This is a genomic window from Arthrobacter sp. ISL-85 (genome assembly GCF_018613675.1).
Classification (GTDB): domain Bacteria; phylum Actinomycetota; class Actinomycetes; order Actinomycetales; family Micrococcaceae; genus Arthrobacter.
The window spans coordinates 54,760-160,042 of the sequence record NZ_JAGGPQ010000009.1 but is presented as its reverse complement, the minus strand read 5'-3'; the positions used below and the strand labels follow the sequence as shown (position 1 = coordinate 160,042).

Annotated in this window: 106 protein-coding genes and 5 pseudogenes (1 of these 111 cut by a window edge); 67 read left to right on the top strand and 44 right to left on the bottom strand. The window is 61.9% G+C overall.

Annotation, left to right across the window (positions count from 1 at the left end; genetic code table 11):
• Positions 1 to 339: 339 nt before the first annotated feature.
• Together J7I84_RS07810 and J7I84_RS07805 are read right to left on the bottom strand one after the other, a co-directional pair.
• The gene (locus J7I84_RS07810; RefSeq protein ID WP_214942924.1) at positions 340 to 480 is read right to left on the bottom strand and encodes a hypothetical protein; all 141 of its coding nucleotides are present in this window, start codon (positions 478 to 480) and stop codon (positions 340 to 342) included.
• A 218-nt stretch (positions 481 to 698) separates the two neighbouring features.
• Entirely contained in the window at positions 699 to 902 is a 204-nt protein-coding gene (locus J7I84_RS07805; protein WP_142036849.1) for a cold-shock protein, read from the bottom strand.
• 1,272 nt (positions 903 to 2,174) lie between these two features.
• On the opposite strand from J7I84_RS07805, the gene J7I84_RS07800 reads away from it, so the two are divergent.
• Positions 2,175 to 2,873, top strand: a complete 699-nt coding sequence (locus J7I84_RS07800; RefSeq protein WP_214942922.1) for a hypothetical protein — start codon at positions 2,175 to 2,177, stop codon at positions 2,871 to 2,873.
• Between the two features lie 295 nt (positions 2,874 to 3,168).
• On the opposite strand, the gene J7I84_RS07795 is transcribed toward J7I84_RS07800, so the two are convergent.
• Positions 3,169 to 4,659, bottom strand: coding sequence for an NAD(P)/FAD-dependent oxidoreductase (locus J7I84_RS07795; protein WP_214942919.1), 1,491 nt, complete (start codon positions 4,657 to 4,659; stop codon positions 3,169 to 3,171).
• Between the two features lie 382 nt (positions 4,660 to 5,041).
• On the opposite strand from J7I84_RS07795, the gene J7I84_RS22050 reads away from it, so the two are divergent.
• The 8 genes from J7I84_RS22050 (at position 5,042) to J7I84_RS07755 (ending at position 12,311) form a co-directional block, all read left to right on the top strand.
• Positions 5,042 to 5,260, top strand: coding sequence for a hypothetical protein (locus J7I84_RS22050; protein ID WP_214942916.1), 219 nt, complete (start codon positions 5,042 to 5,044; stop codon positions 5,258 to 5,260).
• 39 nt (positions 5,261 to 5,299) lie between these two features.
• Positions 5,300 to 5,800: a MarR family winged helix-turn-helix transcriptional regulator gene (locus tag J7I84_RS07785; protein WP_251046274.1), complete on the top strand. Its 501-nt coding sequence runs from the start codon at positions 5,300 to 5,302 to the stop codon at positions 5,798 to 5,800.
• A gap of 436 nt (positions 5,801 to 6,236) precedes the next feature.
• Positions 6,237 to 8,006, top strand: a complete 1,770-nt coding sequence (locus J7I84_RS07780) for a glycoside hydrolase family 15 protein (RefSeq protein WP_214942913.1) — start codon at positions 6,237 to 6,239, stop codon at positions 8,004 to 8,006.
• A 58-nt stretch (positions 8,007 to 8,064) separates the two neighbouring features.
• Positions 8,065 to 9,087, top strand: coding sequence for an SDR family oxidoreductase (locus tag J7I84_RS07775; protein WP_214942910.1), 1,023 nt, complete (start codon positions 8,065 to 8,067; stop codon positions 9,085 to 9,087).
• Complete coding sequence (locus J7I84_RS07770; protein ID WP_214942907.1) at positions 9,087 to 9,464, top strand: hypothetical protein; 378 nt, start codon at positions 9,087 to 9,089, stop codon at positions 9,462 to 9,464. The genes J7I84_RS07775 and J7I84_RS07770 overlap by 1 nt, the downstream gene beginning before the upstream one ends.
• Before the next feature lie 146 nt (positions 9,465 to 9,610).
• Complete coding sequence (locus J7I84_RS07765) at positions 9,611 to 10,021, top strand: hypothetical protein (RefSeq protein ID WP_251046272.1); 411 nt, start codon at positions 9,611 to 9,613, stop codon at positions 10,019 to 10,021.
• Positions 10,018 to 10,674, top strand: coding sequence for a gluconate 2-dehydrogenase subunit 3 family protein (locus tag J7I84_RS07760; RefSeq protein WP_214942901.1), 657 nt, complete (start codon positions 10,018 to 10,020; stop codon positions 10,672 to 10,674). The genes J7I84_RS07765 and J7I84_RS07760 overlap by 4 nt, the downstream gene beginning before the upstream one ends.
• Positions 10,674 to 12,311, top strand: coding sequence for a GMC family oxidoreductase (locus tag J7I84_RS07755; protein WP_214942898.1), 1,638 nt, complete (start codon positions 10,674 to 10,676; stop codon positions 12,309 to 12,311). The genes J7I84_RS07760 and J7I84_RS07755 overlap by 1 nt, the downstream gene beginning before the upstream one ends.
• A 185-nt stretch (positions 12,312 to 12,496) precedes the next feature.
• Here J7I84_RS07755 and J7I84_RS07750 read toward each other — a convergent pair whose 3' ends face one another.
• The 4 genes from J7I84_RS07750 to J7I84_RS07735 all read right to left on the bottom strand — a co-directional run bounded on the left by J7I84_RS07750 (position 12,497) and on the right by J7I84_RS07735 (position 17,825).
• On the bottom strand, positions 12,497 to 14,329 hold the full coding sequence (locus tag J7I84_RS07750) for a thiamine pyrophosphate-requiring protein (RefSeq protein ID WP_214942895.1): 1,833 nt from the start codon (positions 14,327 to 14,329) through the stop codon (positions 12,497 to 12,499).
• 389 nt (positions 14,330 to 14,718) lie between these two features.
• A complete protein-coding gene (locus tag J7I84_RS07745) occupies positions 14,719 to 16,056 on the bottom strand; it encodes an MFS transporter (protein ID WP_214942892.1) in 1,338 nt (445 codons plus the stop codon).
• A 276-nt stretch (positions 16,057 to 16,332) separates the two neighbouring features.
• Complete coding sequence (locus tag J7I84_RS21885; protein ID WP_214942889.1) at positions 16,333 to 17,439, bottom strand: enolase C-terminal domain-like protein; 1,107 nt, start codon at positions 17,437 to 17,439, stop codon at positions 16,333 to 16,335.
• Complete coding sequence (locus J7I84_RS07735; RefSeq protein ID WP_214942886.1) at positions 17,436 to 17,825, bottom strand: hypothetical protein; 390 nt, start codon at positions 17,823 to 17,825, stop codon at positions 17,436 to 17,438. Before J7I84_RS07735 ends, J7I84_RS21885 begins: the two co-directional genes overlap by 4 nt.
• A gap of 91 nt (positions 17,826 to 17,916) precedes the next feature.
• On the opposite strand from J7I84_RS07735, the gene J7I84_RS07730 reads away from it, so the two are divergent.
• Positions 17,917 to 18,417 carry a MarR family winged helix-turn-helix transcriptional regulator gene (locus tag J7I84_RS07730; protein WP_251046271.1) on the top strand — a complete coding sequence of 167 codons (501 nt, stop codon included), beginning with the start codon at positions 17,917 to 17,919 and terminating at the stop codon, positions 18,415 to 18,417.
• A gap of 123 nt (positions 18,418 to 18,540) precedes the next feature.
• On the opposite strand, the gene J7I84_RS07725 is transcribed toward J7I84_RS07730, so the two are convergent.
• The 4 genes from J7I84_RS07725 to J7I84_RS07710 all read right to left on the bottom strand — a co-directional run bounded on the left by J7I84_RS07725 (position 18,541) and on the right by J7I84_RS07710 (position 21,821).
• Positions 18,541 to 19,506 (bottom strand): aldose 1-epimerase family protein, encoded by a 966-nt coding sequence (locus tag J7I84_RS07725; RefSeq protein WP_251046269.1) that lies wholly within the window; start codon positions 19,504 to 19,506, stop codon positions 18,541 to 18,543.
• A complete protein-coding gene (locus J7I84_RS07720; protein ID WP_214942880.1) occupies positions 19,499 to 20,572 on the bottom strand; it encodes a glucose 1-dehydrogenase in 1,074 nt (357 codons plus the stop codon). The genes J7I84_RS07725 and J7I84_RS07720 overlap by 8 nt, the downstream gene beginning before the upstream one ends.
• A 516-nt stretch (positions 20,573 to 21,088) precedes the next feature.
• Complete coding sequence (locus J7I84_RS07715) at positions 21,089 to 21,613, bottom strand: phosphatase PAP2 family protein (RefSeq protein WP_251046267.1); 525 nt, start codon at positions 21,611 to 21,613, stop codon at positions 21,089 to 21,091.
• Positions 21,555 to 21,821 carry a hypothetical protein gene (locus J7I84_RS07710; protein ID WP_214942874.1) on the bottom strand — a complete coding sequence of 89 codons (267 nt, stop codon included), beginning with the start codon at positions 21,819 to 21,821 and terminating at the stop codon, positions 21,555 to 21,557. Before J7I84_RS07710 ends, J7I84_RS07715 begins: the two co-directional genes overlap by 59 nt.
• A 530-nt stretch (positions 21,822 to 22,351) precedes the next feature.
• Between J7I84_RS07710 and J7I84_RS21520 the strand changes: the two genes are divergently transcribed.
• From J7I84_RS21520 to J7I84_RS07680, 7 genes and pseudogenes are all read left to right on the top strand, one after another.
• On the top strand, positions 22,352 to 23,062 hold the full coding sequence (locus J7I84_RS21520; protein ID WP_251046265.1) for a DUF1440 domain-containing protein: 711 nt from the start codon (positions 22,352 to 22,354) through the stop codon (positions 23,060 to 23,062).
• A gap of 619 nt (positions 23,063 to 23,681) precedes the next feature.
• On the top strand, positions 23,682 to 24,305 hold the full coding sequence (locus tag J7I84_RS21515) for a S1C family serine protease (RefSeq protein ID WP_251046263.1): 624 nt from the start codon (positions 23,682 to 23,684) through the stop codon (positions 24,303 to 24,305).
• A 20-nt stretch (positions 24,306 to 24,325) separates the two neighbouring features.
• Positions 24,326 to 24,748, top strand: coding sequence for a PDZ domain-containing protein (locus J7I84_RS21510; RefSeq protein WP_311381105.1), 423 nt, complete (start codon positions 24,326 to 24,328; stop codon positions 24,746 to 24,748).
• Positions 24,749 to 24,893: 145 nt separating this feature from the next.
• A pseudogene (locus tag J7I84_RS07695) lies at positions 24,894 to 26,234 on the top strand (YihY/virulence factor BrkB family protein).
• A gap of 340 nt (positions 26,235 to 26,574) precedes the next feature.
• A complete protein-coding gene (locus J7I84_RS07690) occupies positions 26,575 to 29,064 on the top strand; it encodes a molybdopterin oxidoreductase family protein (RefSeq protein WP_214942871.1) in 2,490 nt (829 codons plus the stop codon).
• Positions 29,061 to 29,522 (top strand): hypothetical protein, encoded by a 462-nt coding sequence (locus tag J7I84_RS07685; RefSeq protein ID WP_214942868.1) that lies wholly within the window; start codon positions 29,061 to 29,063, stop codon positions 29,520 to 29,522. The genes J7I84_RS07690 and J7I84_RS07685 overlap by 4 nt, the downstream gene beginning before the upstream one ends.
• 209 nt (positions 29,523 to 29,731) lie before the next feature.
• Positions 29,732 to 30,274 carry an HPP family protein gene (locus J7I84_RS07680; RefSeq protein WP_251046261.1) on the top strand — a complete coding sequence of 181 codons (543 nt, stop codon included), beginning with the start codon at positions 29,732 to 29,734 and terminating at the stop codon, positions 30,272 to 30,274.
• Here the strand turns inward: J7I84_RS07680 and J7I84_RS21505 are convergent.
• Complete coding sequence (locus tag J7I84_RS21505; protein WP_396020046.1) at positions 30,271 to 30,555, bottom strand: NAD-binding protein; 285 nt, start codon at positions 30,553 to 30,555, stop codon at positions 30,271 to 30,273. The two genes, J7I84_RS07680 and J7I84_RS21505, sit on opposite strands and share 4 nt — an antisense overlap.
• A 17-nt stretch (positions 30,556 to 30,572) precedes the next feature.
• Here J7I84_RS21505 and J7I84_RS07670 point away from each other — a divergent pair, with 17 nt between their 5' ends.
• Positions 30,573 to 30,824, top strand: coding sequence for a glycoside hydrolase family 15 protein (locus tag J7I84_RS07670; protein WP_214942988.1), 252 nt, complete (start codon positions 30,573 to 30,575; stop codon positions 30,822 to 30,824).
• Positions 30,825 to 30,927: 103 nt separating this feature from the next.
• On the opposite strand, the gene J7I84_RS07665 is transcribed toward J7I84_RS07670, so the two are convergent.
• Positions 30,928 to 31,470: a TetR/AcrR family transcriptional regulator gene (locus J7I84_RS07665; RefSeq protein WP_214942971.1), complete on the bottom strand. Its 543-nt coding sequence runs from the start codon at positions 31,468 to 31,470 to the stop codon at positions 30,928 to 30,930.
• Positions 31,471 to 31,571: 101 nt separating this feature from the next.
• Here J7I84_RS07665 and J7I84_RS07660 point away from each other — a divergent pair, with 101 nt between their 5' ends.
• Positions 31,572 to 32,789 (top strand): MFS transporter, encoded by a 1,218-nt coding sequence (locus J7I84_RS07660; RefSeq protein ID WP_214942865.1) that lies wholly within the window; start codon positions 31,572 to 31,574, stop codon positions 32,787 to 32,789.
• Between the two features lie 1,515 nt (positions 32,790 to 34,304).
• Positions 34,305 to 35,636 (top strand): glycoside hydrolase family 3 N-terminal domain-containing protein, encoded by a 1,332-nt coding sequence (locus tag J7I84_RS07655; protein WP_214942863.1) that lies wholly within the window; start codon positions 34,305 to 34,307, stop codon positions 35,634 to 35,636.
• Positions 35,637 to 35,943: 307 nt separating this feature from the next.
• Here the strand turns inward: J7I84_RS07655 and J7I84_RS07650 are convergent, their stop codons facing one another.
• Positions 35,944 to 36,585, bottom strand: a complete 642-nt coding sequence (locus tag J7I84_RS07650) for a TetR/AcrR family transcriptional regulator (protein ID WP_214942860.1) — start codon at positions 36,583 to 36,585, stop codon at positions 35,944 to 35,946.
• Between the two features lie 116 nt (positions 36,586 to 36,701).
• On the opposite strand from J7I84_RS07650, the gene J7I84_RS07645 reads away from it, so the two are divergent.
• From J7I84_RS07645 to J7I84_RS07620, 6 genes are all read left to right on the top strand, one after another.
• Positions 36,702 to 37,235, top strand: coding sequence for a carboxymuconolactone decarboxylase family protein (locus J7I84_RS07645; RefSeq protein WP_214942857.1), 534 nt, complete (start codon positions 36,702 to 36,704; stop codon positions 37,233 to 37,235).
• A 30-nt stretch (positions 37,236 to 37,265) separates the two neighbouring features.
• The gene (locus J7I84_RS07640) at positions 37,266 to 38,060 is read left to right on the top strand and encodes an isocitrate lyase/phosphoenolpyruvate mutase family protein (RefSeq protein ID WP_214942854.1); all 795 of its coding nucleotides are present in this window, start codon (positions 37,266 to 37,268) and stop codon (positions 38,058 to 38,060) included.
• Positions 38,061 to 38,136: 76 nt separating this feature from the next.
• Positions 38,137 to 38,784, top strand: a complete 648-nt coding sequence (locus tag J7I84_RS07635) for a nitroreductase family protein (RefSeq protein WP_214942851.1) — start codon at positions 38,137 to 38,139, stop codon at positions 38,782 to 38,784.
• 66 nt (positions 38,785 to 38,850) lie between these two features.
• Positions 38,851 to 39,231 (top strand): MmcQ/YjbR family DNA-binding protein, encoded by a 381-nt coding sequence (locus J7I84_RS07630; protein ID WP_214942849.1) that lies wholly within the window; start codon positions 38,851 to 38,853, stop codon positions 39,229 to 39,231.
• Between the two features lie 31 nt (positions 39,232 to 39,262).
• On the top strand, positions 39,263 to 40,174 hold the full coding sequence (locus J7I84_RS07625) for an alcohol dehydrogenase catalytic domain-containing protein (RefSeq protein ID WP_214942846.1): 912 nt from the start codon (positions 39,263 to 39,265) through the stop codon (positions 40,172 to 40,174).
• Between the two features lie 511 nt (positions 40,175 to 40,685).
• Complete coding sequence (locus tag J7I84_RS07620) at positions 40,686 to 40,988, top strand: DUF4193 family protein (protein ID WP_214942843.1); 303 nt, start codon at positions 40,686 to 40,688, stop codon at positions 40,986 to 40,988.
• A gap of 186 nt (positions 40,989 to 41,174) precedes the next feature.
• Here the strand turns inward: J7I84_RS07620 and J7I84_RS07615 are convergent, their stop codons facing one another.
• Positions 41,175 to 41,477, bottom strand: a complete 303-nt coding sequence (locus tag J7I84_RS07615) for a hypothetical protein (RefSeq protein WP_214942840.1) — start codon at positions 41,475 to 41,477, stop codon at positions 41,175 to 41,177.
• A gap of 480 nt (positions 41,478 to 41,957) precedes the next feature.
• Between J7I84_RS07615 and J7I84_RS21755 the strand changes: the two genes are divergently transcribed.
• Positions 41,958 to 42,080: a hypothetical protein gene (locus tag J7I84_RS21755; RefSeq protein ID WP_285291196.1), complete on the top strand. Its 123-nt coding sequence runs from the start codon at positions 41,958 to 41,960 to the stop codon at positions 42,078 to 42,080.
• A gap of 153 nt (positions 42,081 to 42,233) precedes the next feature.
• Entirely contained in the window at positions 42,234 to 42,605 is a 372-nt protein-coding gene (locus J7I84_RS07610) for an FAD-binding protein (protein WP_311381104.1), read from the top strand.
• A gap of 941 nt (positions 42,606 to 43,546) precedes the next feature.
• Here J7I84_RS07610 and J7I84_RS07605 read toward each other — a convergent pair.
• Positions 43,547 to 44,503, bottom strand: coding sequence for an NADP-dependent oxidoreductase (locus J7I84_RS07605; protein WP_214942834.1), 957 nt, complete (start codon positions 44,501 to 44,503; stop codon positions 43,547 to 43,549).
• 964 nt (positions 44,504 to 45,467) lie between these two features.
• Positions 45,468 to 46,703 (bottom strand): MFS transporter, encoded by a 1,236-nt coding sequence (locus tag J7I84_RS07600; protein ID WP_214942831.1) that lies wholly within the window; start codon positions 46,701 to 46,703, stop codon positions 45,468 to 45,470.
• 493 nt (positions 46,704 to 47,196) lie between these two features.
• Between J7I84_RS07600 and J7I84_RS07595 the strand changes: the two genes are divergently transcribed.
• The gene (locus J7I84_RS07595; protein ID WP_214942828.1) at positions 47,197 to 47,676 is read left to right on the top strand and encodes a Dps family protein; all 480 of its coding nucleotides are present in this window, start codon (positions 47,197 to 47,199) and stop codon (positions 47,674 to 47,676) included.
• 195 nt (positions 47,677 to 47,871) lie between these two features.
• Here J7I84_RS07595 and J7I84_RS07590 read toward each other — a convergent pair whose 3' ends face one another.
• Positions 47,872 to 48,498 carry an RNA polymerase sigma factor gene (locus J7I84_RS07590; RefSeq protein ID WP_214942825.1) on the bottom strand — a complete coding sequence of 209 codons (627 nt, stop codon included), beginning with the start codon at positions 48,496 to 48,498 and terminating at the stop codon, positions 47,872 to 47,874.
• A 437-nt stretch (positions 48,499 to 48,935) separates the two neighbouring features.
• Here J7I84_RS07590 and J7I84_RS07585 point away from each other — a divergent pair, with 437 nt between their 5' ends.
• The 8 genes from J7I84_RS07585 to J7I84_RS07555 all read left to right on the top strand — a co-directional run bounded on the left by J7I84_RS07585 (position 48,936) and on the right by J7I84_RS07555 (position 54,950).
• The gene (locus tag J7I84_RS07585) at positions 48,936 to 49,850 is read left to right on the top strand and encodes a ferritin-like domain-containing protein (RefSeq protein WP_214942822.1); all 915 of its coding nucleotides are present in this window, start codon (positions 48,936 to 48,938) and stop codon (positions 49,848 to 49,850) included.
• A 565-nt stretch (positions 49,851 to 50,415) separates the two neighbouring features.
• Positions 50,416 to 50,880 carry a peptide-methionine (R)-S-oxide reductase MsrB gene (gene msrB, locus J7I84_RS07580; RefSeq protein ID WP_214942819.1) on the top strand — a complete coding sequence of 155 codons (465 nt, stop codon included), beginning with the start codon at positions 50,416 to 50,418 and terminating at the stop codon, positions 50,878 to 50,880.
• Positions 50,877 to 51,398, top strand: a complete 522-nt coding sequence (msrA, locus tag J7I84_RS07575) for a peptide-methionine (S)-S-oxide reductase MsrA (RefSeq protein WP_311381103.1) — start codon at positions 50,877 to 50,879, stop codon at positions 51,396 to 51,398. Before msrB ends, msrA begins: the two co-directional genes overlap by 4 nt.
• Positions 51,399 to 51,459: 61 nt before the next feature.
• The gene (locus tag J7I84_RS07570) at positions 51,460 to 52,044 is read left to right on the top strand and encodes a sulfite oxidase-like oxidoreductase (RefSeq protein ID WP_214942816.1); all 585 of its coding nucleotides are present in this window, start codon (positions 51,460 to 51,462) and stop codon (positions 52,042 to 52,044) included.
• A complete protein-coding gene (locus J7I84_RS07565; protein WP_311381101.1) occupies positions 52,041 to 52,766 on the top strand; it encodes a ferredoxin reductase in 726 nt (241 codons plus the stop codon). Before J7I84_RS07570 ends, J7I84_RS07565 begins: the two co-directional genes overlap by 4 nt.
• On the top strand, positions 52,766 to 53,047 hold the full coding sequence (locus tag J7I84_RS22045; protein ID WP_396020045.1) for a DUF6510 family protein: 282 nt from the start codon (positions 52,766 to 52,768) through the stop codon (positions 53,045 to 53,047). The genes J7I84_RS07565 and J7I84_RS22045 overlap by 1 nt, the downstream gene beginning before the upstream one ends.
• A 234-nt stretch (positions 53,048 to 53,281) precedes the next feature.
• On the top strand, positions 53,282 to 53,932 hold the full coding sequence (locus J7I84_RS07560) for an RraA family protein (protein ID WP_214942813.1): 651 nt from the start codon (positions 53,282 to 53,284) through the stop codon (positions 53,930 to 53,932).
• A 373-nt stretch (positions 53,933 to 54,305) separates the two neighbouring features.
• Positions 54,306 to 54,950 carry a TetR family transcriptional regulator C-terminal domain-containing protein gene (locus J7I84_RS07555; RefSeq protein WP_311381100.1) on the top strand — a complete coding sequence of 215 codons (645 nt, stop codon included), beginning with the start codon at positions 54,306 to 54,308 and terminating at the stop codon, positions 54,948 to 54,950.
• 193 nt (positions 54,951 to 55,143) lie between these two features.
• Here the strand turns inward: J7I84_RS07555 and trxA are convergent, their stop codons facing one another.
• Both trxA and J7I84_RS07545 read right to left on the bottom strand, forming a co-directional pair.
• Complete coding sequence (gene trxA, locus J7I84_RS07550) at positions 55,144 to 55,524, bottom strand: thioredoxin (RefSeq protein WP_214942810.1); 381 nt, start codon at positions 55,522 to 55,524, stop codon at positions 55,144 to 55,146.
• A 75-nt stretch (positions 55,525 to 55,599) separates the two neighbouring features.
• A complete protein-coding gene (locus J7I84_RS07545) occupies positions 55,600 to 55,989 on the bottom strand; it encodes a GNAT family N-acetyltransferase (RefSeq protein WP_214942807.1) in 390 nt (129 codons plus the stop codon).
• 346 nt (positions 55,990 to 56,335) lie between these two features.
• Here J7I84_RS07545 and J7I84_RS07540 point away from each other — a divergent pair, with 346 nt between their 5' ends.
• The 8 genes and pseudogenes from J7I84_RS07540 to J7I84_RS21750 form a co-directional block, all read left to right on the top strand.
• Positions 56,336 to 56,791: a DUF5709 domain-containing protein gene (locus tag J7I84_RS07540; RefSeq protein ID WP_214942804.1), complete on the top strand. Its 456-nt coding sequence runs from the start codon at positions 56,336 to 56,338 to the stop codon at positions 56,789 to 56,791.
• Positions 56,792 to 57,086: 295 nt separating this feature from the next.
• Positions 57,087 to 58,004 carry an NADP-dependent oxidoreductase gene (locus J7I84_RS07535; RefSeq protein WP_214942800.1) on the top strand — a complete coding sequence of 306 codons (918 nt, stop codon included), beginning with the start codon at positions 57,087 to 57,089 and terminating at the stop codon, positions 58,002 to 58,004.
• Between the two features lie 44 nt (positions 58,005 to 58,048).
• Entirely contained in the window at positions 58,049 to 58,507 is a 459-nt protein-coding gene (locus J7I84_RS07530) for a GNAT family N-acetyltransferase (protein ID WP_214942797.1), read from the top strand.
• 35 nt (positions 58,508 to 58,542) lie between these two features.
• Positions 58,543 to 59,019 (top strand): GNAT family N-acetyltransferase, encoded by a 477-nt coding sequence (locus tag J7I84_RS21500; protein WP_214942793.1) that lies wholly within the window; start codon positions 58,543 to 58,545, stop codon positions 59,017 to 59,019.
• Positions 59,020 to 59,790: 771 nt separating this feature from the next.
• Positions 59,791 to 60,204, top strand: a complete 414-nt coding sequence (locus tag J7I84_RS07520) for a glycine betaine ABC transporter substrate-binding protein (RefSeq protein WP_214942790.1) — start codon at positions 59,791 to 59,793, stop codon at positions 60,202 to 60,204.
• A gap of 76 nt (positions 60,205 to 60,280) precedes the next feature.
• Positions 60,281 to 60,550, top strand: coding sequence for a hypothetical protein (locus tag J7I84_RS07515; RefSeq protein WP_214942787.1), 270 nt, complete (start codon positions 60,281 to 60,283; stop codon positions 60,548 to 60,550).
• 549 nt (positions 60,551 to 61,099) lie between these two features.
• Positions 61,100 to 61,747: a peroxiredoxin-like family protein gene (locus tag J7I84_RS07510; protein ID WP_214942784.1), complete on the top strand. Its 648-nt coding sequence runs from the start codon at positions 61,100 to 61,102 to the stop codon at positions 61,745 to 61,747.
• 1,009 nt (positions 61,748 to 62,756) lie between these two features.
• Positions 62,757 to 62,858, top strand: a pseudogene (locus J7I84_RS21750) (glycerate kinase); the annotation flags it as partial.
• Between the two features lie 30 nt (positions 62,859 to 62,888).
• Here J7I84_RS21750 and J7I84_RS07500 read toward each other — a convergent pair.
• The 3 genes from J7I84_RS07500 to J7I84_RS07490 form a co-directional block, all read right to left on the bottom strand.
• Positions 62,889 to 63,167, bottom strand: a complete 279-nt coding sequence (locus tag J7I84_RS07500; protein ID WP_214942985.1) for a hypothetical protein — start codon at positions 63,165 to 63,167, stop codon at positions 62,889 to 62,891.
• 1 nt (position 63,168) lies between these two features.
• The gene (locus J7I84_RS07495) at positions 63,169 to 64,143 is read right to left on the bottom strand and encodes a Gfo/Idh/MocA family protein (RefSeq protein WP_214942781.1); all 975 of its coding nucleotides are present in this window, start codon (positions 64,141 to 64,143) and stop codon (positions 63,169 to 63,171) included.
• Between the two features lie 104 nt (positions 64,144 to 64,247).
• Positions 64,248 to 64,973 carry a FadR/GntR family transcriptional regulator gene (locus J7I84_RS07490; protein WP_214942778.1) on the bottom strand — a complete coding sequence of 242 codons (726 nt, stop codon included), beginning with the start codon at positions 64,971 to 64,973 and terminating at the stop codon, positions 64,248 to 64,250.
• Between the two features lie 176 nt (positions 64,974 to 65,149).
• Here J7I84_RS07490 and J7I84_RS07485 point away from each other — a divergent pair, with 176 nt between their 5' ends.
• The 4 genes from J7I84_RS07485 (at position 65,150) to J7I84_RS07470 (ending at position 69,444) form a co-directional block, all read left to right on the top strand.
• The gene (locus J7I84_RS07485; protein WP_214942775.1) at positions 65,150 to 66,361 is read left to right on the top strand and encodes a sugar ABC transporter substrate-binding protein; all 1,212 of its coding nucleotides are present in this window, start codon (positions 65,150 to 65,152) and stop codon (positions 66,359 to 66,361) included.
• A gap of 194 nt (positions 66,362 to 66,555) precedes the next feature.
• Positions 66,556 to 67,344, top strand: coding sequence for a carbohydrate ABC transporter permease (locus J7I84_RS07480; RefSeq protein ID WP_214942772.1), 789 nt, complete (start codon positions 66,556 to 66,558; stop codon positions 67,342 to 67,344).
• Positions 67,344 to 68,177 carry a carbohydrate ABC transporter permease gene (locus tag J7I84_RS07475; protein ID WP_214942769.1) on the top strand — a complete coding sequence of 278 codons (834 nt, stop codon included), beginning with the start codon at positions 67,344 to 67,346 and terminating at the stop codon, positions 68,175 to 68,177. Before J7I84_RS07480 ends, J7I84_RS07475 begins: the two co-directional genes overlap by 1 nt.
• A gap of 10 nt (positions 68,178 to 68,187) precedes the next feature.
• Positions 68,188 to 69,444, top strand: coding sequence for a mandelate racemase/muconate lactonizing enzyme family protein (locus J7I84_RS07470; RefSeq protein ID WP_251046259.1), 1,257 nt, complete (start codon positions 68,188 to 68,190; stop codon positions 69,442 to 69,444).
• A gap of 619 nt (positions 69,445 to 70,063) precedes the next feature.
• Here J7I84_RS07470 and J7I84_RS07465 read toward each other — a convergent pair.
• A complete protein-coding gene (locus J7I84_RS07465; RefSeq protein ID WP_214942766.1) occupies positions 70,064 to 70,477 on the bottom strand; it encodes a cupin domain-containing protein in 414 nt (137 codons plus the stop codon).
• 603 nt (positions 70,478 to 71,080) lie between these two features.
• Between J7I84_RS07465 and J7I84_RS07460 the strand changes: the two genes are divergently transcribed.
• The 3 genes and pseudogenes from J7I84_RS07460 to J7I84_RS22035 all read left to right on the top strand — a co-directional run bounded on the left by J7I84_RS07460 (position 71,081) and on the right by J7I84_RS22035 (position 72,670).
• Positions 71,081 to 71,659: a zinc-binding dehydrogenase gene (locus J7I84_RS07460; RefSeq protein WP_214942763.1), complete on the top strand. Its 579-nt coding sequence runs from the start codon at positions 71,081 to 71,083 to the stop codon at positions 71,657 to 71,659.
• The gene (locus J7I84_RS22040) at positions 71,638 to 72,222 is read left to right on the top strand and encodes a transposase (RefSeq protein ID WP_396020044.1); all 585 of its coding nucleotides are present in this window, start codon (positions 71,638 to 71,640) and stop codon (positions 72,220 to 72,222) included. Before J7I84_RS07460 ends, J7I84_RS22040 begins: the two co-directional genes overlap by 22 nt.
• Positions 72,222 to 72,670, top strand: a pseudogene (locus tag J7I84_RS22035) (DUF2625 family protein). The gene J7I84_RS22040 and the pseudogene J7I84_RS22035 overlap by 1 nt, the downstream one beginning before the upstream one ends.
• 24 nt (positions 72,671 to 72,694) lie before the next feature.
• Here J7I84_RS22035 and J7I84_RS07440 read toward each other — a convergent pair.
• The 8 genes from J7I84_RS07440 to J7I84_RS07415 form a co-directional block, all read right to left on the bottom strand.
• Entirely contained in the window at positions 72,695 to 73,543 is an 849-nt protein-coding gene (locus tag J7I84_RS07440; RefSeq protein WP_214942752.1) for an aldo/keto reductase, read from the bottom strand.
• Positions 73,544 to 74,132: 589 nt separating this feature from the next.
• Positions 74,133 to 75,482 carry an MFS transporter gene (locus tag J7I84_RS07435; protein ID WP_214942749.1) on the bottom strand — a complete coding sequence of 450 codons (1,350 nt, stop codon included), beginning with the start codon at positions 75,480 to 75,482 and terminating at the stop codon, positions 74,133 to 74,135.
• 99 nt (positions 75,483 to 75,581) lie between these two features.
• On the bottom strand, positions 75,582 to 75,710 hold the full coding sequence (locus tag J7I84_RS21745; RefSeq protein ID WP_285291194.1) for a hypothetical protein: 129 nt from the start codon (positions 75,708 to 75,710) through the stop codon (positions 75,582 to 75,584).
• Positions 75,711 to 75,724: 14 nt separating this feature from the next.
• Entirely contained in the window at positions 75,725 to 75,898 is a 174-nt protein-coding gene (locus J7I84_RS21880; protein WP_311381102.1) for an SDR family oxidoreductase, read from the bottom strand.
• Positions 75,899 to 76,409: 511 nt separating this feature from the next.
• On the bottom strand, positions 76,410 to 76,550 hold the full coding sequence (locus J7I84_RS07425) for a hypothetical protein (protein ID WP_214942746.1): 141 nt from the start codon (positions 76,548 to 76,550) through the stop codon (positions 76,410 to 76,412).
• Positions 76,540 to 76,668, bottom strand: a complete 129-nt coding sequence (locus J7I84_RS21740; protein ID WP_285291202.1) for a hypothetical protein — start codon at positions 76,666 to 76,668, stop codon at positions 76,540 to 76,542. The genes J7I84_RS07425 and J7I84_RS21740 overlap by 11 nt, the downstream gene beginning before the upstream one ends.
• A gap of 386 nt (positions 76,669 to 77,054) precedes the next feature.
• Complete coding sequence (locus J7I84_RS07420; RefSeq protein WP_214942743.1) at positions 77,055 to 77,426, bottom strand: hypothetical protein; 372 nt, start codon at positions 77,424 to 77,426, stop codon at positions 77,055 to 77,057.
• 509 nt (positions 77,427 to 77,935) lie between these two features.
• Complete coding sequence (locus tag J7I84_RS07415) at positions 77,936 to 78,841, bottom strand: Abi family protein (protein ID WP_251046258.1); 906 nt, start codon at positions 78,839 to 78,841, stop codon at positions 77,936 to 77,938.
• A 900-nt stretch (positions 78,842 to 79,741) separates the two neighbouring features.
• On the opposite strand from J7I84_RS07415, the gene J7I84_RS07410 reads away from it, so the two are divergent.
• A complete protein-coding gene (locus J7I84_RS07410; protein WP_214942740.1) occupies positions 79,742 to 80,230 on the top strand; it encodes a glutathione peroxidase in 489 nt (162 codons plus the stop codon).
• Positions 80,231 to 80,419: 189 nt separating this feature from the next.
• Positions 80,420 to 81,264 (top strand): annotated as a pseudogene (locus tag J7I84_RS22030) (hypothetical protein).
• 23 nt (positions 81,265 to 81,287) lie between these two features.
• Here J7I84_RS22030 and J7I84_RS07400 read toward each other — a convergent pair.
• From J7I84_RS07400 to J7I84_RS07380, 5 genes are all read right to left on the bottom strand, one after another.
• Positions 81,288 to 81,434, bottom strand: coding sequence for a hypothetical protein (locus tag J7I84_RS07400; RefSeq protein WP_201302450.1), 147 nt, complete (start codon positions 81,432 to 81,434; stop codon positions 81,288 to 81,290).
• Between the two features lies 1 nt (position 81,435).
• Positions 81,436 to 82,821: an OFA family MFS transporter gene (locus J7I84_RS07395; RefSeq protein WP_214942956.1), complete on the bottom strand. Its 1,386-nt coding sequence runs from the start codon at positions 82,819 to 82,821 to the stop codon at positions 81,436 to 81,438.
• A gap of 570 nt (positions 82,822 to 83,391) precedes the next feature.
• The gene (allB, locus tag J7I84_RS07390) at positions 83,392 to 84,744 is read right to left on the bottom strand and encodes an allantoinase AllB (protein WP_214942737.1); all 1,353 of its coding nucleotides are present in this window, start codon (positions 84,742 to 84,744) and stop codon (positions 83,392 to 83,394) included.
• Positions 84,737 to 85,501 carry an aspartate/glutamate racemase family protein gene (locus J7I84_RS07385; RefSeq protein WP_214942734.1) on the bottom strand — a complete coding sequence of 255 codons (765 nt, stop codon included), beginning with the start codon at positions 85,499 to 85,501 and terminating at the stop codon, positions 84,737 to 84,739. Before J7I84_RS07385 ends, allB begins: the two co-directional genes overlap by 8 nt.
• Before the next feature lie 39 nt (positions 85,502 to 85,540).
• Positions 85,541 to 87,118 (bottom strand): NCS1 family nucleobase:cation symporter-1, encoded by a 1,578-nt coding sequence (locus J7I84_RS07380; RefSeq protein ID WP_214942732.1) that lies wholly within the window; start codon positions 87,116 to 87,118, stop codon positions 85,541 to 85,543.
• 1,552 nt (positions 87,119 to 88,670) lie between these two features.
• On the opposite strand from J7I84_RS07380, the gene J7I84_RS07375 reads away from it, so the two are divergent.
• Positions 88,671 to 89,078, top strand: a complete 408-nt coding sequence (locus tag J7I84_RS07375; RefSeq protein ID WP_214942729.1) for a VOC family protein — start codon at positions 88,671 to 88,673, stop codon at positions 89,076 to 89,078.
• A 145-nt stretch (positions 89,079 to 89,223) separates the two neighbouring features.
• On the opposite strand, the gene J7I84_RS07370 is transcribed toward J7I84_RS07375, so the two are convergent.
• Together J7I84_RS07370 and J7I84_RS07365 are read right to left on the bottom strand one after the other, a co-directional pair.
• Positions 89,224 to 90,120 (bottom strand): PrsW family glutamic-type intramembrane protease, encoded by an 897-nt coding sequence (locus tag J7I84_RS07370; protein WP_251046256.1) that lies wholly within the window; start codon positions 90,118 to 90,120, stop codon positions 89,224 to 89,226.
• A 34-nt stretch (positions 90,121 to 90,154) separates the two neighbouring features.
• Positions 90,155 to 90,595 (bottom strand): STAS/SEC14 domain-containing protein, encoded by a 441-nt coding sequence (locus tag J7I84_RS07365; protein ID WP_214942726.1) that lies wholly within the window; start codon positions 90,593 to 90,595, stop codon positions 90,155 to 90,157.
• Positions 90,596 to 91,228: 633 nt separating this feature from the next.
• On the opposite strand from J7I84_RS07365, the gene J7I84_RS07360 reads away from it, so the two are divergent.
• The 5 genes from J7I84_RS07360 (at position 91,229) to J7I84_RS21875 (ending at position 95,569) form a co-directional block, all read left to right on the top strand.
• Entirely contained in the window at positions 91,229 to 92,119 is an 891-nt protein-coding gene (locus J7I84_RS07360; protein WP_214942723.1) for a hypothetical protein, read from the top strand.
• The gene (locus J7I84_RS21735) at positions 92,119 to 92,373 is read left to right on the top strand and encodes a hypothetical protein (RefSeq protein ID WP_285291193.1); all 255 of its coding nucleotides are present in this window, start codon (positions 92,119 to 92,121) and stop codon (positions 92,371 to 92,373) included. Before J7I84_RS07360 ends, J7I84_RS21735 begins: the two co-directional genes overlap by 1 nt.
• Positions 92,374 to 92,398: 25 nt before the next feature.
• Positions 92,399 to 94,180, top strand: a complete 1,782-nt coding sequence (locus tag J7I84_RS07350; RefSeq protein WP_214942719.1) for an N-acetylglutaminylglutamine amidotransferase — start codon at positions 92,399 to 92,401, stop codon at positions 94,178 to 94,180.
• Between the two features lie 4 nt (positions 94,181 to 94,184).
• Positions 94,185 to 95,114, top strand: a complete 930-nt coding sequence (locus tag J7I84_RS07345; protein ID WP_311381098.1) for a M20/M25/M40 family metallo-hydrolase — start codon at positions 94,185 to 94,187, stop codon at positions 95,112 to 95,114.
• A 227-nt stretch (positions 95,115 to 95,341) separates the two neighbouring features.
• Positions 95,342 to 95,569, top strand: coding sequence for a hypothetical protein (locus J7I84_RS21875; protein ID WP_311381097.1), 228 nt, complete (start codon positions 95,342 to 95,344; stop codon positions 95,567 to 95,569).
• 415 nt (positions 95,570 to 95,984) lie between these two features.
• On the opposite strand, the pseudogene J7I84_RS07340 reads toward J7I84_RS21875, so the two are convergent.
• The 5 genes and pseudogenes from J7I84_RS07340 to J7I84_RS07320 form a co-directional block, all read right to left on the bottom strand.
• Positions 95,985 to 96,445 (bottom strand): annotated as a pseudogene (locus tag J7I84_RS07340) (DUF4383 domain-containing protein).
• A complete protein-coding gene (locus J7I84_RS07335; RefSeq protein WP_214942716.1) occupies positions 96,414 to 97,022 on the bottom strand; it encodes a MarR family transcriptional regulator in 609 nt (202 codons plus the stop codon). The pseudogene J7I84_RS07340 and the gene J7I84_RS07335 overlap by 32 nt, the downstream one beginning before the upstream one ends.
• On the bottom strand, positions 97,019 to 97,693 hold the full coding sequence (locus J7I84_RS07330; protein WP_214942713.1) for a DUF3618 domain-containing protein: 675 nt from the start codon (positions 97,691 to 97,693) through the stop codon (positions 97,019 to 97,021). Before J7I84_RS07330 ends, J7I84_RS07335 begins: the two co-directional genes overlap by 4 nt.
• Positions 97,690 to 98,121 (bottom strand): phage holin family protein, encoded by a 432-nt coding sequence (locus tag J7I84_RS07325; protein ID WP_214942710.1) that lies wholly within the window; start codon positions 98,119 to 98,121, stop codon positions 97,690 to 97,692. Before J7I84_RS07325 ends, J7I84_RS07330 begins: the two co-directional genes overlap by 4 nt.
• Entirely contained in the window at positions 98,121 to 98,978 is an 858-nt protein-coding gene (locus tag J7I84_RS07320; protein ID WP_214942706.1) for a hypothetical protein, read from the bottom strand. The genes J7I84_RS07325 and J7I84_RS07320 overlap by 1 nt, the downstream gene beginning before the upstream one ends.
• 1,020 nt (positions 98,979 to 99,998) lie before the next feature.
• Here J7I84_RS07320 and J7I84_RS07315 point away from each other — a divergent pair.
• From J7I84_RS07315 to J7I84_RS07285, 7 genes are all read left to right on the top strand, one after another.
• Positions 99,999 to 100,208, top strand: coding sequence for a hypothetical protein (locus J7I84_RS07315; protein ID WP_214942703.1), 210 nt, complete (start codon positions 99,999 to 100,001; stop codon positions 100,206 to 100,208).
• Between the two features lie 81 nt (positions 100,209 to 100,289).
• Positions 100,290 to 100,574: a hypothetical protein gene (locus tag J7I84_RS07310; RefSeq protein ID WP_214942700.1), complete on the top strand. Its 285-nt coding sequence runs from the start codon at positions 100,290 to 100,292 to the stop codon at positions 100,572 to 100,574.
• Between the two features lie 363 nt (positions 100,575 to 100,937).
• The gene (locus J7I84_RS07305) at positions 100,938 to 101,858 is read left to right on the top strand and encodes a phosphodiesterase (RefSeq protein WP_214942697.1); all 921 of its coding nucleotides are present in this window, start codon (positions 100,938 to 100,940) and stop codon (positions 101,856 to 101,858) included.
• 31 nt (positions 101,859 to 101,889) lie between these two features.
• The gene (locus J7I84_RS07300; RefSeq protein ID WP_251046255.1) at positions 101,890 to 103,359 is read left to right on the top strand and encodes a bifunctional cytidylyltransferase/SDR family oxidoreductase; all 1,470 of its coding nucleotides are present in this window, start codon (positions 101,890 to 101,892) and stop codon (positions 103,357 to 103,359) included.
• On the top strand, positions 103,356 to 104,918 hold the full coding sequence (locus J7I84_RS21870; RefSeq protein ID WP_214942694.1) for a class I SAM-dependent methyltransferase: 1,563 nt from the start codon (positions 103,356 to 103,358) through the stop codon (positions 104,916 to 104,918). The genes J7I84_RS07300 and J7I84_RS21870 overlap by 4 nt, the downstream gene beginning before the upstream one ends.
• On the top strand, positions 104,915 to 105,145 hold the full coding sequence (locus J7I84_RS07290; RefSeq protein WP_214942691.1) for a DUF6752 domain-containing protein: 231 nt from the start codon (positions 104,915 to 104,917) through the stop codon (positions 105,143 to 105,145). The genes J7I84_RS21870 and J7I84_RS07290 overlap by 4 nt, the downstream gene beginning before the upstream one ends.
• Positions 105,142 to 105,283: the 5' end (the start) of a family 1 glycosylhydrolase gene (locus J7I84_RS07285; RefSeq protein ID WP_214942688.1), read on the top strand. Its footprint extends 1,193 nt past the window's final position; 142 of the gene's 1,335 nt are visible here — the first part of the coding sequence; its start codon is at positions 105,142 to 105,144; its stop codon lies off the right edge, out of view. Before J7I84_RS07290 ends, J7I84_RS07285 begins: the two co-directional genes overlap by 4 nt.

Sequence of the window (105,283 nt, the reverse complement as noted above, 5' to 3'; positions counted from 1 at the left end):
CCTGGTCGTCGGACAGCTTGAGGCGGCCAGCGCACCACCAGTAACACCTGGTCGTCGGACAGCTTGAGCCGGCCAGCGCACCACCAGTAACACCTGGTCGTCGGACAGCTTGAGACGGCCAGCGCACCACCAGTAACATGGGGCGGGCAAGTTGAGAGCATCCTTATGCATTCCTTGCCCGCCCCGAGCGTTCAAGCCTGTGCCCGGTACAAGAAGTGGTGGATTTTTCCGTTCTGCATAGGGTTCAATCCGTAGCAGGCGGCACCGGCGTGTGCGTTCCCTGCTGGCCTTGAAGCTAGTGGGAGCGCGCCCTGCGACAACCGTCGGGCCCTCGGAAGCTTAGCCCGAGGGGTTCTCCTTGGGGGTGCCGTCCGAATCTTCCGTTATGTTCGGTTCTTCCTTCGGTTTCATAGCCTGGTTCTCGGCTCGGGGAGCTTCCTGCTCACCGGGAGGCTGTTGGCCAGTTCGGGGATCGCTCATGATGTTCCTCCACTGATTCTTATGCCGGTCCATTCTCATGATGCCCGCACAAATGCGACTGCAACAGAGCGGCTCGTTGCGGGGGATCGCCCACCAGAGCTGACAGCTGAGGCTGGCGAACCTTCATCGTGGTCATGCTAAGCGCTTACGACAAGGACCAATAAGTGGGAACAAAAAAGGCTGACCGGCTTGTGCCGGTCAGCCTCTTCGGCAACCGCTTAGAGCGGCTGGATGTTCTCCGCCTGCGGACCCTTAGGGCCCTGGGTGATGTCGAACTGAACCTTCTGGTTCTCGTCGAGGGAGCGGTAACCGCTGGATGCGATTGCCGAAAAGTGTGCGAACACGTCAGCGCTTCCGTCGTCGGGGGCGATGAAACCGAAGCCCTTTTCGGCGTTGAACCACTTGACTGTACCTGTTGCCATGCTTGTTTCCTTCACGGGTCGCGGGCCGGATCCGCTTGTCGGATTGCCATCCCCGCCACTCACACCATCAGCCTATGTGGCGGCAGCGGGCGCGGGCAAGAAATTAGTCAAAGGCTGGACTGTACGAGGACGGCCACACCGGCTCTGGGCAGCCTCACGTCGAATACCTGGCAGGCACGGAGTTCCCCCTCGGGAGACGACACGACTAGTCTATTGCCTCATGGAAAACCTCCGGGAAGACGGGCTCACGACCGCGCTTCTGGAGTGGTTGTTGTGACTGAGATACCGGGTTTTGTCGGGAGATGGTCTCGAGTTCTTGCAGTGAGCGTGAGCACGATGGCGCGATAGTGCCATCGTGCGGATCTTCTTGAATTCGGCATTCATCACGATGAGCTGCCCATCGCGCAACAGCCCGTTGAGCAACTGCAGATCGGTAGTACTGAGCGCGGGCCGGGACGGATAACGCAGAGGCAGGCCGGGTGGCCATAATTGTCCAGACGGTGTCTGGACAATTATGGGGAGACGGTCGGAGCCTCCGGCTACTGTGGAAGTCATGTCGCAGCTCGACCCGAACTTCCCGGAGACTTCGCGGCCGCATTGCGGCCTTGAAAAACCTCGTACGGGATGCCCGGCACCGGACTCAACGCGTCGTGAATACCCCCATGATGGAGCTCTATTGGAACACCGGGCGGACAATACTGGAGAGAGCAGGGTGAGCCGCGGGGGAGCAAGGTCCTGGAGCGGCTTGCAGGCGACCTCGCTACGCGCTGGACGGATCCTCGCAGGCAGTGGCCGTCGCCTCCTACTCCTATGACACCCTGCCACCGGAGGAATGGGAAGCCCTCCCCTCACCGGAAGCAATACAGCCGCCCTTGAACAGCGTGAGGCCCAAGATAAACCCGACGGCGAGTGACGTCCGGCCACCGGCCTCCCATCAGATACAAGGTAGAGCCGAGCGTCTCAAAACGCGACCAGGACGAGCTTGCTGTCAGGTTGACGGTTAAGGACTTTCGCCTCAGGTGTCCGGGAAAGGCTTTTTGGACTCTATCTTGACGTGTCCCGCTAACTGCCTTGACGTCAGCTTGGGGTGTACTTCTTGCTTGCAGGCTCTCATAGCGATAGACACGCGGTTGCCAGAAGAGCCGTCTGCTGACTGTCTAGGTGAACCAGACGCGCGACCGAGCAGGTGTCCCATCAACTTAGGTCACTTTGCCGAGCGTTGTTCCTTGCGCACGTTCTCATAGGAGTTATACCCATTTTAGACTCAGGGTCATGACGCGGAGCGGGAAACGACAGGGAGGGGCGCGGGCAGAGCATCGCTGGCCGGCCGCCATCGGGTTGCTCATAGCATTGGGCCTTTACGCGGCACTGCCTGGCACTTTTTTGCCTGGGTTGCGCTACGCCGTGGTAGGAGTGGGGCTGACGATGCTGATACCGGTAGTGGTCCTGAACCCCCACCGGATGACGCGGCAGAGCCGGTGGTCCAAATATGTGGCGACGGGCCAGGGACTGTTGTTGGTTGCAGCGAACGAAGTCGCGTTGGTTCAGCTCGTCATCGTTCTCACCACGCATGGCACCGGTAGTGGTTCACGGGATTTACTCTCAGCTTTGCAGGTGTGGGTGACCAACGTTATTGCCTTCGCCTTGGTCTTTTGGGAGCTGGACCGCGGTGGCCCTGTCGCTCGACGGCACGCTCCGCGGAAGGAACTGCCGCCGGCGGATTTCAGGTTCCCCCAGGACGAAGACCGTGATGCGATAGAAGAAGTGGCGGCCAGATCATCGGAGCGGATCGATTGGGTAGCGTCGTTTTTCGATTATTTTTACTTCTCACTTTCCAATTCCATGGCGTTCAGCCCCACCGACACCATGCCCTTGTCGCTTAGGGCAAAAATGCTGATGGCCGCGGAGTCCTTTAGTGCCTTCGTGCTGTTGACTCTGGTGATTGCCCGCGCGGTGTCATTGCTTCATTAATGTGGCCCATGGGAATGAGCGGGATGCCAGACGAGGTGCTTTGGTGGGTGTTTTAACCTTTGCGGGGGAGGCTTCTGGTCTTCGTGTGAAGTAGTAGCTTTCGGCGTCTCCATCGGACTCCTGGTCTTCGCGATCTGCGAGTCGACACGTACCAACCTGTTCCTCGGGGCTTTTGGCAGCAGGCATTACTGTAGCGGCACTCGGTGGGGAGCGTCAGCATGGTTTGAGCAGTGTGGACAGTCCGTTGGCGAGCCTGTTAGTGGTGCCGTCTCTTCCGGGATTGGGCGCGTCCGTCTTAGAGCCCGCTGGCGCTTGCTGCGCCCCGTCGGCGCGCGTCTCCGAGGGAAAGATCGGGTGGTTCCAGGCCGAATACTTCTTTGAGGGCGGATTGGGCTGCGTACCAGCCGCACAGGCCGTGCACGGCGGGACCCGGGGGAGTCGAGGACGAACATAGATAGATGTTGTGGGCCGGTGTCCGCCACGGGTTAGAGGACACTACTGGTCGTTTGAGGAGCTGTACGGCGGAAACGGCTCCGGCGCTGAAGTCACCGCCGACATAGTTTGGGTTGTACTGGCTGTATTGCTGGGCGGTGATCGAGTGGGTGGCGAGGATGACGTCGCGGAATCCTGGTGCGAAGTCTTCGATCCGGCTGGTGATGGCTTCTGTCATGTCCACAGTGGAACCTGCCGGGACGTGGGTGTATGTCCAGAGCACTTGATTTCCTGAAGGTGCGCGGCTGCTGTCCAGGATGGATGGTTGGCTGGCCAGGACGAAAGGTTGCCGGGGGTGGCGTCCGGCGGCAACTTCGGCTTCCCCTCGGGACATGGTCGTCCTGGTCCCGCCCAGGTGCACGGTGGGTGCGGCTGCCAGGTCAGGGTTGGCCCAGGGCACGGGGCCGGAGAGAGCAAAATCAACTTTACTGACCGCGTTCCCGTAGCGGAAAGAGGCAAGTCTGCGCAGGTAGTGTGTGGGAAGCGCGGTTCCGGCCACTTCTGCGAGTCCGGCCGCGGAGAGGTCGAGCAGGATCGCTTTCGGCCCACAGTGGTCCCGGACTTGCGCGAGTGAGGTGATCGGGGAATTCACGATGATTTCGCCCCCGTGGTTCAGTAAGTCGTCGGCCATGGCCTGCGCGATGGCCTGTGAACCACCCACGGGAACAGGCCATCCCCTGGAGTGCGCGAGTGCGCTCAGGAGTAGCCCGGTTCCACTGGTCGCAAAGCCTGGAAGAGCACCAATGGAGTGAGCACTGACACCGGAGACCATGGCCGGCGCGGTTTGCTCAGTGAACCGCAGGTTCCACCAGGCGCCGCCCTGTTCCAGGGTACGGGCACCGTACAATATGGCGGCCAGGGGATCACGGGGGATGCGCAGCAGTTGGTGTTGGGTGAAGTCGATGACGCCATCGATCCTCCTGATCAGCGGGCGGAGGAGGCGGCGGTAGGCTTTGTCGTCACGTCCCAGGCGGCTGGCGGTGTGTTCCAGGCTGCGGTAGGCGATTCCTGCTGTTCCGGCGTCCACACCATGGGCGTAGGAGATCGCGGGCACGATCAGGGTGATGCGTTTTTCGAGTTCAAACGCCTGAAAGAACGGGCTCGTGAGGGCCATTGGATGAACGGCCGAACAAACGTCGTGATGAAAGCCCGGCAAAGTGAGCTCGGAGGTGCGGGTCCCCCCGCCGATCGTCGCCGCTCCCTCAAACACCCGCACCTTCAATCCGGCGCGCGCCATGGTCACGGCCGCCGCCAACCCGTTTGGGCCGGTACCAACAACGACAGCGTCGGTCATGACACAGCCACCTGATTGTTGCTGCCCCGCCAGTCCGATCCTCGGCTGGGGCACAGCTTCCGGCCGCGGAAGAAGTCAGCAGGTCCCTGTTGTGAAGTCGTGAGGTGGCCGCTCGATGATGGACGACTGTGTGGGGGCGTCAGATGTGTCATGGTGTGTTGCCGGTGAGAGTGTTTGTCCCTGGGTTTTCCGCTCGCCAGGGTGTTGGGGGCTGGAGAGGGGGTGTCGCTGTCGCTGTAGCGTGAGCGTCCGTGTTCAAGGTGGAGGACGCAGTGGATGAGGGGGAAGTGGCTGAAGGCCCGGGCGGTGTTTCCAGCTGGCGTCCCTTGCGAGGGTCCCATTCTTCGCTGAGCGGGCCGACGCCGTTGCGGAGTGTGAGCAGATGCTCGAAATGATCGACGGCCTCGTGGCGCCGGCCGATGCCAAGGAGTGTGTCGACAAGCCAGAAGGAGCAGGCCAGGAAAACGCCTTCACGCCCGGGGAGACCGTCATTGCTCATGCCCCCGCGAGGGTGAGCTGCCACCCTGCCCAGCGCCTGTTCTCTCTTCATGATTCTCCTTATCCGCAGTCACCTGCCTCGGGACGCAAGATAGGCAGCTAGCCTTTGCGGGTTAGCAACTATTGGAGGAAACTTGTGCCCATGGAAACTTCTGCCGAATCCACCTCGATCCCAGAACCTTTGGATCGCGAGGTTGAAGCAGTGATGCTCGCAGCCGATACTCTGTTGGGTGTTGCGGCCCGCTCTGTTGCCGAGGTTGAGGACGTGGTGAACACCCCGCAGTTGCGGGTGTTGGTCCGCATCCACGCCCGGGGCCCGCAAAACCTGGGCGGGGTGGCCGCTGAGCTGGGGGTGCACGCCTCCAACGCCACCCGCATTTGCGACCGACTGGTCGCTGCTGACCTGTTGGAGCGGCGGGAGGACCCGGCCGACCGGCGGTATGTACGGCTCGAACTGACGCCAAAAGGACAATCGTTGGTGAACACCATGCTGGACCATCGCCGACAAGCCATCGCGAAAGTGATTTCACGGATGCCCGCTGGTCGCCGGCCGGCTCTCGCCGTCGCCCTCGAGGCCTTCGCGGCAGCGGCCGGTGGCCAAGGGACCTCCGACGGTCGCTTTACTCTGGGCTCCGGCAACTGATGTGAGCCCATCCTGACTACGCAAGCCATGTTTTCATTGAACCCAAATGCTTGCGACCGGCGCAATAGTTGGGACTTAGCTTATTAGGCGTCTCTTGCTGGGAGAGCCATGACATTCCGGCTCCCTTATCAGACGTAAGCCGTGGATGCTCCGCCCTTGTCCCGGCTCGCTCAGGTCCGGATGGAGTTAATGGGCGTCGTCCCGCCCGCGGCCGTCTGCCAGGTCCAGAGGGGTAAAAGGTCAACAACCCGCTCATTGCGCCGCCGCAAGGGAGCGGACGCAAACGCGCGAGACTCAGGGCCCGGGCAGCACCCCCCGCAACCATTGATGCTCGAACTGGCCGCCACCAACGGGCGAAAGCACTCGGCAGACTCCGGCTGCAAGTTAAAAAGGATTTCATTGCGTTTGGGCAAATATTGCCTTTACACTCGGTAGTATGGTTGAGACGTCCGCGAGCTTTCCGCCGCATGTGTTGCGGGAGTACGCAATGGTTGCCGACGGCGCACGCGCCGCTTTGATCGGTCCCCGCGGTGATGTGGTGTGGATGTGCGCACCGCGCTGGCATGACGATGCCGTCTTCTCAGGACTTCTGGGTGGGCCGGGAAACTTCGCAGTAAGTCCGACTGATCCCCGCTACGTGTGGGGCGGACAATATGAGGACGGAACATTGATTTGGGTGAGCCGGTGGGTAACCGGGGCCGGGATCATCGAATGCCGGGAAGCGCTGGCATACCCCGGGGACCCAACCCGGGTGGTGCTGTTGCGCCGGATTACCGCGGTGCTGGGCGCAGCGTCCGTTCGGATGATTTTGGACGCGCGGGCGAACTTCGGCAAGCACAAGATGGCCCGACTTTCCTGCCATGAGGGCGTTTGGACTGCCCGCTCCGGGGACTTGAGGGTACGTCTGGGTGGTGCGCCGAACGCAAAGTCCGGAGACGCAGGTCTTGAGGCTGTTTTTGAGCTGGCGGAAGGCGACTACCACGATCTGGTGCTGGAAATCTCCGATCACCAACTGCCCGTGGAGCCGGTGGAGCCGGGGCCGGCCTGGAGTGCCACGGAAAATGCCTGGCATTCGGCGGTCCCCCGGTTCGATAACACCATATCTGCCGATGACTGCCGACAGTCATATGCCGTTCTGCGCGGAATGACGGGGGTGGGGGGAGCGATGGTGGCGGCATCCACCATGGGGCTGCCTGAACGGGCCGGGCAGAAGAGGAATTACGACTACCGGTACGCGTGGATCCGGGACCAATGCTACGTCGGCCAGGCAGTAGCGGCCTGCAAGATGTTTCCACTGCTGGATGATGCGGTGGGTTTTGTTGCAGCCAGACTGCTCACGGACGGACCAGGAATGCGCCCGGCTTACACCACCGAGGGCCGCCAGGTCCCGGATGAATGGGACGTTGGGCTGCCGGGGTATCCGGGTGGGGCCGGCCGGGCCGGGAACTGGGTCAATGACCAGTTCCAGTTGGACGCATTCGGGGAGGCGCTGCTGCTGTTCGCGGCCGCTGCGGAGAATGACCGGCTGAACCTTGAGCACTGGAAAGCGGCAGAGATCTGTGCGGATGCGATCATGGCCCGGTGGCAGGAGCCTGATGCGGGCATGTGGGAACTCGACAACGGCAGGTGGGCCCATTCCCGCCTTATCTGTGCTGCCGGCCTGCGGGCCATAGGGCGGAACGCCCCACCGCAGCAAGGGGCGAAGTGGACCTCACAGGCTGACACGCTGATCACGGACGTGGCCAATGACTGCCTGCATCCCAGCGGGCGGTGGCAACGCGCACCGGATGATGACCGCGTCGACGCGTCCTTGCTTCTTCCGGTGATCCGCGGTGCTCTTCCGCCCGATGACCCCCGGTCGGTAGCGACTCTCAAAGCGGTGCAGGACGACCTGGCCCGAGACAGGTACCTGTATCGCTTCCGCCAGGACGGACGGGCTTTGGCCAAATCGGAGGGAGCATTCCTGCTGTGTGGTTTTGACATGGCGATGGCCCTCCACCAAAGCGGAGAGACCACCGAAGCGGCCCGCTGGTTCGAAAGAAACCGGGCTGCCTGCGGCGCACCCGGCCTTTTCACTGAGGAGTACGACGTCGAGCAGCGGCAGCTGCGCGGCAATTTCCCACAGGCCTTTGTGCATGCGGCCATGCTCGAAACCTCGCGCCGGCTGGCGGATCCTCCGCCGCCGTGGCGCGGCCTGAACTCCTGACGGCACCCATCACAACCAGCTGTTTGGTGAAGTAAGTGAGGCACGACAAGGAGCACGAATGAACACCTTCAAAGGCAAGACCGTCGTTGTTACGGGCGCGAGCGGTGGTATCGGCCGGGCTACAGCCATCGGCTTCGGCCAGCAGGGAGCTTCAGTGGCCCTGCTCGCCCGGGGAGAAGCAGGGCTGGCCGGCGCAGCACGGGAAGTGGAAGCGGCAGGGGGCCGGACACTGACGATCGCGGTGGACACCTCAGACCACGATGCCCTCGACGCGGCAGCCACCCGGGTCGAGCGGGAACTGGGTCCAATCGACATCTGGATCAACGTAGCTTTCACCTCTGTCTTCGCCCCGTTTGGCGAGATTAAACCGGAGGAGTACAAGCGCGTCACTGAGGTCAGCTACCTGGGGTATGTCTACGGAACGATGATCGCGCTGGACCGGATGAAGAAGCGGGGGCAGGGCACCATAGTCCAGGTGGGCTCGGCCCTGGCCTATCGGGGCATCCCGCTCCAGTCTGCCTACTGCGGTGCAAAGCACGCCATCCAGGGTTTCAACGAATCCCTTCGGTGCGAACTGCTCCACGACCGAAGTGCGATCAGGACAACCATGGTGCAGATGCCGGCTGTGAACACCCCACAGTTCAGCTGGGTACTTTCCCGCCTGCCGAACAAGGCCCAGCCGGTGCCGCCCATCTACCAGCCCGAGGTTGCCGCGCGTGGCGTCCTTCACGCCGCCGCCCACCCGCAGCGCCGCGAGTACTGGGTTGGAGGAAGCACCATGGGCACCCTTGTGGCCAATGCCGTGGCCCCCGGACTGCTCGACAGGTACCTGGCCCGGACGGGCTTCAAGTCCCAGCAAAGACCACAACCCCGTGACCCTGAACAACCCGCCAACCTCTGGAAACCGGCCGACGAAGAGCGGGACTTCGGCACCCATGGGGCATTCGACGCCCGCTCAGCAGATCAAAGCGTCCAGTTGTGGGCATCCCATCACCACGGCACCATCTTTGCAGCGACCGGAGCAGCGGCAGCAGGCTTGTTGACGTTGTTCCCTGTGCTGCTGGGAAAGAGGCGGCGGTGATGAGGGCGCTGGAGACCACCCGGGCAGCCTACGGCCTATGCCAAATGTCCTTCCCGGCGCCGTTTTTCCGTCTGGCGATCGGACACCAGCCGGATGCCCGTGTCCGCGTTGTGATGCGCATCCTCGGTGCCAGGCACCTCCTCCAGGCCTTGATCATCCGTGCAGCCCCAACCTCAGGTGCGCTCCACGTGGGCGGCGGCGTTGTGGACTCACTGCACTCGGCCAGCATGGTCGCCCTGGCCATCGCCGACCGGCGGCGCCGCAGGGCAGCCGCCCTGGACGCCGTGATCGCCGGGCTGTTCGCAGGCATGGAGTTCGCCGCTGCCAGCCGCCGTAAAAAGCCGATTCCTCCTCGGGAGCCTCGCTGGCGGCGATGATGCGCTGCTGATGATCGGGCGCATACGAGGTCAGCACGCAGTGGTAGTACAGGGCAGCTTTGCGCAATGGAAGAAGCAGTGTGATGAGAGGGAGCGGCATGAAGACACCAGTTCCAACGGAAGCGACGATTCACGGGATAGACCGCATGATTCGGAATGTGGAAACCGGACGTTTTGAGCGGTCCCTGTCCGGGCTGACTGCGGTCGGTGCCCTGGTCACGGCGGCGGAAATATATTTTGAACACGACAAGGCAAGCTTTGGTAACAAGCTCATGTGGCTCCCGGTCGCCCTCGGTCCGGTCGGAGCGGCTGCCGGGATCGCCGGAATCTTTAGCAAGAGGATGGCCAAGACAGCGCTTCCCCTGGCGTCCGCGGCCATCATCGCCAACGGCTTGCAGGGAACGTACCTGCACGCGCGGGGCATCGCCCAAAAACCCGGCGGATTCTCCAACCTGACCTACAACATGGAGATGGGACCACCGTTACTGGCACCGCTTCTGGTGACGCTGGTCGGCGGGATGGGCTTGCTTGCCGCAGTCCTGAGGAGGGAAAAGTGACAGCACTCCCGCTTGACCCCAAAGACGGCGGCGGCCGCTTTCCCGGCTTCGACGCACAAGGACAATCCCCGCACTGGGACCCGGTGACCCAGGGCGTGGTGCTGGCCCGCCTGGGACGACCAACAGACCTGCGGTTTTTTACCGTAGCGGAAGAGGCAACAGCGAGGGCGCTGTTTGATCAATTGCTTGGCCAGCGACACGAGCCCCGGGTTCCAGTGGTAAACATGGTCGATGCCCGCCTCGCGGAGGACCAGACCGACGGCTGGCACTACGAAGACATGGAACCGGACCCGGCTGCCTGGCGCAACACCCTGGCCGAGCTGGACGCAGAGGCCCGTGAACGCCTGAAAAGGCCATTCGCCGAGCTTTCCTGGGAAGAACAAACACTGCTCCTGACCGACATTCAGGCAGCGGAAACGTGGCGGGGCCGACAGACGTCGAGGGTCTGGAGCTTGTGGACGCGGTACGCATGCACGGCCTTCTACTCGCACCCCCTGGCCTGGGATGAGATAGGTTTCGCCGGACCCGCCTATCCCCGGGGATACAAAAATCTCGGTCTCAACGCCCGCGAACCCTTCGAGGTGGCAGACGCGCGCCCGACCCAGGATCCTGCAGCACATACGGCCAAGTCCCAAACAGGAAGGCAACGCTGATGGCTCCGGTAAAAGACCGCAACGCCTCCGCCTGGTTGCTGCCTCCCGTGCCCGGAACAAATCATGCCATGCGTACCGACATGGCCCAGTTTCGCGACGAGGATGAGGTCGACATAGTGATCGTCGGCTGTGGTGCGGGCGGCTCAACCCTGCTGCAGCGCCTGGCCCGCGCAGGCTGGAAGGCTGTGGCCTTGGACGCGGGCCCGTTCTGGGACCCCGAACGCGACTGGGTAAGCGACGAAGCAGGGTCCCACCATCTGTACTGGACCGAACCCCGGGTGATATCCGGGGACGATCCCGTTCCGCTCGGTTCGAATAACTCCGGGAGGGGGGTCGGCGGCTCCATGGTGCACTACGCCGGCTACACGCCCAGGTTCCATCCCAGTGACTTCCATACCTACAGCACCGATGGCGTGGGCGCCGACTGGCCGCTGGAGTATGGGGACCTCAAGTCCTACTACGAGGACATCGAGGGAGAACTGCCCGTAGCCGGAGAGCACTGGCCGTGGGGGGACCCACACTCATATCCCCACAGTCCCCACCCCGTTTCGGGCAACGGTGAATTGTTCCTGCGGGGTGCGCTGGCGTGCGGCATAACGGCCAAGGTTGGCCCGGTCGCGATCACCAACGGCCGTTTCGGCAACCGGCCGCACTGCATCTACCGCGGCTTCTGCCTTCAGGGATGCAAAGTCAACGCCAAAGCCTCACCCCTCATCACTCACATTCCGGACGCCCTGCACCACGGCGCCGAAGTACGGGCCGACTCGATGGTCACCAGGATCGAAATAGACGACCGAACGGGCAAGGCCACCGGGGTGCACTACGTCCGCCACGGCCGTAGCCGGTTCCAACGTGCCCGGATCGTCGCGGTCGCCGGGTACTCCATCGAGACCCCACGCTTGCTGCTCAACTCCGCCTCCCAGCGTTTCCCGGAAGGCTTGTGCAATGACTTCGACCAGGTCGGGCGGTACCTGATGGTCCAGGGCGCACCCCAGACGGCGGGCAGGTTCGAGTCAGAAGTGCGCATGTGGAAGGCCCCCCCGCCGGAAGTCAGCTCCGAGGACTTCTACGAAACCGACCCGTCCAAACCGTACAAGCGCGGGTTCTCCATACAGACGGTCTCGCCCCTGCCCATCACCTGGGCAGAGCACGTCGCCGCCCAGGGCCATTGGGGGGCAAAGCTGCGCGAATACATGAGCGACTACGTGCACTGGGCCTGTCTGGGAGCACTGTGCGAGTTCCTGCCGCAGCCCGACAACCGCGTCACGCTTGCTTCGGAAAAGGACCGGAATTCAATGCCAGTGGCGCACTTCCACTACTCCCAGTGTGACAATGACCGCCAGCTGATGCAGGCGGCCCAAGGGGCCATGGAGAAGATCCTGAAAGGGGCAGGCGCCGAGGAAGTCATCACCATTAGGCGCTTTGCCCACCTTGTGGGCGGAGCCCGAATGGCCGCCGACGAACAGCACGGCGTTGTCGACGCGGATTGCCGCAGCTTCGCCGTACCCAACCTCTACATCACGGACGGAAGCGTGCTGCCGACCCAGGGAAGTGCCAACCCGGCACTCACCATCATGGCCGTCGCAGCCCGCGCCGCGAATCGGCTGATTGCCGGCGGTCCCAGCAAAGCCACCTGAAGCGCAGTCTCCTGAATACCGCGGCCCGCAGGTCCAGCCACGGGTTAGTGAAGGAAAAGTAACGGCAGCAGACCTGCGGGGCCGGGGACATGCGCTGCAACGGTCACTGATGGCTGACTCGAGGAGGCATCCTCAAGCCAGTTTTCAGAGTCCAAGGACCCACCCTGGAAGGGCGTGGAGGACCATCATTCTTTCTCGTCGTTGTCCTGGCCGATATGAAGTTTTCCCTTAACACGTTCAATTCCTTCGGTAAGGAGGGCTTTGGCGGAGTCGCGTACGACGCCGACCCCGTCAGGGTCTTTCTTGAGCAGCGCTTCTGCAGTGTGCTTGGCGAACTCGATGGTGATGTGCGGGGGGAGGGGCGGTACGTTTTTGCTGGTGTAGGCATCGATGACGGTGACCCCCTGGTGCGCGAATGCCGCGTCCCAAGCGGCGGCGACCTCATCGTCGGTCTTGACCCGGATTCCGGTGAAGCCGAGCAATTCCGCCCATCCCGCGTAGTCAATCGACTGAACGTCCTGCGAGGTGGACCAAACGGGATTCGCGTCCTCGGTGCGCATCTCCCAGGACACTTGTGTGAGGTCGTTGTTGTGCAGAACCATGATGATCAGCTGCGGGTTCTCCCATTCCTGCAGGTATTTTTTGATCGTGATCAGTTCATTCATGCCGAGCATCTGGAAGGCGCCGTCGCCGATGGTGCAGATAACTGACCGGTCGGGGTAAGCGAACTTGGCTGCTGTGGCGTACGGCATCGCGGCGAGCATGCTGGCCAGCCGTCCGGAAAGATCACCGAGCATGCCGCGGCGGAGCCTGATGTGATGTCCGTACCAGTCTGCCGTTGAACCGGCGTCCGCGGTGACGATGGCCCGCGGGGGCAGGCGCTTGTTCAATTCGTAATAGACGCGCCGGGGGTTGACGCCGTCTTCGTAGGACAGCATCGCCTGCGCTTCCATCTCCCTTTCCCATTCCAGCATCTCCTCGGCGACCGTATTCTGCCAGGAGAGGTCGGTTTTCGAGTCCAGATGCGGGATCAGCGCGGTGAGGGTTGCTCTCACGTCTCCCCACAGGTTGAGTTCGGTGGGGTAGCGCAGCCCCATCTGCTCGGGTTTGAGATCGATTTGGATGGCCCGCGCCTGCCCACTCTTGGGCAGGAACTGGCTGTAGGGATAGTTGGTCCCGAGAAATACCAGAGTGTCGCAACCGCTCATTTGGTGCGCGCTGGGCAGGGAACCCAGAAGGCCGAGCTGCTGGGAATGGTGCGGCACGTCGGAGGGAATCACCTGTTTCGCGCGCAAGGCCGTAATCAGGCCCGCTCCGCAGAGTTCTGCGGCTTTAAGGACCTCATCCGTAGCCCCGTTCGCCCCATGGCCGACGATGAACGTGACTTTACTGCCCGCGTTGATGATTTCTGCTGCCTTCTCGATCTCACTTTGTGGGGGGACGATGGAGATGGACGGGGCGACGGCGCTGGAGCGTGATACCCAGTTCTGGGGCGTAAGCTCGGGCATCTTCATTCCCTGCACGTCGTGCGGAAAGATGATCACGGCCGGACCCAGACGGACTTTGGCGGTACGGAAAGCGGTGTCAACGACGGCCTGGGCCTGCTCGGGTGAGACGATCGTCTGGACATAGACGGCGACGTCCGCAAGGGTGCGTTCGAGGTTGCTCTCCTGCTGCGTGAAGGTGCCCAGCGCGTTGAGCCCCTGCTGGCCCACGATTGCCACGACCGGCTGGTTGTCCATCTGGGCATCATAGAGACCGTTGAGCATGTGGAAAGCACCCGGGCTGGAGGTCGCAACGCAGACTCCGACTTCACCGGTAAACTTGGCGTGCGCGGTGGCCATCAGCGAGCAGATCTCCTCATGAGTGGGGCGCACATACTTCAGGCCCACGTCAGCGCGTTGGGCCTTCTCCAGGGCACCATCGAATTCGCCGATGCCGTCGCCGGGAAAGGCGAAAATGCGGCTCACTCCCCAGTCCCTCACGCGTTGGACCACAAAGTCGCTGACAGTTGCCATGGTTCTTCCTCCTGGTATTGGTGTTGGCTGGACGGGAATCGTGACCAGTTGGGGCCTCGCTAAGGACCACCGGCGCGCACCGGGGCGCCGGTCAGCTGCCGCTCCGGACAGCGGCTGCTGCGAGGATAAAGCCGGTGAGGGCAGAAGCGGCGCACAGGATCCAGAGCACGCCTATCTGTCCGCTTTTCTGCCGAACGACACCAGCGGTGGAAGCCACACCGGCCCCAATCAGTGCCGCGACAGCGCTGACGACGGCAACTATCTAGCACAACCACTGGATGAAGGCTGTTGAACTTTGGTCCATGATTTTCCTTTTCTCACAGCAGACACGGCAGGGTTACGGGATTCTGTGTGCAGGCACCCTGGCAAACTGACTAGGTTGCAGTGGATCAGGTGACTTTTCCTGTATGCCTCCTCGGGGATTTCTGCTCGTGCACGTGCCCGGACGCCACCGGCCGGTCACCGCCGCGCCTCAGTGTCAGCATCACCAGGCCGGCAGCCAGCAAACATGCCGCCAGGAAGATGGACGTGGCAAGGAAGCTGCCGTGCGTCACGTCCTGCAGGTAACCACCCACGTAGGGTCCGACGAATCCGCCCAGGTTGCCAACTGCGTTGATCAGCCCCATGGCGGTACCGGCGACGGCCACCGGCATTGCACGGGACGCCGAGGCCCAGAAGGGGCCGTCGTAGGCCAGGGCTCCGGCGACTGCGACGCTGATGAGGGTGACCGCAAGGAACGGAAGGTTATCCCCGGTGGCCACTGAGATGACCAGGGCAACAGCACCGACGGCCATGGACAGCAGAACGTGCGTGGAGTAGCGGCCGGAACGGTCGGCTGCCTTGGCGTTGTACCAGAGGCCGAACATCGCCAACACGTACGGGATCGCGGTGACGAAGCCGACCTCTATGGAAGATCCGGAGGTGATCGTCTTGATCACGTGGGGCAGCCAGATGTTGATGCCGTAGAAGCCGATCTGGATGAGGAAGTACACCAGGGTCAGCCGCCACACCACTGCATTGGACAGGACATGGCGCAGGCCGAGCTTTTCCTGCTGGGGATGGGCCGCGGCATCGGCAGCAAGGCCCTTCTCAATGTACTCACGCTCCTGGACGGAGCACCACTTGGCCTCCCGGGGGTGGTCGGCGATCAGGGCCCACCACAGGGGCGCAGCGATGACGAACGGGAAGATGCCTTCGATAATGAACAGCGCCCGCCAGTCCGAGAAGGAAAGGATCCAGCCCGAGAGGGGCGCGGTGATGATGGAAGCGATCGCAATGTTCATCATCCAGAACGCGTATGCCCGGGCGCGTTCCGCCGCGGGGAACCAGTGGCTGATCAGGACAAGGATGGCAGGCCAGATCCCGGCTTCGGCGACGCCGAGGAAGAAGCGCACCACGAGCAGTTGGGTGAAGTCCTGGATGAATCCGGAGAGGACGGCCAGCACGCCCCAGATGAGTACCATGATGCCGACGAATTTCTTCGCACTCCAGTGCTCGGCAAGGTAGCCGCCGGGGATCTGCAGGACAAGGTAGCCGATGAAGAAGATGCCGGCCGCCAGTCCCTGTTGGGCCGCGTCGATGCCCAGGTCCTGATGGAGTCCGTTGAGGGCGAACCCGATATTGGTTCTGTCCATGAACGAGATGATGTAGACAATGATTGCGACCGGAATCAGCCGCTTCCACCGCGCATTGCCCACTGCCGGTGATGCCGTTACGTTCTGTGCCATCGGAAATGCTCCTTCACGATATGGCCGATCAGACCGCGCCCCAGTACGCCGATTGCTCTCCCGTGGACCCGTAGGGCCACTTTCCGCCGGGCCGGCGGAACGAGCAGGACATGTTTGGGGGCCATCAGCCCGGGGTGGAATCCAACAATCGTGGCCCTGCCGGCAGTTCTCCCAAACGAACCTCTCTCTTATTGAACAGCAACTGTTGCGTTATCGCAAGAGGCAAGGATGCGCCGCCGTGGGACACCGACCAGGTGTCCTCGGGTTCGCCTTGCGTCAGTGCACCCGGTAGGGGGCGGCGTCGGCGGTGCGGAACGCCAGCCCGTTGCCAGGGGCCTCGCTGGGTCGTATCCATCCGCCGTGGGGGTCAAGCGTTCCGTCGAAGAAGAGGTCCTCGATGCGGACGTGGTCGTGGAACCATTCCAGGTGCCGGAAGTTGGGGGTGGCGGCGGCGACGGCGGCGCTGAGGTGCGGGGCGCAGTGCCCCGACATTTCAAGGCCGTGGGCGGCCGCGACGGCGGAGATGCGCAGCCACTCGGTGATCCCGCCGCACCTGCTGACATCCGCCTGCAGGCAGTCAACGGCATCGGCCGCGCACATGCGCTGGAAGTAGGTCAATCCGGTTCCGTATTCACCGGCTGCCACGTCGGCATCGACGGCGGTACGGACCGACCGCAAGCCCGGAAGGTCGTCGCTGGAGACGGGTTCTTCGAACCAGGTTACGTGCTCACTTTCGGCGTCCCGCATCACGCGGATGGCCTGCTTGGCGGTGTAGCCACCGTTGGCGTCCACGAAAAGTTCCGTGCCGGGCCCGATGGCGGCACGAGCCTGGCGGATACGGTCCAGGTCCCGCGGGACGTTGGTGCCGTTGTCCTGGCCGATCTTGATTTTCACCCGGGGAATGTGTTGTTCCTGGGCCCAGCCTTGAAGTTGCCCGCGCATCTGGTCTTCGGTGTAGGTGGTGAACCCGCCACTGCCGTAGACGGCAACCTTGTCCCGGACAGCGCCGAGGAGTTTGTGCAACGGCAATTCCAGCAGCCGGGCCTTCAGGTCCCAGAGGGCACAGTCGACGGCGGAAACGGCGTAGGATGCCAGCCCGGTCCTCCCCGGGTTGCGCACAGCCCGGGCCATCGCCGCCGCCGCGGCGGGTACGTCTAAAACGTCCAGGTCCTGGACAGCTCGGGCCAGCAAATCTTCCACCAGTGCCGCCGTCGCTCCCGGGGCGTAGGTCCAGCCCAGACCTGTCTTTCCGCCCCCGTGCGCTTCGACCAGGACCATGGTGGTGGAGTCCCAGCTATAGGTGCCGTCAGCCTCGGGCCCGTCGGTGGGGACCGTGTAAACGGATGCCCGCACTGCGGTGATCCGGGTGGGGGCGGCGGTCACCGTTCGTCCTCCTTGTGTGGCAGGAATTCCTGGATCTTAGTGTTGATTCCTTCCCTTACCACGGCCCAGGCGCAGTCATCGCCGTTGGCCGCGGCGACTGCCGTCTTCCGGCCCTGCTCCAGGATGGAGTGCGGAGAACTGGGCGGGACGCCGGGGTTGATGCGGACATTCGAAACCGCTGGCCGGGCCGTCGGGAAGACCCCTTCCCAGGCGGGCCCGACGTCGTTACGGTCCCTCAGGTGGAGGCCCTGCAGTCCCAGGCTTTCCGCGAACCCGGCGTCATCGGCGCGGGGCGGGGCTTGGGACTCGGTGCGGTCATTCCTGGCGAACCAGTCGCTGCCGTCCACCGTCGCGGCCAGGGCGCGTTCTGCATGGTGTGTTCTCACGATTTTCCTTTGTTGGACTGGCTTCCGGGTACCGGCGCTGTGTAATCTTCAAATTTTGCGGGAAAGCAACTGTCGGAGGAAACTGGAGTGTATGGATACTGCTGGTGGATCTGAGTCAATCCCGGAACTGTCGGGTCGGGAAGTCGAAGCAGTGATGCAGGCTGCCGATACCCTTTTGGGCGTCGTGGCCCGCTCTGTTGCTGAGGTTGAGGACGTGGTGAACACCCCGCAGTTGCGGGTCTTGGTCCTCATCCACACCCAGGGGCCGCAGAACCTTGGCGCAGTAGCTGCTGAGCTGGGGGTGCACGCCTCCAACGCCACGCGCATTTGTGACCGGCTGGTTGCTGCTGACCTGTTGGAGCGGCGGGAGGACCCGGCCGACCGCCGGTACGTCCGGCTCGAGCTGACGCCAAAAGGAAAATCGCTGGTGGATTCTGTGCTGAACCACCGGCGGCAGGCGATTGCGGAGGTCATTTCGAGGATGCCTTCGGGCCGGCGTCCGGCGCTGGCGGCGGCGCTGGAGGCCTTCGCGGCTGCCGCCGGGGGCCACGGGACCTCTGACGGGCGCTTTACCTTGGGGGCCGGCACATGAAGTGACTGGATTTTGCTGCCGAAAGCCATATCACCATTGAACCCCGACACTTGCGTTTAAGCAACGGATTGGGATTAGCTTTTGGCGGCTTTTCTTGCTGGCCTGGATGCTGGCAAAAGTCCCTTAAAGCGGCGTGATCCCCCAACGGCCGGTGTGGGACTGCCCTGGCTCAAGGGTAATGAGCCCCTCGCCGGTGTTAAACGCGTCGGGTGCGCAGGTCATGGGCTCTACCCCCAGACCACTGCGGTGTTTGTCGGGCTGGGGGAGTGTGTCCCCGGTGAAGATTTCCAGGTAGGGGTAGGACGCGTCCACCCAGAGCTCGACCCCGCCGGATTGGTCGGGGCGCAGCAGTTTCACCCGGGCTCGCCCGTCAGCGTCGCGGATCAGGTCCGTATAGGCAACGTCGATGTGCCGACCGCCGAGTTGTTGGACTTCCCTCAGGTCGTAGTCGGTGCCCTCCACCCGCTCGTGTCCGGTGGGTATGCCGTGGTTGTCCACGGGCAGGAACGTGTGCCCCGGCACCTGGAGCAGCGCGGCATCGATGGCCCCGGGAGTAGTGACTCCCGTGCTGAGGTAGGGGTGTGCCCCCGTCCCGAAGGGGCACGGCGAGTCGCTTCGGTTCACCACCGTGGTGCGCACGGTCAGCCCTTCCGGGCCCAGCTGGTAGTCCAGCCGGCACTCGAGCACCCAGGGCCACCCCTGGGTGGCATGCAGGGTGTAGGTGAAGGAGATGGAGTCTTCAGTGTGCTCCACAGCCGGTGCCGCCCAGTTCCTCCAGCGGGTGAGCCCGTGGATGGCGCCGCCCTTGTCCGGCTCGCTCAGGTCAAGCTGCAGCCGCTGGCCCTCCCACTCGTAACTGCCGCCCCGGATGCGGTTGGGCCAGGGAATCAGGGACTGGCCCCGGGCGCCCGTGCACATCTCCTCGGGCCCGTAACCGTCCAGCAGGCGCCGGCCGTCCAGCAGGTAATCCCGCAGGGCGCCCCCGACTTCGGTCACCACGACTGTTTGTCGTTCAAAAGAGATTTCATACTGACGTCCCGAGGGGAGGCAATGGCCGGTCCCGCCGTCCCAGTGGGTCCTCTCACTCATGGCTGGAGCTTCCATCCGTCTCGCGGGTGACATCGAGGACGACTTTGACGTCGTCGGCTTGGTGTTCGAAGGCCTTGGAGAAGCCTTCCAGGGGAAGCCTGCGGCTGATGAGGCGGCGCAGCCAGTCGCGGTCTGCCTTGGCGAGGGCCTGTGCGCCGGCGTCGTAGTGGCGGCGGTTTGCGTTGACGCTGCCGAATACCACACCGTTCATGAGCACCTCCTCGCGGTTGAGTGCGCCTACGTCCACCTTTGTCTGTTTTCCGGTTCCGGAAACGCCGGTCAGGCAGGTGATGGCGTCCTGGGCCCGGCATTTGAGGGCGTCCAGGACCACGGGGGTGACGCCGGTGCATTCGACCAGGACGTTGGGCCTGATGCCTGACTCCGGCAGGGGTTCGCTGTGGTACGTGGCACCCAGATCATGGACAAGCTGCGGCTTGGGCCCGTCCGTGACGATGTCGAAGACGTGCACGTCCAGGCCTTGCTGGACTCCCAGCAGCGCCGCAAGCAGGCCAACGGGGCCGGCGCCGGTCACGACGGCGGTGTGGGGGTCGAAAAATGCCCGCTGCCCGATCCGGTTGATCTGCTCCCAGGCCTTGGCCACGATCGTGGTGGGCTCCAGCAGGACTCCCACATCCTCCAGGCCGGGGTCCAGTTTTACCATCGCGTGGGCGTCCGCCCGCCAGCGTTCTCTGGCGAAGCCGTCGAGGCCCTTGATCCCGTGCTCGGTGTAGTTCCCGTTGAGGCACATGTCCCACTCACCGGCGCGGCAGGCTTTGCACGGCTCAGGATCCGGCCTGCGGACGATGCCCACCACCAGGTCGCCCTTGGCCAAGCCGGAAGCCGGCGGCGCGTCCAACACCCGGCCCAGGTTCTCGTGCCCCAGCACCAGGTAATCCTGGCCCGGCGGCGCTTCCCCGTATTCTGCCGCGATGATTTCGCTGTCAGTCCCACAGAGCCCAACGGCCAGAGCCTCCACCAGCACCTGGCCCTCGCTGGGAGACGGCTCCGGAACATCACGCAGTTTGAGTGAATTCTTTTCCCCGGGCGTAACTGTCAGTGCACGCATCACGTCTCCCTATTTGTCACGGCTACCTTGGGTCAGTGTCCCGCGTTATTTGCGTAAACGCAACGGTGCTTTGCGGGAGAGAGCGACTATTTCAGTTGAAGGGTCTGCTGCGCGTCATCCTCCAGGGCCCCGGACAGGATGAGGGGCTCGTACGCACCGGGGTCCAGCGGGCCCGTAGAGGCAGGTATAGGGTCGAGGGGTTTGGCGTCACCGACGGTCGCCTACAAATGCAATCTCATTACTGCCACCGCGGAACTTCCCCGTGGCTCACCCGCTTTGACTGTCGCCGCCGCTGTTGGACCCGCATTCCACGGTGCTGTCCCTGCACTGCGTTATCTGTTGATCAGCCGCGCGGCCAGGTCCCGTCTATCCGCGGGCCGCATAACTTAACGCCTCCGAGCCTTCGAGGGTGCAGGCACCTTCCCAGGGAAGCACGGCGCGAAGTCCCTCCATCTGATTGCAGCCGTCTCCGAGTCGGGCCCCTACCGGTCTGAGGGGGTGGCTTTTCCACGGACTTCACATTTCGGCTGCCGCCTCGCCCCGGCTGATATCCACCACGATCACGACGGCGAGGAGAACGATTGACAGGGAAGCGGAGGTCCCCGTGTCAGTAAACCAGTGGTAGCCCACGTAGATACGGCTCGCCGCTTCCACTGTCAGACCAACGGCAGCAGCACCTATAGCAGCGATCAGGTCAATGTTGTGGGAGGAATGTGGAAAGACCAGATAAGCGTCGATAAACAGGAAGTTTGAGCCACCAACGACGTGGCCGGAGGGAAGGAAGAAGTCGCATCGGCACCAAGCATCATGATTGCGACCGGGGGGACGGGACCGTCCGACCAAATGGGCGATGACCTCCGTGAGGATTACCCCGGTAATCCTCGCCGCGGTCAAAAGTATCGGGCGCCCAAGGCGACGGGTCACCCGGCCTACGCAACGACAGCCACCAGGGTGATCACGGGAAGCGCCAGGGGGCCGAAAACTACAGCGAACCCGGCCAGGGCAAGCGTGCCTGGACCCGTCCGGTGATCGACAAACCATTCAGCCAATGTCCGTCAACAGCTGCAAGCCCGCCGCCTTGCAGCACTTCCCCAAGGGTCAGCACAAATGACGACGTGCCGGCCAGGACCAGGCTCAGGGACACGGCAAGAAGAACCAGGAACCGCGGGAAGACCTTGTATCCTCCGTCCAAGCGGAAGCGCTTCTGTCCGCTCCGTCTGGAAGCCCGGAGCACGCCGAAAGTCCTCACCGCTGGTCCTTTCCGCCATGACTGGGACGGTGCCTGCAGCCGCAGCGAAGGCTACCCGAGTCCGGCCGCGATGAGGCCGTGATGCCGGGAGGCAATCAGCAGGTAGCTGCCTGCTGCGACCCTGCTCTCAAAGATTCCATGGGCTCCCGAAGTTGCGGGGGGAGGTCGGCGGCTTCTGCCTCTGCGGCGCCCCGGCAAGTCCTGCCTCACCCCTGACCCGAGGGCAACAGCGTCGCCGGGACAACCATGCGTGCTATTCCCATCGGCTCTCTCCCTGGTTTTCAGTCGAAGTGATGGAGGGCGTACCGCAACAGTTTTCGGATCGCAATGACGGATTCCCCGTTTCGATAAGAGCAGTTTTTCGGTGGAAGCTGTGGTGCGAGGGGGAATGTGCCTCAGATGGGCTGGCTCTGCCTGCTGCCGGCAAGGGCTGGACTGGAATCACAAGGAGGCGGGCGGGAAAGCAGGGCGCCGAGGTGGACCAACCGTCAGCACTTGCGCTTACACAAATATTCCGGTTCCATGAAGGGATGAATACCGGCCGCGATGTATCCAAACCCGTGACGCTGGCAGGTGGTGTGGCGGGCCTGGCCGCCACCGGAGCGATGAGTGCGCTGCTCGTTGCCGCCGACGTCGCCGGTGTGATGGACTACGAGCCTCCCCGGAAGATCATCGATAAGTTCTTCCCCAGCCTTCCGTTGCCGCTGAGGAATACTGCCGCAGTCTTCGCCCATTTTGGGTACGGGGTCGCCGGTGGCTGTCTTTACGCCGTCACCCGCAAGAAGCAGTCCTCCGCGGGCCCTGGCCTGGCGTACGGCGCTCTCGTTTGGGCGGTGGGGTATGAGGGCTGGCTGCCGGCCATGGGAATACTTCCCCCTGCGCACCGGGACAAGACCGGCAGGGCAGTGACGATGCTTGCCGCCCATTTGCTCTACGGGGCCGCCCTGGGCAAAGCCCTTGGAAGGCAGGAACGGGACGATAGTGTGTCTGCTGCGCCTGTTGGCGGCTCCGGTTCCCTCAGCAACGAGGGCATCATGAATCTTCCCCCCACACTGCCGGATTCCTACGTCCGCTACCTTGCCGACAAGGATCCTCTCTTCACCGCGGCGGTACTGCCGGTGCTGGAGCAATCGGCCGCAACGCAGGAGCACGGCGTCCACGTGCGTTTCCTCCCTGGAGGGGTTCAGGCACTCGTGGATCAGGCCGTTCCCTATCCGCAGGTCACCGAAGGCGTTGACTAGGACCCTCCATACCAAACCTCGGAGGCTCGACGCATCGCCCGGCAGCAGCACCGATGCGTGCTCGTGGTGTTTGGGCCGCTCTGGTGCGCCCTGCCGCCGCATCGATAGCGGCGGTGAGGCGAATTGGTGTCCGGGTATCGCGGGACCGCGGCATTCATGAGGTGGGCCTATTGGGTGCCGGCTGTCAGCAGCCGGCAGCCGGCACCGGGGAGGTGTGTCCGTTCGGGCCAGTGACGGATTCCAGTGCGATCGGGGTACAACGGGCGCGACATCCTCGGTGCCGATCAGGCTTGCGATGCTCGAGAGGTCGTAGGGCTTGTTAATGTGGCCGTTGTTGATCGCTGCGGCCGCGGCCATTTTCTGGATGTTGCAGAAGTCCAGCCGCGCCGCTGACTGAACGTGATGGTGGCCGGAGCCCGCACCCGTTGCGATAGCGCAATTACTGCGGTTCAATGAAGTCATAACTGCCGCACCCCTCGCGGGCATGTCCCGCATCGGACCGGGAGGGCTGGATCATCTCAGGCCGGAAAGGACGATTCTCACGACCGCGTGGTGCGGGTCGGAACCAGTTTCACGCAAAGAGCGCTTACTTGGTCGGACTCTCAAGAGGGAAATACCCATGAAAAACTTCAAGATCTACCCGACGGCTGCAATGGCGGCAGCAGCACTCACCCTGACCGGCTGCACCGGCAGTCCAGCGCCGGGGCCCAGTTCCTCTGCGGCGTCACCGGCGGTTTCTGTTCCAGCGGCTACCCCGCCCACCGGTGGGGGCCTGCCTGCGGTGCCGGGCGTGGTCAAGGAAGTCGAACCGTCTGTCGTCACGATCCGGACACCTGTCGGCCTCGGCAGCGGCGTCATCTACCACAGCGACGGGTCTATCGTCACCGACGCCCATGTCGTTGAAAACGAGCAAAAACAGCCCTTCAAAAACGTTCAGGTCCAGTTTGGTGACGGCTCGCAGTCCCAGGGCACCGTCCTCGGCGTAGACGACGTGACAGACGTTGCCGTCCTCAAGGTTGATCGTACCGTCCTGCCGGCCGCAAAATTCACTTCCTCGGATCCAGAGGTAGGTTCGATGACTGTCGTGATCGGAAGCCCATTGGGGTTGGAGGAAACAGTCACCGCAGGAATCGTATCCAGCCTCCACCGGAACATGCCCCCCTCCAAGGAATCACCTCATGGTGCCATTGACTTGCTGCAAACCGATGCCCCCATTTCTCCCGTAACTCCGGCGGTGCCGTAGCAGACTCGAGCGGGCAAGTCATCGGACTTTCCGAGGCGTACCTGCCTCCCAGCTCCGGAGCAGTTGCCATCGGATTTGTTACTCCATCATCTACGGTTACCAACGTCGCCGACCAGCTCCTGGCCAGCGGATCGGTCAAACATGCCGCCCTTGGCGTAGTCCCCACCGACATCACACCGCAACTCGCCCAACGGTTCTCACTACCCGCCACAACCGGGGCGCTGATCGTCAGCGTTTCTCCAGGCAGCCCAGCAGAACAAGCCGGAATCAAGGCAGGTGACATCATCACCAAATTCGTCCAAACCCAAGTCGGAAACGTCACGGACCTGCTTGTGGCCCTCAGAAAACAGGACCCTGGCCAACAGGTCGATGTCGTGGTGCAGCGCGGTGCAACCTCGCAGAACCTGCACGTCACCCTCGGAGACCTGGCCACGGGACCCTAAGCTGCCCGCTGCCCTGAGCAGCACATGCGATGATCAATCTGCTTGAAGGCGGCGAAGGCTCACTGAACCGTGGAAAGGACCGGTCCCACGTCGGAAAGTGAAGCCCCAGCCAGCCGGGCCAAACCGTCCACAGCGCTTGCCCCGGATGATGAAAGCAAACCAGAGAGTCCCTCTTAGCTGTCCAAGCCCTCCTGGAAGTACATCGCAAAGATGGCCTTTCGCGAGTTCAGCAGGGACTAGTGCCCCCGATCTCGCGGCCGGTCTGACCTATTACGCTGTCCTGTCACTGTTCCCGGCACTGCTGGTACTGGTCTCGCTTCTGGGCGTCTTCGGGCAGCCGGGAATAACCACCGAGGCACTGCTGGAAATTGTGCAGCGCATGGCACCCGGTAGCGTCATGGACGTGGTTCGTGGGCCTATTCATGATCTGACATCATCCCCGGCCGCCGGTTTGACCCTGGTGATCGGTTTGGCGACAGCGCTGTGGTCCGCTTCCGGCTACGTAACCGGCTTTAGCCGGGCCATGAACCGTATCTACGAAATCGAGGAAGGATGCGGCTTCATCAGGCTCCGCGGAACGATGCTTGCCGTAACGCTGGTCTTTGTGGTGATTGCCGCGCTGCTCGCAGCGATGCTCGTGCTCAGCAGCCTGATCGCCGAATCGGTGGGCGGTGTCCTGGGGCTTGGCGGCGTGTTTCTTACCGTTTGGAACATTGCCAAGTGGCCGATCATCATTTACTGGTCATCGCTGTCATCGCCATCCTCTACTTCGACACCCCAAACGTTCAGCAACGTAAGTTCCGCTGGTTGAGTGCCGGGTCCTTCACCGCACTTTTGGTCTTCATCCTGGCCTCACTCGTTCGCCTTTTACGTGGCCAACTTCGGCAACTACAACAAAACCTACGGGGCCATTGGCGTGGTGATCGTCATGCTCCTGTGGCTGTGGATCCTGAACATCTCCCTTCTGTTCGGCGCGGAGTTCGACGGCGAAATGGAACGCGGTCGCGAACTCCAAGCCGGAATCAAGGCAGAGGTGTCCATTCAACTCCCGCCCCGCGATGCTAAGAAGAGCGAGAAACTTCACGAGAAGGAAGAAGGAGAAATCCGCCAGGGACGTGAACTCCGGGAACACTGCGAACGGGATAATCCGCAGACGTGGCCCACCACTAGAGAGACGACAGAAGGAAGAAGTACCTACGTTGCAGCCGAGTACGACGAAGCGAGTTCGGGCGTCAAGCAGGAGGCGGGAATCCTGGCCCCGTCGACCGCTCTCCCGGCAAGGCCACGGGAGTATCACTGCTGGAAGGGGCCGCCAAAGAACTTCAAGGGGCGTTTCGTTGCCGCATCGGCTTTCCTGGCACCCGCTGCCCCCGGGTCCGCACCAGCGCCGCGCCGTGGTCACCTCCTGTGTCCACACCGGCACCGACCAGCATCCCGCAAGACCCCGGCCCGGTGTAGAAGCCGGCCATCGAACAGATGCCCGTGAGGACCTCAACGACTGGGAAAAACCTGGCACCGGCGACGCCATTGCCTGCTATGGCGGGCATCCCCCGCAACACTAACAGCCACAATGTTATTTGTGGTCCCGATGTGTGCGACCCTGCAGACGCGAAGGTATGGGCGCCGTGGCCGAGGCGGGACTGTTGCCAAGGGCAAGTACCGGGGCTAGCGTTTCGCACAGGGCCTCTGACGAGGATTGAGGTTGGTCATGCGGCGGGTCGAGGTAACCCGGTTTAAACCTGTGAGGCGCCGCTTCGCCGTCCTTGCGTCCACCTTGGGTGGGGTAGTTGTGCGGCTATGAGCACCTGGAAGGGAAGGGATTGGTCATGGTTGATCGTATTGCCGATATTTGGGGGACCCGCACCCCGTACGCGCGTGATGAGCGGTGGCCGGTCCGGGTGGATCAGGTGCTGGCCGAGGGTGTCCGGGAGTCCGAGGTGGAGCGGTGGGTGCAGTCCGCGTGCGTGTTGTGCAGTAACGGCTGCGGTATTGATATCGCCGTGAAGGACGGGTCGATGGTCGGGGTCCGTGGCAGGTCTATGGACATCGTCAATCATGGTCGGTTGGGGCCGAAGGGCTTGTTCGCGAGTTGGCAGGGGGTGAACAACAAGGACCGCCTCACGAAACCCCTGGTGCGGGAGAACGGGGTGCTGGTCGAGTCGGACTGGGAAACCGCGATGGAACGTATCGTTTCCCGGAGCAGGGCCCTGCTGGATGAGAAGGGTCCTCTTTCGCATGGTTTTTACACCAGTGGGCAGTTGTTCCTGGAGGAGTATTACGCCCAGGCGATCGTGGGTAAAGCCGGGATCGGGACCCCGCATATGGACGGGAACACCAGGCTGTGTACGGCGACCGCGGCCGCGGCGATGAAGGAGTCCTTTGGCTCCGATGGCCAGCCGGGCAGCTACGTGGACATTGATGAGTGCGATGCGATGTTCCTGTTCGGGCACAACATGGCTGAAACCCAGACCGTCTTGTGGGCGCGGGTCCTGGACCGGATCGCCGGTCCGGACAAGCCCAGGCTCGTCTGTGTGGACCCGCGCGACACCGAGGTCGCCCGCCATGCGGAAGTGCATTTGCCGGTCCGGCCCGGAACAAATCTGGCCTTGATGCACGGGCTGGTGCGGGAGCTGTTCGTGAACGGCTGGATCGACCAGGACTACATCGACCGGCACACCATGAACGTCGATGAGCTGAGGACCACGGTGGAGCAGTGGACTCCTGAGGCGGTGGCGGAAACGTGCGGCGTGGAAGCGGATGATGTGCGGCGCGCCGCGGAGATCTTCGGGACCTCGGAGCGGGTGCTGTCCACGGTCCTGCAGGGCTTTTACCAGTCCTCCCAGGCCACGGCGTCGTCCTGTGGGGTGAACAACCTGCACCTGCTCAGAGGACTCCTGGGTAAAGCCGGTTGTGGGATCCTGCAGATGAACGGCCAGCCGACGGCGCAGAACAATCGCGAGTGCGGGGCCGACGGGGACTTGTCCGGGTTCCGGAACTGGGAGAACCCGGAGCACGTCCAGGAACTGGCGGACCTGTGGAACGTGGATGCCTCGGTCATCCCGCACTGGGCCCCGCCGACCCACGCGATGCAGATCTTCCGGTACGTCGAGCAGGGCTCCATCGAGTTCCTGTGGATCTCGGCGACGAACCCGGCCGTGTCCATGCCCCAGCTGCCCCGGATCCGCGACATCCTCAGCGCCGAGGGCTTGTTCCTGGTCCTGCAGGACCTGTACCTGACGGAAACCGCGCAGTACGCGGACGTGGTCCTGCCCGCGGCGGCGTGGGGTGAGAAAACCGGGACATTCACCAACGTGAACCGTACCGTGCACCTGTCCGAGAAGGCGGTCGAACCCCCGGGGGAGGCCCGGAGCGACCTTGATACGTTCCTGGATTACTCCATGCGTATGGGCTTCAAGCAGCTCGACGGATCGCCCCTGCTGGGCTGGGCCACGTCCGAGGATGCGTTCAATGCGTGGAAGGAATGCACCCGGGGGCGTCCCTGTGATTACACGGGCCTCACGTATGAGAAGCTGCGCGGTGGCAGCGGTGTGCCGTGGCCGTGCAACGAGGACCACCCCGAAGGCACGGTCCGCCTCTACCGGGACGGAGTGTTTCCCACCGACCCCGAGTACTGCGAAAGTTATGGGCACGATCTGCTGACCGGGGCGAGCGTCGGTCCGGAAGCGTACAAGGCCATGGACCCGGCGGGGCGGGCGATCTTCAAGACCGCCCCGTACCACCCTGCACATGAAACCCCGGATCAGGACTACCCCTTCCGGTACACGACCGGGCGGACGGTGTACCACTTCCATACCCGCACCAAGACGGGCAGGTCCCCTCAGCTCAACGGCGCGGCACCCGACGTGTGGGTGGAGATGTCCGTCAACGACGCCGAGTCATACGGGCTGGTGGAAGGAGACGTCGTGCGGGTGGAATCTCGGCGGGGGCACATCATCGCGCCCGTGAGGGTTAGCGGGATCCGGGACGGCAGTATTTTCGCTCCGTTCCATTACGGGTACTGGGACGAAGGCGTGGCACCAAGCGCTGGGCACCGCGCGGCGAACGAACTCACCATCACCGAGTGGGACCCTGTCTCCAAACAGCCCGTGCTGAAGAATGCAGCTGTCCGGGTGGAGAAAGTCGCTGACGGTGCGGGAGCATCCTCGGCGCCCACGACCACGGCCTCACGCCCGGCCGGAAGGGGAGGGGGACGCAAACCGGCACTGCCCACGGCCGGAGGGCCGGCAGCGCAAGCCCAGGAAACCATCGCCCCGGTCCCGCCGCCGGCGGTAGCCACGAAGGAGGAACACTCATGAAGCTTCCCGTCTACCTGGGGCTGCTGCACAAGTCCGAAGGTACCCTCGCCGAATCCTTCCGCCAGGTCTCAGAAGGACACGGACACGAACCCGACGTCCACTTCCTCTGCCAGGCCCTCGCGGCGCAATGCGAGGAACACCAAAAAGCCCTCCAGCCCATCATCGACCGGTACGGGGAAGTCGAGGACGACGATGAACCCGAAAGGCTCCACGCAGACGGCCTCCAGGACACCCGGTCAGGGCCTGTCGGGCTCCTGCGGGACCTGCAGGACCTCTACCTCCTCGCAAGCCTGGTGGACATCACCTGGACCATGGTCAAACAAGCAGCACAGGGACTCAGGGACAAAGAACTCCTCGACGTCGTCACCGGCTGCGATGGGCAGACCAGCACCCAGCTCAAATGGCTGCAAACCCGGATGAAACAAGCAGCCCCGCAAGCCCTCATCGCCGCAGGGTGAATCTTGTGATCCACCCTTGCTTGCTACAAGCCTGCCCGGCAGTCTCCCGTGTAGGGTCTGCCTGCCTGCCGGTGGTGAAGCTCGACTAGCGCCATGAGTAGCCGCTATACCTGGCGTGCAGTTGGAAGTGGGTTTCTGGAGTCGCAGCGCGCCCGCTCATTTGCATGCTCTCACACCCAGCAGGGCTTAAAGGATCGGTAGGCAATCTGTTGAAGCAATCGCTCCACGCCCGCCTCACAGAATCGGGCAGCCGTCCAGGCACTGCCCTGTATGCAGCGGTCCTGTCGCTGGTTGTTCTCGCAGCCAGCGGGGCCATCGGCCTGGCTCTCCACGCCCCGTGGCTGTTCCCCAGTCTGGGTCCGACGGTGATGCTGTTCTTCGAATCGCCCCAGGAACAATCATCCCGACCCTCAAACGCCCTGATCGGGCACGGAGCCGGGCTCTTGGCCGGTATCGCATGCCTCTACGGCTTCGGACTGCAGGATGTTCCCTCCGCTCCTTCCGGAGGCCTGACCCCCGCACACCTCATGGCAGGGGCACTCTCGGTCGCTCTGACCACTCTCGTGCTGACCTGGGCTCGCAGACCCCACCCGCCTGCCGGAGCAACAACCCTTATCGTCAGCCTCGGAATACTATCCAGCCCAGCACAGCTGCTCTCCATGGCCGGAGCCATCATCTTCATTACGGTCCTGGGATGGGGGCTCAACGCGCTCCTGGGGACCAAACCCGCCCCCGCCCACGGGCAGGACTAGCTGAACGCCTGCGTTGCTGCCGGTGCATGGCGGTAATGCAGCCCTATTGAATCATCTGACCCAGATCCCCTGCCTAACTGCCGGCAAAGGCGGCCCCGCACGAGCTCCAACACACTGCCGTTCTGCGCACGCGTGGGACGCACAGCATTGGACGCCAGCTGCACCTTCACGCCAGCCTCTTCGAGATAGAGCCGAGTCAGTTCCCCGACCCGGGGTTCCTCGCGCTCCATCAGACCGGTTCCCCGGTGCACCAGGGTGACCTCGACGCCGAAGCGGGCCAGGAACGTCGCGGGTTTCGATGCCCACCACGCTTCCCCCGATGACCACGGCGCGCTGGGTACAGACCCGGGCGCAGCTCGCCGAATCTATCCACGTGAACGGCTGGAACGCCAGAGCCAACGCCTACACGCAGGCCTACGGATGCGAGGACCTGGACTCGTCGGCGCTGATGCTCTCCATCGTGTGGTTCGTGCCGGCAGATGATCCCGGGATGCTCGCAACGATTGGGGCCCTCAACGAAGGCCTCACCGACAGCCGCGGCTTGTTGTAGCGGTACAAGGGCGACGACGGGGAGTGTGCCGATCGAGGCGAGGAATCCGCCGAGCATCGCCGTCTTTGATGAGAGTGCCCCGGATAATGGGGGCCCTCCTGATTCACCTGAACAGCCGACCAGTCAGGTGCTTGATGAAGTTTGGTGGCAGGTTTCCGGCTTCGAACAGGATTCGGTAGACAATCGGGGCGAGCAGCATGTCGAGGACTTCATCGAGGTCGGGTGTGGTTTGCCCTCGGCGCCGGCCGCGTTCGAGGATGGTTTCCACCCGTGCCCGCGCGTATTCCCCACCTTGGAGGGCGCTGTTGTGGTCCGGCCGGCCGGAAATCATGTCCCGCAGAAATTCCCGGCCCGTGGGCGAGCCCGCCTCTTCCAAGTATTCCTCGGCCCAAGCCATCAAGTCCCCCCGGACCGAGCCGGTGTCCGGGGGCCCTTGGGGGCGGAGCCGGGCCACGGCCACGTCGGCAAATAGTTGGTTCAGGTCACCCCAGCGCCGGTAGATGGTTGACGGCGCGACCCCGGCAAGTTCAGCTATGCGCGGCACGGTGATACTGGTCCGTTCCTCCCGGGCCAGAAGAGTGCGGACAGCGGTGTGGACAGCATGCTGGACCCGCGCGGCACGGCCATGGGGTCGAGGGTCGGGCATATACACCACTTCAGCTTATCGCGAATCTTTTGCGTTCGTGGGGCGTAGCCAGTAGCGTGGAAACGCGAAATCTTCGCTTTCCCTTTCCCGAAAGGTTCCTTGTGCAGGTTGCACCAGAAGTAAGCAAATACCGGATGCGGCTTCGTCCTGCCGCGGCTTTTTGGCTGCAGTCTTCGGTATTGGTGGTGCTCATGGCCGCCTCGAGTGCCCCCAGCCCGCTGTATCCGCTGTACCAGAACCAGTGGGGCTTTCCTCCAGTGGTCTTGACCATGATTTTTGCCGCGTACGTGCTGGCATTGCTGGCGTCATTGTTAACGGTGGGCTCACTCTCAGACCATCTTGGTCGGCGTCCCGTCCTGCTGGCTTGCCTCGGTTTGGAAATCGTTTCGATGGTGGTGTTCATCTCCGCCGGCAGTGAAGTGCCCCTGATAATGGCACGCCTTATCCAGGGCCTCGCCACCGGCGGTGCCATCGGCGCTCTGGGTGCATACCTTATCGAGCTCGAAGCACCCGTGCGGGCCGGACTTGGAACAGTGTTCAACGGGGCCGGCCCCGCAGTGGGTTTGGCTGCCGGCGCGGTAGCGTCCAGCCTTGTCGTTGCTGCCGCTCCGGCAGCAATCAGCAGCATCTACGTGGCTTTGCTTGTCTTGCTCGTGCTGCAGGTCATCGGCACTGTCCTCAGTCCCGAGACGATCACCCGCACACCCGGGGCCGCTGCCTCCTTACGCCCGCGCGTTCACTTCCCCGCGGCCGTCCGATCCACCGCGGTGTGGGTTCTGCCGGCCGCGGTAGCGACCTGGTCCCTGGGCGGTTTGATCCTCTCGCTCGGCCCAAGCATTATCAGGGCGATGGCCGGGCCCGACACCGCGGTCCTGACCGGCCTCATCGTCGCAGCGCTCACCGGTACCGGTGGTATCGCCACACTCGTACTCGGATCCGTCCCGGCGCCCAAGGTCCTCCGGATCGGCATGATCGCGCTGATAGCGGGCATGGCCGCAACCATAGCGGCCCTCACCACCGGTTCGGTGGGCCTGTACTTCGCCGCGACAATTATTGCAGGCGTCGGTTTCGGTGCCGGTTTCCTCGGCGTGCTCCGCACCCTCCTGCCGCAAGCTGCCCCGCACGAACGCGCTGGACTGCTCTCAGCGGTCTACGTCGTGAGTTACCTTGCCAACAGCGTCCCGGCCATCGCAGCCGGCGCCCTCATCAGCAGCCTCGGGCTCACCCCCACCGCAACCGGATACGCCGGGATGGTCCTCCTGCTGTCCGCATTCGTCCTCACCGGGCAGATAACACGCACACAATCAGACCAGAAATAGCCACCGCTCTCCGCCCAGACCGTCGTGACAGCGTGGGCCCCCAGACGCTAAGTCACCAAAGGCGGCAGCGAGACAACCACGGTCAAATCCCAGACCTGTAGCCCGCACAAACAGAAGGGACATTCAAGGTCTTCGACAAGTACCTGCGCCCTCCAGGCTCTTCGCAGGGCGCGAAATCAAGAGCCGATAATGATAATTCCGTCAATTAGCCGGAGGCATGTCCTGGGCATCCGGCACGCGAGTTCAGGGCGAGCCGGTCTGCTGTTGAGGCTGGCAACCAAGTCATCGTTATTGCTCAGGCCCAGGTCTTCAGGCCCTCAGCACCTGCGACGGTAGCTGCCGCCTTCGTCCGCTGGCCTCAGAATAGTGTGAAAATTCCGTTTCGCTGACAGCGGCTCACGATGTTCTCGGATCCCATCCTGACAGTTGAAAGGGAAGGGGATGGGCTCGGTGAAGCTCTCAGATGCTCGGATTAGTCCAATAAAACTGACTTTGATGAGGTCCGGCTGAGGCAGCGGGCAGACTAAGCCACATGATTGCGCCGGCGGCCGTCAGAGAACAAGTGAAAGCTCCGCCCATCAGGCTACGTCCTCCCTTGTCAGACGGTTTTGACGTCAGGTTGGGGTGTACTTACACGGCGGCGCGTCCTTCCTACCTCTTTGTTTTGGACGGCCGCACGATGAGTTCTGGCTGGAAGAGACTGTGGCGCCTGAGTTCCTCTCCCAGATGGCCGGTCCCGGCCGGCGCCAGTTGTTCATGTAGTCAAACAGGAGCTCGAGGGACTTCGTCGGAAACTCGCATCGACGTTAACGGATTGTGCGAACTCGATGTCGTCATACAGCGGCGCGGCGCAGGATGCGTGGTGCGGAACGACTGGCCAATTCCCTGGGTTGGCCGCCCATGGGTATAGTGGACCAATTCGTCCATTCTTGCAGGATACTGCTCCTTATTCACCTATTCATAGGACGATCCGGCGCGTTTGGTCTATGTATACCTATTCGTGGTTCACGAATGCCCGGCTTACCCACAAGTTGGAGTGAGCCCCGATGAGCACTGAACAACTTTCGCGGGAGGTGAGAACGACCATGACGTCCACGATCCAGGTACCAGCTTCGTCCGCATACTGGCCTTCTGCGGCCGAGGCATCCGGCGTGCCGACGGTGTCCTTCACCGCGCCCTTCGTTGCCAGATGCCGGTCCGACTCCGAACCATCTTCGGTGTGCGCAGCCGGGTTGGGTCCACTCTTCCCGCGGCGGGGTAACCGGAATAAAGCGGGCCCGGGCCCAGATGATTGTGACGTTTCTCAGCTCAGCGGCGGGCTTCCTGAGCGGCGGTTGTTTGCTCGATCGCCGAAGGCCGGGCCAGATCGAATTGCGCCATGTAGCCGGTTAGTTCAAGTTCGGTATGGTCAACGTGCACGCGGCCACAGTGAGCGGCTAAGTCACCACCACCTGCGGCTATTGTTTCCAGTTTCGATGAACGCTCGGTACTCGGCCGAAGGGGAGGACCGGGCACATGGCTAGAATCACGCGCGGCGGATGGGCTGCGATCGTTGCAGGGGTGGCAGCTATCGCACTGGTGGTTGTCCTGCTGGCCACCGGACTGACCAGGTTCTGTAGGGCGGACGGTTCCTCGTCCGCAGAACCATCCGCCGGACAGACTCCGTCAGCGGCGGCAGGGTCGTCCTCCACCGCTCCGGCGGCCAGCGCAACCCAGCAAAGCAATTCCGCAAGCACGTCAGCGGGCCCGTCGCCGTCGGCTACGCCGTCATCCGCCTCGCCGCCGAACCTGGCCGCCTCAGCGGCCCAGCAGGCGCTGGACGGCATGACGCTGCCGCAGAAGGTGGGACAGGTACTGATGGTCAGCTCGCCGGTTGGAGGCCCCGACGCCAACACGCTGGCCGCGCTGACCACCTACCACGTGGGCAACGTCTTCCTGAAGGGCCGCAGCCAGGCAGGCACCGCAGCGGCAGCGGCCGTAGTGGCGCAGATCAATGCGCAGGTCTCGGCGCAGTCCACCGCAGGCGTTCAGCAGTTCGTCGCCACAGACCAGGAGGGCGGGCTCGTGCAGATCCTCAACGGGCCGGGCTTCTCGCCGATACCTTCCGCGCTGGACCAGGGCACCTTGGCGCCTGCTACTCTGCGCGCCGATGCGCAGCTCTGGGGTAGCCAACTGGCCTCGGCGGGCGTGAACGTGAACCTGGCACCTGTTCTGGATACCGTACCCGGGCCGGATTTCGCGCCCAGGAACATCCCCATCGGCCGCTACCAGCGCGAATACGGCTTTACGCCGGAAGCCGTCTCCAGCCATGGTGTGGCCGTGGCCCGCGGCATGGCAGCCGCAGGGGTTTCCACTGCGGTCAAACACTTTCCCGGCCTTGGCCGCGTGACGGCCAACACGGACACCAATACAAATGTCATGGACGGTGTCACAATGCGGCACGACGCGTATTTGATGCCGTTCCGGGACGCGGTCAATGCCGGGGTGCGGTGGGTGATGGTGGGCAATGCAATCTACGAGGGCATCGATCCGGGCCACCCGGCGCCGTTTTCCCCCGTCATCATCAACGGGATGCTGCGCGGCGACTTGGGCTTTGACGGCATCATCATCTCCGACGACATCTGCGACGCCGTTCAGCTCTCGCCCTTCCTCCCCGAGGACCGCGCCGCGAACTTCATCGCCGCTGGCGGCACCATGGCGCTGTGTACCGACCAGGCGCTCCTGCCGCGGCTCTACCAGGGCGTGATTGCCAGGGCGACGGCCGAACCCGCCTTCGCCGTGAAGGTGGACGCGGCTGTTCTGACGGTGCTCGAAGCCAAAGCCAAGGTGAAGCTGCTGGGCCGCTGACTGCCGGGCGGGCGCCGTACTGTGGTGCCTCTGGCCAGGGCCAGACGTGGCGGTGGAGACAACCTGCCAGCATCCGGCAGCCAAGAACTGCCGGGAATACGTGGCGGGGCGCATGCAGTGTTGCATCTTTTGCAACAACGAGGGCAACGCGGCGCTTGACCCTTGGCATGTCCGATGTTGTCCCCAGGTTTTGCGTCCGGGATCGGATTGCACGGCAACAAGCGGCCTCACCCACGGCCCAGTCTTCCTTTGCCGGGGCGGTTTGAGGAGCTGTTTCACCCAAGAAGGGGTTCTGCAGAAATCAAGGTCAGTTGGTATCGTCCCGCCGTGTCGTAAGCGATCGAAGATGGTCAACGGCGGCGTACAGCGAGTCCCGCAGCGGTGTGATGTCGTCTTCGATCTGAGCGAGGAGCGACCCTCCCTGGTATGCGGCCATCAACATGTGGGCCAGCCGAGCAGGGTCGGCCGATGCGTCGATGCGACCGAGGCACCTCATGCGTTCGAGCCCTTCTCGAAAGATGTCCGCCCACTCCTTGAAGACCTGCGAGAGCTCGTCACGGACGTCGAGATCAGTTTTGACAATCTCGCTCGCGAGGGCACCTAGGCTGCAGCCGTCTTTGAATGGCCGACCGGAAAGGATGTAGAAATCTGCCCAGTCCTGAAAGGCGTCGATGGTGTCAAAACCTGCGAATCGTTCGCTGCGGTGGAATTCAAGGATGCTGCTGGCCTGCCATTCAACGACGCCAAGAACGAGGCTCTCCTTGTTCGGAAAGTAATGGGTGAGCTGCGAACCACTGACCCCGGCGGCGCTTCGGAGCAGCTTGTTGTTCGTTGCGTGGACCCCTTCCGTGTAGATGAGATCCGCGGCATGGCGCAGGATACGGGTGCGCGTCGACCGGCCCCTCCTGGTCAATTTTTGCGGCGCCTCCGACTGAGCGTTGATCTCCATGTCGAAACTGTAGCAAATGAAGTGGGCTTGACAACCCACTTTGAGTGGTATTCACTTCCGTTATGGACGAAATCGTCCATATTCGGATACTTGGAGGTTAACAAAGAATGTCCCGATTGACTGCACCTGCCCCTGAAGAAGTGCCCGCAGGGGCGAGGACCATCCTTGATGGGGTCCGGAAGCACTTCGGCTTCGCGCCGGATATGTTCAATATGCTGGCGGCCAACCCCGGCGTGCTTGAGATTGTGATGTCTCTGCAGAGCAGCGTGGCCCGCCTCCTCGACGCGAAGACGCGGCACACAATCGCACTTGCCGTCTCACGTGCTAATGGCTGCGATTACTGCCAGGCTCTGCACACGTATACGTCGTCGAAGCTCGGCGGGATGGCGGACGAAGACATTGAGCTCGCGCTCACGGGAAGCTCCACTGATCCGCGCCGTGCGGCCGTGGCTCGATTCGTGCAGCGGGTGGTTGAGACCCGCGGACAGGTGGGTAATGCGGACTTGGCAGCGGTACGTGGGGCCGGATACAGCGACGCGGAGATCCTTGCGATTGTCACTACCGCGGTGGTATCTCTGCTCACCAACTACCTCAACAACGTGAACAAGACCGTCGTCGATATCCCGGCCAGCACGACAGAGCCAGCCTAAATGTCCGGCTCGGCGCTGTATGAGAGGTTCATGGCCCTGCACACGCGGGAGGGCGGTCTTGTGATGCCAAACGCATGGGACGGCCTCTCGGCGCAACTCTTCGCCGATGCGGGCTTCGAGGCGATCGCCACATCATCCTTTGCCCTTGCAGCGTCGCTCGGCCGTCTGGACGGGCGACACAACGTCAGCCGCAAGGAACATCTTGAGCACGCCGGCTTGCTCGCTCGCCTGACGGGACTGCCCGTCAACGGCGACTTCGAGGACGGTTACGGGGATTCTCCCGCGGATGTGGCGTCCACCGTGAGAGCTGCGGTAGAACACGGGCTCGCGGGTATTGGCATCGAGGACACGTCCGGTGATCCCGAGCTGCCGATCCGTGACTTCGACGACGCCGTCGCCCGGGTGCGCGCCGCCGTCACGGCGGCAAAGGGTCGCATCGTTGTCACCGGGCGCGCGGATAATTACCTTCAGGGGCGGCCCGACCTCGACGACACTATCCGCCGCCTCACCGCTTTCGCGGAGGTCGGCGCCGACGTAGTATTTGCGCCTTTTCCGCCCGATCTGGATTCGCTGGGCGCGATCGTTACTGCGGTGGCACCGACTCCGGTTAATGTCCTCATCTCGCCGGCGGATGCGGTGCGGTCGGTCGCTGAATTGCGCACGGTGGGCGTCAGCCGGATCAGCCTTGGACCGGCGCTCTATGTTCAAGCGATGGGCGCACTGGAGACTGCTGTCGTCGCGCTCCTGCGGGGAGACCTCGCGACCGCGACAACAGGCATGAACTTCGAGCGGATAGGCAGCCTGCTCAGCCGCCCGGTGCGCTGATCCTCACCGGAGTGACCTCCCTGGGGCATTCATCCTAATTGCACCTCTAATACTCCCACTACGAAAGAAGACACTCATGGATCTCGACAAGATCATGGACAAGCACCTCAGCCGATACTTCGATGGCAGCAAGACCATCCCTGAGGAGACAATTCAACAGCTCCTGAAATTTCTCCGCTCAGCGCCTACCTCGACGAACATCCAACCCAACCATTTCTATGTTCTGTCCACACGAGAGGGCAAAGAGAAGCTGGCTGCGAACCTCGGCGAACGTTTCGCCGACAACGGTGAAAAAATCCTTAACGCTTCGCACACGATCATCATGACCACACGAGCCGACATACCTGAGCATCACCTGGAATCGGTGTTCGCGAAAGAACGGGCTGACGGCCGATTCCCGGATCTGGCGAAGCAGGAGCGGTGGGAATATATGACCCGCGACTTCGTCAATCTGCGCAACTACACCTATAAGGACACCCACCATTGGATGGAGAAACAGACATACCTGGTGATGGGTCTGATGATGATGGCCGCCGCGGAACTCGGCGTCGAAGCAATGCCGCTTGAGGGCTTCGACCCCGTCACCGTCGACAAGGCCTTCAACATCCGCGAGACCGGACACACCACAACCGTCCTGCTTGCGTTGGGCTACCCCGACGAGGCGAAGCAGTACAAAACCCCGGTCTCACGTTTGGAGTCCGAGCGTCTGTTCACCTTCGCCTGAACCGGACCGACAAGCTAAGCCATGACGAACTCATCGACGGAACCACAGCAGAGGAGCGGAGCAATCATGGATGGAAAGGAGCTGCAGGCTACAGCGGACGAGCATGCAAGCGGGTTGCCGGAGGTGACGGTTGAGCACCGTGTCGGCCCGAACTGGGACACATACAAGGTGTCGGGAAAGGTCTTCATGCTCATGACCGACATGCCAGGTCACCCTGTAGTTGTCGTCAAAGCCGATCCGGAAGAGGCCGTGCTGCTGCGTGCGCAGTATGAAGAAATCTCAACCGGCTACCACATGGACAAAAAACACTGGATCACGGCAGCGGGAGGACCAGGGATCGACAGGGACTTGGTCAAGGGGCTAATCACCGATTCATACCAGCTCGTGGTCGAGAAACTCCCCAGATCCGAACGACCCAATAAATGGGCCGATGAAACGTCAGCATGAACTGACATTCGCTACTAAAAAGGAGAAATCAATGATTGGACTTGGCGTTCGAGCCGCGAATGCGGGACTCGAGATCCTCGATCTTCCCCAGCCACGTCAGCCGGAGGCCGGCGAGCTCATCCTAGACGTGATCACCGCAGGCATCGGCCCATGGGATGCCCTGCTCCATACAGGCGTATGGGACGTGAATCTCATACTCCCCGCTGCACTCGGCGTTGAAGCCGTGGGCCGCGTCGCGAAGACCAGCCCAGACGAGACGGAGTTTCGAATCGGAGACCTTGTACTTGTCCACGAGGCGCCGCTTCCCGGTGGCAGCGGCACCTGGGCACAACAGGTCCTTGTCCAGTCAGCTCACGTGGCACGGTTGCCTGAGAACCTGACTCCAGCGTTGGGCGCAGCACTGCCGGTCGCGGGTCTTACCGCCCAGCAAACCCTCGACGAGCTCCAGGTACAACCCTCCACCCGCTTGCTCGTCGTCGGAGCTTCCGGCCCAACCGCCTCACTTGCCGTTCAACTCGCACATCTCCGGGGCGCTGAGGTCGTCGCCGGCGCCGGACCCGCGCACGCGGATAAGCTGCGCGCACTCGGCGCCCACGATGTTATCGACACCCACATCGAAGGATGGGCGGACAAGACGGCTTATCGCTTCGACGCCGTTCTCATCGCTGCGACAGGCACCGCTGAAGACGCTATGAGTCTGATTGTGAAAGGAGGCAGGTTGTGTTCCATAACGTCCGACGCTCCTGACTCAGCTGCGGGAGTCACCACGTCGAACCTGTACCTGCAGCCCGACGGGCAGATGCTGGCAGAGCTCGCTGCACTCGCTGCCGCGGGCAAGCTGGGACTTGAGGTCCAAACCACGCCCATCGAGGACGGCATCGACATCGCAAATCAAGTCGCAGCGGGCCGCTCAGGCGGGGTAAAACACGTACTTGAACTGTGAGATACAGCGCGCGCAGATGAACTCGCCATCCCTCAAGTGCGCGGATGGCGTTTGTAGGGTCCGGTCGAACGCTTGGGTTAACGCCTCAAAAGAGGGCATCGACAACCATACGGCTTCCAAAAGCAGGCTCACCTACCGAATATGGATGATTAGGGACCTCCTTCATTTCGGAAGAATGGCACGAAAACGAGCCTGAATTCTTCCGGCCCTCAAAAGGACGACATGCCTCCTGAGGGTGCCAACCTCACGATTGTCCAAATCTGAGAGGGCGGCGCGAAGGGAAGCTCCGAGCAACCAATACGTACTCGGAGCTTCCCTTCCTAACCCGCGTAACGCCATCACACTCAAACTCATCCAAGAACCGCGATCTATTTTTGGGCCGCGGTGTTACGTCTGGACCAAGCGCACCCAATGCCAACGTCCTCGATAAGAGGAACATCCCCGGAAGGGCAGTGGATCGCGTCCCTCGAACTGACCACGAAATAGACAAGAGAAAGAAAGAAGCACCTCATTGATATCGGAGTATGACGAAGCCCGTTCGGACGTTAAGGAATCCCAGGAGAGTTCCTTGGAGGATCTGAAGTCAGCCAGCGCCATTGATGCCCGCCAGGTCGTCGACGAATTGGACGAAGCCGACATTCTCGATGCGGGACTGACACCCGGTGGCGAGATTATCTCCGAGGAGCTCATCGTGGAGGTGGTTCCTCAAGGCGTTGACGAGTTCACCTGTTATTGCTGTTTCCTCGTCCGGCACCGATCGCAATTAGCGCGGGAGAGAAACAATCGTTCATACTGTGTGGATTGCGAAGACTAGCTCAAACGCTTCCCAGGTCGAGCACGTCGACTCCAAGCATCTAACCAACTCTCGTGCAAAGCTGTGCCCTCAGGCCGCATCCACTCCTGAATTGCGGCGCCGCGAAGGTTGCACGAGTCAGCTACAGACGGGCGCTCGGAAAGGGCCGCACGGCGACGTGGACGAAAATCTGCAGTATCGACCCAGCTAATCGCGCGACTCCATGGTCGTGCCGCACGGCACTTCCACGTCGATTTGCACTGTGTATTTGCCGTGGCCATGCCGGATAACTCGGATTCCATGCCTGCGTTCCAAGGCAATGGGTATGAGTCGATTGATCGCACGATTAAGCTTGTCGTCCGTCCTCTCAGGGTCGTCAGCAGTAATGACTTCGAGGGAGAGAGGAGGCGATACGTTGTGAGACAGCTTGTTATCCGCTGCGATGAACGTTGCGCTGGTATTGAAAAAAGTCAGGTCGCGAGACATAAAGCTTCTTTTCGTGTTGGCCATGGTTTACCCCCTATATTTTTGCGGGCGTCCTTCCCTTGTTTCGGTCATCGACGCTCTGTCGCAATCTCATATGCGTCATTTCTTCGTGCCGTCTTACCTCTGACCTGGAAGTAGGCATCGCGCCGGTGAAGCAGTGGCTGCGTTGGACTGCGATCGACCTGTCGCCGGCACCTTACGTTCATGGAACCGAAGGCATCGTTTCGTTGCATTTCACACCGTGGTTGACCACGGCCTGTTACATAAGCATTGACGAAGAAGAAAGTCCTACACCTCGTTGGTAAGACCGAGCCAAAGATCGACGCAGAAGATACAGGTGCAAACTGCATCCGTTTATGCCTTCTGAGTCATCGGTCCCGTCCGGTGTGTCGCTGGGGTTCAGGGCGTGAGCGCACACCGTGAAAGGAAGCGTCACAACATGAAAACTGCATACTTTTGGAGAGCCACGTTTCGCAACCACCGCGAGCAGTTGGGATCGGCACAATGACCCGGGAGGAGCGCGAGAAAGAGCGCTACTGCGACTACTACTGCTTTATGTCACTGGCGGACTTTACCGCTTGGCAGCGCGGCACTGGCACCGAGACGATCTCACAGAAGGAACAGTGAGCGAGAAGCCCCGATTCACACGCAGAAACTTGCTTTTCGCAGGTCTTGGCGGCGCTGCAGCAGCAGGGTTGGACGCATGTGCTGCGTCTGTCCCTTCCCCACCGAGCCCTGCGCCCGCATCGGGAACTGCCTTATCTGTAGCGCCACAGCCGGATTGGGAAGGCCTGCGCTTACGGCTTCTGGGACAGCTTACGCAATTTCAGCCTCACGGCAACGTTCGGGGCGGGGATGTCCCTTATCCAGATGCACGAGGTCTTGGGGCAAAAAACACGGGCCCTGCCAGCGGGTTCATGTGCGACGGTAGGGATAACCGGGTTGACCATTGGTGGAGGTGTGGGTGTTCTAACCCGCGCTAATGGCTTGACGTCGGACGCTCTGCGGTCCGTTGAGCTGGTGACGGCAGACGGCAGGGTTGTGCAGGCAAACAGGGAAGAGAACCCGGACATGCTGTGGGCCTGTAGAGGCGGAGGCGGCAGGTCGTATCGTCACTTCCCTCATGGAGTGGGCAATTCACTGACGCCATAGCCGTCGTCCTTGCGTGGCAGCGGTGGGCGCCCAACGCCGACAAGCGTTTATGGTCGACACTGAAACTCCTAAGCGGTGCCGCGTACGCGAGCCCCACCGTCCAGCTGACGGCCACTTGGATTGGCCCTGAATCTGAGCTGGATGAGCGCCTGGTTCGCTTTCACGAGAAGACACGTCGGTTACCCTCCGTCAACGCAGTCCAACCGAATCGGTCCTATCTCGACGTGATGTTTTCCTACGCCGGGTGTTCGGGCGCCTCCGTCTCCCAGTGCACTACAGAGACGGGAGGAGTGCTGCGGCGGGAAGCGTTCAGCGCGACCTCCCACGTCCCCTATAAGCTGATCAAACTAGAGAGGGGCAGCCCAACTCGTCGAAAGATGTTTCTTGGGACAGCACCTCGACGGTGCACGGGAAACCTCAGTGTCCCTCGATGCCCTCGGGGTGCGGTTAGAGACTTGCCGGTGGATGCAACCGGGTTCGGACACCGGGATGCCTACGCTACGGTGCAATACACAGTTACTTTTGCCGCGGGAGCCGACCCCACCCCCTACGACGAATTCGTCCGTGAGTCTCGAACCGTAATGGAGCCGTACTGGGGAACAGGTGCCTATTTCAATTACCTGGATTCCTCGGTTCGCTCGGACTCTGCCTATTTCGGGGAACATGCCGCACAGCTTGCGCGTGTACGAGCCGAGGTTGACGCGGCAAGTACCTTCACCTTGCCAGTGTTCATGCTTGACTAGACCGAGAAATATCCGGTATCCGCACGTCTCCGACCGACGTCGAGAACACCGACCTATCCGGCCAAGTGCAGTCTTCTCAAGGTGCCAACCCTGCGAAGAGTCTTAACACGGGTTTGAATGGGCGACTACAACGCCGGGGACCTCCGCAGGCTTGGGGCTTGAACACTTTCGGAACGTCCTGAACGTTTCCAGATCGCATCATTCGACGGTCAAAACTGTCTTGCCTGAGGGCTTGGCCTCGTAGGCAGCTCGTCCGGACGCCAGCGGGAACATAAGACCCGCCGCCACTTCCACCTCGTCGTTGGCAATCCGGGCGGCCAGTTGCTGGAGCCGATCACGGCGCGTGCGCACAATGAAGAATGTTGCGGTTACTCCATATTTGGCGGCCAGTTCTTGGTTTGGTGGTTCTTGGAGGACGATGAGATGTCCACCCGGCCGGGGCGCAGCATACATCCATTCCGGTACATCAGCTCCTACTGCATCTACTACGACGTCAAAGCCCGATACCCTTGGTATGTCCAATGAATGCCCGGTGGTGATGACATGGTCAGCGCCCAGGCTCTTGGTCCGTCCTACAGCCGATGCAGAGCGTACGGTCGCGGTGACTTCCGCCCCCATGGCTTTTGCGAACTGAGTGAGAAATGATCCCACCGCTCCTGCTCCGCCCCGGATCAGGATGCGCTGTCCGGGCCGGAGGTCGGCCTGGTCAATAAGCGCCTCCCACGCTGTCAGGGCGGGCAGGACGGCTGCAGCGGCTGTCACGTCGGGTACCAGTGGCCCTTTTTTGGCAACGCATGCGGCCGGGACAGTGAGAAACTCAGCCGCAGCCCCGTCGCGGTCAAAAGGGACTAAACCGAAGACCGAGTCGCCGGCAACGAATTCCTGAACGTTCGCGCCGCCCTCTGCCACGACTCCAGCGAACTCGTGTGAGGGGATCACCGGCGTCCGGTCCACACCCTCAGCTGTCCACGTCTCGGGCCACGTCAATTCAGCCAGGGTGATAGCCGCCGCCCGAACGGCGATTAGTACCTCGTCGGGCCCGGGGACCGGTTTCGGCGCTTCCTCATAAATGAGCTGCTCAGGCCCTCCCCGTTGGTGTGCACGAAGGGCCATCATCGTACGGTTTCGCTCAAAATCAGTTGGTTCCTGATTCATCTTCTTCTCCATTCGGTTGTGTCATAAGCTCAGGCACGACCCCTGCGTCGTGCCCGTCGTGATTCAACTTTTCCCGCTGCTTGTACTGGAACGGGCCATCTCAGTTCCGGCAGTCGCCGGGGCAGCATGATGACGAAGAGAGATCCAGGGGTGCTCACTCGCCGCCAGGCAAGCGTCTCCCATCCACAGTGCCTCAGCTGATGCAGGGGAGGAGGCTTAACTCCTGATGAAATTGGACGGGATGGTCCTTTAATGATAGCCCTTAGGGAATGAATAGCAGGCCAAACGTTTCCGCGCCTACAGTTTTGGGACGATATCGTCCCCTAACCCAAACATTCCTAGGTGATGATGTCAGTCTGGGAGGATGAATGAGGCAGTGTTTCGTTGAGGTCTTGTCGCGCGAAGGAGTGCGGCTCACGGCGGTCACCGACATTGCAATGCTTACTAAGTGGCGAGAAGACGTCGTCGAGGAGTTGATGGACCCTCAGTCGCCGTATGCGTTGGCGTTGCGGGATCGGAGTGGAGTGCAAGATCGAGTCGATTTCCTTGACAGGTGGTGCGAGCTCATTGCCGATGCTCTGAGTCGAGTGATTGGGGGGGACGGCGCAGCAGCTGCCCCTTATCTGCCGCGGCCGGGTCGGGAAGCCAACGCTCACGCCAAGAACGCCGTGTTAGTTCTTGCTGCGCTGCACGGGGGAGGGACCCTGAGCCTCCTGGCGGAAGATCCCGGACCGCTCAACGCCGCCCTTGACTTTGCTCTCATGCCGCTAGTAACGCATAGTTCGGGCCGCTAGAGACGATAGCGGCGATGATGAGCAGCATGCGTTGTGGAGGCACCTTACTCCTGGACATCCGAAGCTGGTCCATACCCGCCAGGAAGATGCACAGCTGCATCGGCAAAAATTGCCGTGTCGAATTCGAATCGGGTAAGGCATCTGGAGGACTGTCCGACCGGGCATCGCGTTTACTGGACCGGATGTTCCATATCGGGTTTGATATCGCTGGTGGGTGCAGTGAAAAGAGTAAACGCGGCGCCGGCGAAGGCCAGTGCGCTGTAGCCGATGGCAATTTGCGGAAGTGATATGTGCTCGGATAGCTGCCCCGCAATGAGCGCAGGAATTGTCGCGCCGCTGTAGCTGAGCAGGTAAATGACGCTAAAGGTTGGGGCCCTGTCGGCTGCGTTGCTGCCGTACAGCAGACTTCGGGTCGTAGCGCTGATAGCGACGCCCTGAGAGGCCCCCGATACGAGGGTCGAGGCTACGAACAGCATCAGGGAACCGGTTGCAATGGCTCCGACAATACCCGCCATGCCCGCGAAAAAGGCAACCATGCTGGTGCGTTGGGCTGTTGCGGCGGTGAGTCTGGCGTTGAGCGGAGCCCCTAGAACACTTGCACCCATATAGGCCGCGAAAACCACTCCAACAATAAGCGGGCTATGGGTGTGCAATTGATTTTCTACCAGGGCGGGGACAAAAGCTTGGTAAAAGGCCCCGGCGGCCCATGTGGCTAGAAGTACCGCAGCTGCGACCGGAACTAAGCTCCGGACACGCTTCGGCACCTGTACGCGTGGTGCCAACGACCGCCATACACCCGCCGTCCGGTTCACAGTCTCAGGGCTAAAAGCCAGCAAAGCCACAGATATCAAGAGCAGTGTGATGACCACAAGGAAGATGAGTTGGCGCGGCCATGGGGCGAACTGGACCAAGGCCCCCGAAGAGACCGTACCGACCGCGAGGCCGAGCATGACCGTCTGGCTGGAGGCCACCGGCGCCAGCCAGGGTGGCTGCGCGGGAGCCGTGTCGATTATGTAGGCACTTAGGCTGCTACTGGCCAATCCGGCGCCAAAGCCCATCAACAGCCGGCTGAGGATTAGGACGCCGACATCATGTACCCCCAGAAGCAGGAGACAACCCCCAAGGAGCAGGACCAGTCCGGCAATCGAGGTTGGCCTCCGACCCAGATAACTCGACAGACGTCCCAGCACCAAAAGCGTGGCGAGCGTGGCCGCCGAGTAGGAGACAATCGCCATGGAAATATCGGCGTTTGTAAACCCATCCTCCGCGCGATAGAGGTTGAACAAGGGGATGGCAGCGCCGGCGGCCGCAAACGCAGCCATCAACGAAACCACGGAAGATATGAAGGCCATCCGGAGGCTATTGCCCGGTCCCCTACCGCGGATCTCCGGAACCGTGTTGGTCATTGCGCACCTCTCTGCTTCGCTATCTCACATTTCTGACTCTTCACTCTCCCGGCATTAGCATCATCACGAGAAGGATTTTTGTCGACCGGAATCCAACTGGGGCAGGAGTTGCTCAAACTCTTGCAGTGATCCCACCCGGGAACGCTGAGCCAAGTCCTCCAGACTTTGGATACACCTGCGGCGGAGGGTTGTTGCCCCAGACATCGACGATGAACAGCTTGGTCCCCGAGATATGCCAGTTCCAACAACACCCGAACAAGAGACCCTAAAGAAGCCGGTGTAAGTATGAAGTTGGAAAGCTCGAGAATTACTCCAGGTCGCATCTGACGCTGCTGTGCCCGTTTGCCTAGTGGTTAGTGTCGATCTGCCAGACCGTATTACTTCGCTCCGATCCTGAACCTGCCCAGGGGCAAAAGGCAAGGGGGAATCGAGAAGCATGCACCGCACCCATGGCTGGTAGCGTCTGCCGTACTGGACCAATTGAGGAGGATGCATGAAAGCTTCACCGACACTGACCAACAACCTGCAGGCTGTCCTGGCGGACCTGATCGAGCTCCACGTTCAGGGCAAGCAGGCGCACTGGAACATCGTGGGCACCAACTTCCGCGACCTGCACCTGCAGCTCGATGAGATCGTCCACGCCGCCCGCCAGTTCACCGATGACACTGCCGAGCGCATGCGTGCACTGCACGCACTTCCCGACGGCCGCAGCTCCACCGTTGCCGAAACCACCAGCCTGGCCCAGTTCCCCGACGGTCTCATCAGCACCGGGGATGCCATCGAGCGGATCGTCGCCGCCATGGAAGCTGCCGTTGGCACCATACGTAAGGTCCACGACGAAGTCGATGAGGAAGACCCCACCTCCGCGGACCTCCTGCACGAGTTCATCGCCCGGCTGGAGCAGTTCGCCTGGATGGTCCAGGCCGAAAACATGAAGCCCACCACCAAGGTCACGGCCGCCGACTCCAAGTAGCGGGCATGCCGTGGGCGCCAGGCGCTGAGGATAACCCCTCGGCGCCGGGCGCCTTTGCATTGCCGGACCGCCCTTTAGGCTGCAGGAGAGTTTCTCCCAGCGCTATTTTTGTCGCTCGAACGGGACAAGCGACGACCAAACACAGCCAGGGCGGCGTACCGCCGCATCCGGCCACAACAAGGGTGCTGCTACTTGTCAGTCAGTGGCTCGGACAGCTACTCTCTCAACTTCGAGGTATCCGTTCATCTCGAGATACGCGCGAATCTTACGGCGCGCATCGAATACAGTCTTATAGATTGCGCCCCTATTTGAGCCAGACTGCGATGCAAGGGTGTTTATAGGGACACCATCGATCACGATGGCAACGAACACCCGGCGTTGGTGAGCCGTCAAGGTCTCATGCATGGCCTTGCGCACGGCCGCACTCAGCTCCCTGTGCTGCGTGTGTGCGATTGGGTCGACAGCCAACACCGAGGGAAGCCGCTCGTATTCCTCGACGTCCAGCGGTATTGAAGGGGTTCTCCAGAAATGGCGTCTGAGCTTGCTTGAGACTTCCAGCGCCACAAAGCGGTAGGCCCACGTTGTGAATCTGCTGTCCCCGCGGAAGGTATCAAGCTTACCCAGTAATGAGAGCATGGCATCGTTGGCCGCTTGGTTCGCGAGGTCATCCAGTTCCGGCCCGCTGATGCGGAAGGCAGGCCCACGTCGGTATGCCAGGTGAATGGCAACTCGGAGCATCATCTCATGTAGCCGGGTCAGGGCGGCCTCCCGATTAGCGCTGCCGGCAACTAGCGCGGTGAGGGTCGTGGAGTCGATATCCATGTGGTGTATCCAATTCGGTGAGTAGGCTGCGGCCACCTGCGTGTCACAAGTGAGGCAGCTCTTCTGCAAGCGGGGCTCTGCGTGTGCCGTCATCGAGTTGGATGTCCGGTCGCTCCGATAGAGCTCGGTCACTCCTGAATGGAGTTATGGGACGATTACGTCCAGATTAAGCCCCTCGAACTTAATGAGCAAGAGTCACTGGCTAGGAACGGGTGTCCGGCCAAAAAAAGCCTCTGAGCAGGAACTACTTGTAGATTTGAGGGTACTGGAACCCACAGCGCGTACTTTGAGCGAAAATTTTCCGCCGGTGTGCGGCCTAAATATATGGACGAAACCGTCTTCTTGGGGTACGAATAGAAGCGTGTTTCATGCCCGATTCGGGAGGAAACGAGGTCCGTCTTAACGACGACCGCAACCATCAAACAGCAGGAGCCATCATGTCCGAGAACCGCTTCGTCAGCGACGTCATCAGCGCCAGTGCAGAGACGCCAACGGACCGAATCAAGTTGACCAACATGGTGGTCGAGGCAGAGACCGGCTCGTCAACGGTCACAAGCGAGGCGCCAAGCGACAGTTCTATCCTGAACTTTGCACTCAGCCTGGAGTACCTCGAAGCCGAGTTCTACCTCCGCGGCGCAACAGGACAGGGCCTCCCGGACGATATGGTCGGCGGAACAGGAAAGCCCGGGCAAGTTTCCGGCGGCCGACAGGTCAACTTCCAGAGTCCCCTGGTCAGGAACATCGCCCGTGAGATCGCGATGGATGAACGCGCCCACGTCGCGTTCCTCCGCGGAGCACTCGGCAGCGCAGCCGTGGCGCGTCCACGTATATCCCTAGATCACAGCTTTACTGCTGCAGCGACTGCTGCAGGCCTCGTCTGTCCCGGCGAAACCTTTGACCCGTATGCGAACGACCGCAACTTCCTCTTCGCTGCCTTCCTCTTTGAAGACGTCGGAGTTACCGCTTTCAAAGGGGCAGCACCCTTCATCTCAAATAAAACGTACCTTGATGCCGCTGCGGGTCTTCTCGCCACTGAGGCTTACCACGCAGGCATCATTCGTGCCTCCCTCTACAACGAAGGACTTGCGGACGATTCAGTGTTTGATGCTGTGCGAAAGCTTTCTACGGTTCGGAACGCAGTCAGCGGACCGGCAGAGGACGATCAGGACCTCGGCAGCAGGGACGAAGCCAACCTCATTCCAACCGACGAATATGGTCGGGCTTTCGGCCGCACACCCGCGCAAATCCTTAACATCGTCTATTTGGATGCCCATGCGGGCGCTGCCGGAGGGTTCTACCCGGACGGAGTCAACGGAACCATAAATCGCGGCACCGGAGGCGGCCTGGTCTAGCGACCTCGCTCACTGGCACACCCATAAGTGGATACACCGTGGCTAGCCCTCCCGGCCGGCAGGGTAACGGCGTCGCCCGTAGAACCGCCATCAGCCCTTGGAAAGGGGAATATGCATTGTCTAGAAATGACGGACCTTCGCCCCGGGATAAGGACCGAATCGACGTGGACGACATAGCAGCCGCGGTCACGAAAGCGCCCTTAACCTATTCCGATCACGCCTCCCAGGTATTCGACCCAGACGGTTTAACGACATATATCGAGAACGGGAACCGCACCTACGGAACGTGGGGAGTCAACGACCAGGGCAAATTCTGGTCATTCTGGCCACCGACCTATTTAGCGACATACGACGTCCGCTGGATTGTCAATGACGATGGAGAGGTCGCCGGTGTCCGCTTCATCGACGTCCACGACGGAACTATCTCGGACGGGTGCTACCAACCCGGCCGCGGTCCCTCCCGCTTTGGCTCATTCAGGGGCTCATATCACTTACCGGGTCCTTCGTGATCGACCCCATACGCCCAGCAGCAACAGCAGCACGCCTAAAGAAAGTAGGAAGTAACATGTCCGAGACGGACTATCGGAGAGATTCGAAAAGAATTTCCCAACTCGAGCCCAATCAATACAAAGTAACGCAGGAAGCCGCAACCGAGCCCGCCTTCCGAAACGAGTTCTGGGACAGCCACGATGCTGGCCTATACGTAGATATCGTATCCGGGGAACCCCTGTTCGCATCCATCAACAAGTTCGAGAGCGGCACCGGCTGGCCCAGTTTCACCGTACCCATCGACCGCGACAATATCGTTCTAAATCAAGACAACAGCTACGGCATGGTGCGAACCGAGGTACGGTCCAAGCATGGCGATAGCCACCTGGGGCATCTATTCAACGACGGTCCGCTCGACCAAGGGGGGCAGCGCTACTGCATCAATTCGGCTGCATTGCGTTTCATTCCGGCGGACCAGCTTGAGACTGCTGGTTACGGGCAGTTCCGGGACCTCTTCGCGTCATCGGAGGCAGCATCATAAGCCGCGACCGAGTGATCCTCGCAAGCGGGTGCTTCTGGGGGGCCCAGGAACTGCTTCGCAAAAAACCCGGTGTCATCTCCACGCGCACTGGGTATTCTGGAGGCACTACACCCAATGCGACGTACCGTAACCATGGCGATCATGCTGAAAGCGTGGAAGTCATTTTTGACTCCGATCAAATATCCTTCCGAGAGTTGCTTGAGTTTTTCTTCCAGATCCACAATCCTTCCACCTTGGATCGACAGGGTAACGATGTAGGGCGGAGCTACCGGTCAGCAATCTTCTACACCACCGACGAACAGAAACAAATGGCGTTGGACATCATCCAGGACGTGGATGCTTCAGGACTATGGCCGGGAAAGGTCGTTACTGAAGTAGCGCCGGCTGCCGACTTTTGGGAAGCCGAGGAGGTCCACCAGGACTACCTAAAAAAGTACCCCACGGGCTACACCTGCCATTACGTCCGCCCGCAGTGGAAGCTCCCGCACCGTGAGAGCCAGCCCACCGGCATCCTGTAGCGCGCGTGGACTCTTCAAAAACCATCTGCCCAATCGATAAGAGGATAGAAGAGGAGCTCGAATGGCAGTTTTCGGAGGCCGTCGCCAGCGGGGTGACAACCCCGCTCTCCCGCCGGGGCAATTTCTAACCGGCTCATTCCCGGTATTGTCGGCAGGTCCAACGCCGTCCGTCAGTGCAGCCGACTGGGAGTTCACTATCCGTACCGAAACCGGGAAAACGCACCGATGGAATTGGGCGCAGTTCATGGCGCTCCCGTCCGAAATCATCAGCGCTGATATCCATTGCGTCACCAGTTGGTCGAAACTAAACACCGCCTGGAGAGGCGTTTCGCTCGATACCTTTTTCGACGACGTAGAGACCGAGTCGGATTTCGTGATGGCTCATTCATATGGCGGCTATACCACCAATCTTCCTCTCAAAGAGGTTCTGAACGGTCAAGCATGGATCGCCCACGAGTACGACGGCAAGTCACTCGACCCGGAGCACGGCGGCCCGGCACGACTCCTAATTCCTCATCTGTACTTCTGGAAAAGCGCCAAATGGGTGCGGGGATTGGTCATGCAGAACAAGAACGCGCCCGGCTTTTGGGAAAGAAACGGATATAACCTCCACGGGGATCCTTGGAGGGAAGAACGATACTCGTGACTCGGACAACCATCGGGTGGCTCACCGGCAGCTTGGTGCACGCCCGTCCCTTAACGAAGTCCGCCCGGAGCCTCACCTTCGAGGTCCCGGGCTGGCCTGGCAACGCCGCAGGACAGCACGTAGATATCCGGCTGACCGCGCCCGACGGCTACCAGGCTGTGCGTTCGTACTCGATTGCCAGCGTGGGTGCAGGCGAAGACATTGAGCTCGCTGTTGACCGACTTCCGGACGGTGAAGTCTCTCCTTTCCTGGTCGACGACCTTGAACTCGGCGACCAGATCGAGCTTCGGGGGCCGCTTGGCGGATGGTTCGTGTGGCGACCTGAGCAGCGCGCACCTATCCAGCTAATCGCTGGCGGTTCCGGTGTTGTTCCCTTCGTAGCCATGCTGCGCGCGCACGCCGCCTCGGGATGCTCGGCGCCCATGCAGCTTCTTTACTCGCTTCGAACTCCGGATGACGCACTTTTTCGAGATGAACTGGTTCGGAACTCAGCCAGAACCCGCACTACTTGGCATTACAGTCGTGCTGTTCCCCCCGGATGGTCTCGTGCTGCGGGCCGACTGACGACTCAGGACCTGAGAGCCGAAACGTTGCCCCCGGAGGACTTACCGCTGACCTACGTTTGTGGCCCCTCCGGGTTCGTGGAAGCGGTCGCGAGCGGCCTTGTGGAGCTTGGGCACTCAGCTGACAATATTCGTATTGAACGATTCGGCGGCAACTGATGGATAGCCTCGACGGCAATGTTCTCGCAGGGGCGAGCAGCGATATTTTCGGTTTTGACTTGACGACAAGCCAAGGTCAATGCTTCTTTTGTGAAGACATTGCCGCCCTGGGCCAAGCTATGGTGTACGGCATGCCATTGGGCTTCGTTGCACGCTGTCGAAAGTGCGGCGAGGTTCTTATGGTCATCTCGGACCAGGGAGGGCGCAAGTCTTTCAGCGCCCAGGGACTCCGGTGGCTACGGATTGCAGGTCCGTCAGAAGGCGGCCGACATCCTGAATGACGGCACGGGATCGATCACCGCGCGTCGGCCCGGATTCCAGGACAAGACCATAAAGCAAGGCCTAACGAATGTCCCCGTGGCGTATTTCTCTGCTGGTGATCCGGCTACGACGGGCCTGTGTATGACTGGCCGGGCTTGTAGCTCAAACCTCAGCCCGAAAGCCTCATGTGGCCTGGGAACTCTTTCTGGTTCCCCTCGGGAGCGCGCTTTTGCCCTAGAGGGCAGTAACCTCTGATGAAAGATTTCCCTAGTCTCCCACCGCAGGTGTCGACGGCGGCACTGACGGATGCACTCGGACGACTCTCGACAGACCGGGTTCATGTACTCGACCTTGTCACACCAACTCCTGGACGCTTACTAAGAGGTGAAGCCGTAACCATGCGGTTTGTTCCGTTCCGCAAGGATCTTCACGACGCACAGGTCAACAATTTTGCCCGCCTTTTTTACGAGGCCGTCGGCGACGACCCTACCGGGCTCGTCTTAGTCCTGGACAGCGGCGGTCAACCGCATGTTTCCGTTGGTGGTGGTATGAAGCTTTCACGGCTTCACAACCACCAACTTGCAGGGTTGCTCACGGAGGGCCGACTGCGGGACTTCGGTGAGTTGAAAGACTACGACCCTGTCTTCTACTGTGGCGGTGAGACAGTGAAGGCAGGCACGGCAGACCTGATTCCTGTTGCAGCGAATGTTCCGGTGGTTATCGGAGGCGTCACTGTTCTGCCGGGGGACTTCGTGTATGCCGACGCCGCGGGTGCCGTAATCATTCCATCAGCCCTAGTGGACGAGGCTTTTCGTCTTGCGATCACCATCGAACACGAAGAAGCAACAACGTTGAAGCGCATAAGTGCTGAAGAACAGGGTGCGAAGCGCGCCGGCGGACATTAGGTGAACGGAAGTTTGCACATGCCCGGTGTGGCAGGGGAAGGGGATGTCCATCCATCCAACGGGAAGGCTTGCCTGGTGGGGTGTGGTGTGAGCTTTCCTGGGATGGAACCCAAATGCAGTCGGGAAAGGATCTTTGGCGCTGCTTCCCGCGAGTCCGCGGACCGAAACCCAAGCAGGTGGATGGCAGGGTTTTTGCGTCAAGCCTGTATGCCGCCCATTCTTGTGATCCTCCTGCCCGAAACGGAACAGATCACGCTCTATGCCTTCGGTCCAAGGCCGCACATTCAGCCAGAACCGTCGTCGTGAGCGTCGTGAACGGACGAGTTGGTTGCGTCAATATGATGGAACTGCTCTCCGGAAGTAAAATGACCCTGTGGAGGAAAACTTTCAGACAGCTGCACCGGCACGTTTGACTGTGCGTGGCGAGAAGACGAGGGCTCGCATTGTCGCGACAGCAGCTGACCTGATGCGCGTGCGCGGGGTCGGTGGAACGACATTGGATGATGTCGCCGCAGTGAGCAAGGTTAGCAAGTCGCAGTTGTACCGACACTTTGAAGATAAGCCTGCTCTGGTACGGGCGGTCATCGAATTTGTAGGTGCACGAAGAATAGCCGGTGAACGCGAACGACTAGGAAACGTAAGAACGTTCGCCGGCCTACGTCGTTGGAGGGATGCGGTCGTTGAAACCAACGCCTTACACGAGGGAAAATACGGCTGTTCCTTGGGTTCGCTGGCGAATGAAGTCGCCGATCAGGACGCGATTGCACGGGTGCAGCTCCAGGACCTCTTCACTGCCTGGGAGGAACTCTTCGCGGATCTCCTCCGCCGGTTTCAGCAGGACGGGCTGATTCCGGAGGACGCGGACGTCGAACAACTCGCCACAGGATTGATTGCAGCACTCCAAGGTGGATATCTCTTAGCCCAGACGTCACGGGACGTGACCCCAATGGCGATTGCGCTTGATGTCTCGATCGATCATCTGCACCTACTAGCTCGTGAGCACATTGAAGTTGTGTAGGGAACACGAGCGGTGACCGGAACCTAGCCGTTGACAGTCTCGATGACCAGGAGTATGCCCGGCATCCACATGACATGTCCCGTTGTGTTCGCTTCAGAACTGGCTCCGATCTGTGAGACTGCTACCTTGGATGCTTGGCGACAGCTCCCGGAACCTATAGTTCTGACAGTGTTTGCACAAGCCACATCCACGATCAGCGTTCCGGCGTCCCTGCCTCATTGGCAGCGTGCACTTTATTGCGGATATCGCTCATGTCCAGGTTCCTGACTTCGGCTACGATCTCAGCTAATGCGGCGGCAGGCAGGGCACCTGGCTGGTTGAAAACGACAATGCCCTCGCGGAACGCCATCAGGGTGGGAATTGCAGAGATACCCGCCGCCGCAGCTATGCGTTGTGCAACCTCGGTATCAAGCTTGCCGTGGACGATGTCGGGGTTATCCGTTGCGGATTGTTCGAATATCGGAGCAAATTGCCGGCAGGGCCCACACCATGTAGCCCAAAAATCGACCAAGACTATGTCGTTGTCCTTGATAGTGGTTTCAAAATTATCGTCCGTAAGTTCGATGGTAGTCATGATGTTATTCTCCTCGATGCGTTTTCATTATATTTGTGAAGCTGGTTGTTCATTTGAAGTTCGATCAGCTGGTTTTTATGCTCGCCCAAGCAAGGGATCAAGTAAATCCGCGTATTCTGGATGTGCAGTTATGAACTCGGCTGCATATGGGCATATTGCCGCTACGGTTCGGCCTTGGGCACGAATCTCTTCCAAAATCCGGTTGAGAAGCTTCGGCGGTATTTCCATGTCTCTAAAGTTGGGGAACACCGATGTTCCCAAAATCATAATGCAGTTTCCTGTTTTCTTGTAGACGACACCGCCGACAATCATTCGCCCGAATACGCCCTCATAGAGGCCGATACGTCTGTTGTCGATGATGATGAGATCTTCCGCAGACGCGCATTCGCTAGATGATTGATCGAGGTCGATGTGGTGCTGTTCTTTAACGGTGAGGGCAAACGCGCCTGCGAGATTTTTCGCCATGGCGGCTCCTTATTGCTCGTTGGTTCAGCAGCAGCAGGGCGTTTCACTCAGCAGGGATAGTCATTGACTTCCAGCGCCACCCCAGTCCGGTCACCCACCGGCCAAAGCGATGGGTGAGGTGTTCCGTCGCCGATTTTTCGTTGTGGGTGGGAACTCGGCCTCAGCCAAGAGGGTTCTCGAGTCCCACGTGTACGTACTCATAGGCGTCGAGTTTCGGCGCGGTCTTACCACCAGGCTGCCCACTTGCGTAGGCCAAACCCGGGCTTCAAAGAGGTGGCATCCGTGGTTGTAAGACTTGATTGGAGAGCGCCACTAACTTGCATCAATTCGATAGGGAGGCGACGTGATGCCTAGCACCGATGAGAGCAACTTTTTTGGAAGTTCGGCCGAGAACTTCGGCCTACTTCCACCCGATGAGAGCTTGGATAGCGATGAATTCGACGACGATGTTGAGGAGACCGGATACGCTCCGCTGGATAGGCGCCCGGCCGATCTGTCTTGGGGTTTCACAGTGCGGGAAGCGCGGTCACACGAGTCTCTATCCGACCGGCTAGCGCGAGAGATACCCGACGATGTCGATGGTTTTTACGGGGACGGTATCGGTGATACAAGTGACACGGATGGCGAGGTCATTGACGATCAGGTTGGCTCGGTTCGAGCCGGCCGACTCGCCTGGGCTTTTCCTGAAAGCACAGACCATTCCACTGACTATCTGGCGAACGATGTCGGCATTGATGGGGGAGCTGCATCTGCAGAAGAAGCTGCCATGCACATCGTCATCGATCCTGATGACTTTCGTTGACCACCTCCGTCTTTCGGAGGAGACGTCGCTCGAGGCCCCGGCAGTTTAACGCTTCAGCACGCTCGGGTGATTCGGAATCTACGAGGTCACCACCATCTGACGGCACCGGCTGTTGACCTGCTCACCTGTTGGTAGGAATATCGCAACACAGGTAACCGGCCAGGCCTGAGCCGCATGGGCAACGTCCTGGGGTCGCCCCTTTTGGGCATTTGGTGGTAAGACGCAGAGCCTTTGTGCCACTAAGAGTTTGAAACTAAACCGCTATCCATGCGCGATCGAACAAGGGAGCTTCGCAATGAAAGCAATTGTGGTGACGGATCCGTCCGCAGGATTGACCGGGTTGAGCATTGCGGAGCGTCCGAAGCCGTCGGCAGCGATAAATGATGTCATCGTTGAGGTCCATGCCTCGGGGTTCGTCCCAACAGAAGTCGACTGGTCTTCAACCTGGGCCGATCGCGCCGGCAGGGACCGGGCACCATCCATTCTGGGCCATGAACTGGCGGGAATTGTGACCTCCCTGGGTTACGGCACTACAGGGTTGACTATAGGCCAGCGGGTGTTTGGCATCTCTGACTGGCATCGGGATGGCACCTTGGCAGAGTACGTGGCCGTCGAGGCACGCAATCTTGCGCCACTGCCCGGCGACATCGATTTCGTCGTTGGCGCGAGCCTGCCAATCTCGGGTTTGACCGCCTGGCAAGGATTGTTCGTGCATGGCCGTCTCAAATCAGGGCAAGGAATTCTGGTGCACGGCGCGGCCGGGGCAGTCGGGACAATGGTGACTCAGCTGGCACGAGAAGCAGGCGCCTATGTCATCGGCACGGGGCGCAGCGCCGACCGGCAAAAAGCACTTGACTTCGGAGCACACGAGTTCGTCGATCTGGCTACCGATGGGCTGCAGGATGTAGACGGAGTTGATCTCGTATTCGACGTGATTGGGGGAGAGATTCAAAAGCAAAGCGTCCCCCTGATCCGCCCGGGAGGGACGCTGGTGAGCATCACCGGGGCGATCGAAGCTCGCCCTGAGGATGGCCTCGCAGTGGATTTCGTTGTCGAGTCAGATCGCGAGCAGCTGGGCGAAATCGTCCAGAGGATTCGGGACGGACGGCTGCGGACGAACATCGGAGAGGTCGGCCCGTTGGCCGAAGCGGCCACTGCCCTCAACCCTTCCGAACGAAGGAACGGGAAGACGATCATCCGGGTGCGCCCGTAGGGGACAGCATCCTCGCGGACGAGCAATCACGAAAGGAACGTTTCATGGCTGAACCAGCTGAACCCACTCACTATGACTTCGAATACCTCGACCAAGCCGGATACCCGGATGGGAATGGAATCCTCAGCCAGGACCAAACCGTCCTCATCCAGGAAGTTATCGATGACGCCCACGCACCAGCCTTTGACTTCTATATGGTCAATGACGAGAAAACCGGGACATACGAAGCCATTGTCGGTGACACCGAAATTGCGGGCCTTACCTATAACGTAGCTGGCGCCGACAGACTCGTACTTCTGGCTACATCGGTGTTCCCCGACTTCCGAAAACAAGGCATCGGGACCGAACTGATCCGACGAGTCCTCGACGATGTACGGGCACAAGGTAAAACCGTCACGATCATGTGTCCAATCGTTCGCACATTCATCGACCGCAACCCTGAATACTCAGACCTCATCAACCCCCAGCATCCTGGCGTAACCCACCGGTCCCGCCACTCCTAGACCAACAAATTCCTCTCCGCCAGAGAAAGTTCAACGTGACAACTAGCCTTGATACCGAAGCAAAAAACCGTGAGGAGCGGAACGCCGAGCTCATCGCGGGTCTCCAAGAAAAGACCAGTAATGGCTTCGAATCGGAGTGGGACCTCGACGTAATCAATGATGCTGAACGGGGAAGATGGATCGCCGTACTGGGTGCCGAGGCGATTGCGGAACTCACCTATCGTTTCGTCGGCGGCCGCGTGGTGCTGCTTTCAACTTGGGTCAGCCACGCCTATCGGAACCATGGGGTCGCAACGGAGCTCATAGGCCGCGTCTTGGACGAAATACGTCCCAGTGGAAAGAAGATAACCATTATCTGCCCAGTGGTCGGCGAATTCATCGCACGCAACACTCAGTACCTCGATCTCATCGACAAAACCCGTCCTGGCTCCGGAGCCTATCCCAAGCACTCTCCGGCCGGTCCTGACAGCGATAATGACAAAATCATAGCCTTCCAGCAGGACCTTTCCTAGCCCGGCCCCAAAATTGTTGGTCAAAGATTGCATTTTCAAGGGCTGAGTCGCAGTAGACACAGGCTCGTACAAAAACCGCTGCGCCGATACCCGCTCCATGAACGACGCGAGAAGGAAATAAAAGAGGGGGGCGACCAGAGGATGAAACCCACTTTGTGAAAGAGAACTTGAACGCTCTTTTCCGCGAAACGAGCGCGCGATACTACAGCGAAATGAGGTTTCCAGATGTTTGTGAGAAGAGTTCGACGCTTCGCACGGGTAGTTGTCTCAATTCGACGATGCCTTCATCCGTCCTGGTGGGCATATGTACTCCTGGGACCGGCCTCGCGGGGCGACTACTTTGCACCAGTTGTGCATTTGAACGATGAATTCGAACAGGCTTCCGAAATGGACCTCGCCGGATTTAAAGTCGAGACCGATACCGTCGCGTACCGATACGCCGTGCGGCGTTCAGACATCCCAAAAGAACGCGAGTGATCTCGAATCAAGAAAGCGATTATGCCCTTGTACGAGCAGGGGGATCCAGATCCATCGAAAACCTTGTATTTTTTTCGTCGCCAGGAAGGGCAAGCCCCGGGTTGACTGCCCTGCCCACTCCCGGTTCCGAGCTCTCCATACGGGCCTCTGACTGCCTTCCACCAGCAAGGTCATTTCAAGCTTCCTTAAGGAGGACACACATCATGAACAAGTCCCCAACCTCTAAGAAGCTGACCTTTTTGACAGCTGTCTCAGTGATCATGGTCGGTCTCACCTCGTGCGGTCTCCCTAGGGATGCCTCCTGAAGCTCAGGGCCGTCCGCAGGGACTTCCAGGTCTGAAGGCAGTCTATGGTTGTGTCCCAGCAAGCTTCGCGCCCTTGAGTGATGCTGGCGGCCCGATCACTGTCCAAGCCCTGCTCGAAAATATAATTCAAGCGGCGGATGTCTTCACCACCTCACCTCTTATTGCCCAGCATCATTTGGTGACACTCGCAGACCCACTCAACAATTTCCCAGCACAGCCGGTCATTCCGCTGATGCGTACCGACAGGGTCGCTGAGAAGGCCGTCGAAGTACTCAACGATGTTTCAGCGTCCCTGACAACAGAAGATCTCGTCATGCTGAATGAACGAGCATCGGGCAGCAACAAAGAAAATCCCAAAGATGTGGCTAAGACCTTGCTCAAGGAGAAGGGCTTCGATCGGTGACCGAACCGTAAACCCACTGTTTGGGCCGCCGGAGACTCCAAGGCCGTGTGAACAGAGCGATCCGAAAAGCCGGCGCATGCACTACCGAAAGGACAAGCATGACCAAGCCGTGTTCCCGGAGCTCCACATGAAGGAGCCCGACGTTGGGGCAATAGCCCGATCATTAGTCGATGCGGGCCGCTTCACTGTCATGGAGCTTTGGCTTCAATACTGGGCCCGAGGAGGCAACGCCGACATTCTTGAAGTCGATGCATTCGTTCGCGACGTCCCGATGCTAAAGGGCGTGGAGGTAGAGGTCCTGGCGGAAGCCTTAAACGACCTAACCGAGGATGAAATGTGGTCATGATGCATACCGCGGTACTTTGTGCACGCAGGCCGTTGCAATTCGAAGGGGCCGTGATTGGCTAACAAGAGCTCGCACCACAATCTTGCGGGCAGCATAAGTGGACAGCATGCGTTTCGTCTTCACGTCAGGCGGTTCACGGAACAGCGGCATGAAGCTACTCGGCGAGGGCTTCTTCATCTTGGTCCCTTGCGCTGGCAACAAGAAAGTGTGGGTTGGTAGGACGTAAGGTCCGTTGCAACCCAACCACTAACTGTTATCCGCAACCGATCCTGGCGGATGGCTTCCCGGCCCGAAAACTTTTTTCGGCAAGCATGATCGCGCGAGTCGAATCCGTCCAGTGGCTCGTGGACCCCGCGGCAGAGCAAGGGAAATTATCAGGCGGCCAGTCCTTAACGTCGTTGCTCTGTAGCTGACGGCCCAGAGGTGGCCCTGGGACCTCCTCCCTAAGATGCATGGAATCTTGCTAACCGCAGTGCCCGGAAGGAAAAGCTCGGCGGACTGGTCTGTCGTGCCGGAATGCAATACCAGAAACGCAACAAGAGGAGTGACATGAATTTAACAGAAAAGCTTGAGCGCATTTACGAGCAGAGGCGTGGCCGCCTTACCCCCGATGAAGCAGAGATAATGGCTCGGGCGGCGAAAAAGCTCTTTGATGATGGACAAGCGGAGCTAGCAACGAACGTCGGCGATGAGGCGCCCCGATTCTCGCTCCCCAACGCAACGGACGAACTCGTAACACTGTCTGATCTACTGCGGCACGGACCCGTTGTCCTGAGTTTCTACCGGGGCAGCTGGTGTCCATACTGCAACCTGGAATTGCGCGCGCTGCAGGCGAACATAGGCGCTTTTGAGGCCCGTGGCGCCTGTCTGGTCGCAATCTCGCCCCAGGTGCCCGACGCATCACTGTCACTCGCTGAGAAGCATGGCCTCACGTTCGATGTCCTGAGCGATGTTGGCGCGACTGTGGCCCAAGACTATGGCTTATCTTTTGACATCCCCGAGGAACTTGCTGCCATCTATGAGAACCGCGGCTACAACCTTATCCGCACACACGGCGGGCACGATCGCACCCTCGTCATTCCGGCTACATATGTGGTGGGACAGGATGGACGCGTATCGTGGGCATTCGTGGACAGCGACCATGCCAAACGAGCAGACCCGTTAGAGATACTGGCGGCATTAGACGCGCTTTCGTGAGCTGCAGAGGTTGCGCCGAAAAGTACGCAGTGCTCGGTTCGCGTGTCGAACTGGTGGTTCTCAGGAGTAAGGCCGTCCAGCCGAGCTGCTCAGGGGCCAGCTTTCATTCCTAGTGATATGCAAAGATTGCCGCATGACTCGGGCCGCCTCGCCCATGATTCCGAGCATCACCTGTGAACTCCTCCAGGCCTCGCATACTTCGAGCCCATCCACCCCTACTACCATCGCTGCGATTCACGCTGTACCCACCACAGCTCCGGTTCCGTGCGGGTTAAAGGATGGCTCCTTTGCGGGGAGGCCTCTCGGCGACTCTTAGGGCCTTTCTGCGGGCGCCCTTCCGACGCAGACGTCTTCATGTCCTATCGGTGGCTGCGGAGGCATGGAGACGCAGGGGCTGGTAGGGAGGCTCTAGAGAGGGCCTCTTGCCTGCCTGGCTGGCCGCCCACGGGCCGCAAATGTCCGGTGTTGAAAGGCCGATAATGCAGATTTCGTCACGTAGCCCCTTGGCTTGGTCCCGAGGAGTATGAGCGATAGCCGGCCCTCGTGCGCGGCGTCAGGATAGTGCGCAGTCCGGTCTCTTTGACAGTGGCTCAGGAAGTTTTCCGATCCCACCCTGACAGTCGGAGGGGAAGGACATAGGGCCTGGGAAAGCTTGGAATACTCGAAGTAGGCCAAAACATCTGGGCTTGGCGAAGTAGCTTGTGGCAATGGGTGCCTATGTCAGATGTTGTGACTGGGGCGCGACGTCAGAACAAGGGGAAGCTTCGCCTGGCCGATGTTCTCCCATGTCAGGCGCTTTCGGCGTCAGCTTGGGGTGTATTCAGATTGGACGTAGGGGCTGGTTGCTCGCATCATTCCTGCGCCCAAAACTGTATCGCCGACCGTAATTCTCGTGTGGTGAGTTGCTCGTGGTGCTGAGCACTACGGCTTTCTCTCATTTGGTGACGAGGCCGACGGGCCCACTCGCGGAGGTAAAAGCGGTGAGGCGCCGAGCCGTTGCGATTGATTGATGATCATGGTGGGTCTTCAAGGCACAGCGAAGGTTTTCGGCCCGCAGAAGAGTGCCACCCAACAGGACGTCGAGCTGCAAGATGCTGCCCGGGCCAGGTTTGTCCAAGTAGGTCCTGGAGTGGCTCGATGCTCACGCAGGGACACGGCCGGCAGGGCGTCCCTGTCTGCGGCTGCCCTCTTCACTCGGAAGCAACCAGCCCAGGACGGCGATGGCGATCCCGATGCTCCGCACGAGCGGGCGCATCACCGGGTGGAAGACCTGGAGCCAGAGCACCTGCCCGAGGATCCATGCCACCAGCCCGAGACTGGCGAAAATCCTTAACGGGCAGCCGTAGCGCCAGCGCACCAACAAGTGCCGCGCCGCCCGGGTGATCACGTCAGGCGGCGAGCAGTTGGGCGTCAATTTCACTTCAGCGGCTGAGTCCTGCGGCGGCGTAGATTCCGTCGATGATCTTCATGTTGGCGAGGCTGTCGCGGCCCTCGGTGGGTAGCTCGTGGCCTGACTGAAGAGCGTGGATGATGGCTTCGAGTTGGTGGTCGTAGGTTTCAAGGCCTCGCACGGTCCAGCTGCGGTCCAGCCCGTTATTGGTCTGGGTGATGGAGTGGCCCCTGGAGGGGAACACCATGTTGTTTACGACCAACTTCCCTTCGGTACCGGTCACTTCGAGGGAGGAGTTCAGGTGCTGGGGCTGTTCGAGCATTGCTGATGTGATGAGGGCTTGTGTTCCTGAGGGGAACTGGAGGTTGGCCGTGACGCTGAGGTCCGCGCCGAGGGGATTGAGGGTTGCGGTGGCCCGGACGACGGTTGGTTCTTCGTCCATGAAGGCGCGTACCCAGTGAATGGGGTAGCAGCCGAGGTCCATCAGTGACCCGCCCCCCAAGCGTGGGTCGTGCCGCAGCGATGTGGGGTCGAACGGATTTGAGGTGGAAAAGTCTCCGCGCAGCGTCTTGATCTCCCCGAGGACGCCGGAGGCCTTGATGGCGTCGAGTTCGGCGCTGAGGGGGTGGTACCGGTCGTGGAAGGCTTCGATCAGGCGGTTGCCTGTCGATTGCGCGGCTTCAAGCATTTGGGCAGCCTCGTTGGCGTTCATCGCGAAGGGTTTCTCGCAGAGCACGTGCTTGCCGGCTTCGAGGGCGGCGATCGACCACTTGGCATGTTCGGAGGGTGGAAGGGCGTTGTAGACCAAGTCAACCCCGGTGTCGGCCAGCAACTCCGAGTAATCCCCGTAGAAGCGGTCAATCCGGTGGCGCTCTGCGAACTGGCGGGCAGACTCTGTTCGGCGGGAGGCTACCGCCACGACCTCGACGTCGGTGCGCCGGGCGGCGGGCCGGATGACCGCCGTGGGCGCGATACCCGCCGCACCCAGAATGCCTATTCGTAGCACTGTTTTTCTCCCTTTGCGCGTCGTCAAAATCCTTCATGCTCCGGCTCCTGCGTTTCTGGATGATCCAGTAGCGCCAGTTCGGGTTCTTCCGGGCGGGGCGGCCTCTAGGTGTTGATGCTGGTGTCTGTGGCTGGAGCCGTGAATGCCGGTTCTCCGCCGCTGAGGTCCACGTCGGATTCCCTGATTGCGAATTTCATGGCTGCCTCTGCCGCCTGCGGATCGCCTGCTTCGACTGCGTCAAGGACGCGTCGATGGTCGGGGACAGGGTCGAGCCAGTCAGCTCCCGGGTGGTGCTGGATTCGGTTGCGGGCGTTGAGAGCGTGAACGATGACGACGTCCAGGCGCATCATCAGTTCGTTGTGCGTAGCCCGCAGCAGGTGGAGGTGAAAGTCCTGGTCTGCTGCGGCCAGCCGTTCGACGTCACGTCCCGCAGTTTCGAACTCCGCGAACGACCGCTTCAACGCCTGGATGTCCGCTGGCTCCCGATACTGAGCCGCCAGTCTCGCAGCGGCGGGCTCAATCATGTCCCGTAGCTGTGAAAGCTCCGCCAAGAGACGGTCATCGTCCCGACGTGCCGAGCGCCGCCACCTGATGACGTCGCCGTCGAGCAACTTCCATGCATCCCGGTGGTTGACGATGGTGCCCCGCTTCGGCCAGGAATCAATGAGTCCCTTTTCCCGGATGACGCGCAGTGCCTCGCGGATGGCGGTCTTGCTCACTCCAAACTCGGGTTCCAGGGAGTCCACGTCGATGCGGGTCCCCGGCGGGTACTCGCCCCTGACGATGCGGAGCCCGAGCATATCTACGAGCCCGGAGTGGAGGTTGGTCATAGTGACAACCTTACCCGGAAGAAGAACTATTGCCTTTATACCTATTATTAGTAATATACATGTTTAGGGGTTCCCGTCCCTGGTACCGCGCAGCCGCTTACGAAGGAGTAGCAATGTCATTACGTCCACCCCGCCGGGGGAGGTCCATCTCAGTTCTTGCCGCCATTGCCGTTGGTGTGACCGTGCTCGCGGCTTGCTCGTCGGGTCCGTCTGCCTCGTCCGGTAACTCTTCGGCTGGGCCGCAGCCGGCCACGATAACTTTCGCCGCTTCCACACTCGGGGATCCAGGTCGCGGGCCCGGGCTGCAGAAGCTGATTGACGAATACAATGCGAGCCAAAAAGTTGTCACCGTTCAGCCGGCAGCAGTGCCGTACCCGACCTTCGGCCAAACGGTACTGACCCAGATGGGCGGCGGTGAAGGACCGGATCTCGTTCGTTTTGACATGCCGGAGTTCGCCACTGCATCGTCCTCGGGTCTGCTGGAACCTCTCGATGACAAGATTGACGCGGCAAAGCTGAAGCTCATTCCCGGCCCTGATAAGTACCTGTCCGTGGACGGGCACCGTTACGGCGTTGTGTTCGAGAACGCGAACTACGCCATGTTTTACAACAAGGACCTTGTCCCCAATCCGCCTAAAACCTTCGACGAGTTTGTCCAGACGGCCAAGAACACCACCAAGGGCGATGTCTATGGCCTTGCGTTCCGTCAGACCCAGGCGGAAGAGGCGGGTGTTTGGCAGGACATCTTCAATTACGTGCTTGGTTTCGGAGGCGACTGGTCCGACGGCAAGAAGCTGACGCTGGATTCTCCTAAGGTGATCGAGGGCTTGAAGGCCTACCAGCAGCTCTACGACGCGAACGTCATTCCGAAGGGTGCCGACGCAGCGACCTTCCGCAAGATGTTCGCCAACGGCAAGGTCGGGATGGAACTCAATAACGGCGGTTACGTCACTGCTACCAGTTCCGCCAATGCCAACCTAAATTTCAGCGTGTCTCGCATCCCGTTCCCCGAGAAGAAACAGGGCACGTTGCTGGCGCCGATGGTTGTCAACGCGAACAGCAAGCACAAGGACGCGGCGCTTGATTTCATGAACTGGCTCCTCCAGCCCGCTCAGCAGGTCAAGCTGCAAGGAGTTCTCGGTGCCAGCAGTGTTGCGTCCCCAACAGAGCGCAGCGCCGAGAGCCTCAAGAAGTTCCCGTTCCTTCCCGCACTCGACGAACTGACCGACTCCGGCGTCCCGCAGATTGTTAACGGTTTCGGTCCGCAGACGGCAGACATCCGACACATTGTGGTCACCGAAGTCCTTGCCGCCCTCCAAGGCCAGCAGGACATGGCGACAGCGATGGCCAAAGCCCAGAAGCAGGCCGAGAAACTGGTAGGACAGTGACTGACCAAAGCAGGGGACCTCGCCTTTTGGCGCGGTCCCCTGGCCCGGCCGGGGAATCCGTCTCAATCCCCAGCAGCCCGCTGCCCCAGCGGCGCCGGCGGCGTGCCGCGGGCAGTCCGTGGACCCCGTATCTCTTTCTTGCCCCGGCCGTTCTCTACCTCGTCATCTTCCAGTTAGTCCCGCTCCTTCAGGAGGTGTGGCTCAGCTTCACGAAGACGACCCTGCTCAACCCGAACTTCAATGTCTGGGTCGGGGCCGCGAACTTTCAGGCCGTCATGGCAAACCCTGCCTTCCGCCAGACCCTGCTCACCACGCTGGTCTATGTCACAGCGTGCGTTGTCGGTTCCGTGGGTTTAGGTCTGCTGGTCGCCCTGCTCCTGAACGGCCGGTTCCCGGGACGCGCGGTGGCGCGTTCGCTGGTGACGGTGCCGTGGGCAGCCCCTGGAATCGCCGTCGCGCTCATTGCGACATGGATGTTTAATCCGCAGTTCGGCATCCTCACGCGGACGCTGCGCGCGGTCGGTATCGACCCGGGCCCAAACGGTGTCCTGGACAACCCCCGACTTGCCCTGGCGGCGGTCCTCGCCACCACGATTTGGCAATTGGTGCCATTCGTCTCGGTCGTCCTCCTTTCGGCTCTGCAGGGAGTTCCGCAGGAGCTGGTAGAAGCAGCCCAAGTCGACGGCGCCGGGCGCTGGATGACCTTCCGCGTAGTGACCTGGCAGGTCCTGAAGCCAACAATCGGTTTAGTCGCCGTGCTCATGACTATTTGGTCTTTGCGTCGTTTCGAGTTGATCTGGCTGATGACCCGGGGCGGCCCGTTGGGCTCTACGCGCACCCTTGTCATCGATCTTTATGCCCAGGCGTTTGAGTCCAAGCAGTTGGGGACGGCCGCGGCCGTCGGCATGGTGGGGATCGTCATCTCCCTGATAGTCATCATCGGGGCTCGACTGGTCGCCCGCGCGGCGGCAAAGGAGGCGTGATGCGTCAGATACGCTTCGGAGTAACAGCCCGGGCCCTCGCAGTCTTGGTCGTCCTTGGGCTCGCCATCTTTCCCGTTTACTGGATGTTTGTGACCGCGCTTGCCCCCGATGAGGAGCTCTTCCGGTCAACATCAGTCAACCTGCTCCCGGATTTCTCCCGGTTCGGTATCTTCGGCGACGCCCTGGCGGACGGCCGGGTAGCCCGTTGGCTGCTCAACAGCGTGATAGTTGCCGGTGGAACAACGGCCCTGTCCATCGGACTGGGCATCCCGCTTGGCTATGCCCTCTCGAGGTTCGCCTTCCGCGGCAAGGCCGCTGTCGGATTGGCACTGCTGTTCACACAGATGCTTCCAGAGGCGCTGCTGGTGGTTCCGCTGTTCGCCGTATTCCGCCGGTTCGACCTGCTGAACTCCCTGCACGGGCTGATTCTGGCCGACACCGCATTCGCACTGCCAGTGGTCGCGCTGATCCTCAAGGGAGCCATCGACGGCGTTCCGCGGGAACTTGACGAGGCGGCGCGTGTTGACGGTGGCCGACCTCCCACCGTCCTCGCCCGCATCATCCTGCCGCTGATAGCACCAGCCATCGCCGCCGCCGCAGTCATCGCCTTCTTCAGCGCCTGGAACGAATACGTCTTCGCGGTAACCTTCGTGTTCGATAAATCCCTGCAGCCCGCCTCGGTGGGTGTCGCCGGCTTCATCGGCGAGCAGGACACTTCCATTCAAAGCATCATGGCCGTCGGTCTGCTCTTCACCCTGCCGGCGGTCGTCTTCTACCTGTTCGCACAACGATATGTCGTCAGCGGTATGACCGCAGGCGCCGTAAAAGGATGACCCCAAAAACATGAGAATCACCAATCTGGACACTGTTGTCGTTGATTTCTACCGCACGAACCTCATCTTCGTCCGGCTGAGTACTGATGAGGGTCTCACTGGTGTTGCGGAGGCAACCCTGGAAGGCCAGGAGCACGCGGTCCGGGGCGCCGTCGCCGTGCTCGCCGAAGCCGTCCGCGGCAAGGACCCCACGCGGATAACCCAGACGATCTACGAGCTCAACCGTGACGCCTACTGGCGCGGTGGTCCGGTGTCCATGACCGCTCTGAGTGCCCTGGAAATGGCGATGTGGGACGTCTCGGCCCGTGCCTTGGGCGTGCCCGTGCACCGCATGCTCGGTGGCCAGGTCCGGGACCGGGTCCGCGCGTACGCCAACGGCTGGTTCTCCGGAGCCACATCGGCTGAAGACTTTGCCGACGCCGCCGTGCAGACTGTTGCCCAAGGCTTCCGCGGACTCAAATGGGACCCGTTCGAAGCCGCCGACCTCACCCTCGAACCACGGGACCTGCGGCGCATGCTCGAGCCGGTCGCCGCCGTGCGCGAGGCAGTCGGGGACGATATCGAACTGTTCATCGAAGGCCACGGCCGGTTCGACGTCCCCACAGCCATCCGGGTGGCGCGCGAACTTGAGCAGTTCCAGCCGGTGTTCTTCGAGGAGCCGTGCCCGCCGGACGGGATTGACGCCCTCGCGGAGATCCGCTCCAAATCCCCCGTGCCGATCGCTGCCGGGGAACGCTGGTTCGGACGGAACACCTTCGTCCCCGTCCTGGCACGGAATGCCGTGGACTACATCCAGCCGGATGTCACCCACGCCGGCGGCCTGCTGGAACTGCAGTTCATCTCCACCCTCGCCGCGGCCCACTACGTCCCGTTCGCGCCGCACAACCCGAGCGGACCGCTCAGTACCGCAGCAACCCTGCAACTGGGCGCGACCCTTCCCAATTTCCGCTATCTGGAGATCATGGCCACCGACGTGCCCTGGCGAAGCGAGATCTCCAGTGAACGCCTCCAACTCACCGCGGAGGGCGACGTCCTCATCCCCGAAGCGGTCGGTTTGGGCATCGAGCTCGACTTCGAAGCAATAGCCGAGCACCCCTACACCCCACACCCGATGCGGATCTTCAGCGACGCCGTCGCCGACATCCGCCCGCCTGACGCCCGCTCCTACTTCAACCTGGAGCACTCGCCACTCATCGAAGCGACGGGGGCGGCTGTAACGTTCGCGCGACACGGTGCCCCAACAGCTGTCACAACCGCCTCCGTGTGAGCGGCAGCGATCGGCAGCTTCCAAATACTGAATGAGAGAACAACGAATGACCAGCACGGCACCACCACCGCAAATCCAGCCGGCCGACTTGGAGGACGCGATCCTCATCGGACGGATCCGCTCTCCGCAGGCCCCAGGGTAGTCGGCGTTCGAGGTGACGGGGTTTTCGATCTGAGCCCCGTGGTCCGCAGCGTCGCAGAACTCATCGACCACGAGAACCCGGCGGGACTCATCTTCGAAAGAACCGACGCCCCGCGTTGGGGCCTTGCAGGGATAGTAGAAGCTTCACTGGCGACGGACCGGGACCGTCCCCACCTGCTGGCCCCCATTGACCTTCAAGTGATAAAGGCCTGTGGAGTCACATTCGTCGAGAGCATGATCGAGCGTGTCATCGAAGAACGATGTGGCGGTGATTTCAGTCGCGCCGCCGAAGTCCAAAAAACTGTGGCGCAGGTTCTGGGAGGCAGGCTGGATGCCGTGCGTCCAGGGTCGGAGCAGGCAGAGCAAGCCAAGCAGGTATTGCGGGGCGCATGTGGTCCCAGTACCTCGAAGTCGGACTTGCCCGACCCCGAAGTGTTCGCCAAAGCTGCCTGTGGGTTACGGCGCCGCTGTCGGCAAATCAGGGGGAGGGCTCGGTTCGTGCTGCCCGTGCCATCTTGGCCGACCCAAAGTCGGAGTAGTCGGCCGGCTTGGGTTCGCCCCAGATGACAAGCACCTTCAGCGGTCCCTTGCCGGTATTGCGCAGATCATGGCGGGTTCCCTCCCTGGCCAGGACGGCGTCACCGACTGTTACCGAATAGGTTTCGTCTTCGACGGTCATTTGACCCGTGCCCTCGGTGACTACATATATTTCCTCCAGCGGGCGGCCAGGCTCAGCATGTGAATGCATACCCTCGAAGCCACCGGGAGGCAGTTCCCAGGTCTGCACTGCCACAGGCAGTTCGGACTGGCCGTAAAAAAGCCACTGCATCTGCAGCGGCGAGCCCTCGTGAAGGTTGTACCGAAAGGCGCGTGTTCCTGCTCGTTCAAGCATTCAGGCCTCCTATCACTCTCCCTATGGCATCCTCGGCCGGGATGCGGTTGTCCCCGCCAGCTCCATTACAGCAGCCCAGCCTTTGACGGGATAGAGGCACAGCTGGCGAAGGGACCGTCTTAGGTGCGGCCGTGCGGGCAGCCTACCGGCTTATCTCTGACGGCAGACCAGGCAATGCCGAATGTCCGGTGAAACTTCCAGCAGACCTCCAGCTGTTTCAGAACTGTATGAAGCCGGAAGAACCGGACGAGATCGTTGACCTGACGCGCAAATCCAGGCCGGAGGCCCGACGCAATGGTCGGCGCGGATAATAGCCGCGAAGGTTGGGGTATCCCTGGCCCAGGTGCAGCGGATCCGGGCCGCCAGGGTCTGAGGCCGCATCTAGTGGACTCGTTTGAGCTCTCCAATGACCCACGTTTGAGGAAAAACTCATTGGCGTGGTTGGCCTGCATCCGAAGCGCCGGAGAGATCGTGCTGCATGGATGAGAAGCCCTCGATCTAGGCGCTGGACCGCGCGCCGAGGCAAGCTGCCACGGCCCGGCCGACATAAGGCAGCGCCGTCGGCACGCTGCTCGACGCGAGGTGGCGAAAGTTCCGACGGGAATGGGCCTTACCGAAGCGGCCACGCTTCCCATGAATGGATTGACCGCCCAGGTGGCGCTGGAAGCGCTCGGCGCCGAACACGGCGGGACGATCGCCGTCACTGGCGCCGCCGGCGCACTGGGCGGGTATACAGTCCAGCTGGCCAAGGCCGCCGGCCTGCGTGTGATTGCCGACTCCTCCAAGAAGGACGAAGTTCTGGTGCGGTCGCTCGGTGCCGATGAACTGGTTCCACGCGGCAGCGGTGTCGCCGACCATATCCTCGCCCTGGCACCGGGTGGCGTCGCCGGACTGATGGATGCCTCGGTGCAGCAGAATGAGGTAGTGCCTGCGATTAGGCCCGACGGCGTGCTCGTCGAGGTCCGGGCATGGGAAGGAAGTCCCGTCCACGGAATCGAGCAGCGCACCGTGTCGGTCACCCAGGCAGAATCACCAGCAGATATACAGGAAATTCTTGTCAAGGGTCAAGGGTCAAGGGTCAAGGGTCAAGGGTCAAGGGCAACGGTCCACGGCTGGGTTGTTGTGGACCACTCTTTCTTTCCCGTTGCTCGGTGGTGTCCATGGCTGGCGCCTCGTACTTGAGGGCGCTGCCAGATATACGCTGGTTGGTTACCGCAGGACGAGGTGTTCGGCCGGAGGGCTGCCGCTGGTCTAGGCATGTCGAGACGTCGCCGTTTCGAATCCCCTGGCTGCTCGAGCGCCGCCGCCGGGCCGAGGCCGCACTCACGACCGTGGTCGCGACCTGCTACCTGCTCGGGGTCACCCACCCGGCGGATGGAAAAACTCGTCGAGACCCTCGGGATCACCCCGACTCTCCAAGTCCCAGGTCTCGATCATGGCCGCCGACCTCGACGCGCAGGTCGAGGCGTTCCGCAGGCCGCCCGCTGGACGCCGGCCACTGCAAGTTCGTCGCTGCCGACGCCCTGGTCCTGAAAGTCCGCGAAGGCGGGCGCGTCGTCAACGTCCACACCATGGTCGCCACCGGCACCGCCAAAAGGAACGCGCTTTACCGTCTGCAAGTGACGACCACGTCGACGCTTGGAGCCATCGCATCGAACTGCGGGACTCTCCTGTTTGATCGGATGGGTACGCAGCCTCGGGGCTGGCGAGGGAATCGAGGACCTCGCGACAGCGAACGCTCTTAGTGACCCCGACCATCGCGCAGCCCCCGGGCCACCTCGTCGTCGCGTACGACGTCCTGGGTGTACTGTTCACCATCAATAGCGATGATCTCACCGCCCAACCTGGCAAGTCTGCTACTTGGGGTCCCGACACTCTGGAATGGACGCCCCTAGGGACGGCCACACGGCATTCATCGAGTGGCTTCTGAATACCGGAGTCACGGAGTTCTACCGCGAGCTTCGTTGGCTAGGTTGGGAACCGGAGGTCTCCGCACTGTGCATCGGCGAGAAGGCATCAGCGTCTACCCGTTCCTTTGCACAGCAGAAGGCCGCAACATTGCAACGGCAGCAAGAAAGGCGGTGCCCTTCCGGGAACTGCTCAGTCTGGATGAGCGGCCCCGTCGAAAGCTCGTGCCGCATACCTTATGTGAGCAGCAGCGGAATGATCCACTCAGTAGGGTACGAAGTTTGACTTTATGAAGTTAACGCTCCATGCCTACATTTGGCTGTGTGCGGCGAGGGCTGGGTCCGTGCCGGCACGGGCGCCGGACTCCAGAGCCGTTATGTCGGCCACCTCGGCCGGGGTGAGGGTGAGACGCACGGCTCCCAGGTTTTCCCGCATGCGGGTGGAATCCGCGGACTTCGGGATGACGATTGTGCCTTGTGCGAGGTGCCAGCCCAGAACTATCTGGGCGGGGCTGGTCCCGTGCCTGCCGGCAATCGACTTCACTGTGGCTGCCTCAAGGTCCGCGCCTTGGCCCAGGGGGCTGTATGCCTCCACCATGATGCCCAGGGAGCGGCTTTTCGCGGACAGTTCCTGTTGCTGGAATGTGGGGTGGATTTCGATCTGGTTGACGGCGGGAACAACGTTCGACGCTGCCAGGAGCGTGTCCAGGTGGTCGGCCAGGAAGTTGGAGACGCCGATGGCACGGACCTGGCCGTTGGCGTAGAGCCTTTCCAATTGTTTCCATGCCTGAACGAAGAGTCCCTGGGACGGTACGGGCCAGTGGATCAGGTAAAGGTCCACGTAGTCGACCCCTAGAGCGTGGGCGCTGTTATCGAACGCCTCTGTTGCGTTGCCCTGCTCGCCGTTGCGCAGCTTTGTCGTTATGAAGATTTCCTCCCGAGGGATCCCCGATGCGGCAATTGCGGCTCCAACGCCGGCCTCGTTTCGATAGGCGGCAGCTGTGTCTATGTGGCGGTAGCCAGCCTCCAAGGCATCTTCGACAATGCTCTGAGTTTCTTCCGGTGGGACTTGGAACACGCCGAATCCTAGTTGCGGGATCTGGACCCCATTGTTCAGGGTCACGGTGGGCACACTGGTTTCTTGAGTTTGGGACGTCATCAATTTCTTCCGTTGGTTGGTTAGATCGAGGGGGACTGAACGGGAAAGTCCTTTACGAAATGCTTAAGTGCAGCTAAGCCGTAGACCAGTCGACCGCGGAACTGGCGACCAAACCCATGGTCGCCGGTGACGACGGTGGAAAATACGGCGCGAGCCGCCGCCGCGCTTGGCAGGGCATCGTCAATGACCCGTACAAGGCGTCGTCAAACATCGCCAGCCGGGCCCCGGTGCAACCTCGAGACTGCTCGGCAAGTCTTTCTGTCCCACCTAAGGATGTGTGTTCGTGTGACAGGGGACCCGGGTCTTGCGTGGAGTCAGTTCCTCCGTCGGGTGACGGCGGGGGGCATTCTGTGCCGACTTCCACCGGCTCTGCCTGTATCGGTCGGATCGAGTGGCGTTGATCCCCGGATAAAGATGGCAGGTCACGGGCGGTTCTTCGTGCCGCAACCGCTCCAGCCAGTCCAGGCTGTCCCGGTAACCGAGGTACGTCTTGGTACTGACCCCCACCAGGATGGTGGGGGTCAGCAGGGCTGTGCTGGATGTGTTGCTGCTTTCGCTGGTGAATCCAGTTGAAGGGAGCTGGAAAGACTTACTTTTCCAGCAGTTCATCCGCCTTGTTGTGGAACTTCTTTGTCAGGAACATCATGAGCGCGGCCAAGAACGGGAGCACGCCCAGGGCAAAGATGCCGGCGGAGCCTGTGGAGTCAGCGGCCATCTCGTTGACGGTGGTCCGCATGATCGGCGCGACGAAGCCGCCGAGGTTTCCGAGCGAGTTGATCAGACCGATTCCTGCCGCTGCTGCCGTTCCGGTGAGGAACGCCGTCGGGTAGGACCACGCGATTGGGCCGATGGAGAGGAAGCTGCAGACGGCAAGGGTGATGAAGATGATGCCCAGTGCCGGGAGGTGATTGGTGCCTGCCCAGGCCGAGACGAAGATGCACAGGCCGGTGGAAACGAACAGCCAGGTACCCCAGACGCGGCGGCGGACCAGGGTGTTGGCGGCCTTGCCGATGAAGTAGCAGGCGAAGATGCCGAAGAACCACGGGATGGCTGCCATCAGGCCGACGGCGAGGCCCACCTTCTGGCCGGTGAGCTGGGACACCTGCTGCGGCAGGTAGAAAGTGACACCGTACACGGCGATCTGCAGGCAGAAGTAGATGATGGTGAAGTACCAGACCTTGCCGTTCTTCATCGCGGCAAGGACGCCGCGCGGGCCGGACTCTTCCTTGACGGTGTCCTCCAAAGCCATAACCTCCAGGAGAGCGCCCTTTTCTTCCTTGTTCAGGAACTTGGCGTCCTGAGGGCTGTTGATCAGGAAGAAGAAGGAGGCGACGCCGGCGACTACTGCCAGGATGCCTTCGACGGCAAACATGACCTGCCAGCCATGGACACCGGGCACCTGGTCGCCGATGTTGATGAGCCAGCCGGAAAGCGGTGCGCCCATCATCTGCGAGAACGGCTGGGCCAGATAGAAGATCGCGAACATCTTCACGCGTACCTTGTTCGGGAACCAGGCAGCCAGGAACATGATGACGCCCGGGAACAGGCCGGCTTCGGTGACACCGAGCAGGAATCGCAGGATGATGAAGGACGTCTCACCCTGGACGAACGCGAAGCAGGCCGACACGATGCCCCAGGTGATGGCGATGCGGGCCAGCCACACCTTTGCGCCGAACTTGGTCAGGAGCAAGTTGCTCGGGATTTCGAACAGGGCGTAGCCGATGAAGAAGATGCCGGCGCCGAGGGCGAAGGCTCCGGCGCTGATGCCCTTGTCTACGCCTAAGGCTGCTTCGGAGAAGCCGACGTTGGTGCGGTCGAGGAAGGCGACCACATAGAGGATCACCAGCATCGGCATAAGCCGGCGGGAGGCCTTGGAAATCGCCGATTTAAGGACTGGCGAATCCAACAACTCCTTGGTGGAATTGGCTGTTGCGGACATAAAAACTCCTCGTCGAGCAATCATTGGTGTAACTCAGGGGGTGAATCAGTTGCGTGGAGAACGGCAGATCCGGTCAGGCCGGACCCGCCGTGAAAACTGTTAGCGTGATAAAACCATCATCAGTACCCCGGCCACGCAGGCCAGGATCCCGATGGCGAGATAGATCTTCCGGCCCTTGCTCCAGAATGCGAAGCCGGAGCCGGCCGGAGGCTGATTGTGTGGGGTCAAAATGCTTCTCTTTCTTAGTGCATGTAGAGTCCGCCGTCCACACTCAGCGTCCGGCCGGACATGTATCCCTCGCCCTGGCTGATGAGGAAGGCGATGGCTGCTGAGATCTCCCGGGTGGAACCGACGCGCTTGACGAGGAGGTCCTTGGCGAGTTCGTCCTTGCGTTCCTTGCGGACTCTGCCGACTATGATGTGGGCGTCGATGGGCTTGGTGAGATGGCGTTGACGGCGGTATGTCGTATTCGGAAACTAGAGGAGCGCTGCCGTGGCCACTCCTTCGTCCATTCCTGTTTCCTATAGGATTATCCAATAGGAGCACACTGTTGTAAAGATCACAGCCCGTCGTTTACGCCTACCAGTCCAGCAACCCGCCCTGCCTGCTCACCGGAACGAGAAGGTCCACGCCATTCGCGGCCCAGCCCAAGGACTGCCGGATGTTGGGGTCATCCCCGGGAAGGTAGCAGCCCACCAAAGCGGGGGCCTTGTGACGAACCAGAGCTACCAGATGCTCCGCTAGACCGGCCGTTGCCGTCCCCTGCTCCTCCGCTGGCCGGTGGCGGAGGAGACGAATCTCCGCGCGCAATCTGGCCTTTGCATCCCTTACTGAAACATCCGACATCATGCTACGGCCTAGGCCTTGGCCGACACCCGCCCCTGGCCCGTCAGGTCTGCTGAACGACCGCGCGAGTGCGTGGACCGGCTAAGCCGCCAGCCGGGTAATGCCGGCAAGAATCAGGAGGATCCCTACCGCGGTGAGTTGGCCGAGGAAAATCAGCAGCGCCAGGACCTGCGTTCCGCCATAGGTCAGGGCGTAACTCAACGTGTCCGGACTAATGCGCATCAGTGGGTCGCCGCCCTGCTCCGTCCTCCGCGAAGGAACGTGCGGCGTTGGCGGCGATGAGTCCCTCGGTGCGGGGCAAAGACCCCGAGTGGCTGGTGTGAATGCGATCGATCGTCATGGCACTTTCCTTTCCATCGTTCCTGCCATTAGCACCTTGCGGGAATATGTCTGGGAAGCTGCAGCGTCACTGAGGCAGGTCTCTCGGCTGCTCCTGATGGTGGCTTAGGTCTCTAAATCCACTGGTAGCGCGGGCGCGCCCCCTCCACGGACAATTGCCGAGCACCAATCGGAGGGACTGTTAACCATCATGGCCGCAGGCCTAGGACCGTGCTAATTCACGGAAATGTGGGAGACCCTTTAAATAACAAGGCTCCGTTTTCCGAGGCTTCGCCGCTCCCGGACGACACTACTACCTGCGCAGGAGACAACAACATAGGTGGTTCCTGTCAGGTTCCTTGGCTGGTTGCCGGAAAGCCCTGAGGCTGACCGAGTGTCCCGGCGGAGTTATGAACACAACAACCAGGCTTCTGCCTCCTCCTCGCTGCTGAAAAACCATGTGCGGCGAAGACGCGGATCAAGGGTGCTCACGTAATGCGCAATCACTTCGTCTACGGGCGAGGCGCCGATCATCGCTACTTTTCGTGAAGACCGCTCCTTGGCAAATACCGCCCGTGCGGCGCTCTCGAAGCCCGCGGCACCGGAGAGGTTAACCATCATCAAAATGTTGCTGTCCCCGCCAAGGCCCGTCACGGCCGCCAACACATCCACGGCGTTCTGCTCGCTGATCCAAGCAGCGGGGAACCACCGGACACGGAAGATGCCGTCAAGACCTACTGATACCTCACACTCACGAAGAGTCACCTTCTGGACCGTCATGCCTGCCTTCTGCTGCCACTGCCCGCCAACGAGGTCTCACGAAACCGCGAGGTTTCGTCCGCAAATTTAACCATGAAGGAACACGCGCACGCGACAGGGCCGTCTAAGGCAATAACAGCCGTTGGCGCGGCAACAGCAGGAGGGGGTCTCTGGCCCTGCGGTAGTAGTACACCAGAAGGCTGCGCAAGATCGCATTCCAGACGACGTCCTTCCCCGAGCGGCGCATCCAGTAATAACATCGTCGGAAACACACTGCTGACTGCGTGTCCTTGGTTTCAGACCCGCCCGCGCCCTCCGGTTTCAAGTCGATATCCACTGGTTGTGTCAATTAGTTCTGGATTCACCGTGACGGTTTGAGTTTGGCCACTCCGTGGTGCTTGCCCCGGCATAATCGCGACTGGCAACCCTGGCCGGGGGCTTCTCCCCCGACCGAAATAGAGAGCCGATAGTTGATATGCCGTCAAGCTGCTTTTGTTCCGGAACGGGCACTCTTGGATGGCTTCAGGTAGCTAATTCCATAGCGGGGCTGTGGCCCAGTCGGGCGGAGCTCCAATATGGGAAAGGGGGAGTAGCTGAACATCTGGGTAAGAGCGCAGGACGGCCGGAAGAAGTTCGGGCCGCCCTACGTCGAGCGTCCGGAGCATGTGCTGGATGAGAGTGAGTTGTCCGAAGGTCCGGTTCATCTCCTGGCGGGCATGATCGAGTTCAGGCAGGTGGCCAACGTTTGGGAGTTTGGGCTTTATTGCGTGGACCTTGTTAAAGAGTCTTCCGTGGTGTGCGCAGATGTTTCTCAGAACGTTGAGTGATTTCATCCAGGACTCCAGCTGCGGAGCGGTCAGGCCAAACTTGTCCGCGATGTTGTCCTGAGTTTGTCGGGGTGAGAAACCGTACAGGTAGGTGAGTGCTCCCCAGTCGAGGATTTCAACGGCTGCCCAAACGGGAAGAGTTCCACCGTACTTTGCATGGTGGTGCCTGACGAAGTCTTCCTTCGAATCGGCCAGGCTCTTCTTGTACCGCTGCATCCAGGTGGCATAGGAGGTGCCCTGGGCTGCCCGCGGTCCTAGAAGTTCCGGCTTCAGGTGGGCACATTCGTCGAGCATTCCAAGGGCATGTCCGAGTAGGGCTCGCAGTGCCAGTTCGATCGGCGTGAGGGAGGCGAAAGTTGCCGTTCGGAGACTCTCATCGAAGCTATAGAGCCTGACGACATCGGTGAATGTCGTTCCGGCGTAAAAGCTATCGTCACGGCCTGAAGGTCCTTGGCGCCTGAATGAATACCAATACCCGCTCAAGCGGTAGTAGTTGATGTGCTGCAGTTGCTTGATGGCAGCGTCCCTGTCCGCGACGCCCATCCCGCGGGAGGCCAGGAGGTCGACCTGCTCCTCGTAGGTCTTGTAGGCCTTAACGGATGCGGGCAACTGAGCCTCCTGCTCAGAGAAAGTAAAGACCGGCCCTGGACCTACTGAAGTAGGCGGAACCGGTCGTAGTGCTTCGACTATATCTGTTTTCAGAACGCAGCTCCAGTCGAAGGAGCCTGGGCTTTCGCTTGCTTCGAAAGCGTTCCGGGCCTGGGGCCCTAAGACTGTCAGCACTCCTGGCAGAGCATGCCGCTTTCGGGTGATGGCGTCAGCATAGGACGAAAACCGCTTTTATTGACAACGGTTCATCCTGATCTCAGAACCCAGCATGGCAGTGGGAGGGAACGGAAACCGCGGTGGGGAAGCTCGAGAATAGTCGAAATAGCCCAAAAAATTTGGACTTGGTGAAGACGCCCGGCCAGCGGGTGGCTACGTCACATGTTATGCCCGGGCCGCGCATCGGAAAGCAATCGGACCGCCGCCACAGGCCGTATCTTCCCTAGTCAGGAGGTTTCACGTCAGGTTGGGGTGTACTTCTGCCTTGCAAACTTTGATTCGGCAAATGCGCGGCCGCCAGAAGAATCGCCTCGTCACTAACGTTGATTTCAGCGATTCCACCATTAGGTTGTGACACATAGTTACGAGAATCATCGCTGCGGCAAACTCGTAGGACGGCGCGGAAATTGAATCGCTGTCGCCGCAGCGTTCATCCCGTCGGTGGGACGTCTCGTATCCGAAGGGTTTCGAGACAACCTGAAGTGTAGCGTTTAGAACCGGGCATCTAGTCGTGCGGCGTAAACGTGCGTATCGATGTTAGCAACGTCGCCGATGACTGGGTCAAGGATTTCAGACCGGACCTGCTGCCTTGTGGAACTCAATTCTTAGGGTGGGCCCGGGGATGGATACCCTCGATCCGGGCGTTACAGCAATGGAATGACCAAAACCGAGAGGATTGTGACCATGACCGAGGCACTTCACAGCATTCCGTTAACCATGATCGACGGACAGGAAGCCAGCTTCGGTGACTTCAAAGGCAAGACGGTTCTCGTGGTCAACGTGGCATCCAAATGCGGTCTGACCCCGCAGTACGAGGCGCTCGAGGCCCTTTACCGGCAATATTCGGACAAGGGTTTCGTCATACTGGGTGTGCCGAGCAATCAGTTCAGGGGCCAGGAGCCGGGAAGCGCCGAGGACATCCAGGAGTTCTGCAGCATCAACTACGGGGTGACGTTTCCGCTGGCCGAGAAGACGGAGGTCAACGGTCCGCACCGACACCCGCTGTATGCGGTGCCTACCGGATTCCGCAGCGGCCAGTTGGCCGAGGACATCACCTGGAACTTCGAGAAATTCCTGGTCAGCGCCGAGGGCAAGGTTGTCCAGCGCTTCGCCCCGCAGACAGCGCCGGATTCCCCCGAGGTAATCGCTGCCATCGAGGCCGAACTGAACTAATTCCACTGGTGACCGATACTGCCGGGCGCTGTCCTGGACTTCGGCAAGTACAACAAGATGCAACGCTTCGTCTGGCTGACAATGCCGGCAGTCAAAGGGCCGGGGCTGCACGTGCCTGCGCTCCTTCGGGACTCCGGCTGGGAAAACGATCACCTTGCCTGACGACCAAGGCCTTGGGCTCAGCGATCTGTGATTGACGGAGTCCAGCAGTACAGAAAAGAACTATCGAGGCCATTGGACTGCAAGCGTTCAACGCTGGCACCCGGTGTTGAGGGTGCTGAAACGACAAAGCGAAGTGCGCTGCTGCTGGGGCTCGGCGATTGGCAGGGTACCCTCGCTGAGGCCGCCGTCCCCTTGGTGCGACCTCACAGCGAATGCCTCACCGGGGATGTCCTGGGATCCCAGCGGTGCGACTGCGGGCCACAGCTCCGCGAGGCGGCCGAACGGATAGCCGGAGAGGGGGCTTCCTGCTGTATCTGAGGCAGGAAGGCCGGGGCATTGGACTCTACGAGAAGCTCGACTCCTATTCCCTTCAGGATCGCGGGCTCCCCAGGCCCAAAACCAGGGCGAGTGCAGCGAACCCGAAAACACCCGTACCAGAGTCCTGCCAACTCGCGGGGAAGACCGGAAGGGGCGCATCCACGAAGAACTGCGGGGCATTCACGGCCCTGAGGATTGCGTTCCGATATTCCCAGATGTCTTTCACGGGCCAGCAGAAACCCAAGGATCAGGGCAGCAAGCACCGACAGCGCTGCCCGTACGAGATCATCGACCACGCCAGCATCATTGCCTCCTCAAGAAGACCGCCCCACCTGCAGTGCGAGGTAGTGCACAGTACAGTCTGCTTGGAGTCCGCGGCCGCAGTCTGGAGCCGGGTTCCCGTCCGGCCCGGCGCTGCGCCGAGGACAGGACCGGTGCCAGACAAGCCATGCACCGCCGATTTTGGCCGCGGCGGGCTGGATAGACAGCAGTCATGGCCGCGGAAGCCCGGGGTCGCTACGTTACCCGTTCCCGCCAAGGTGCGCGGGGCGTGACCCGCGGGCGGCGGTACCAAGCGTTAGCCGAACAGCGCGGCCACCTGGGTCAATGTTTGGAAGACGCCGTAAGCCAGCGGGATCCCCACCAGGACCCAGGCCAGGACCAGCCGGCCCGTGGACTTTTTGACCGGCTCGTGGGCGCCGTGGGTGTGTGCGGTGCTGCTCATGTCAGGCCTCCATGGAAGATGTGTGCCGTTCGGGGCGGGGTTCGTGGAATCGTGCGTCGACGGGCTTGACCAGCAGGTTGGCTACAAACCCGATGATCAGCAGCGCCACCATGGTCAGCAGCGCGGGCTGGTAGGACGCGGCGTTCAGCTGGCCGGGCTTGCCCTGCGCGTCCAGGATTCCGTTGACGATCAAGGGTCCGGCCACACCGGCGGCTGACCACGCGGTCAACAGCCGGCCGTGGATGGCGCCCACCTGGTATGTGCCGAACAGGTCCCGCAGGTAGGCCGGGACGGTGGCAAATCCGCCGCCGTAGAACGAGATGATGACGAAGGCGAGCACCACGTAGAGGGCAGTGGCGGAGGACCCCGCAAGCGCAAGTACCGTGTACAGCACAGCACCCACGCCCAGGTAGACCATGTAGATCCGTTTGCGGCCCGTGACGTCGGAGGTGGCGGACCAGGCGAACCGGCCGGACATGTTGCCGATGGACAGCAGCCCCACGAAGCCCGCGGCCACGCCGGCACTGACCAGGGACTTGCCGTCGGACTGCCGGAAGAAGTCCTGGATCATGGGAGCGGCCTGCTCCAGGATGCCGATGCCCGCCGTGACGTTGCAGAACAGCGCCACCCACACCAGCCAGAACTGCCGCGTCTTGATGGCGTTCCTGGCCGAGACGTTCTCCGTGGTCACCAATTTGGCGGCCTTGACCTTGGCCGGGTCGAACCCTGCGGGGCGCCACCCGTCAGCGGGCACCCGGACGGTGAACGCGCCGAACAGCATGTAGGCGAGATAGACGACGGCGAGGGTCAGGAAGAGTTTTCCCACGGCATCGCCGCTGGCAACCCAGCCCTGGGCGCCGGAGTTGGGGTCGTACGCCTTGAGCAGAGCCTGGGAAACCGGGCTGGCAATCAGCGCGCCGCCGCCGAAGCCCATGATCGCCATGCCGGTGGCCAGGCCCGGCCGGTCCGGGAACCACTTGATCAGCGTGGACACCGGCGAGATATAGCCGATGCCCAGGCCGATGCCGCCCACGAAGCCGTAGCCCAGGTAGACCAGCCAGAGCTGGCGGGTGAAGATGCCCACCGAGCCGATCACGAAGCCGCCCGCCCAGAACATCGCGGACGTGAACATCGCCTTGCGTGGGCCGTTGGTGTCCACCCAGGTGCCCATGACCGCGGCGGAGAGGCCCAGCATCACGATGGCGATGGAGAAGATGACGCCGACCTCGGTCAGGCTTGCCCCGAAGTGCTTGACCAGCGCGGTCTTGTAGACGCTGGTGGCGTAGGCCTGGCCAATACATAAATGAACGGCCAGCGCCGCCGGCGGGACCAGCCAGCGGTTGAAGCCCGGCGGGGCGATGGAGTGGTCACGGTCCAGGAAGCCCATGGTTGATTCCCTTTGCTCGTCGAAGACGTCGATGTCTGATCGATCCAGAGGCAAAGGACCTTCTGCGGAGCCGGGACCTATTGCCTTGGGCAATCACCATCCAGATGATCAGTATACGTACCGTTGGCCCGCCGACCGGTAGCTGATTTAAGGCGAGCAGCCGCATGCAGTTCGTCCCCGAGGCTGCCTCTTTCAAGGAATTCCGTGGACCACATCAGAGTCGACCGAAACGGCCAGATGCCCCTTGCACGTAACGATCTCGACTTCATCCGTGACGAGGAACCCGGCCCTGCAAATCGAGCGCTGGAGCCAAATTGCGGCGCACGGGTTGCGAGGGTGAAAGCCGCGGAGCGATGGCGGAGCACAGCCCCCTTCCAGGGCCTCTACGCGACCAGAATAAGAGCTGATAATGGTGATTCCGTAAAGCTGCAAATCGCTCAGGCAGGGGAGGCGCCCGCCTGGGCTGGGCATGGCGCAGGCATTGGTGGAGATCCCGTATTTCGGAACGTGGCTGCCGCACGCTGGACCGGCTCGGCAGCCACGTTCAGTTGAGGGGGATTCGCCGCGCCGTTATATGCCGCCGCGGCGGATCAGCTTGCCCGTGGGGGTCTTGCCGTCCACTACGCCGCCGCGGAGGAAGGTTTTGCGGACCACACCGGACAGGGCCTTGCCGTCGTACGGGGTGATGGGATTCTTGTGCTTGAGCTTGGACACATCCACCACGAAGGCCTCATCCGGGGCGAAGACGGCAAAGTCGGCGTCGTAGCCCAGGGCCAGCTGGCCCTTGGTGGTGAGCCTGGCCAGGTTGGCCGGCTTCTCCGCCATCCAGGACACCACCTGCTCCAGCGGGATGCCGCGATGGCGTGCTTCGGTCCAGATCAGGGACAGGCCCAGCTGGAGCGACGAGACGCCGCCCCACGCGACGGCGAAGTCGCCGTTCTCCAGGTCCTTCAGGTCCAGGGTGGAGGGAGAGTGGTCCGAGACGATGCAGTCGATGGTGCCGTCCTGCAGGCCCTGCCACAGCAGTTCCCGGTTTGAGGCCTCGCGGATGGGCGGGCAGCACTTGTAGGCGGTGGCGCCATCCGGGATTTCCTCCGCCATCAGCGTGAGGTAGTGCGGGCACGTTTCCACGGTGAGCTTCACCCCGTCGCGCTTTGCCGAGGCGATCATGGGCAGCGCGTCCGACGACGACAGGTGCAGGATATGCGCACGCGCACTGGTCCAGCGGGCCCGCTCGATGACCTCGGCGATGGCCTTGTTCTCGGCGCCGCGGGGGCGGGAGGCCAGGAAGGTTTCGTAGTGGTCCCCGCCCGGGTGGGGGGCGCGGTCGATGGCATGGGAGTCCTCGGCGTGGACGATCATGAGCGAGTCGAAGGACTTCAGCTCGGCCATGTCCTCTTCCATCTCGTCCGCGTCCAGGTGCGGAAACTCGTCCACGCCGGAGTGCAGGAGGAAGCACTTGAAGCCGAACACGCCTTCGTCATGCAGGGGACGGAGGTCAGCCTTGTTGCCCGGGATGGCGCCGCCCCAGAACCCGACGTCGATGAAGGCCTGGTCCTCGGCCACCTCCCGCTTGAGCTTGAGGTTCTCCACCGTGGTGGTGGGCGGGACGGAGTTCAGCGGCATGTCGATGATGGTGGTGACGCCGCCTGCTGCCGCGGCGCGGGTGGCGGAGGCGAAGCCCTCCCATTCCGTACGGCCGGGCTCGTTGACATGGACGTGGGTGTCCACCAGGCCCGGCAGCAGGGTCTCGTCCTCGGCCAGTTCAATGACTTCCGTGCCGGCCAGGCCATTGCCCAGCGGCTCAATGGCCACGATCTTGCCGTTGCGCACCCCCACTTCGCGCGGGACCATCCCGGCGGTGGTCAGGATGCGCCGGCCCCGGATAACCAGGTCGAAGCTGTCCTGCGTTGGTTTAGTCATTGATGCTTACCTTTGCGCTGTCGGCGTTACCGGGGATCGCCGGGAGGGGCCAGCCCGTCACGGTTTTAGGGCGGGGTGGGGCGTAGGTGCGGACCTTGGAGGTCGACAGGCCGAGGCGGATAAGGGATTCCGCGATCGTCACCGCAGCCGCTACGCCGTCCACCACGGGGACACCAAGGCGGGTCCGGATCTGCTCGTCCAGCCCGGACATCCCTCCGCAGCCAAGGACGATGACCTCTGCCTTGTCCTCCTCAACGGCGCGCGTGGCTTCGGCAAGGATCGCCTCGACAGCCCGCTCCGGGAATTCCTCCAACTCCAGCACCCCGAGACCGCTTGCACGGACTGAGGCGCATCGGGCGCCGAGTCCGGCCAGTTTGAGCCGGTCTTCAATCAGCGGCACCGTCCGGTCCAACGTGGTGACCACCGAGTATTTGTGGCCGAGGAACATGGCCGTGCTGGCGGCCGCTTCGGTGATGTCGACGACCGGGACGTCCAGGAGTTCCTGGAGCCCTTCCCGTCCGTGCTCGCCATAACCAGCCTGGATTACGGCGTCGAACGGTTCCGGATACGACAGGACCGCGTCCATGACCGCGATCGCGGCCAGGTAGCTTTCGAAGTTACCTTCACAGGAGTCGGCGCCGAAGCGCGGCGTCAGGCCAATGATCTCCGTCCCGGAGGCGGCGGCCATGCGGGCCTGGGTAGCAATGGTATCCGTCATGGATGCCGTGGTGTTGACGTTCGCGACGAGGATGCGCATGGTCTCTTTCCCTGATGATGCTGGATGGTTGGAACGGCCTCAGTGGAGGCTGGGGACGGCGATTGGTTCGCCGGAAACATCGTGGAAGGTTCGTTTCCGGTCGGCGACGACCAGGTATGCCAGGGCTCCGATCCCTGCGCCGATGAACCAGGAGAATGCTGCCACTGGTTGCAGAGCCGGGATGAAGGCGATGAGGAGCGAGATGACCGCTGCCGGGATGAAGGCTCCGATCGCCCTGAAGTTGACGCCGTTTTTGTAGAAGTAGGAGCCGTTGCTGATTTCGCTGTAGAGGTCAGGGACGTTGATTCTGGTCTTTCGGATGAGCCAGTAATCGGCCATGATGACGCCGAAGAGGGGTCCGAGCAGGGCGCCGAGGCCGCCGAGGAAGTAAACGATCACGGCGGGGTTGTTGTAGAGGTTCCAGGGCAGGATGACCAGGCCGATGATGGCGCTGACCAGGCTGGCGCGGCGGAAGTCGAGCCGCTTGGGCATGAGGTTCGTCAGGGCGTAGATGGGGGCGACGAAGTTCGCCATCAGGTTCACGGCGATGGTGAGCACCAGAAGGGCGAGGGCGGCCACGACCAGGAGGAACGTGTTCGGGATGGACTGGACGATGTCGGACGGGCTGCCGATGATCGCTCCGTTGATCTTGAACTGGGCGCCGGTCATGACGACCACGATGATGCCGAAGAACAGCATGTTCACGGGAATGCCCCAGAAATTGCCCTTGATGATGGACCGCCGGGTGGTGGAGGAGCGGGTGAAGTCGCAGAAGTTCAGGACGAAGGTCGCATAGATGGAGACCCAGAGTGCGCCGCCGGCAAAGATTTCCCGCCACATCGCTCCGCCCGTAAGGGCATCGTGGGTGGACAACGCGATGGAGCCGCCTGCCTGGATGAACATCCAGATTGCCAGCCCGGCCATGGTGACCAGGATGATGGGCCCTGCGAACGCTTCATACTTTCGGATCATGTCCATGCCGTACCGGACGATGATGACCTGGACCACCCAAAGGAACATGAATGACGCCCAGCCGAGGGTGGAAAGGCCCAGGAGGTCATTCCTGTCCAGGTCAGCGAGTGCCGGTGCCAGGGCGATGAGCAGCACCCGAAGGACCAGGGACGCCAGGTAGGTTTGGATGCCAAACCATACGATGGCGACGCCGCCGCGGATGAGTGCCGGAATCTGGGCGCCGTGGATCCCGAAGGCGATCCGGCTCATAACGGGGAACGGGACCCCGGTCTTGTGGCCCATGAAGCCGGAGAAGGTCAGGAGCAGGAACAGCAGCACCGCGCCGACGCCCAAGGCCAGAAGGATCTGCCAGGCCCCGAGGCCCAAGGCGAAAAGCCCAATCGCGAAGCCGTAGTTGCCCAGGCTGTGCACGTCATTCGCCCACAGGGTGAAGATGCTGTACGCAGTCCACCTACGCCCGGCCATCTTCGTCGGCGCAAGATCCTGGTTATAGAGCCGGGCACTGGTAGGTGACAGGCCCAAGGCCTCAGCACTGACCGGCGGTTCATGCAGGATCGGATCATGGTGCTCATGGTGGTGGTGATCCGCGGCTACCTTCGGGACGGCTTCATCTGCGGGACGGGTTGTATCGGGCACAAAACTCATGGAAATGCCTCTCTGGGACGTAAAGATTCCGGCCATGCCAAACGCTGTATCAAGGGGATGCGGACGCACGTCCGCCCAGTCAGTGCGCTGGGAACTCTGCGCCCGGGAATGGGTCAGCGGCCGGCATCAAGAAAGAACGGATATGCGGTCATTGCCGGGGTGATGCGGGGCGACGATGGTGCAGGCCGCCGTTTGGATTCCGAACCCTTCAACTGCCGGGAAATGCCCCCGGCGATCGGGGTCCGAATCCGGCACCGGGGCGATCAGAACTGGTCAGGAGGAGGCGCATCAGCGCCATATTCCTCCCGGCAGGGGCCGAACTCGCTTTCAGCCCCGCAGGTTGTGAGATGTACATGAACTCGGACCCATCACTTGGAAACCACCCTCGTCATCGAGGGGTGAACTCAGGGTAAGCCAGACCACATCGTTTTCACAATAGGGTAATTGAATTTCACATCGTGGAATACACTGCACAGTCGAATCTCCTAGACCCGTCGGGAGATGACGCTGTTTTGTCGCCCACTGCGCGGCGCAGGGCTGGAGCTGCACGGTTCCTGGGCAGGAATGCGACGATCCGGAGGACAGGCCAGGGAGGATCTTTCACTTTCCCGACTGCCCGCTGCCGGCGTTGCGCGCTGGCAGCGGCGTTTTATGACAACGACTTCCGGGACAGCGGGCGGCACGGGCCCGAACTGGTTTCCCAACCATCCGGGAACAAGGCATTCCGTCGCACTGGCTGATTAACGATGGCCGCGGGCGGAACGGTGGAGGCCTCGGGAGGTTCCCTGGGTGCGAAGACATCATCGATGCCATGGCGAACCCGTCACATTCGGACCATGCCGACTACTCTCTCTGACAGCCGAGGTAACTGGTTCGAACGAACCATTCAGCTGGCCCCTGGCATCCCGGCCGTGGACCGGGCGCTGGCCAACCAAGTTCGAGCCCATGGGTAGCGAGGGAAAAAGTCCAGGCGGGATGCGGAGTGCAACCCCTTTTGAGCCTCTCCCCCGCCCAAAATAAAGAGCCGATAATAAGGATTCCGTAAAGCTGTGACCAGCCGCCGCCACAATAGCGCCTAAATCTGGGGACCATGGGGTGTCAGCCTGGGGTGTAGTACCCAGGCAATTTTTGCGTAAAAATCTGCGACGGCTGCATGACGGACCTCACGGGCTCAGGAGGAATTCCCCCTCGCCGGATTCCCCAAACTCGGGTCCGCCCACGTGTGGCTTGACTTGAAGCCGGCGGGGTACCTCAGCAGGACGGGGTCTTGGATCAGGAATGCGCTGCCGGTCTCATCCGCATGAGCCCGCCGGTGGGAGGCTGGCCTTCGCAGCTTCGCACCGACGCGTCTTGCGCCGGTGGACCTTGTTTCGCTCGCGGAATGCCATTCCCGAGGGCGGCGACGGATATTCGGACCTAGCTAGTTTGCTAACTCGACTAGGTTGCCAATGGATCCGGAACGTGCCGGTGAACAGACTCGGGCCCTTGAATCGGGGGCGGTGTACGCGCAGGATTTGGCTGACCGGGGTGCTGCCAGGACCATGGAGTTGTCATGAAGTTGATCCAAATTGCTCAACGGGCAGTCGATCTTGACCGAGCTTCCGAGTTCTACACACGGCTGTTGGGTGCTGGGCCGACAGTAAGATTCGATCCACCGGGACTTTTGTTCTTTGATCTTGAGGGAGTCCGCCTTTTGCTCGACTCGGGAGCGCCGACGTCGCTGATCTACCTTGACGTGGATGACGTGGAGGTATTGATCCCGGAGCTCCGGGCTGCGGGCACAAAGGTCATCCAGGAACCGCAATTTGTCTACAGCCACGTGGATGGACGCCTCGGACCGGCCGGTACCGACGAATGGATGGCCTTTGTCGAGGACAGTGAGGGCAACACGGTGGGCCTGGTAAGCCGCAAGCCCAAAGCCGGCCACCCGCCGTCCGGCATTGTTGCCCCGGGGCATTGATCGGCTCGATTGTAGCCGGAGGTGTCGGTGATGAGGTGGACGGTTCCGGCGGAGGTGTTGGAGAGGGCTATTTTTCTGTCAGCGCCGACAGGGGCGATGACGAGGTTAGGGACGTCTTGGTCCAGCCGGCCCTGAGAAAGGGTTCCTATCGGGGAAACGAGCTGTCTTCCAGGGGACGGTGCCGGCGCAAGGTTCTCCTGAGCGCGATGAGGCCGAGTACCGATACGGTTATCAAGCCGATCACGTAGAAAGCTGAGGACAGGGAGGCCACTTCCGCTCCCGTCCCCGGCCTGAGGAAGCCGTATTCCAGGGCGGGGATCGCGTTACCTGTGACGATGAAGGCCAACAGGGCGGCGATCCCGCCCATCGAGTCCCACAGCCCGTGCAGGATTGCCACGCCGATAAACGCTGTGAGCACGGCCCGGGTGTACCGGTACCGGGAAGTTACCGGGTCGGCGGCGGCGAAGACGGCGGCGGCCAGCAGCGCGGTCCAGAGGACGTGGCCGACGGGTGTGAGGACGGAGCGCAGGGCTTCGGTTTGCAGCAGGGAGGCGACGTCAATCCCGTTGGTCGTTACCGCGGCATTGAAGGCATACCCGGCGGATTCAAAAGCCGCGAACCCGGCGCCCACGCAAGCCCCCAGGAGGGCGCCCTGCCGGGCTGTCTTGGGTGCAACAGAGCGGCCGATCAGCACGAAGATGACCGCTTTGACGAATTCTTCAATGAAGCCTACCCGGAAGTAGATCCAGGTTGAGGCGTGAAGGTCCGATTCCAGCAGGGACGCGCCCAGCACGCCGAAGATCCCGCCGAAAAAGAACGCGAGGATCAGCTGTATCGGTGCCAGTGTCCCGGTCACCCGTTCCACGGTGAAGAGGACCACGGTGAACGGAACGAGGAAACTGCCCAGCAGGATCAGGGTCGGGATCAGATTCGAGTTGCCCGTGGCCCCGGTTACCGCGATCGTCGCGATCCATAGCGCGAACCCCCCGAGCAGGGTCTTCCACCACCATCCGTGGCGATGACTCCGAAGGACGCTGTCCATTGTGGTTCTCCTGGTCTTGTGAGGGCATACAGGGTTAGGGCTCGTTCGGCAGAGCGTCAACTGGTGGGGAGGGAAGCTTCGGCTGATCCGGGGGCGCGGATATGGGCGAGTCCTCGAGGAGCCACTCGACGGCCTCACTCCTGTCAGTGAAGAAGCGGGTAGGGCACGGATACGAGTCGGCGCTGCGGAAGCTGGCGATGACGTAGTCCACGGGAGTGGAACAAAGCAGGGCGGTGCGGGTGGCAGCGCAATACGTTGACAATTCCGTGCGTGCATCATGGCTGATCGTCGCTGCGCCATTCATTTCCACAAGCAAAGCCCTTGGCAGGTCCCTGCAGAGGTCATTGATCCCGCACCTGGCCGTTCTGACATCATCGAGTTCAAGGGTGGAGTTGGGCTGCCAGGCCAGACAGATCACACCGTTCTCCAGGACTTCCAAGGAACCCTTTCCCCCGTTGATGTGCACTCGCTCCATTGCTTCACCTCCTTTTCGGCCCCGAGTTTCTGACAAGCAACATACCCACAATCTGTATGACGAACCGGACAGGCGTCCCGCTGATCCGAGGCCTTCCTGTCCGTCGCAGTGTGCAGTGAGGCAGGCACCGGCCATAAGTAAAAACCGCAACATAGGCCCGTGCAGTGGAGGAGTCCCGACCGGTGCTTGTCGCGGCGCAACCGGTGCCCTGCCCTTACCTTTACGGCTGCCAGCCGGGCCAGGTCGCCGCTTCCTGGGCGATGGGGCCCAGGACGGTGTGGGGTCCGGTGACTCGCGGTAGATGATGCTGCCGTAACAGCCGCGGGTGGGGAGCGGCACCAGCCTGCGGCTGGTGCGGTCGGCCTCACCCATGAGGACTCTCCGATGCACTGGTCCAGCAGCATGACTCCGACCGTCCATACCGGAAGCCGCTGAACGACGCCGCAGTTCCCGCTGTAGGGGCCGGGTCGATGGTCTGCCTTGCGAAGGGGAACTAAGTATGCTTACCATTTTGCTGAGGTCAAGCAAACGACTCGCTGATCCCCGGGGGGCAGTGTGGTCGGCCTTACCCAGGGTTGATCCCTGCCGGCAGCTGCTTGCTGTGGAGGGCGGCGCTCTTGTTAAAGGTGTGCGATGACGCGCAGGTTCGGTGTTGAAGAAGAATTCCTCATTGTGGACACTGGGGTTGGCCGGGCGGTGCCGCTGGGCGAAGTGCTCGAATGTTTGAATGACGGCGAGGGCCTGAGCAGTGAGATGAAGCAGGAGCAAATCGAGGCCTGCACGCTTCCGAGGATCAGCCTGGAGGAGTTGGCGCAGGACATCAGCGCCCGTCGGAAAAGCGCCGAGGTTTGCCACAAGCGGGGAAAGCCGTTGATTGTGGATGAGGCCTGGGGCGCGCACCTGCCTTTCCACCCCGGCACGCCGACCTGGGCGATGTCCGCCGGGGCCGATGTCTGTGTGGTCAGCGTCCACAAGATGGGGCTCGGGTTCGAGCAGGGCTCCGTGTTCCACCTTCAGGGTGATCTCGTGGACCCGGTCCGCCTGAACCAGTGCGCCGACGTCCTCTCCACCACCAGCGCCAGCACCCTGTTGTATGCCGCGATGGACGGCTGGCGCCGGCAGATGGTGCAGGAAGGCAAAGCCATGATCGAGCGGACCCTCGAACTCACCAAGGGACTCCGGCGGGACATCGAAGCGATCCCGGGACTGCACGTCCTTGAAGACGAACTTGTCCACGCGGAGGCCTCCCACGACCTGGACATCCAGCACGTTCTGATCGACGTTTCGAACCTCGGCATCAGCGGGTTCCAGGCGACGGACTGGCTGCGCGAAAATTACCGGATCGACATGGCACCACCGACCACCGCCGGACGGAGGCCGTCATTTCAGTTGCGGATGATCAGGAAACGGCCCACCGGCTGTTGGCAGCGCTCCGGGCACTGGCCGACGCCGCCCCGGACCTGCCCCGGCTACCGGCCGTCGTCATCCCCGAAGATGTACAAGAGCTTTCCCTGGAGATGGTGATGCTGCCCCGGGACGCGTTCTTCGGACCCGTGGAAGTCGTACCGTACGAAGCGGCGCCGGGCAGGATCGCCGCGGAGATGGCAACCCCCTACCCGCCGGGAATCCCCCTTCTGCTGCCCGGTGAGCGTATCAACAAAGCGGCAATTGACTACCTCCGCAGCGGCGTGGAGGCCGGCATGGTCCTGCCGGACCCCGCAGACCCCACCCTGAAGACCATCAGGGTGGTCCGGGAAGAACTGCACCGATCGCAGTAGATCGGCAAGAAACGAGGACAGCGGCATGTGCGGCATAGCGGGCGAAATCGCATTCAACGGCAGGGCGGCGTCGGGGGAAGCAGTTCTGAAAATCATGGAGGCCATGGCCTCCCGGGGACCGGACGGAAGGGGAAGCTGGAACGGCGGCTGGGTTGCGTTGGGGCACCGGCGGCTGAGCATCATCGACCTCTCCGACGCAGGGTCCCAGCCCATGGAGGACGACGGTGGCCTCACCATCGCCTTCAACGGCTGCATCTACAACTACCAGGAGCTGCGCCGGGAACTTCAGCCCGAGTTCCGCTTCCGGTCCACCAGTGACACCGAGGTGATCCTCAAGGCCTACCGGAAATGGGGTGGTGACTTTGTCCACCACCTGGCAGGCATGTTCGCGATCGCCATTTACGATCCGCAGCGGGAGGAAGTCCTCCTTGTCCGCGACCGGCTGGGCATCAAGCCGCTGTACGTTTCACACCTGCCCGGGAAGATGCGCTTCGCGTCCACGCTGCCCGCGCTGGTTGCCTCCGGCGGGATCGACACCGGCATCGACGAGGTGGCGCTGCACCACTACCTGAGCTGGCACTCGATCGTGCCGGCCCCGCACACCATCCTGCGCGGTGTCCGCAAGCTGCCGGCCGCTACCATCCGCACCGTCTGCGCTGACGGGACGTGGCATGACCGCGAGTACTGGCGGCCGGAGTACACCCGGAAGCCCGAGTACGCGGGCTGGTCCGCTGGCGACTGGCAGGACGCCGTGCGGGATTCCTTGCGGACAGCAGTACGACGGCGGATGGTGGCCGATGTGCCGGTAGGTGTCCTTTTGTCCGGGGGACTGGATTCCAGCCTCCTGGTTGCCCTGCTCGCCGAAGAGGGCCAGCACGGACTGTCCACGTTCAGCATCGGGTTCGACGACGGCGCCGGCGGTGACGCCGGGAACGAGTTCGAGTACTCGGACCTGGTGGCACGCGAATTCGGTACCCGGCACGAACGGCTGCACGTTCCCACCGCTGATTTTGCGCCCTCGATCGGGGACGCGCTCGAGGCCATGTCGGAGCCCATGGCCAGCCACGACGTCACCGCTTTCCACCTGCTCTCCGATACGGTGTCCCGGCATCTGAAGGTGGTGCAGTGCGGGCAGGGCGCGGACGAGGTGTTCGGCGGATACGGCTACCACCAGCCCCTGGCCGGTGTGCCGCGGGATCACGCCCTGGCCGCCTTCACCGCGTCATTTGTTGACCACAGCCACGAGGAACTCCTGGGAATCCTGCAGCCCGAGTGGTACTGCGGCTCCGACCTCAGCGGCGAGGTCCTGGCCAGCCACTTGGCCGCTCCGGGCGCGGAAACCGCGTTGGACGCTGTCCTCCGCCTCGACACCCACCTGCTCATGGTGGACGATCCGGTAAAGCGGCTGGACAACATGAGCATGGCCTGGGGGCTCGAAGCGCGGGTACCGTTCCTTGACCACGAACTCGTGGAACTGGCCGCGTCCTGCCCGCCGGAACTCAAGGCAACGCAGGGCGGCAAGGGAATCCTGAAAGACCTGGGCCGGCAGCTGCTGCCCGCGGCAGTGATCGACAGGCCCAAGGGCTACTTCCCCGTCCCGGCCCTGCGACACCTGGAGGAACCCTTCCTCACCATGGTCGCTGAAGCCCTGCACGCCCCCGAAGCCAAACAACGCGGCTTGTTCCGCCCGTCCTACATCGACAGGCTCCTGGAGGATCCCAACAGCCATCGCACCCCGGTCAAGAGCAACGTCCTGTGGCAGTTCGCGCTCCTGGAAATGTGGCTGCAGCGCCACGGCGTGGGCTGAGGACATGACCTTGGACGCCGCGCTGCCCGAGCTGCGCCAAGCCGTCAAAGCCGACTTTCCAGCCGTCATCGGTGAACTGTCCGCCCAGGTGCGGATCCCGGCAATGGCCTGGGAGGCCTTTGACCCCTCCGAACTGCACCGGGCAGCGCGGCAGGTTGCCGGGTTGATCCATGATGCCGGGATCGCCGATGTTGAAATCCTGCAGGCGCCGCGGCCTGACGGCAAGGCCGGAGCCCCGGCGGTGGTGGGACGCCGTCCTGCACATCCGGGCCGGCCCACTATCCTGCTCTACGCGCACTATGACATCCAGCCGGCCGGGGCCCTGGCTCTGTGGGCCAGCCCGCCCTTCGACGCGGTAGAGCGGGGCGGCCGGCTGTGGGGCAGGGGAGTGGCGGACAACAACGCCGGAGTGCTGCTGCATCTGGCCGCCGTCCGCAACGCACTCCGCGTCCTCGGGGACGGGCTGGGCGTCGGCGTGACCATCCTGATTGACGGCGAAGAGGAAGCCGGCTCGCCCAGCCTGCCGCTGCTGCTGCAGCGGCACAGCGAAATGCTCAACGCTGACGTACTGGTGGTCGCCGACTCCGGGAACTGGCAGGTCGGAGTGCCCGCCCTAACCACCAGCCTGCGGGGACTGATTCTGGGAACCATCGAGGTCCGGGTGCTGGATCATGCCCTGCATTCAGGGACCTACGGCGGGCCCGCGGTGGACGCAGTCGCAGCGCTGTCCCGGCTTCTGGCCACCCTTCACCACGACGACGGCAGCGTCGCCATCCCCGGCCTGCCAGCAGATGAGGAACCGGGGCCGCAGCTGTCCGAGGCCACCTTCCGGGCCGATGCCGGTGTGCGCGCGCCGGGGCGTTCCGTTGGCAGGCACCGGCAGCATCACCTCACGGTTATGGACCAAGCCGGCCCTCGCGGTCATCGGTATTGACGCCCCCTCCGTAGCGCTGTCCTCCGACACGCTGCAGCCCGCGGCGCGGGCCAGGTTCAGCCTGAGCCTGGCCCCGTCAAGTGACACCGCGGCAGCGATGGAGGCGTCGGCGCCACGTTGAAGCGCAGGCGCCGTTTGGTGCGGAGGTCCGGTTCTTTCCCCGCGGACGCACCGATGGGTTTGCCGGTAACACGTCCTCACGCGCTGCCGGGCTGATGCTCTCAGCCATGTCCGACACCTGGGGGGCTCCGGCCGTGACCATGGGGATAGGCGGCTCGATCCCCGCCGTCGGCATCCTGAAAAAGCTGTACCCGCAAGCGGACATGCTCATTACCGGCGCGGAAGATCCCCATTCACGGGCACACGGGGCCAACGAATCCATCCACCTGGCCAACTTCGAAAACGCGATCGTGGCCGAAGCCCTGCTTCTGGCCCGCCTGAACTCCACCGACTGAGGCGGACGATCGCTCACCGTTGCCGGGGCGTGGCGTCGCCCTTCCCGGCAAGTGGGACGTGTCCGGGAACCGGTCCAGGTGCTTGGCGCAGGTTCCTCAGGTGGGCTCTTCGCACAGTGAACGGCGGCTCAGCTTCGCAGCCCGGACAGTATTAGTGATCGTTTTGCTCCCGGACCAGTTGACTGCTCCTTGGCCTTGCGAGCAACCGCTCCGCAAGCTCCTTCTGATCGATGATCTCTCGCGTCACGGGATCCAGCGTCACCTCTGTCATCTCGGTCGTGGACTTTGACACGGCGGTCTCCTCTCGGATCAGGCCGGAACCTCACACACATTTCCCTTACAGTCTCACGGGTCCCGGATCCCGGGTCCCGGTGCGAAGGGAAGCGCCGGGAGCTTGTAAGCTCCGGGGCCTGTCCTAGCGGGTGACGGCGCTACCTCTGCGGTTGGTGTTGCGGGAGAGCAGTATGGCCAGCGCGATCATGGCGATGCCAGGGTGAAGTGGAGCCAGCTGTCTGCGGTGTTGACGGGGACGAAGTTGGCGGCGGTGTCGTGGCCGATGATGAGTCCGTAGAGCCAGAGGACGAGGTAGATGACTCCGCCGTAGAGCATGTAGTTCCGTGCCTGCCCGTTGCTACGGGAGAGGAGGACCCCGGCGATACCAAAGAGGAGGTGGACGATGTTATGCAGTACCGAGACCTGGAAGATGCCCAGGAGGAGCGCGCCGGAGTCGTGTCCGGCGAAGGAGAGCGCGGTGTAGTTGCTCGTGATGCCGGGGATGAAGCCGAGGATTCCGACGAGCAGGAAAACTGCGCCTACTGCCTGTGCTGCTTTTTGCAGTGTTGTCTTAGGCCCGGTCGTGCGGTTTGTTGTAGCCATGGGTGCGCTCCTTGTTCATGGGGGTGCGTGCTTGTGATGTGCGGGGGAGGGGAGTGTGCTCGGTGTTCCTGAGTCGGGTGATGTGGTGTTCGAGTTGGCGGCGGAACTCGGCGTCCGCTTCGGCTTCGGGGAGTGCCCGAACCAGGTCCTCGGCCGTGGACAGGGCGGCGCGTCCGGTTTCGGTGAGGCGGATGTTGGCGCTTCGTCCATCGCGTGCCCGTTCCTTGGTGAGGAACCCAAGCCCTTGAAGCCGGTGTATGACCTTGCCGAGGCTTTGACTGCTTACACAGAGCAGCTCGGCGAGTTCGGTGAGGGTGGTGGTGTCCAGTTCTGCCACTACCTCGAGCGCGTCTACCCCGCTGCTGGTGAGTTTCAGGTGGGCGAGTTGGCGGTTCAGGCGGCGTTCGGTGAGCCGGGCAGTGATGGTGATGAGCCGGTGCGTGGCCCACTGCTCCGGGCCTGGTTGCTGTAAAGCGTTCAAGTCCGTGGGACCACCGGCGGGGGACTCCGGGTCCGGGTCCGGTGGCCGCCCCGCCGGGCGGCGGGGCGGCTTCGGGACCTTGTTCTGGCCGCTCACGTGTTCGTGACGTTGTCCTTGGCGTCGGCGGCGCGGTCTTTGACGTCGGTGAGGGCGTCCTGGCCTTCGGCTTTGACGTTCTGGACACCGTCGGTGGCGGCGGTTTTGACGTTGTCCATCGCTTCCTGGGCTGGTTCCTTCAAATCCTGAACCATGTCCTTCGCCGCGTCGCTGACTTTGCCGGCGAGCGGTTCGGCCGCGGTTTTGAGCTGGTCCGCTGCCTCGCGTTCCTTCCGGCTGGCCGGGATCAGGGAGGAGATCAGCATCCCGGCGCCGAACGCGATCAGCCCGGCGGCCAGGGGATTCCCTGCTGCAGAGGCTTTGACCTGGCCGGGTGCGTGGGAGATCGCGGTGCCGGCGTCAGAGAACCTGGCAGCGACACTGTCCTTCGCGTCGTGCAGGGTGTCCCCGGTGGTGTGCAGGGCGTCACCGGTGTGCCCGGCACCGGCGGAAACGGTGTCCTGCACGGCGCTGGTGGCGGTGTCTGCCGCCCCCATGATCCGCTCCCTGACCCCGGTCACGGCGCCTTTCACGGAATCCTTGACTTTGTCAGTCTGGCGCTGGACGACGTTGGCCGGGGTGACTTTGTCAGCGACCGCGTCCACGTTGGTACCCAGGCGTGCCCGGGTAGCTTCGATTTCTTGGCGGATGACGTCAGGGTTCTCGCTCATGGGGTTACCTCACCTGGTTTTAGGGTTGGGGGAATTTCAGAGAGTGTCTCACTGGTCTGCGGCATGCCTTTGATCTGCTTGAGCTCCTTGCGGCCCATAGACGCCAGGACCGCCGCGACGATGGCCCAGATCACGGCGACAATCACCGCAGCCCAGCCCAGCGGCATGACCGCCCCCAGGCCCCACATCAGGGCCAGGGACAGGAACAGCAGAACGAAGTGCCCGGCCACACCGGCACCGGCAAGCATCCCACCGCCCTTGCCTGCCTTCGACCCGGACTGCTTCAACTCGGCCTTGGCCAGTGCCACCTCCTGACGCATCAGAGTGGACAAATCACGGGTTACATCCCCGAGCAACTCGCCCAAGGAGGCGTTGTCCGCCAGCAGATGCGCCGCACTCGGCGGCGGCTCCGGAATCTCACTGCTCATCACAGACCACCCGGCTCGCCGCCGGCACGACGATCCCGCCTAAGGGGATCACTCACCAGGGGATCATCGGCAAGACTGCCGTGACCCAGGGGGTCTTCAGCCGTCCGGTTCCCCGCCCATGGTTCTTCATCCACAGGTTCAGGGCTGACCGGGGGGCTGGCAAGGGCGGAGTCCGGGTAGCCGGTGTTGCCGCCCCCGGAGGTACCGGCCGTGGCCGGCTCGTCGTAGAAGGGTTCCCCGATACCGGGAACGACGACGGCTTCCGTCACCGGGGGTTGGGCCGTCTGCGCGGCGGGGGCGTCTGCGCCCTGGGAGCTCGGGGCGCCCGCGGTGAGGCTGCGGGTAAGCCGTCCGGCCAGGACGCCGGCGCCGGCGGCAAGCAGGAGGAACGTACCGGGCCGGTTCCGGGCGAAACGCTGCACTTCACCGAGCAGGTCACCCGGTTCCCTGTTCTCCAGCCAGCTGGCAACCGCCTCGGAACGCTGGGCGCCCTGCCGGATCAGGTCACTGGCCACCCCCTGCTGCTCCGGGGCATCGGCCATGCTCTGCAACTGACCCGAGACGGTCCGGATCCCCTCAGCAGCCTTCTGCTGCTGGGTCCCGGCCTGGCTCGAGAACCCCGACTTGGCCTGGGCGAGCAAATCCCGGGCGCTGGACTTCGCCTCCGAAGCGACGTTCGCGACTTCGTCCATCGCCGTCCGGGCAACCCCCTGGGCTGACTCTGCCACCTGCCCGGCGACACCTGCCGCCTCATCCTTTGCCGCTTCAGCCTTGCCCGAGGCGGGAGAATCCGACGTGTCAGTCCCGGAAGAGACCGGGACAGACCCTGGCACAGACGCCCATTGGTTTTCAGTCATCATTGCTCACTTTCCTTCATGATCAGCTGCTGCTGACAAGCCAGCACTTAACCCAATAGTAAGCAGGTTTACTAGTATTAGTAAGTACCCTTGCTATCTTGTCCGTTTAGTCAGACCCTTGCAGCGCGGCTGGCGAGTAGATGGTCCTGTAGCTGAGGTTTGGGGCCGAGGTGCGCGGTTGCGGTTGCCGGCCCTGCCCTGCCCTGCCGCCAGCCGGGAACGGTGGTACATGCGTTGGACGTGCAGCCACACGCCCAGCATCTGCTCCTGCGCATTCTCACCGCCCTTGCGCCGCGGCCAGTCGTTCCCGGCCGCCAAATACCCTTGCAGCTCAGCCAGGCGTTGGCTCCCGCGGGCTTCGTGCCGGTCCTTGAGCGGCGGGCGCCGCGCCGGTCCCATCCCGGCAGGGCCGTGAGGCCTTCGCGATAGATGGCGGGAGCGTGCCTTTTTGTGCCTCCTGGGCTTCGGCGGTAAAGCCATACAGCCAGTGCCCGTTCACCTGCGGTGAAGGAATGCGTGGACGGAAATCTGCCTTCCGCCCGGTACAGGGCGATGGTGTCATTCATGTGCTTTATCCCGGTACTGGAAACCCTTTGCACCGGAATAACTGTTGCCTTGTGCTCCCCGCGGATCAGCGGCGCCTCCTGGGCTGCTATCCGCAGGTGGTACCGGACAGTGCGCACGGGGACACCCGCGACTTCGGCGATCTTCCCTGTACGGACACCCTCGCGGAACAACTGCACCCATTCCGGATGCGGGGCGGAACGCCTAACCCCTGAACTAACCCCCGTCATGATGGCCTTCTTAGATTTGGGAACTCCCCCGCGGGTTTTCGCTGCGGGTCCTTGACTCCAGCCAAACCACGAACGATGGTATCGGTTCCGGCCCCAAGGGGTATGGATGAACAGCATGAGGAGCCCGCTTCCGGTGCCGGCACCCCCATGCCCATGCGTCCACTCCCCTTGGTGGAACACTGATACTGCTCTTGTGGGGATGGGTGAGCAGAAGCAAGGATTGGTTATGGATGACCTTCGGCATACAGCCAGAGTCCTGTTGCAGCGGAACAACCTGGGATTGTTCGACCTTTGGATCTTTTACTGGAATCACGGCGGGCACTGCCACCCTTTTGATTTCGATGCCTTCATCCACGAGATCCTTCCCCCATCCTGGTTCGATATGGCGGCCCTCGAGCTTGCACTGCGGGAGTTGTCGCTCGAGGCGGTCACCTGATTTCCCCCCTGCTCGTGCACGAACGGGTCAGCTGCACGGACACCAGGGCAGGCAGAGAAGCCGCTGCTGTGGAACCACGCGATGCACTGGGGTACCGGTGCGCTCCTTGGCGCACTTCGGGGCATATGGTCAGTCACCGGCATTCGAGGGGCGCTGGCCAACACCAAGCAGACCGGCGTACGCCTGGCGTTCGACCAAACCCTCGAAAATGGGACCGGCATGGGAGTAGCTCCCTCAACCTGGGCCCGCCAGGATCAGGTCGTGGGCGTCTTCCATAAGGCGGTCTATTCCATCACGACAGGTGTTGCCGCCGACCACTGGATCCGGCCCTTGCTCGAATCCCGCAAGGGGCCTACCAGCCGCTAGCAGATGCTCCACGAGTCCAGATGCCCTGATAGTTCTCCCTGTCGTCCCGCCCACAGCCCCAGGGGCTCCAGTACGGGAACAGCCCTTCTTGGTGGGCCCAGCCCCGGCCTTCGCGGCTAGGGTTCGGTGGGACATGGACCGTCAGTGGAGCGGTCCAGCTGCTTGTCCTTGTGCGGACGGTGACGGCGTCAAAGTTTCCGGGCTGCGCGCGGGTGGGCCGTAAAATCCGGGGGCCGCCGCGGCGGACCTCTTCCCACATATTGGCAAGCATGCTTATCATGTTGTTCTTTTCCGGCGGCAAGCAGAGTCGCCCTCAGACCTTCCCGTGGTGCACGTTGCGGCGGGACTGGCTGAAAGGCAGACATGCAGCAATTCGAAGGGGAACATCCTGGCCCCAACCATGTCCTGGTCCATGTCAGTGACCCTCATTTTGTCGGGGACGGGTTGTTGTATGGGGGGATGGATCCCCGGCTGGGGTTGGTGGAAGTCCTGGATGTTGTTGAGGCGGCCGGGCCGGAGCCGGAAGCGATCATTTTTTCGGGTGATTTAGCGGATCAGGGGAGCGCTGAAGCGTATCGAGAGTTGCGGGCAGTTTGCGGTTCGTACGCCGCCCGTATGGGTTGCCGGCTCATTTGGGCCATGGGTAATCACGACGAACGGGGCAACTTCCAGCGTGTGCTGTTGGAGGAACCTCCACTTCCTGGTCCCGTCGACCGTCGTTATGACCTCGGCGGTCTTCGTGTCTTGGTGCTGGATTCCTCTACACCAGGGGTCCACCACGGGCAGGTGAGCGTCGACCAGTTGCGCTGGCTTGACAAGGAGCTCGAGGAGCCCGCCGACGACGGCACGCTCCTGGTGATTCACCACCCCCCGGTGCCTGTTGTCCAGGATCTTGCGGTGCTCTCCGAACTCCGGGGCCAGGAGGAACTGGCCCGGGTATTGTCCGGGAGCGATGTCATCGGGATCCTGGCCGGGCACGCGCATTGCTCCCTCTTTTCCACCTTTGCCGGCATCCCGGTCTCGGTGGCCTCCTCCACCAGCTACACCCAGGACCTCGCCCTTCCACCAGGGGCGATGCAGGGTGTGGACGGCGCCCGTTCCTTCAACCTTCTCCGCATCCATGGCCGCACTCTGGTCACGGCTGTCGTCCCGGTAGGGGACTACCCCCGATTCGGGGAACCGGTCAGCGCGGAGGAGACGCGGCACCGGTTGGAGGCCGCTGGTGTCAGCATTGCCGAGCCCGCCAGCAAACCTGCAGGAGGCACCGTCACCGGCCGCGGCTAGTGGCCCATCCCAGCGACTGAAAGGACCAACCTTGGACCAGCAGCCCGCCGTCGCACCACGACGGCACAGTAACCAACGAGCCCGCGGTGCCGCCGGGCCTTGGAATGCCGCCGTTATCCTGGCGGGCGGCATCGGAGCCAGAATGGGGCTCGAGATCCCGAAACAGTTCGTTCCCATCGCAGGACGTACCAGCCTTGAGCACACCGTGGACCTCTTCGAGTGCTGCGAGCTGGTGGATGAAATCATCGTCATGATGACACCGGGGTATCTGCCCAAAGCCCGGGAACTGCTGCTGGGCAAAAATCCGTATTCGAAGATCACGGCCATCCTCCCGGGCGGAGCGGACCGCAGCGAGACCTCCCGTCTGGCCCTGAACGCCATCGCCGACCAGGAAGCGAACGTCATTTTCCACGACGCCGTCCGTCCCTTGCTCGATGGCGACATCATCGGAGCCTGTATCCGCGCACTCGACGAATACGCCGCCGTCGACACCGCCATCCCTTCAGCGGACACCATCATCGAAGTCGACGCCAATAACTTCATCACCGCGGTCCCACCACGCGCCCAGCTCCGCCGCGGCCAGACGCCGCAGGCCTTCCGGATGCCGGTGATCACCCGGGCCTATGAACGCGCCGCGCTGGACCCCGGTTTCGCCGCGACGGACGACTGCTCTGTGGTGCTCAAGTACTGCCCTGACGTACCGATTTTCGTCGTGGACGGGGACGAGGCGAACATTAAAATCACCCAGCCCATCGACATCCACATTGCCGACAAGCTGTTCCAGCTCAAGCACAAAGCTCCACCCAAAGGCGGCCCGATGGAAAACCTTTCGGGCAGGACTGTCCTGGTGTTCGGGGCAAGTTCCGGCATCGGCCTGGAACTGGTCCAGCTGCTGGAAGCCGAAGGCGCCCTAGTGATCGGGCAGAGCCGGACCGGGAGCGGCACCTTTGTCGAGGATAGGGCCTGCGTGGCCGCGGCACTGGCCGATGCGGACAGGATCCATGGGCACATTGACCACGTCATCCTCACCGCTGGGGTGCTAAGCGTAGGCCCGCTCGCCCAACTGACCGATGAGCAGCTTCATCACGACGTGGACGTCAATCTCACAGCAGCATTCATCGTGGCGCAGGAATCCCAGCCTTACCTGGCAAAGAGCAAAGGCTCCCTGACCCTGTTCGCCTCCAGTTCCTACACCCGGGGCCGGGCGAACTACACCGTATATTCCGCAACTAAAGCCGCGATCGTGAATCTTACCCAGGCTCTCGCCGATGAATGGAGCAGTGATGGCATCAGGGTGAACTGCATCAGCCCCAGCAGGACCGCGACCCCCATGCGGACCCGGGCCTTCGGGGCAGAGGCAGACGGGTCACTGCTGCCGGCAGCAGCGGTTGCTGCGGCCAGCGTGCAGGTATTGGCCTCCCGGATGACAGGGCAGGTCATCGATGTCCGGCTTCCCTACGCCGATACCACCAGTGACCCGCAACTGGTGGCGCAACCGTGAACCAGAAGCTCCAGACCAGCGAAGCAACCCGCAGCATCCACGCGGACCGGCACGCCTTGACCGTCACCGGCACGCCGATCCCCGTGGATGCCATGTTGTCCATCCTGTTCGATGGCAGGCCCGTCTGGAACGTCCGGTCCGGTGACGCAACCCGGCCCGGCCCCGAGGGAGGGAGCACTATTGACTGGCCTCCTGCCCTGGCCGGACGCCTGACAGGCTGGGCACTGCTCACCGTGCTGCAGGACGGGCAACCCATCGGGGCAACGAAACGGGTGGTCTTCGACGCAGCCCCGCATCACTTCGCCCTGGTGGAGCCGGGCACCGGCATCCCGCAGATCGTGAATAAGTGGGGCAGGATCGCCAGGAACTTTGAGGGGCGACGGGCGCACCTGGTCGACGAGGCCCTGGATGAGGCCTGCGCACTCATCGACTGGATGCACGGTCAGGGCCTGGAACCCTTCGTCACCGGCGGAACCCTTCTGGGACCGGTCCGTGACGGGCGCATAATGCCGGGGGATGATGACGTTGACCTCGCTTACCTGAGCCGATTCGAGAACCCATCCGACATCGCGCTGGAGAGCTTCGCGCTGGAACGCGCCCTGCATCGGCAGGGGTATCAAACGGTCCGGCATTCCGCCGGTCACCTGCAAGTGCTGTTCCCCGGAGAGGACGGCACGGACCGGTTCTACCTCGACATCTTCGCGTACTTCATCACGGCCGGGTGGTTCCACGGGACATTCCATGCACGCGAACCGCAGCAGCGCGTCCCCATTTTTCCGCTGACAACACTCACGGTGAACAACCGCACACTGCCGGCACCCAACAATCCCGAGGCAATGCTTGAGGCGATATACGGCCCGGGCTGGCGGAGTCCTGATCCGGCGTTCCGCTTCGTGACGCCTCCGCCTGCGCGGCGTCGTTATGAGACCTGGCTGGGAAACCTCGATGGGGACAGGGAGAACTGGGAGGACCACCACCGGGGCCTCCTCACCGACGGAAATGACGGCGGTGCGGGCCCTTGGGCGGAGCACTTGGCGCGGCGGCTTCCGCCGGGGTCCCGCATCCTTGAACTCGGCTGCGGCCTGGGCAGGGACGCCCGGCATTTCGCCGAGCAGGGCCACCACGTAGTCGCCGTTGATTACAGCCGCCCTGCCCTCGAATCCCTCAGCGCCTTCCGGACACGCTCGGGCGGTTCCCTTCAAACCGCCCGGGTGAACATGAACAACCTGCGCGAAGTGGTGCCCCTGGCCAAGCTCGCTAATGAGGGCGATACGCCGGTTTTCGTCTACGGGCGGCTCCTTCTGGATTCACTCAGCGAACAGGGCAGCGAAAACACGTTGAGACTGCTCAGACACCTCCTGGGTGACCAACCAGCCAGGGCAGGAGCATTCCTGGAGTTTCAGGCAGAACCTTCAGACCCGCCGTTTCCGGGCTCCCGCTTCCACCACCCGGTGGACACGACAGCGCTCCAGCGGGGACTTGGAGCCCTTGGCCTGGAAACCCGTGTTGATGACCGAAGTGCAGCAACCTGTCGAATGGAAGTGAGGGCTTTACCGTGACTGACCCTACAACTGAAGCGCCGCTTATGCCGGTGGGAGATCCGCTGCAGGAGATCAATCTGCGGTTATCGGTGGCAGCGTCGGAGATAGCCCAGTTGCGGGCAGAAATAGGGCGGCTGGACCGGGACCTGGACGAATCCCGCCGGCTGAACCTGAGAGCGGCGGAGCTGCTGGATCTGGTTCATGAGCACCTCTCGAAAACCCCGGCCGCAGGAGCAGCGACATGAACCAGGGCGCCCGTAAACCCATCGAACTGATCGGCGCCTTCGAAAGCACCTACATGCCAGGGCACGACAGGGACATCTTCGAATCGACTGCGCACGACGTGCAGTGGAAGCAGGATCTGGACCTGTTGACAAGAACAG

What these genes read in the sequence shown, in the direction of transcription:
- J7I84_RS07810 (WP_214942924.1), bottom strand. Translation starts at nt 480, where the DNA reads ATGAGCGATCCCCGAACTGGCCAACAGCCTCCCGGTGAGCAGGAAGCT.
- J7I84_RS07805 (WP_142036849.1), bottom strand. Translation starts at nt 902, where the DNA reads ATGGCAACAGGTACAGTCAAGTGGTTCAACGCCGAAAAGGGCTTCGGT.
- J7I84_RS07800 (WP_214942922.1), top strand. Translation starts at nt 2,175, where the DNA reads ATGACGCGGAGCGGGAAACGACAGGGAGGGGCGCGGGCAGAGCATCGC.
- J7I84_RS07795 (WP_214942919.1), bottom strand. Translation starts at nt 4,659, where the DNA reads ATGACCGACGCTGTCGTTGTTGGTACCGGCCCAAACGGGTTGGCGGCG.
- J7I84_RS22050 (WP_214942916.1), top strand. Translation starts at nt 5,042, where the DNA reads ATGCTCGAAATGATCGACGGCCTCGTGGCGCCGGCCGATGCCAAGGAG.
- J7I84_RS07785 (WP_251046274.1), top strand. Translation starts at nt 5,300, where the DNA reads ATGGAAACTTCTGCCGAATCCACCTCGATCCCAGAACCTTTGGATCGC.
- J7I84_RS07780 (WP_214942913.1), top strand. Translation starts at nt 6,237, where the DNA reads ATGGTTGAGACGTCCGCGAGCTTTCCGCCGCATGTGTTGCGGGAGTAC.
- J7I84_RS07775 (WP_214942910.1), top strand. Translation starts at nt 8,065, where the DNA reads ATGAACACCTTCAAAGGCAAGACCGTCGTTGTTACGGGCGCGAGCGGT.
- J7I84_RS07770 (WP_214942907.1), top strand. Translation starts at nt 9,087, where the DNA reads ATGAGGGCGCTGGAGACCACCCGGGCAGCCTACGGCCTATGCCAAATG.
- J7I84_RS07765 (WP_251046272.1), top strand. Translation starts at nt 9,611, where the DNA reads ATGATTCGGAATGTGGAAACCGGACGTTTTGAGCGGTCCCTGTCCGGG.
- J7I84_RS07755 (WP_214942898.1), top strand. Translation starts at nt 10,674, where the DNA reads ATGGCTCCGGTAAAAGACCGCAACGCCTCCGCCTGGTTGCTGCCTCCC.
- J7I84_RS07750 (WP_214942895.1), bottom strand. Translation starts at nt 14,329, where the DNA reads ATGGCAACTGTCAGCGACTTTGTGGTCCAACGCGTGAGGGACTGGGGA.
- J7I84_RS07745 (WP_214942892.1), bottom strand. Translation starts at nt 16,056, where the DNA reads ATGGCACAGAACGTAACGGCATCACCGGCAGTGGGCAATGCGCGGTGG.
- J7I84_RS07730 (WP_251046271.1), top strand. Translation starts at nt 17,917, where the DNA reads ATGGATACTGCTGGTGGATCTGAGTCAATCCCGGAACTGTCGGGTCGG.
- J7I84_RS07725 (WP_251046269.1), bottom strand. Translation starts at nt 19,506, where the DNA reads ATGAGTGAGAGGACCCACTGGGACGGCGGGACCGGCCATTGCCTCCCC.
- J7I84_RS07720 (WP_214942880.1), bottom strand. Translation starts at nt 20,572, where the DNA reads ATGCGTGCACTGACAGTTACGCCCGGGGAAAAGAATTCACTCAAACTG.
- J7I84_RS07715 (WP_251046267.1), bottom strand. Translation starts at nt 21,613, where the DNA reads ATGGTTTGTCGATCACCGGACGGGTCCAGGCACGCTTGCCCTGGCCGG.
- J7I84_RS21520 (WP_251046265.1), top strand. Translation starts at nt 22,352, where the DNA reads ATGAATACCGGCCGCGATGTATCCAAACCCGTGACGCTGGCAGGTGGT.
- J7I84_RS21515 (WP_251046263.1), top strand. Translation starts at nt 23,682, where the DNA reads ATGAAAAACTTCAAGATCTACCCGACGGCTGCAATGGCGGCAGCAGCA.
- J7I84_RS07690 (WP_214942871.1), top strand. Translation starts at nt 26,575, where the DNA reads ATGGTTGATCGTATTGCCGATATTTGGGGGACCCGCACCCCGTACGCG.
- J7I84_RS07685 (WP_214942868.1), top strand. Translation starts at nt 29,061, where the DNA reads ATGAAGCTTCCCGTCTACCTGGGGCTGCTGCACAAGTCCGAAGGTACC.
- J7I84_RS07670 (WP_214942988.1), top strand. Translation starts at nt 30,573, where the DNA reads ATGCCCACCACGCTTCCCCCGATGACCACGGCGCGCTGGGTACAGACC.
- J7I84_RS07665 (WP_214942971.1), bottom strand. Translation starts at nt 31,470, where the DNA reads ATGCCCGACCCTCGACCCCATGGCCGTGCCGCGCGGGTCCAGCATGCT.
- J7I84_RS07655 (WP_214942863.1), top strand. Translation starts at nt 34,305, where the DNA reads ATGGCTAGAATCACGCGCGGCGGATGGGCTGCGATCGTTGCAGGGGTG.
- J7I84_RS07650 (WP_214942860.1), bottom strand. Translation starts at nt 36,585, where the DNA reads ATGGAGATCAACGCTCAGTCGGAGGCGCCGCAAAAATTGACCAGGAGG.
- J7I84_RS07640 (WP_214942854.1), top strand. Translation starts at nt 37,266, where the DNA reads ATGGCCCTGCACACGCGGGAGGGCGGTCTTGTGATGCCAAACGCATGG.
- J7I84_RS07635 (WP_214942851.1), top strand. Translation starts at nt 38,137, where the DNA reads ATGGATCTCGACAAGATCATGGACAAGCACCTCAGCCGATACTTCGAT.
- J7I84_RS07630 (WP_214942849.1), top strand. Translation starts at nt 38,851, where the DNA reads ATGGATGGAAAGGAGCTGCAGGCTACAGCGGACGAGCATGCAAGCGGG.
- J7I84_RS07625 (WP_214942846.1), top strand. Translation starts at nt 39,263, where the DNA reads ATGATTGGACTTGGCGTTCGAGCCGCGAATGCGGGACTCGAGATCCTC.
- J7I84_RS07615 (WP_214942840.1), bottom strand. Translation starts at nt 41,477, where the DNA reads ATGGCCAACACGAAAAGAAGCTTTATGTCTCGCGACCTGACTTTTTTC.
- J7I84_RS21755 (WP_285291196.1), top strand. Translation starts at nt 41,958, where the DNA reads ATGACCCGGGAGGAGCGCGAGAAAGAGCGCTACTGCGACTACTACTGC.
- J7I84_RS07605 (WP_214942834.1), bottom strand. Translation starts at nt 44,503, where the DNA reads ATGAATCAGGAACCAACTGATTTTGAGCGAAACCGTACGATGATGGCC.
- J7I84_RS07600 (WP_214942831.1), bottom strand. Translation starts at nt 46,703, where the DNA reads ATGACCAACACGGTTCCGGAGATCCGCGGTAGGGGACCGGGCAATAGC.
- J7I84_RS07595 (WP_214942828.1), top strand. Translation starts at nt 47,197, where the DNA reads ATGAAAGCTTCACCGACACTGACCAACAACCTGCAGGCTGTCCTGGCG.
- J7I84_RS07590 (WP_214942825.1), bottom strand. Translation starts at nt 48,498, where the DNA reads ATGGATATCGACTCCACGACCCTCACCGCGCTAGTTGCCGGCAGCGCT.
- J7I84_RS07585 (WP_214942822.1), top strand. Translation starts at nt 48,936, where the DNA reads ATGTCCGAGAACCGCTTCGTCAGCGACGTCATCAGCGCCAGTGCAGAG.
- msrB (WP_214942819.1), top strand. Translation starts at nt 50,416, where the DNA reads ATGTCCGAGACGGACTATCGGAGAGATTCGAAAAGAATTTCCCAACTC.
- J7I84_RS07570 (WP_214942816.1), top strand. Translation starts at nt 51,460, where the DNA reads ATGGCAGTTTTCGGAGGCCGTCGCCAGCGGGGTGACAACCCCGCTCTC.
- J7I84_RS22045 (WP_396020045.1), top strand. Translation starts at nt 52,766, where the DNA reads ATGGATAGCCTCGACGGCAATGTTCTCGCAGGGGCGAGCAGCGATATT.
- J7I84_RS07560 (WP_214942813.1), top strand. Translation starts at nt 53,282, where the DNA reads ATGAAAGATTTCCCTAGTCTCCCACCGCAGGTGTCGACGGCGGCACTG.
- trxA (WP_214942810.1), bottom strand. Translation starts at nt 55,524, where the DNA reads ATGACTACCATCGAACTTACGGACGATAATTTTGAAACCACTATCAAG.
- J7I84_RS07545 (WP_214942807.1), bottom strand. Translation starts at nt 55,989, where the DNA reads ATGGCGAAAAATCTCGCAGGCGCGTTTGCCCTCACCGTTAAAGAACAG.
- J7I84_RS07540 (WP_214942804.1), top strand. Translation starts at nt 56,336, where the DNA reads ATGCCTAGCACCGATGAGAGCAACTTTTTTGGAAGTTCGGCCGAGAAC.
- J7I84_RS07535 (WP_214942800.1), top strand. Translation starts at nt 57,087, where the DNA reads ATGAAAGCAATTGTGGTGACGGATCCGTCCGCAGGATTGACCGGGTTG.
- J7I84_RS07530 (WP_214942797.1), top strand. Translation starts at nt 58,049, where the DNA reads ATGGCTGAACCAGCTGAACCCACTCACTATGACTTCGAATACCTCGAC.
- J7I84_RS07520 (WP_214942790.1), top strand. Translation starts at nt 59,791, where the DNA reads ATGCCTCCTGAAGCTCAGGGCCGTCCGCAGGGACTTCCAGGTCTGAAG.
- J7I84_RS07515 (WP_214942787.1), top strand. Translation starts at nt 60,281, where the DNA reads ATGCACTACCGAAAGGACAAGCATGACCAAGCCGTGTTCCCGGAGCTC.
- J7I84_RS07510 (WP_214942784.1), top strand. Translation starts at nt 61,100, where the DNA reads ATGAATTTAACAGAAAAGCTTGAGCGCATTTACGAGCAGAGGCGTGGC.
- J7I84_RS07490 (WP_214942778.1), bottom strand. Translation starts at nt 64,973, where the DNA reads ATGACCAACCTCCACTCCGGGCTCGTAGATATGCTCGGGCTCCGCATC.
- J7I84_RS07475 (WP_214942769.1), top strand. Translation starts at nt 67,344, where the DNA reads ATGCGTCAGATACGCTTCGGAGTAACAGCCCGGGCCCTCGCAGTCTTG.
- J7I84_RS07470 (WP_251046259.1), top strand. Translation starts at nt 68,188, where the DNA reads ATGAGAATCACCAATCTGGACACTGTTGTCGTTGATTTCTACCGCACG.
- J7I84_RS07465 (WP_214942766.1), bottom strand. Translation starts at nt 70,477, where the DNA reads ATGCTTGAACGAGCAGGAACACGCGCCTTTCGGTACAACCTTCACGAG.
- J7I84_RS07460 (WP_214942763.1), top strand. Translation starts at nt 71,081, where the DNA reads ATGGGCCTTACCGAAGCGGCCACGCTTCCCATGAATGGATTGACCGCC.
- J7I84_RS22040 (WP_396020044.1), top strand. Translation starts at nt 71,638, where the DNA reads ATGGCTGGCGCCTCGTACTTGAGGGCGCTGCCAGATATACGCTGGTTG.
- J7I84_RS07440 (WP_214942752.1), bottom strand. Translation starts at nt 73,543, where the DNA reads ATGACGTCCCAAACTCAAGAAACCAGTGTGCCCACCGTGACCCTGAAC.
- J7I84_RS07435 (WP_214942749.1), bottom strand. Translation starts at nt 75,482, where the DNA reads ATGTCCGCAACAGCCAATTCCACCAAGGAGTTGTTGGATTCGCCAGTC.
- J7I84_RS07425 (WP_214942746.1), bottom strand. Translation starts at nt 76,550, where the DNA reads ATGCGCATTAGTCCGGACACGTTGAGTTACGCCCTGACCTATGGCGGA.
- J7I84_RS21740 (WP_285291202.1), bottom strand. Translation starts at nt 76,668, where the DNA reads ATGACGATCGATCGCATTCACACCAGCCACTCGGGGTCTTTGCCCCGC.
- J7I84_RS07420 (WP_214942743.1), bottom strand. Translation starts at nt 77,426, where the DNA reads ATGACGGTCCAGAAGGTGACTCTTCGTGAGTGTGAGGTATCAGTAGGT.
- J7I84_RS07410 (WP_214942740.1), top strand. Translation starts at nt 79,742, where the DNA reads ATGACCGAGGCACTTCACAGCATTCCGTTAACCATGATCGACGGACAG.
- J7I84_RS07400 (WP_201302450.1), bottom strand. Translation starts at nt 81,434, where the DNA reads ATGAGCAGCACCGCACACACCCACGGCGCCCACGAGCCGGTCAAAAAG.
- J7I84_RS07395 (WP_214942956.1), bottom strand. Translation starts at nt 82,821, where the DNA reads ATGGGCTTCCTGGACCGTGACCACTCCATCGCCCCGCCGGGCTTCAAC.
- allB (WP_214942737.1), bottom strand. Translation starts at nt 84,744, where the DNA reads ATGACTAAACCAACGCAGGACAGCTTCGACCTGGTTATCCGGGGCCGG.
- J7I84_RS07385 (WP_214942734.1), bottom strand. Translation starts at nt 85,501, where the DNA reads ATGCGCATCCTCGTCGCGAACGTCAACACCACGGCATCCATGACGGAT.
- J7I84_RS07380 (WP_214942732.1), bottom strand. Translation starts at nt 87,118, where the DNA reads ATGAGTTTTGTGCCCGATACAACCCGTCCCGCAGATGAAGCCGTCCCG.
- J7I84_RS07375 (WP_214942729.1), top strand. Translation starts at nt 88,671, where the DNA reads ATGAAGTTGATCCAAATTGCTCAACGGGCAGTCGATCTTGACCGAGCT.
- J7I84_RS07370 (WP_251046256.1), bottom strand. Translation starts at nt 90,120, where the DNA reads ATGGACAGCGTCCTTCGGAGTCATCGCCACGGATGGTGGTGGAAGACC.
- J7I84_RS07365 (WP_214942726.1), bottom strand. Translation starts at nt 90,595, where the DNA reads ATGGAGCGAGTGCACATCAACGGGGGAAAGGGTTCCTTGGAAGTCCTG.
- J7I84_RS07360 (WP_214942723.1), top strand. Translation starts at nt 91,229, where the DNA reads ATGACGCGCAGGTTCGGTGTTGAAGAAGAATTCCTCATTGTGGACACT.
- J7I84_RS21735 (WP_285291193.1), top strand. Translation starts at nt 92,119, where the DNA reads ATGCTGCCCCGGGACGCGTTCTTCGGACCCGTGGAAGTCGTACCGTAC.
- J7I84_RS07350 (WP_214942719.1), top strand. Translation starts at nt 92,399, where the DNA reads ATGTGCGGCATAGCGGGCGAAATCGCATTCAACGGCAGGGCGGCGTCG.
- J7I84_RS07345 (WP_311381098.1), top strand. Translation starts at nt 94,185, where the DNA reads ATGACCTTGGACGCCGCGCTGCCCGAGCTGCGCCAAGCCGTCAAAGCC.
- J7I84_RS21875 (WP_311381097.1), top strand. Translation starts at nt 95,342, where the DNA reads ATGTCCGACACCTGGGGGGCTCCGGCCGTGACCATGGGGATAGGCGGC.
- J7I84_RS07330 (WP_214942713.1), bottom strand. Translation starts at nt 97,693, where the DNA reads ATGAGCGAGAACCCTGACGTCATCCGCCAAGAAATCGAAGCTACCCGG.
- J7I84_RS07325 (WP_214942710.1), bottom strand. Translation starts at nt 98,121, where the DNA reads ATGAGCAGTGAGATTCCGGAGCCGCCGCCGAGTGCGGCGCATCTGCTG.
- J7I84_RS07320 (WP_214942706.1), bottom strand. Translation starts at nt 98,978, where the DNA reads ATGACTGAAAACCAATGGGCGTCTGTGCCAGGGTCTGTCCCGGTCTCT.
- J7I84_RS07315 (WP_214942703.1), top strand. Translation starts at nt 99,999, where the DNA reads ATGGATGACCTTCGGCATACAGCCAGAGTCCTGTTGCAGCGGAACAAC.
- J7I84_RS07310 (WP_214942700.1), top strand. Translation starts at nt 100,290, where the DNA reads ATGCACTGGGGTACCGGTGCGCTCCTTGGCGCACTTCGGGGCATATGG.
- J7I84_RS07305 (WP_214942697.1), top strand. Translation starts at nt 100,938, where the DNA reads ATGCAGCAATTCGAAGGGGAACATCCTGGCCCCAACCATGTCCTGGTC.